The sequence below is a fragment of the Gaetbulibacter sp. S0825 genome (assembly GCF_011777505.1).
In the GTDB taxonomy this organism is placed as follows: Bacteria; Bacteroidota; Bacteroidia; order Flavobacteriales; family Flavobacteriaceae; genus Pontimicrobium.
Window position 1 is genome coordinate 692059 of record NZ_JAATJT010000001.1, and the last position, 115343, is coordinate 807401.

Genomic DNA, 115343 nt, shown 5'->3' on the forward strand with positions numbered 1-115343 from the left:
TTATTGGGTGCTTATTTGTGCTAGACACACCACAAAGAATAAAACAAAAAACACAGGCACTATTTAAAAATAAGTTCTTCATTATTCTGCTTTGTTTTTTTGGAATACAACTCATAGGCGCCCTATATTCCGAAAACACAAAACAAGCAATTAGAGGTCTAAGAATTTTGTTTCCTTTTGTAGCATTGCCAATGACTATTTTGACAGAGCAGTTAGACAAACAAAAAGTATTAAAACTTGTAAGTTATTTTAAATATTATTTGTTTTTTGGACTGTTAATAGCTTTTGTGTATCAGTTTATTAGTTTTAAAACAATACTAAGTTTTGAGCATGATATTTTTGCAATTTTAGAAATTAATCCCTTTTATTTTTCAGCCTTTATTTTTTTGGCAATTTTAGATTCATTGTTTAATTTAATAAAGCAACATTTTAAAGGAATAAAGGAATATGTTTTCATTCTGTTTTTTTCATTCTCTCTTTTATTGTTAGGCGCAAGAATTTCTATTCTAATATTAATGTTTTGCTTCGTTTTGTTTATTTTCAAATTATTGCCTAATGTTTCATTCATTAAAAAGGCAATAATATCTTTAACCATAGTAGGTGGACTATTTATTATAGCTTATCAAGTACCACAAGTAAAAAAGAAAATAGACATTACGGTACGCACCATGGATTTTGATTTTAAAACCATACTCACCAAAAATCAAATAAGCATCTCTAGAAATACCGTAGAGTACAGAATCTTGATTAATTATTCTGGAATACAAATTCTTAAAAGCAATATTTTTGGAGTAGGCATAGGTGATTATAGAGAAGCACTTATTGAACAATATAATGTGTTAAATTTTAGAGCAGGAAAAAAGAGAAAATTTAATAGTCACAATCAATATATGGAGGAGTTTGTGAAGCAGGGTGTTATAGGAGGGGCTATTTTTATTTTTTTAATGTTTTTTGTACTTAAAAAAGGAGCTATTAATAAAAACCACTTTTATTATGTTGGAATATATATTGCTTTAGTTTGTTTAGTTGAATCTTTTTTTCACAGACAACATGGAGTAATGTTTGCGGCATTTTTTTTACCATTATTTTATAATATAGAGAAATTAAATGAGTGATAAATTACTACATAAACCATTATATCTTTTTTTAATTCTTGGACTATTGTTTTGGGGTTTTTTATACACCATAATTCCAGCAAAACCAACCTATAGTTTCTCAACAACAACATTAGTTTATATTATTATATCACTATTGGCATATATTTTAGGGCATCTTATATGTCATAAATTTTACAAAATTAAAACTCAGCCCAATTCAAATTTAAATCACAGCAAAAACATTATTTGGTTTTTAATCACCTTAGTTATTATTAGCTGGTTTATAAGATATATCGATCTTTTTTTTAGCAGAGGAATTTCTTTCAGTAATACCATACAAGAGAATAGAGATTTATTAGGAATAGCCAGTTCCAATCCTATTTATATTTTTGGCGCCATTTTTAAAGAGTTATTTTTTTTGCCATTATTACTAACATTAATCAGTTTTAATAAAAACAAAAAATTATTAATATGTAGCAGTTTTCTTTATTTGTTGCCATTATTGATACCTTTTTTACGAGGAACTAGAAAAGATGTGTTTTTTACGTTTTTAATTTTGGCCTTAGTATTAATAATTACTAAGACGATGGCCTTAAAACTTAAAACCTTGATAAAATTAGGAGTAGTTTTTATCGTATTAAATATTGTTTTTTATAATCTTTTAATGAATCGAGAAACTGGCGAAACTCAAACTAAAGACCAAAAAATTGATGAGCTTTTAGATAAGGCTACTTATAATGATTTATTACAACCAACAGTTTTATTTGAAGAAAAAATAAAAGCTAGTAAAGGAATTAAGAAGGCTATTTTATTTAATTATGTACACACATTACAGTATTATTGCCATGGTGTATTTGAGCTAGACTATTTAGTAAAAGATAAGACAAAAAATAAAGACTACCTTAAGGGAGAATATAACTTCAATTTGTTTTTAAAAGCTTTAGAAAAATTTAATCTTATTGAGTATGATTCAAGTAAGGTTCACTTTATTCTACCACGCCAAAGCACATATATTACATTTTTAGGAGCTATGTTTGTTGATTTTGGATGGCTTGGAATTATTGGAATGTTTTGCCTAGGTTACTTCCAGAATGTTATTGATAAGAAAGTTAAAAATAACAATACGTTATATTTAAGCCTATATATATTCTTTATTATGTTTAATATATTTTTTCCAGTTATAAACCTTCTTAGAGGAACAGGGATTTATTTTGTGTTTTCATGCCTAACAATAATAATAAGTCTTAATATTTTATTTAAATCAAAATTTAGAACATATTTGTAAACATGAAAAAAGCTTTAGTTCAAGATTGGTATTATGTAAATGGAGGTGCCGAAAAGGTTGTTCACTCAATTAATAATATTTGGAATGATTTTGACCACTATTCTTTAATAGATTTTTTAAATGATGATGACAGAGAATTCATTTTAAAAGGGAAAAAAGCAAAAACTAGCTTCATTCAAAAATTACCAACAGCAAAATCTAATCACAGAAAGTTTTTGCAATTATTTCCTTACGCTATTGAAAGCTTTGATTTATCTGAATACGATTTGATTGTTTCATCTTCGGGTTTTGTAGCAAAAGGGGTCTTAACACATCAAAATCAAACCCATATATGTTATTGCCATTCACCTATGAGATATGCTTGGGATTTGTATCATAAGAACCTAAATGATTCTGGTCTCAATAAAGGGTTAAAATCATGGTATGTAAAAAGAGTGCTTCATAAATTACGTATTTGGGACATAGCATCATTAAATAGAGTTGATCACTTTGTGGCTAACTCAAACCATATTGCCAGGAGAATTAAAAAAATTTATGATAGAGATGCAAAAGTTATTTACCCACCAGTAGATGTTAATAAATTTCAATTGGAAACTGTAAAAGACAATTATTATATTACGGCTTCTAGACTAGTATCTCATAAAAAAGTTAATGTTATCGCCCAAGCGTTTACTCAAATGAAGGACAAAAAATTACTAATAGTAGGTGATGGTCCTGAAATGAGTACAATAAAATCTTTTGCAACACAAAACATAGAAATGCTTGGACATGTGACCTCTGAAGAACTCAAGACTCTAATACAAAAGGCTAAAGCATTTGTTTTTGCTGCAGAAGAAGATTTTGGAATAGCTCCAGTAGAGGCACAAGCCTGCGGGACACCTGTAATATGTTTAGGAAAAGGAGGTTGTGCCGAAACAATAATTAACAATGAAACAGGACTCTTTTTTGATAATCAGAATGTTAAAGAAATTATTGAAGCTGTTAAAAATTTTGAAGCCATGGAGTTTGACTATGAGAAAATAAGAAAAAATGCTTTAAGATTTAGCATGAAAAGATTTGAGATCGAGTTTCAAGAGTTTGTTGAAAGTAAAGTATGATTTATTTCTGTTGATGGCTTTTTGGTTAATGATAATAGCTTTTGAGAGTTATGTTTCTTACTTTTGTAGCTAAATCAAATTAAACAATGCCCTTCATAGTTAGTGCAATTTTGTTTTTTGTTGGAGCGTATCTTCTTACTTTTTTAATAATACCAAAAATTATAGGTTTGGTTGAATATAAAAAGTTGATGGACGAGCCCAATATAAGAAGTTCTCATGTTAAAGTAACACCAACGCTTGGGGGAATTGCATTTTTTTATTCTATAATTCTTGCTCTATTTTTTTTAAAAGATTGGGGAAAATTTAACGAGTCGATTTATTTGGTTCCTGGGCTCACAATTCTATTCATTACGGGTCTTAAAGATGATTTAGTAGTGTTATCTCCCTTTTCTAAGCTTTTAGCACAGTTAGTTGCAATCGCATTTATTTTAAGTAATGCAAGTTTTACAATTTACTCATTAAATGGATTTTTTGGAATTTATGAAATACCAATATATGTTTTTTATACAATAGGTGCTTTTATGATGCTTACAATTATAAATGCATATAATTTAATAGATGGCATTGATGGTTTAGCAGCAATTGTAGGTATAGTAATATTGATTATATATACCACCATATTTTATATGACTAAAGAGTATTTTTATGCACTAATTAGTTTGACACTTAATGGATGTTTAATGGCATTTTTGAGATATAATCTATCAGATGAAAAAAAAATATTTATGGGAGATACTGGCTCCCTTATTGTAGGTTATATTATAAGTATTTTAACATTGAAATTTTTAGCTTTGTCCCCAAACTCGTTAAAGGATTTACCTTTTGCTCTAGAAAATGTTCCACTAATTGCCATAAGTATTTTGATAGTACCCTTGTTTGATACAGCTAGAGTTTTTACAATTAGAGTAGCAAATAAAAGAAGCCCTTTTTCTTCCGATAGAAATCACACACATCACATTTTAATAGATTATTTCAATTTATCTCATAGGCAAGCAAGTTTTATTATTGGAGGTTTTAATCTGATATTTGTTTATTTGATTATAATTCTAGGAAGCACTTCATATAATTTTTGGCTATTAACCGTTCTTGTTATAACGGCAGTTCTACTAGCTTATTTTTTTTATAGATTTAATTATAGTTTTTCTAACCTAAAAAGAAAAATTCGTTTTAAAAGATGGGTTGATAGTACAAAGAAAGGATTAAAGAAAAATTTAAAGAAGTCCCAAACACAAAAAAAGAAATGAAAATAGCAGTTATAGGAACAGGCTACGTAGGCTTAGTCACTGGAACCTGTTTAGCAGAAACAGGAAACGAAGTACTTTGTATAGATATAGATGCCAATAAAGTAAAAAAAATGCAACAAGGTGAGGTGCCAATTTATGAGCCACATTTAGATGTATTATTTGAAAGAAATATTAAAGCAGGACGTTTAAAATTTTCCACCAGTTTGGATGAAGGGCTACAACATGGTGATATTATATTTTTAGCATTGCCAACACCTGAAGGAGGTGATGGTTCGGCTGATTTGTCGTTTGTATTAGGAGTTGCCAAAGAAATCGGTAAAAAATTGCAATCATATAAAGTGATTGTAGATAAAAGCACAGTACCTGTAGGAACAGCCGATAAGGTAACAGAGGTTATTTCTAAAGAAACAACTGTAGATTTTGACGTAGTGTCAAATCCTGAATTTTTAAGAGAAGGTTTTGCAGTGGACGATTTTCTAAAGCCAGAACGCATAGTCATTGGCTCAGAATCTGAAAGAGCTATTGACTTAATGAAAAAATTATATAAACCATTTGTACGTTCGGGAAATCCAATTATAGTTATGGATGAGCGAAGCGCTGAACTTACTAAATATGCTGCAAATTCGTTTTTGGCAACCAAAATAACTTTTATGAACGAGATTGCTAACTTTTGCGAAAAAGTAGGTGCAGATGTAGATAAAGTTCGTGTTGGAATGGGAACAGATTCACGCATAGGTAAGCGTTTTTTATTTCCAGGAATTGGTTATGGAGGTTCTTGTTTTCCAAAAGACGTAAAAGCACTTCATAAATCTGGTAAAGACGCTGGCTATCAGTTTGATATTCTCAATGCCGTTATTAAAGTAAATGATGTTCAAAAAAAGATATTAATTCCTAGAATCGAAACACATTTCAAAGGTGATATAAGAGGCAAAACCTTTGCTGTTTGGGGATTGGCATTCAAGCCAGAAACAGACGATATTAGAGAAGCACCTTCATTGTATATTATTGAAGATTTATTACAAAAAGGTGCAAACATACAAGTATTTGATCCAGAAGCTATGCCAAATGTTAAGCGTAAGTTTGGAGATAAATTAAACTATACATTAAACAAGTATGAAGCCGCCGCTAATGCTGATGCTCTAATAATTTGTACTGAATGGAGTATTTTTAGAACACCAGATTTCAATAGATTAAAAAAGGAATTAAATGCACCTGTAATATTTGACGGAAGGAATTTATTTGATATTGAAGATATGCAAAACGAAGGCTTCCAATATAACTCTATAGGACGAAAATCAACACATATATAAGTTTTGAAAAGGGTTTTAATAACAGGAGCTGCAGGATTTTTAGGATCACATTTATGTGATCGGTTTATTGATGAAGGTTTTTCTGTTATTGGTATGGACAACTTCATTACAGGAGATATGTCAAATATTTCACATCTCTCCAGCAATCCTAATTTTGAGTTTATAGAACATGATGTTACCGAGTTTATTGCAATAGAAGGTGCACTAGATTATATTCTACATTTCGCTTCACCAGCAAGTCCAATCGATTATTTAAAGATTCCAATTCAAACCTTAAAAGTTGGCTCTTTAGGGACGCATAACTTATTGGGATTGGCTAAAGCAAAACAAGCTAGAATACTCATTGCGTCGACTTCCGAAGTTTATGGTGATCCATTGGTACACCCACAATCTGAAGATTATTACGGAAATGTTAGCACTATTGGGCCTAGAGGTGTTTATGATGAAGCCAAACGCTTTCAAGAGTCAATTACTATGGCATATCATCGATTTCATGGATTAGAAACCAGAATTGTACGTATTTTTAATACGTATGGTCCAAGAATGAGACTTAACGATGGGCGAGTGATTCCTGCATTTATGGGTCAAGCATTACGTGGTGAGGATTTAACGGTTTTCGGAGATGGATTACAAACACGCTCGTTTTGTTATGTTGATGATCAAGTAGAAGGGATTTTTAGGCTCCTATTTAGTGATTATGTATATCCAGTAAATATTGGGAACCCAGATGAGATTACTATTTTAGATTTTGCTAAAGAAATTATCGGCTTAACGCAAACGGGACAGAAGATAATTTATAAAGAATTACCTATAGATGATCCTCTGCAACGGCAACCAGACATTAGTTTAGCAAAACAGCTTTTAGATTGGGAGCCAAAAATTGGACGAACAGAAGGAATGAAAAAAACTTTTGAATATTTTAAAAAATTATCAAAAGAAAAACTTTTTAAAAGAGAACATAAAGATTTTGCATCTCATATAAAAAAGTAAATGAGGTATAAACAAGGCAGATATTCGGGGTATTTAAAACCTTTTTTAATACTTTTCGACTTAAGTATTGTAAATCTATTTGCTTTTTACTTTTTCGATTTCAATCAGGATAAGCTCTATTTCTTTTCAAGCGAAATTTTAAATAATAAACATATTCTTTTTGTTGTTTATTCAAGTTTTTTTTGGGTATTAACAGCATTCTTTTTAAAGTTTTATAATGTTTATAGATTTACTTCTTTTTTAAATTTAATTTCATTACTGGTAAAGCAATTTTGTGCATTTACGCTCATAGTTTTTTCTTTTATAGGAATTTTTAGAAGCATTAATATTTATGTTTTCGATATATTAAAATTTACTTTTATATGCATTGTTATTGTTGGCTTGGTGAAAGTCATGTCGTATTATGCTCAAAAAAAATATAGATTATGGTTGAATGGAAATACCAGAAAAATAGTTGTAATTGGAACTAATGAAGGGTCAGAAAAATTCAAAAAACTCATTAATCAAAGAAAAGATTTAGGTTATGATATAAAAGCAACATTTAGTAATTATAATTTAGAGAAAGTTACTGGGGATTTAAAAGATGGACTAAAGTATATTCAAGAACAAAAAAATATTGATGAAATTTATTGTGCCATTGACGAATTAAATGAAAATCAGGCAAACGAATACGTTAAAGTAGCAAGCCTAAATCAAAAAAACATTAAGTTTATTCCAGAGGATTATTCGTTATTTACAAAAAAACTTCAAACGGAATATTACAATTATATTCCAATATTGTCTGTTCAAGAAGTATCCCTGAACACTGATGTTAATGCTTTTTTCAAACGATTTTTTGACATTATTTTCTCGATTATCGTAATTGTATTTATTCTTTCATGGGTAACTCCTATTATGTTTATTTTAATAAAGTTAGACTCAAAAGGACCATTGTTTTATAAGCACGAACGAAATGGATTAAACTATAAAGTATTTTCGTGCTATAAGTTTAGAACTTTAAAGTTGAATACTGGAAGCAAGATTGATTATGTAAAAAAAGAAGACTCTAGAGTCACAAAAATTGGACGCGTTTTGCGAACACTTAGCCTTGATGAATTGCCTCAATTTATTAATATTTTGCTAGGAGATATGTCAGTTGTTGGCCCCAGACCTCACATGTTATCGTATACTAAAAAATATGCTCAAGTAATTGACAAGTATAGTTTTATTTACAGACACAGTGTTAAACCAGGATTAACAGGCTTGGCTCAAATAAAAGGTTATAGAGGAGAAATAACCTCAAAAGAGGATATAATTAACAGAATCAAGTATGATATTTTTTACATTGAAAATTGGTCTATGTTATTAGATTTAAAAATAATTGCACAAACAATTATTAATATCTTTAAAGGAGAAGAAAAAGCTTACTAGATGGTTTCAATTATTACACCATCCTATAATTCAGAAAGGTTTATTGCCACTACAATAACCTCTGTTATTAACCAAACCCATGAAGATTGGGAGTTAATAATAGTTGACGATGCTTCAGTAGATAACACATACAATATTGTTCTAGATTTTTGTCAAAAAGACAAGCGCATTAAACTTATAAAACAATCAAAAAACCTAGGTACTGGAGTTGCAAGAAATAAAGCTATTAAGGTAGCCCAAGGTAATTATATAGCTTTTTTGGACTCAGATGATGTATGGATACCAAATAAACTAGAAAAACAACTTGCTGTTATGAAATCCACAAAGGCTGCTATTTGTTTTTCATCGTATGAACTAATAAACGAACAAGGAGAATCATTAAACAAAATAATTGAAGCCCTACCCAAACTTTCATATACTAAGCAGCTTAAATGTAATTATATAGGTAATTTAACAGGTATATACGATGTAAGCGCAATGGGTAAGATGTTTATTCCAGAGATTAAGAAACGACAAGATTGGGTGTTGTGGCTAAATTTATTAAAAAAAGGAGGTCCAGCGATAGGAATTAAGGAATCTCTAGCTTATTATAGAGTTAGAAAAGGGTCAATTTCATCTAACAAATTTAACTTAATTATTTATAATTTTAATGTGTTTAGGAAAGCATTAGGTTTTGGCTTTTTTAAATCTGCTTGGTATTTAATAGTGTTTTTGTATGAATACTTTTTTGTGAAACCAAAACAAACTAAAAGCGTGTAACTAAGATTTGAGTAGAGACGTAAACTGTTTCAACTTTCCTTTTTTTGTGCGCTCTAGCTGACTTTTTTTAGTAAAGAAAACATCTACTTCAGGCTCCAAATATTTAACCAAAGCCTCATTAATTCTCTTTTTTTGATCATTATTTAAAGCTTTTTCTGAAACATATTCTATTTCAAACCTATTTAAAGCATGCTGCAAAACCTTAATTTCTTGTATAGAGCCATCGTCTTTCATTACAGATTTTGTCACATAATAAAAAGAAAGCCCAGGAGCAGTTTTTCCACTTGGTAGTTTTATATAATCTTCTTTTCTGCCAGTGAGTGTTTTTAAGACGCTCATTTTTTTATTAATAAAGCTAATACTTCCTGTGTCTCCAATTTCATACCGAATAAAAGGGTGCGCTTTATTATATAAATCGGTGATTACAATTCTACCTTCTTCACCATGAGGTAAAACATTTCCATTGTCATCTAAAATTTCAGCATATAGGTTTAAGTTGTTTAAAACCCATTGCTTATCTTTCTCAAGTGCAATTAAGCCAAATTCAGCAGACCCATATTCATTTATTATTGAGATATTAAATGCTTTTTCAAGCAACTTTTTGTCTTCCACCGAAAGCATTTCGGAGGTCGGTAAACACGCCTTTAAACTAGGACATATTTCAGAAAGGACCAAGCCCCTTTGTAATAAACGCTTTGCAAAAGCCACTATAACAGATGTATATCCTGTCATAAAAACGAAATCTGTTTTTTTAAACTTCTTAATCCAATTATCCAGTGCAGTTTCCGAAAGATCAAAAACATTAAATCGATAACGATTCGTCACCCAATCTTTAAAACGCTCTTTATAATACCCCTTTTTGTCTAAAGGAATTCCGTAAAAACGCGCTTGCTTTGTATTAAATATAGAATGCCATCCATACCATTCTTTAAAAATCGCCCAAGTCATTGAGTGACAAAATTTGTCTTTGGCAAACACAAATGGGTCTCCAGATGAACCAGATGTTTTATTGATGTAAATATTTTTTGTTGAATAATTTCTTGACAACCTCTCCTTTAAAGGCTGTTGCAAATCACGCTTAGTCATTACAGGAACCGTGTTCCAATCTAAAAGATTTAGATCTTTAGCAAGAGATTTATAAAAAGGTGTATGCTTGATATGATACGAAACGATCTCTTTTTTTTTCTGAATAATAGATGTTTCAAAATCAGACTCAGATTTTTCTTGAATTTCCTTCAAAGTACGTTCAGCTTCACTAATTGGAAAGCCATTAAATCGTAAAGAAAGATTGAATAAATTCAAAAGTAAATTTAGATAATATGTTTTTGTAAAATAATTGCTTTTAAGCTTAAAAAACAATTATTTTTGCGCAAACAATACTTCAATGAACATATTAATTCTTGGTTCTGGTGGAAGAGAACATACTTTTGCTTGGAAAATCACACAAAGCCCATTATGTAAATCCCTTTATGTTGCTCCGGGAAACTCTGGAACTGCACAAATAGCAACTAATGTAGATATTAGTGTTACAGATTTTGAAGCCATTAAATCTTTGGTTTTAGAAAAGAGAATAGATATGGTGGTTGTTGGACCAGAAGACCCCTTGGTGCAAGGGATTCATGATTGCTTTTTAAATGATGAAGCACTAAAACATATTGCGGTAATTGGTCCAGAAAAGGCAGCTGCTGAGTTAGAAGGTAGTAAAGAATTTGCTAAAGAGTTTATGTATCGTCATAATATTCCAACAGCGGCTTACAAAAGTTTTAATGCATTAAATGTTGAAGAAGGCTATGCGTTTCTAGAAACCTTAAGCCCTCCTTATGTTTTAAAAGCGGACGGATTGGCAGCAGGAAAAGGCGTTTTGATTCTTAACGATTTACAAGAAGCAAAAACTGAGTTAAAAAACATGTTGGTTGACGCTAAATTTGGTGACGCAAGTTCTAAAGTTGTTATTGAAGAATTTTTAGACGGCATTGAATTAAGTTGCTTTGTGCTAACCGATGGAAAGAATTACAAGATTCTACCAACTGCAAAAGATTACAAACGCATTGGCGAAGGTGATACAGGCTTAAATACTGGAGGCATGGGAGCAGTATCTCCAGTGTCTTTTGCAACTCCAGAATTTTTAAATAAAATAGAAGAACGTATTGTAAAACCAACTATTTCTGGTTTGCAAAAAGATAATTTACCATACAATGGTTTTGTGTTTATTGGTTTAATTAAAGTTGGAGATGACCCAAAAGTTATTGAGTATAATGTTAGAATGGGTGACCCAGAAACCGAAGTTGTTTTACCAAGACTAAAAAATGACTTGGTTGAAATTTTTCAAGCAATTGCTAATCAAACATTAGATAATATTGATATTAATATTGATGAGCGCACAGCAACGACTGTGATGCTTGTATCTGGTGGCTATCCAGAAGCTTATGAGAAAGGAAAGGAAATTTCAGGAGTAGAAACCATTACAAATTCTATACCTTTTCATGCTGGTGCAAAACTAGAAAATGGTAAAATAGTGACCTCAGGTGGACGTGTTATGGCAATAACTTCTTTTGGGAATGATTACGAAGAGGCACTAAAAAAATCTTATCAAAACATAGAAAAACTACATTTTGATAAGATGTATTATCGTAAAGATATTGGTTTCGATTTATAAGTATGAATGCGAAGTAATGCTTTTATCCTCTTCGCCTCTATCATTAAATCCTTTTAATTGTAGCATCCAATAAGTAAATGCAACTATTCCAATAACAATAAATATCCACGAAACAATATTTGCAGTCCACCAATTTTCAAGCTCTAATTCTCTTAAAGCATCAAAAGGAAGAAATAATACATCTACAAATAAATCTTGAATGGCGTAAAAAAAGTCTTTCATTGTAATAATATTATATTTACATGGCAAATATACGAACTCTTTAAATGATTACAAGATTTTTTCGCACTTCTAAACCAATTCATCTAGTACTTGTATCCTTTTTTGTTTTAGGGTTGTTTTTAGTTGTGAGGTTGGGTTATTATTCCAAAGGCATTAGCGGAGTACAAATACTTAAAGAACTAACATTATATGGCATTACATTGTTATCTATTTTTGTGCTTTCTTTTTTTGTAAACAAGAATAATTTAACAAAGCAAAACAGCTTTAAAATTTTATTGTTTAGCCTTTTTCTAGCATGTATTCCAGCAACCATACAACATGGAACTATTATTGTTTCAAACGTGTTTATTTTATTTGCCATAAGACGCATAATAAGCTTGAGGTCAAATTTACATATTAAGAAAAAACTATTTGACGCCGCTTTTTGGATTGCCTTAGCATCGCTATTCTATTTTTGGTCTATTTTATTTTTAATTTTGGTTTTTGCAGCGTTAATATTTTATTCTATTGGACAATCAAATAATTGGATGATTCCTATTACGGGAATTGTAACAGTAGCATTAATAGTTATAAGCTATAATATTATTACTGAAAACACCTTTGGTGATATTTATAACTATATAGATAGTGTGGGTTTTGATTTCTCTAACTATAATTCTCCCAAATTAATATCGTCAATAGCTATTATCTCATTATTAGGACTTTGGACGTTGTTTTTCTATACTAAAAAGTTGCAAGATAAATCTAGGTCGCTTAGACCTTCGTTTACCTTAATTTTAATCGCTTTAATTATTGGTATAGCAATAGTGATTTTGGCACCAAACAAAAATGGCAGTGAGTTTGTCTTCTTGTTTGCACCTCTCGCTATTATTATGACAAACTATATTGAATCCGTTAAAAAAGTTTGGCTTGCAGAGGTTTTTATATGGCTACTAATTATTACTCCAATTCTTCAATTAGTCTCTTAATTTATCGCCAAAGGCTAAATCTCCTGCATCACCTAGACCAGGAACTATATAACCTTTATCGTTCAGAGTTTTATCAATAGTGGCAATCCATAAATGAGTATTTTCCGGGAATTTGTCTTTCACATAATCAACACCAGTTTCAGCACCAATAACACTTAAAATATGTACCTGTTTTGGCATTCCATGAGATTTTAATGCCTCATAAGTTAAAGCTAAAGATTTTCCTGTAGCCAACATAGGGTCAACTAAGAGAAGCGTTTTATTTTCCAAGTTTGGGCTTGCAATATATTCTACAACAATCTCAAAATCGGTATTGTTTAAATGATGTCTGTAAGCTGAAATAAAAGCATTTTCTGCTTTGTCAAAATAATTCAATACACCATTATGAAGCGGTAAACCAGCTCTTAAAATTGAACAGATTACAACATCTTCCTCTGGCACATTTACTTTTGTGTTGCCTAAAGGTGTTTCTGCATTAATTATATGATGGTTTAGTGTTTTACTCATCTCATAGCTCAATATCTCACCAATACGTTCAATATTTCGTCTAAAACGCATTCTATCATTTTGAATAGAAACATCTCTTATTTCGAATATAAAGTTGTTTAAAACGGAGTCGGTGTTTGAAAGATTATGAATGTGCATTTTACGTAATTAAGGTTGAGTAAAGTTAATTAAATAGGAGTATATTTGCATTTTATAAGCACAAAGATATGTTTTCAGATAAGGCAAATGCCATTTTTCAAGAGGTTATTAAAACCTATAAAGTATTAAATACTGTTGACCAACCATTTACGAATAAGTATGATAAAAATGACGATTTAATTGCTCATTTATTATATAGAAAATCTTGGATTGACACTGTTCAATGGGCTTACGAAGATATTATTAGAGACCCAAACATCGAGCCAGTTGCTGCTTTAAAATTAAAGCGAAAGATTGATGCATCTAACCAAGATAGAACAGACACTGTTGAGTATATTGACAGCTATTTTCTAGATAAATATAAAGATGTTGTTGTTAAGCCTAATGCTAAAATAAATTCTGAAAGTCCTGCTTGGGCAATAGATAGATTGTCAATTTTGGCACTAAAAATTTATCATATGCATTTAGAAACGGTTAGAGATGATGCATCGCAACAACACAAAGACGCTTGTCAAAAGAAGTTAAATGTATTGTTAGAACAGCGAGTAGATTTATCGACTGCAATTGATGATTTGCTTGAAGATATTTCTAATGGCGATAAATACATGAAGGTATATAAGCAAATGAAAATGTATAATGATGATGAGCTTAACCCAGTTTTAAGAGCACAGAAATAGTAGTTTTTATAATATTTCTGAGACTCATTATATAATTTTGAATGAGTAATTTACCTAAACACATTTTGGTTATTCGCTTATCCGCAATGGGAGATGTCGCTATGACTGTTCCCATATTACGACACTTTACTAAGCAATATCCACAAGTTAAACTCACGGTTTTAACTAGGGCGTTTTTCACACCTTTTTTTAGAGATTTGGAAAATGTATCTGTGTATTCAGCAGACGTAAAAGGAGAGCATAAAGGATTTTTAGGGCTTTATAAACTATCTAAAGAACTTAATAAACTTGAGTTTGATGCTATTGCAGATTTACACAATGTGCTTAGAAGTAATGTACTTAAACTTTTTCTAATTAATAAAAAGTGCATCCAAATTGACAAAGGAAGAGCCGAAAAAAAAGCACTAACCTCAGGCAAGTTTTTTAAGCAACTTAAAACAACACATCAACGTTATGCTGATGTTTTTTCTGCTCTTGGATTCCATTTAGACTTAAGCTCACCCATATTTCCAAACAAAGCAACTTTAAGCAAAAAGCTTAAAAATATTATTGGAGATAAAAACAAATCTTTGATTGGTATTGCGCCTTTTGCAGCTTTTAACAGTAAAGCTTATTCGTTAAAGCAAATACAAGAAGTTATAAAAACACTTAGCCAATCAAATACCATTTTGCTTTTTGGGGGTGGACAAAACGAAATTAAAATGTTGAACAACTTGACAACTTCACAAACCAATACCGTTAATCTGGCTGGTAAACTCTCGCTAGATGAAGAACTGGATATTATTTCAAATTTAGATGTAATGATATCAATGGATTCTGGAAATGCACACATAGCAGCAATGTTAGGTGTTGAGGTAATTACGCTTTGGGGAGTCACGCATCCTTATGCAGGCTTTTACCCTTTTAACCAAAAGCCTGAAAATGCTTTGATAGCAGATAGAGAACAATTTCCTTTAATACCTACTTCAATTTATGGCAACAAATTTCCGGAGGGATACGATGAGGCTATTAACTCAATAACACCTCAACAAGTCATTTTAAAAGCGAATATGATTCTACAAAAAAGCCTCACATAAAGTGAGGCTAGATTTAACGTTATAAATAGACATAGATAATCCTAAAAAAAGATTAACGTTTAAATCTACTACTAATGTATTCGATTTTAAAACACATAAAAATTTTGTGTAGGAAAATATGTATTCAATTCGATGAAACGCATATTTCAAAGATTAAATAATAAATAAATCAGATGAATAACATTGTATTCACAAATTTTAGGACCTATACATCATCATAATCCACAACAATTTTATTTGTAGTAGGGTGTGCTTGACATGTTAAAATGAGCCCTTCGGCAAGTTCGCTATCGGTTAAAATATTGTTTTGTCGCATCGTTGCTTCACCTTCTTTAATTCGTGCAATGCAACTACTACAAATACCTCCTTGGCACGAATACGGCACATCTAAATCCTCATCTAGAGCAGACTCTAAAATATTTCTTTTTTGAGACATTTCGAATTCAGTTTCTTCATCATCAACAATTACTGTAATATGTGTGTTACCTTCAGATAGAGTTTTGATGTCATCATTACTAGCTTTAGCGGCTTTAAACAATTCATAATGAATAACATCATCGTTTATATTATGCTCAGTAAGCACATCTTTTACAGTGTGAATCATGCCTTCAGGACCACATAAATAAAAGGCATCAACCTCAACGTGTTTATGTTTGTTTTTCATTATATAGTTGACCGTACTTTTTTCTATACGCCCAAAAATTGCATTGTCTTCATCAGCTTGACTAAATACAAACTGAATAGAAAAACGGTCTTTGTATTGATGATGAAGCTCCAGTAATTCATTCAAAAACATGGTGTCCTTAGTTTTTTTGTTGCCATAGACCAAAATAACTTTACTATGTGCTTCTTCTTCCAAAGCACATTTTATAATGCTTAATACTGGTGTAATACCACTTCCTGCTGCAAAAAGAGCTATATTTTTGGTTTTTTTGTCATTAGGCTCAAACACAAAACGACCTTTAGGTGGTGCTACTTCTAACGAGTCACCAACTTTTAACTGATTATTGGCATAAACTGAGAAAGTTCCGTTGTCTACCTCTTTTACCGCAACTCTTAATTCGTTGCTTTTTGGAGATACACACAAAGAATAATCACGCCTAACCTCATTGCCATTTAATATTGTTTTTAAAGTGATATATTGCCCTGCTTTAAAAGAAAAAATGTCTTTTAAGTTATTAGGAACCTCAAAATTTATGGTAACAGCATTGTCAGTTTCCTTTTGAATTTCTTTTATAGTAAGTTTATAGAATTGTGACATAAAAATAATTTTTGGCAAAAATAGTGAAGTAAACAGTTAATTTTTAATTTAGATTGTAACAAATTGACGATAATTGCAACAAATACATCAAACACAACCAAAACATGATTAAACATTTCTTGAATTTAGAGTGGAAGCAATTTAAAAGAGCTTCCTATTTTCAAAAAGGACTAGCTATTAAAATTTTGCTTTTTCTGGCTGTTCTATACTTTGGTGGAATAGCTATTTTTATTGGAGGTATTATGTTTTTTGGGCTTGAAAAAGCTTTCCCAGATGTAGATCCAATAGTTATGGTTAACAACTATTTAATCTATTGGATATTATTTGAGTTAATGATAAGGTATTTTATGCAGCAATTGCCAGTAATGAATATTAAACCATTGATGATAATTCCAATAAAACGAAATACAATTATTAATTATTTACTAGGAAAAACGATACTTTCTTTCTTTAATTTTATTTCACTTTTTTTATTTCTTCCTTTTTCAATCGTATTATTATTTCAAGGGTACCCTGTAATTAATGTGGTTTTGTGGTTTATTGCAATAATGTGTATTAATCTCTCAATAAATTTTCTAAATTTTTTAATCAATAAGAGTAATACGGTTTTTTATGGGATAGCTTCTGTTTTGATAGTAATTATTTCACTTAGATATTTTAATATTTTTGATGTTACCGAACCTATTGGAAAATTATTTAACGGGTTATATAATCAACCATATTTTGCACTCATTCCTTTATTGCTAATGGTAGGATTATACAAAGTCAATTTTGATTTTATAAGAAAAGGGTTTTATCTAGATGGTGCAATTTCTAAAAAAGTTAAAGAAGTAGAAGCAACTGATTTAAGCTGGATGGACCGTTTTGGAAGCATGGCACCATTCTTAAAAAATGATGTTAAAATGATTTGGCGAAACGCAAGACCCAAGCAAGTACTAATGATGTCGTTTCTATTCTTGTTTTACGGATTAATTTTTTATACTCAAGACGTATACCGAGATATGCCAGCATTTTTGGCATTTGCTTCCATATTTGTTACTGGTGGGTTTTTATTGAGTTTTGGACAGTTAGTTCCTTCTTGGGATAGTGAGTATTATAAAATGTTGATGAGCCAAAACATACCATATAGACAGTATTTAGAATCCAAATGGTACCTTATGGTAGTTGCTGTAGCAGTTTCGTTTGTTTTAAGTACACCTTATATTTACTTTGGATGGGAAATATTTGGAATGATTGCAGCAGGAGCATTATTTAATATTGGTCTAAACACTTTTATAACCCTTTTTGGAGGCGCTTTAAATAGGGTTCCAATAGAGCTTAATACAAAAGCCAAAGCGTTTAGTAATACAAATGGATTTAATCCAACGCAATTGTTAATTGCTTTGCCAAAAATGGTATTACCAATGCTATTATTTTACATCCCTTATAAGCTTATTAATTTTAATGCAGGACTTATTGCTTTAGCATTAAGTGGAGTAATAGGACTAGTATTTAAAAACTTCTTTTTAAATAAAATAGAAGGGATTTATCAAAAAGGGAAGTACAAAACAATAGCTGCATTTTCAGAAAAAAAATAAAAGAACAAAAAAACTATAACATACAATGATAACAGTTAGTAATTTATCAAAATCATATAATGGCGTTCAAGTACTCAACCTTGAGAACTTAGATATACCAAAAGGCCAAAGCTTTGGTTTAGTAGGTAATAATGGTGCTGGGAAAACAACGTTTTTTAGTCTACTCTTAGATTTAATTCAACCAACAACAGGACATATAAAAAACAAAAATGTTTTAGTCCACGAGAGTGAAGACTGGAAGCCTTTTACTTCATCGTTTATAGATGAAAGTTTTTTAATAGGTTATTTAACAGCCGAAGAATACTTTTACTTTATAGGAGAATTGCGTGGTGAAAACAAATCTGATGTTGATGCTTTGTTATCGCAGTTTGAAGACTTTTTTCACGATGAAATTCTAGGAAAGAAAAAATATCTTAGAGATTTAAGTAAAGGAAACCAGAAAAAAGCAGGTATTGTTGCTGCGCTTATTGGAAATCCTGAGGTAATTATTCTAGATGAGCCTTTTGCTAATTTAGACCCAACAACTCAAATAAGGCTAAAACAAATCATAAAACATTTAGCTGAAAAACAAGGTGTCACTGTATTAGTTTCTAGTCACGATTTAATGCATGTAACAGATGTTTGTGAGCGCATAGTTGTATTGGAAAAAGGTGAAATGGTAAAAGATTTAGCCACAAGCGAAGCGACCTTAAAAGAGCTAGAAGAGCACTTTTCTAACTAGCATTTCGGCTAAAAGTCGACTATTTTTGCACTTTAAAAGAAAAAAGATGATTATTTTTACGTTTTTGCATAATATTATGCAAGGCATTTAGTTATTCAATTACTAAACATACCAACGTTGAAGATATCTTTTAAATCCAAATCTATACTTCTACTTTCTGCTATTGTTATTGCAGGATGTTCTCGCAAAAAAGACAATTTCGTTAGTAGAAACTTTCACGCTGTAGCTACAGAATACAATACGCTATACAACGGTTATAATGCTCTAGAACAAGGGCGAGAAGATTTAAACAACAATTACACGGACAACTATTGGGAGATATTACCAATAGAGCGTATGATAGTTACAGATGAAGTTGTACTTCCTGGACAATCTGAGGATAATAATTTCACCAAAGCTGAAGAAAAAGCCATTAAAGCTATTCAAAAGCATGGAATGAACATACAAGGGAAAGAAAAAAACCCTCAAATAGACGAAGCATATTTGCTTTTAGGTAAAGCTCGTTATTTCGATCAGCGTTTTGTGCCCTCCATGGAAGCCTTCAACTATATTTTATTTAAATACCCTGCAAGCGACAAGATAAACCAGGCACGAATTTGGAGAGAGAAAACCAATTTGCGTATCGAAAATAATGAATTAGCCATTACTAATTTAAAGCGTTTATTATTTCAAGAAGACTTGAAAGATCAAGATTTAGCCGATGCCACGTCTATGCTAGCACAAGCATATATTAACACACAATCGTTAGATAGCGCAATCACACAATTAGAAATTGCATCAAATGCTACTAGAAGTAATGACGAACGTGGTAGATATAAGTTTATTCAAGGACAACTGTATAATGCTTTACAAAAACCAGATAGTGCCAATATGGCTTTCGACAAGGTTATTGAGCTAAACAGAAAAACCCCTAGAATTTATATGATAAGTGCACAAATCGAAAAAGCTAAAAATTTCGATTTTGAAAAAGGCAATAAGCTTGAGTTTTTAGAGCTGCTAACCGATATGGAAGAAAACAGGGAGAATAGACCTTTTCTAGATAAAATTTATTATCAAATTGCCGAGTACCACAAGGCAAATAAATCGGATACCATTGCAGCTGCGTATTACAATAAATCACTTAGAACCAGTTCTACAGACAAGTTTTTAAACGCAATGAGTTATCAAAATTTAGGGAACATGAATTTTGATGATACCAAATACAAAAACGCAGGAGCTTATTATGATAGTACCATGCTTAATTTAAAGCAAAATAGCAAGATGTTTAGAGCTATTAAGCGTAAACGAGACAATTTAGATGATGTTATTTTTTATGAAGATGTTGCTGTAAGAAACGATAGTATATTGAGTTTGGTTAATATGTCTAGCGACGAACGCTTAGCATATTTTTCAGATTACACGATTAAGCTAAAAGAAAAAGTCGAGGCTCTTAAAGAGGAAGCCGAAGCAGCTAACTTAATAGCACAGCAGACTTCAAAAAACAACAAAGGAATTACTAATCAAAGAGAGAATGCAGGAGTTTCAACGTTCTATTTTTACAATCCTGTAACAGTCGCTTATGGTAAAAACGAGTTTTTACAAAACTGGGGTGAACGACAACTTCAAGATAATTGGAGATGGTCCAATAAAGGAGGAGGAAATACAACCCAAAATAATAATATTGAAGACGTATTAGTCGCAGCAGAAGAAAGTGAGTTATTTAATCCGGAATTTTATATATCAAAAATTCCAGTAGAACAAAAAACAATAGATAGTTTAGCGAAGGATAGAAATTTTGCATATTATCAATTAGGGCTCATTTATAAAGAAAAATTTCAGGAATATCATCTAGCAAAAGAGAAACTTTTAGCCCTATTAAAGAGCGATCCAGAAGAACGTTTAATATTACCTTCTAAATATAATTTGTATAAAATTTACGAATTATTAGGTGAAAATGGAGAAGCTGAAATAGCTAAAAACGATATTATTGCAAATTATCCAGATTCGAGATATGCTTCTATATTATTGAATCCAGATGCTGACCTTGGTGAAGACGAAAACAGTCCAGAATATATTTACGAATCGCTTTATAAAAAGTTTGAAGACCAAGAATACGCTAATGTCATTGAACAGTGCGACATATACATAACACGATTTGAAGGCGAAAAAATTGTGCCAAAATTTGAGTTTTTAAAAGCAGTATCAAAAGCACGTATATATGGTTTTGAAAGTTATAATGAATCCATAAACTACATCGCTTTAAATTACCCAAACAGCCCAGAAGGGAAAAAAGCAGAAGAGATGATAGAGAACGTAATGCCGTTACTATCTAAAAATGAATTCCAGAGTAATGATAGTTCTAAACACTTCAAAGCAATCTATCAATTTGTAGATGCCGAAGCTGAAGAAATAGATGCGTTTTTTAAGAAATTAAATGAAGCAATAACTAAAATTGACTATTTTGAGTTGACCACTTCAAAAGACATGTATAATGAAAACACTACCTTTATAGTGGTTCATGGTTTAAAAAGCATTCAAGCAGCTAATGGATTTAGAGAATTTTTGAAGGATAAAAAACAAAATATCAATCGAGAGCATTTTGGCATTTCATCTCAAAATTATCAAATAGTACAAATTCATAAAAACCTAGACGAATACTTAAAATCTTTATAGAAACGATTAATAGCAAAAAATATGTTTTCAGATAGTAAAAGAGGAAGAGGAGATGCAGTCGAATCTTCAACACAACAAAACAGAATAGCTCAAGGCACTACAATTGTTGGTGACATTGTGAGCGAAGGAGGTTTTAGAATAGATGGTGCCATTCAAGGCACAATAAAAACACCAGGAAAAATAGTTGTTGGTAAATCAGGAATTATTAACGGGACACTCGAAGGTACAAATGCCGATTTTGAAGGTCGTTTTTCTGGGAAAATGAAATTATCAGGTGTTTTATCTTTAAAGTCTTCAGCATTTATTGAGGGTGAAGTTGAAATTGGAAAACTTGCAGTAGAACCTGGAGCAACATTTAACGCAGTTTGTAGCATGAAAGGCGCTGTAAAAGAACTTAACAAAGGTGAGCAACAAAAACCAGGGTCAGGAACCGAAAAATCAGCTTAAAAACGCATTAGTACTTACGGGAGTTGGTTTACAAATGGGAATAATTATTTACCTTTTTATACTCCTAGGTAAATGGTTAGATTCCGAATACAATAATGGGGATAAATTATTTGTTATTTTTGGCACCTTATTAGGTGTTGGAGTATCACTTTATACCGTTGTCAAGCAACTTAACCGAATTAATTCTAAATGAACAATACGTTTACCAGATTTTCTTCCAAATTAACTATTATACTATCCGTTGTTTTTGGGATTCACGCAACTATCTTGAGTTTAATCGATAAGCCAGTATTTGAAAATAAAATTATACTTTCTTACGTAATAAATTTAGTGCTTGCAATAGCGATATTTGGTTTTCTTTATAAATACCGCGAACGATTTAAAAGCCAAATAGGGTTTCTGTTTTTAGCAGGAAGTTTTGTGAAGTTTGCAGTCTTTTTCATAATTTTTTATCCTGTGTACAAAGCTGATAATGATATTTCAAGCTTAGAATTTGCTGCATTTTTTGTCCCTTATGCTATTTGTCTAGTTTTGGAGACCTCTAGCCTCGTAAAATGGTTGAACAAAATGGAATTCTAGAACCTTAAATTCTCCTCTCCAACTTACAGCAAAATAAAATATAAAATAGTTTTTGTTTTTGAGATAAAAACCTACCTTTGCAGCGATTTTTAAGCCACTATTATTTAGAGTGATATGCAAAGAAAAATAACTATTAAAGCACTAACCCTTGTATTTCTATTAATCTCATTTGTTTCTTATGCAAGTGAAGACACTCAAAAGGGTGATTTAAAGACTGAAATAAAGGCATATATCCAACACCATTTAGAAGACTCTTATGACTTTAGTTTAACATCGTACACTAATGATCAAGGTGAGAAAGTATATTGGGGTTTTCCGCTTCCAGTAATTTTATGGGATAATGGTTTAAAAGTATTCTCTTCATCAAAATTCCATCACGGAAAAACAGTTGCCGAGGTAGATGGTAATTTTTACAAAGTATACCATACCAAGATATATAAAACGGATGCTGAAGGAACTATTAATTATGACGCCGAAAAACACCCAACAAATGCTAAACCTTTAGATTTTTCTATAACTAAGAATGTTGTAGTTATCTTTTTAGTAGGTTTGTTAATGTTTTTACTGTTTAGAGGACTTGCGAGTTCTTACTCAAAAAACAATGGCATCGCAAAAGGAGCTGGTCGTATCTTTGAGCCAATCATACTTTATATTAGAGATGATATAGCCATTCCAAACATTGGAGAAAAGAAATACAGAAAATACATGCCGTATTTGTTAACGGTATTTTTCTTCGTATGGTTTATAAACATGTTAGGTTTAACACCATTAGGTGTAAATGTTACCAACAGTATTTCGGTAACAGTTGCATTGGCTTTAATCACATTTTTAATTACAAATTTTACAGGAACAAAAGATTATTGGAAGCATATTTTTGACCCATTAGGAGATACTATGCCTTGGTATGCTAAAATTCCTTTGTACATAATACTAATACCAATTGAGGTGTTAGGAATATTTATCAAACCTTTCTCATTATTAATTCGTTTGTACGCCAACATAAAGGCAGGACATATTGTAATGATGAGCTTAATTGGATTGATGTTTATATTTAAGAGCTGGTTAGGTAGTCCATTATCGTTTGGATTAGCGTTCGCTATCTCTTTAATTGAATTATTAGTAGCATTGTTGCAAGCATATATTTTCACAATGTTATCAGCGCTTTATTTTGGTTTTGCTGCAGAAGAGCACGATCATCATGAAGAGGCTCACGCACATTAGTGCATTAATTTGAATGTTTAATTTTTAAATACATATATATGGAAATTCCAGTAATGGTAGGTGCAGGTTTAGTAGTAATTGGTGTTGGTATTGGTATTGGTAAGATTGGTGGTTCAGCTATGGAAGCTATCGCTCGTCAACCAGAATCATACGGTAAGATTCAAACTGCTATGCTTATTGCAGCTGCGTTAATCGAAGGTATTGGATTTGCTGCATTATTTGCAGTATAATCAAACCTATTTTAAGGCATCCTTGCAACGGTTGGTTGCAAGGTTGCTTTATTTTAAAAATTAAAAAGTATAATACTATAAATAGAATATGGAAAAGTTATTAGGAGAATTTTCGATTGGACTGTTTTTTTGGCAAACAGTATTGTTCTTAGCACTACTATTCTTACTAAGAAAATTTGCTTGGAAACCAATTCTTAATGCGGTAAACGATAGAGAAGAAGGAATTAAAAATGCATTAGACTCTGCTGAACAAGCTAAGAGAGAAATGGAAAACCTTCAAGCAGACAATCAGAAGTTATTAAAAGAAGCTAGAGCAGAAAGAGAAGAAATGCTTAAAGAAGCGCGTGAAATCAAAAATAAAATGATTGACGATGCGAAAGAAGAAGCAAGAGAAGAAGCAGGAAAACTAATTGCACAAGCTCAAGCATCTATTCAAACAGAAAAGAAAGCTGCAATTGCTGAGTTAAAATCGCAAGTAGCTAACTTATCTATCGAAATAGCAGAAAAAGTGGTTCGTGAAGAATTATCTAATAAAGATAAGCAAGTAAAATTGGTTGAGTCTATGTTAGGTGAAGCAACTTTAAACTAAACACTCATGAGTAGAGCAGCAATACGTTACGCAAAAGCAGTACTTAGTTTAGCAAGTGATCAAAATGCAGCAGAAGCTGTAAATAACGATATGAAGCTAATAGCGACTACTATTAAAGAAAACGTAGAATTAAGTCAGGCACTTAAAAATGCAATCGTTAAATCGGATTCTAAAACAGAAGCTTTGACTAAAATATTTCCAAATATAAATAGTATTAGTTCTAGGTTGTTCAACTTATTAATGTCTAATAAAAGAATTGACATTCTTGGTGATGTTGCATCAAAATATACAACGTTATTTGATGAGTTAAATGGAAAAGAAATTGCACAAGTAACTACTGCATTTCCTATGAATAACGATCTAGAAATTAAAGTACTAGCAAAAGTAAAAGAGTTAACAAGTAAAGCTGTAGAGCTAGAAAATATGGTGGATGAAGGCATCTTAGGTGGTTTCATTTTACGTGTTGGAGACAAGCAATATGATGCTAGTGTGTCTAACAAACTAAATAAGTTAAAAAGAGAATTTACATTAAACTAAGATATTTATATCTAAACAAATAAGTAAGATGGCAGAAGTAAAACCAGCTGAAGTATCAGCAATCTTAAAACAACAACTAGCAGGATTTGAAGCTACAGCGTCATTAGACGAAGTAGGATCAGTATTAACTGTAGGTGATGGTATTGTACGTGCATATGGACTTTCAAACGCTCAATATGGTGAGTTAGTAGAATTTGATGGAGGTCTTGAAGGAATTGTACTTAACCTTGAAGAAGACAACGTAGGTATTGTATTATTAGGACACTCTAAAGCAGTTGCTGAAGGTTCTACAGTAAAGCGTACTGGTCGTATCGCATCTATTAATGTAGGTGAAGGTATTGTTGGTCGTGTTGTTGATACCTTAGGAGCACCTATCGATGGTAAAGGACCTATCTCTGGAGATACATACCAAATGCCACTAGAGCGAAAAGCACCTGGTGTTATTTATCGTGAGCCAGTAACAGAACCTTTACAAACTGGAGTAAAAGCAATTGACGCAATGATTCCTGTTGGTCGCGGACAACGTGAGTTGGTTATTGGAGATAGACAAACTGGTAAAACAGCAGTTTGTATTGATACTATTATAAATCAAAAAGAATTTTACGATGCAGGAGAACCTGTATATTGTATATATGTTGCTATTGGACAAAAAGCATCAACAGTGGCTTTAATTGCTAAAACATTAGAAGAAAAAGGCGCTTTAGCTTATACTACAATTGTTGCAGCTAACGCATCAGATCCTGCGCCAATGCAGGTTTATGCTCCTTTTGCTGGCGCTGCAATTGGTGAATACTTTAGAGATACTGGTCGTCCAGCTTTAATCATTTATGATGATTTATCTAAGCAAGCGGTAGCGTATCGTGAGGTATCATTATTATTACGTCGTCCACCAGGACGTGAGGCGTATCCTGGAGATGTATTCTACTTACACTCTCGTTTATTAGAGCGTTCTGCAAAAGTGATTAATGATGATGCTATTGCTAAAGAAATGAACGACCTTCCAGATTCTTTAAAGCCAATGGTAAAAGGTGGAGGTTCTTTGACAGCTTTACCAATTATTGAAACGCAAGCTGGTGACGTTTCTGCCTATATCCCAACAAACGTAATTTCTATTACAGATGGGCAAATCTTCTTAGATGGAGATTTATTTAACTCAGGTGTACGTCCAGCGATTAACGTAGGTATTTCTGTATCTCGTGTTGGTGGTAATGCACAAATTAAATCCATGAAAAAGGTAGCTGGTACATTAAAACTGGATCAAGCACAATTCCGTGAACTAGAAGCATTCGCGAAATTTGGATCAGATCTAGATGCTGTTACTTTAAATGTAATTGAAAAAGGAAAACGTAACGTTGAAATCTTGAAGCAGGCACAAAACGATCCATTTACGGTTGAAGATCAAATTGCAATTATTTATGCTGGGTCTAAAAACTTATTGAGAGATGTTCCTGTAGAAAAAGTTAAAGAATTCGAAAGAGATTATATAGAGTTCCTTAAAGCAAAACATGAAGATGTTTTGAACACTTTAAAAGCAGGAAAATTAACTGATGAGGTTACAGATACATTAACGAATGTAGCAAAAGACTTATCAGCAAAGTATAAAGCATAATTATCATTCTCACGGTTGTGAGATTCATATTTAGAATATGGCAAACTTAAAAGAAATACGTAACAGAATTTCATCGGTATCTTCAACGATGCAGATTACCAGTGCCATGAAAATGGTATCTGCTGCAAAATTAAAGAAGGCACAAGATGCTATTACTGCAATGCGTCCTTATGCGAATAAGTTAACGGAGCTTTTGCAAAACCTTAGTGCTACTTTAGATGCAGATTCTGGAAGCAAATATGCGACTCAGAGAGAAGTGAACAAGGTGCTTATAGTGGCTATTACTTCCAATAGAGGTTTGTGTGGTGCATTTAATTCAAATATCATAAAGGAAGCAAGTAGATTAGCAAATGAAACGTACGCCAATCAAGAGGTTTCTTATGTTGCTATTGGAAAAAAGGCTAACGACGCATTGTCTAAAAATGGAGAAGTTGTTTCTAATAATAGTAATGTATTTGATGATTTAACGTTTGAAAATGTTGCTAGAATAGCCGAAATGTTGATGGAAAAGTTTGTTGAAGGCGAGTTTGATAAAATTGAAATCGTTTACAACAAGTTTAAAAATGCTGCGACTCAAATTGTTATGACAGAGCAATTTTTACCAATTGTACCTATGGAAGGAAGCTTAAATAACAATCAAGACTATATTTTTGAGCCATCAAAAGTAGAAATTGTTGAAACTTTAATTCCAAAGTCATTAAAAACGCAGTTGTATAAGTCTATTAGAGATAGTTTTGCTAGTGAACACGGAGCTCGTATGACGGCAATGCATAAAGCAACTGATAATGCTACTGAGTTAAGAGATCAATTAAAATTAACTTACAATAAAGCTCGTCAAGCGGCTATTACTAACGAGATCTTAGAAATTGTTGGTGGAGCGGAAGCACTAAATAATTAATTGAGAGCATTAAAAAATAATTAAGGGCCTTACTTTTTAGTAAGGCTTTTTTTATGGCATAGCTCTTGATTTAGTATCTTTATAATAAATAGTCAAGTAAATGAAAACCCTGAAGCAAATATTTAAATTATTAATATTAACAGTAATTATGTCTAGTTTTTCTCAATGTTCAAGTGCGCAAAAGCTTCAAAAAGAGTCACCAACAACCTTTGGAAACATATACTGTAAACAATGGGTTTCAGGAATGGTCGATGGACCTTCAGGAATGGATATTTTCATTGAAATAAAAGATTTAGAATTCCAACCAGATAGCGTTTATTTTAGAGAGAAAGTAACAAAACTAAATAAGCACTCACAAGAAGAAGGTGTTTACGTTGGTCGTTTTACATCACTATCTACTCAAAAACAAGATATTGTAATTAGCAGTGACTCTAAAGCTGAATATGGTAATAAAATGCCAGAGAAACCAATAAAAACCCCATTTGAATTGGCACATAATGAGTGTGTGATTAGTTATAATGTCAATGGAAAAACGAAGTATTACAAGCTTACTAATGTAGCTGAAATACAAATGGTGGAGGTTCCAATGTCACCAGTGTCTAATAATAACTAATGTTGCAAAACGTTTACTAATAACGTACTTTTAGCTACGTTAAAACCCAACTTTTGAGCGCATTTCAAAAACTTTTTAAGCAAACATTTATTTATGGATTAGCAACCGTTTTACCTAGGATGCTTAGCTTTTTGTTGGTGCCACTATACACTACAGAAGGTGTCTTAACTTCGGTAGCAGAATATGGAGAAGTATCAGTCATCTTTTCATATTTCGTAATATTTAATGTTGTTTTGGCTTATGGTATGGAAACAGCTTTTTTTAGGTTTTTCAATAAAGAAGAAGATAAAAATCAAGTTGTTGGGACTTCTACAATTTCACTAATTGTGTCATCTTTAGGCTTTTTTGCCTTAGCATTGATTTTTCAAAATCAGATAGCCTCTTTTATTGATATTGATGTAAAATACATCAATTTGGTTATTTGGATTTTACTATTAGATGCCTTGGTCATTATTCCATTCGCATGGTTAAGGGCCAACGAAAAACCTAAACGCTATGCAATCATTAAAATTTTAAATGTAGCTATCAACCTTGGTCTTAATTTATTCTTCTTATTAGCTTTAAAAGACTTGGCTTCTAACAATTCTGTGTTTGAAAATATCTACAAGCCAGATTTTCAAATTAGTTACATTTTCATAGCTAATCTTATTGCAAGCGCTGTAACATTATTGTTAATGTTGTCATTTTACAGTAAAATTAAATATGTGTTTAATTCACAGCTATGGAAAACCATGTTTCGTTATGCATTTCCTGTGCTTATAGCAGGTGTTGCTTTTTCGATAAATGAAACATTCGATAGGATATTGCTTAAGGAATTACTTCCTGCAGATGTAGCCGAAACCGATATTGGGATGTACTCAGCCTGTTACAAAATAGCTGTATTTATGACGCTTTTCGCAACAGCTTACAGACTTGGTATAGAGCCTTACTTTTTTAGTCATTCAAATAGTAAAAACCCACAAAAAAACTATGCAAAAATTTTAGAGCTATTTGTAGCATTTGGTTCTGTAATTTTATTGAGCGTCGTTGTTTTTGCAGATTTACTAAAATCATACATAGTAAGAAGTGAAGCTTATTGGGAAGCCATGTGGATTGTGCCAATAATCTTGTTGGCTAATTTCTGCTTAGGTATTTATCACAATCTTTCGGTATGGTATAAAATAACAGATAGAACAAAATTTGGCGCATACATTTCAGTTTTTGGAGCAATAATTACCTTAGTCATAAACATATTTTTCATTAAGGAATACAGCTATAGAGCCTCAGCAATTGCCACTCTTATTGCTTACAGCGTCATGATGCTATTGTCTTATTATTTTGGCAGAAAGTATTACCCAATACCGTATAACCTTAAAAAAATAGGGTTATATTTATTTGTCTCTGTGCTGTTTTCAGTGATTTCTTTCTATTATTTTAGAGAAAACTATTTAGTTGGAATACCATTGTTATTAGTATTTTTGGGTATCACTTACGCATTAGAAAAAAAAGAAATTAAACAATTATTAAGAAGAGTATGACTATTAAAATAATCAACAAATCCAATCACAATTTACCACATTACGAAACCATTGCTTCAGCAGGAATGGATTTAAGAGCAAACTTATCAGAGTCGAGAACTCTAAAGCCACTTGAACGAAGTATTGTAGGCACAGGCTTATTTATAGAGCTACCAATTGGTATTGAAGCACAAGTACGTCCACGAAGTGGTTTAGCAGCCAAAAAAGGAATAACAGTACTTAATGCTCCGGGAACGATTGATGCTGATTATAGAGGTGAAATTGGCGTGATTCTTGTAAACCTTTCTAATGAAGATTTCACCATTAATAATGGTGAGCGTATCGCACAATTAGTGATTGCAAAGCATGAACGTGCTGAATGGGAAGAAGTACAAGCGCTTTCTGAGACCGAAAGAGGCGAAGGAGGCTTTGGCAGCACAGGAACTAAATAATGTGTTAAAAAGAGCTTAAACAAACCCGTAGCGCTTTTAAAATATGTAATTTAGTGGCAGATATAATGAAGCTGAAAACCCAAATACTATTATTGATTCTTGGAATTATTTTTATTCCACAAACGCTTTTTGCTCAAGTTGATTTTAATAAAACACCAGATGATGACTTAGGTAATTTTGAAGATAAGTTTCAAGAACACTTCTACGAGGCTTTAAAACAAAAAGGCATAGAAAACTACGACCGCGCAATAAAATCATTGTTAAAATGCTTAGAGTTGGACGATTCTAAAGCAGTTATATATTTTGAATTAGGCAAAAACTACACGCAACTTAAAAACTTTGGTGCTGCCGAAGATGCCTTAAAAAAAGCTATTGATAAAGCACCAGAAAATGAATGGTTTTTAGATGCACTTTACGATGTTTATTACCAAAAAGACGATTTTAATAAAGCACTAAAAACAGTAAAAAAATTAGTGAAATTCCATCCAGACTATAAGGAAGATTTAGTATCACTTTACATTAAAAACAAAAAATATAAAGACGCATTAAAAACTTTAGATGAGCTCGATAAGGATTATGGGGTTTCAGAAAGGCGTGATTTTATGCGCAATCAAATTTATAATGCAACAGGAGGCGATAAAGAACGAATAGAAAATCTTGAAGAGCGTGTTGCCAATAACCCAAATAATGAGGCACTTTATTTACGATTAATTTATAGATATAGTGAATTAGGCGATAAAGAAAAAGCCTTCAACACCGCAAAAGAGCTTCTAGAAAAAAAACCAAATTCACACATTGTACATCTAGCATTGTATAAGTTTTATTTGAGCGATAACATGCCAAAAGAAGCAATAAATTCAATGAAAATTATACTTACAAGTCTTAAAATTAAGCCAGATGCGAAAACCAAGGTGTTAAACGATTTTGTATCATTTGTAAAAAATAACCCACAGTATGAAAACGATTTATTAGAAGTTACAACTATGGTATCCGATGATAACAATGGAAAATCCAATGTTGAATTAGCACAATATTATTTACAGAAAGGAAATAAAGAGATGGCTTTAAAGCATTATGAAATGGCTTTAAACAAAGATTCTGAAAATTTCGAAGTTCTAAAAAGCGTGATTTTATTATACATAGACAGTAAACAACATCAAAAAGTTGTCGATTTAGCAACAAAAGCTTTAGATGTATTTCCATCACAACCTATAATTTATTTAGCAAATGGTGTAGCATTTAATCATTTAAATCGTCCTAAAGATGCCATAGAGACGCTAGAAACAGGTATTGATTATGTGATTGATAATGCTCAAATGGAAATAGATTTCTATAAACAACTTAGTACTGCTTATAGAATGATTAATAATATTACTAAAGCTAATGCGTTTTCTAAGAAAGCCGAAAACGTTTTAATTAAGCAATGAAAAAAATAACCTACATAGTATTGGCAATTGTGCTTTTAATAAGCTTTGGCTGTAAGTCAACCAAAAGTATTACTTCCAATGGTGAATTGGATAGTAAAATATCTTCAAGACAATTAATAAAAGAGCATACTAAAACCTTTACTAAATTTAAAACCCTTCAAGCTCGTGTTAAAGTAGAATATTTGCAAGGAGATATGGAGCAGACCCATAGTATTAACCTTAGAATGGAAAAAGACAAAACCATTTGGTTAAGTGCCACTTTAGGGATAGTTCGCGCAAAAATAACACCGACAAAAGTAAGCTTTTACAATAAGTTAGATAACACCTATTTTGATGGCGATTTCTCATTAATTAGTGACCTTTTAGGAACTGATTTAGATTTTAATAAAGTACAAAACATGTTGTTAGGAGAGGCACTTTTTAATTTAACCTATAATAATTACAAGGCAGATGTTCATGAAAAATCTTATTTACTTCAACCAAAAAAACAAAGCGAATTACTTGAGGTTTTATTGCTTTTAAACCCATCACATTTTAAAATGGATTCGCAGCAAATTTCTCAGACTTTAAAACAAAGAATGTTACAAATTGACTATAAAGACTATCAAGAAGTTGATAAACAAGTATTGCCAAAAAGTGTCAATATTATAGCTGTGGAAGGCAATTTTGAAACCCAAATCAATATGGAATTTAGGTCAGTTTCGTTAGATAGTGATTTAAGGTTTCCTTTTCGAATTCCAACAGGGTTTAAAGAAATTGTTGTTAAATGATAAAAGCAAATATATCATCATATAAAATATATTTTCTTTTAATTCTATTCGTTTGTAGCTCATTGGCTCAGGCTCAAAGTGCAAAACAAAAACAATTAGAAGAGAGACGACGTGAACTAACACGTCAAATAAGCCAGTTTGAGCGCCTAATGTCGCAAGGCAAAAAAGAACAAACAACCATTTTATCTAGTCTAGATAATATTAATTACAAAATTTCAGTAAGGCAAAATCTAATTAGAAACATAAATCAGCAAGCCAATAACTTAACAAGAGAGATTAACAACAATCAAAAAGAAATTACCAATCTTAGAAACCGTTTACAGATTTTGAAAGATGAATATGCAGCAATGATTGTCAAATCCTACAAAAGTAGGTCTGAAGAAAGTAAAATTATGTTTTTGCTGAGCTCTAATAACTTTCAACAAGCATATAAGCGCTTACAGTATATTAAGCAATATGCCAATTATCAAAAAAAGCAAGGCGAAGAAATTAAGCTTCAAACCATCAAACTACAAGAGTTAAACAAAAATCTTCAAGCACAAAAACAAGAGAAACAAAAATTAATTGAAGCTAACAGATTAGCGAAAAAGGAATTAGACAAAGAGCTAAAAGAGTATGAAGGCTTAATGGCTTCGGTAAGTAAAAATTTAAGTAAGTATAAATCTCAAATTAGAACCAAGCAACAAGAGGCTGATAGGATAGATAAGGAGATTGAAAAAATAATTAGAGCAGCTATTTCAGCGTCTAATAAAAAAGCAGGAAAATCATCCTCTTCAAAAACATTTGCTTTAACTCCTGAAGAAGAATTGTTAGCCTCGAGTTTTGTCGCTAATAAAGGAAAGTTACCTTGGCCTGTTAGCGAAGGGTTTATTAAGGTGCCTTTTGGAACAAAACCCTCACCTATAGACAGAACAGTTAAAATCACTAATAATGGCGTTAGAATTGAAACTAATAAGGGAGAAAAAGTACGAGCTGTTTTTAATGGAACTGTAAACTCTGTGGTAAAGCAAAATAATGGTAATAATATTGTAATGATTCAACATGGAAATTATTTTACCATTTATAAAAACCTATCCAAAATCTATGTTCAAAAAGGAGATAAGGTTACTACAAAACAAGACATAGGCGAAGTTCGTACTAATAAAGCATCTGGTGAAGCCATATTGAGTTTTGGCGTGTGGAAAGGTCTTGAAAAACAAAATCCAGCGTATTGGATTAAGCGATAGTTTATACTCTTACAAATACATATCCTTTTTTAGTTTTTCTGTAATGTTTACCATTCCAAAAGTAATAACGCTTCCCTTTTACAACTACAATTTTATGATGTTTGGGAGCTACTTTCACAACAGTAGTTGTATGCGCAGGTCTTACTGCAACACGTGACACACAAGAGGTAGCAGAAAAGAAAATGACAATTCCGAAGATTAAAAAATAAGTTCTCATAGCATTTGGGTTTTGTTACTATAAGACTTATTGAATTTAAAAAGGTTTAATCAAAAAACAAGGCTTTAAGCTCTGTAGCTTCATCTGGTTTCATTTTTCCAGCAAGCACAAGGCTTAATTGTTTTCGCCTTAAAGCTCCATCGAAGCGAATTTTCTCTTCTTCTGTTTCTGGAATAATTGCAGGAATTTTAACTGGACGACCAGTTTCATCCACAGCCACAAAGGTATATATAGCTTCATTGGCCTTGGTGCATTCGCCAGATTCTCTATCATCTATCCATACATCTAAATACACTTCCATAGAAGATTTGAATGCTCTTGAAACTTTAGCTTCAACAGTTACCACACTACCTAAAGGCACAGGATGTTTAAACGCCACATGGTTAACCGAAGCTGTAACCACAATTCTTCGTGAATGACGCCTTGCAGCAATACTTGCAGCACGATCCATACGAGCCAATAGCTCGCCTCCAAATAAGTTATTTAAAGGGTTGGTTTCGCTTGGTAAAACCAAGTCGGTCATTGTTGTTTTAGAATCGTTAGGATGTTTAGCTTCCATGTACATTTTATTTGAAATGCAAAGGTAAGCCGCTTTTAATAACTAAGGAAGTAAAATTTAATTAAGTTTTTGAGCTAATAACCAAGCATCAGGATTGTGTGTTCTTTTGATTTTATAAAGTTCACGTTGTGCTTCAGCCCTTGTGTCGTAACTTGAATACACTACTTGATGCAGCCCATATTTGTTTGCGCCTATTTTTCTAGCACTAAAACCTTGAGCGTGTAATTGTTTTAATTTTTTATCACAATTTTCTTCTATTCGGAAAGCACCAGCAACTATATGAAAATTGCCACTTTGCTTGGCAACATTTAGAGTAACGCTTGGTAATGGATTATCTATTATAAAAGTAGCTTCCTGAATTTTGTTTTCTATTTCTTGGGTTGCTTCTTGCTGCGCTATTTGGTTTTGAGTCTCAATTTGATTGAGATAATAATTTGATGCTCCAAAGCCACCTAAAGTTAATGCTATAACAGCAACAGCAGCATATTTTAAGTAATTTCGTGATTTACGTTTTTCTGGTGTAATGGCGATAGGAGCAACTTTTTCAATGGATTCAACTTGCTCTTTATAAACTTCTCTTGATACATTTGGAGATACAAATTTTGCCAATCCAAAAGCATCAGTTAAATAGTTTAAATGGTAAGAAGGTTCAAAAGTTATTTTACCTTCATTACTTAACGTAATATCACCAATGTTTTTAAACGTCAAGGTTTCTCCTTGGGCTAAATAAGACTTTAAGGATTTTGTCTTTTTTGCAATCTTTTTTACTGCAACTTCGTAAGGTAGTTTTTCGACATCAGCAATGTAATTTGCTAACAAACCATCATTGTTTTTAAGTTGTTCATTAAACGATAATACTTTTTTAGGAGGGTAAAAAGTATTGCTAGAAGTATCAACTTTTGCAGATATAGGCTGCGTTAAAAAGGCGCCAAAATCTGGAATAATCACACATTCGTATCTGTATAGTAAATCGCTTATATAGGTTTCCAATTGCATAGAAACAAAGTTAAAAATTTTTCAATCCGTAAAAAAGTTCCTCCAACTATTTATTAACAATGTAATTTTTAGTTTCTTGTACGTTGTAATTCAATGATGTACATGTCTAATACCAACTTAATATATGCTTTAGCCTTACAAAATGCTCCAAATATTGGTGACATTACAGCCAAAAAACTCATTACGCACTGTGGTTCTCCTGAGGCTGTTTTAAACGAAAAGAAACAAAACTTGCTTAAAATTGATGGCATTGGTACGTATGCCATTGGCGATTTACATAAAGACATATTACTGCAGAATGCTGAAAAAGAATTGGAATTTATAGAAAAGCAGGGTATTGTTAGCCACTATTTTATGGAAAGCAGTTATCCTGAGCGATTAAAGCACTGCGTAGATGGGCCTATTTTATTATTTCAAAAAGGAAATGTAAACATAAAAAACCAACCTATTATTAGTATAGTTGGCGCACGAAAAATTACCACTCAAGGGATTGCTAATTGTGAAGCGATTGTTGAACGTTTAGCACCTTATAACCCAATTATTGTATCTGGGTTTGCTTATGGTACAGATATTACTGCGCAAAAAGCTGCCATTAAGCACAATTTGCAGACTATTGGTTGTTTAGCACATGGGTTTAATCAAATCTATCCAAAGGTTCATAAAAAATATGTTGCTGATATTGAAAGTCATGGAGGGTTTTTCACTGATTTTTGGAGCACTGATGAGTTTGATCGAAACAACTTTTTAAAGCGCAACCGAATTATTGCAGGATTAAGCGAAGCAACTATTGTGGTAGAATCTGCCGAAAAAGGAGGAAGCTTAGTGACAGCAGATATTGCAAACTCATATAACAGAGAGGTGTTTGCTGTTCCAGGTCGTATTACCGATACGCAAAGTGTTGGTTGTAATAATTTAATTAAACTTCAACGTGCACATCTACTCTCTAAAGCTGAGGATATTCCTTATATACTAAATTGGAAGTTAGAAAGCGAAGAAAAGCCTATCCAAAAACAATTATTTGTTGAATTAGATACCGATGAAAAACTGATATACAATTTCCTAAAAGAGAATGGAAAGGAATTACTAGATATAATTGCTTTAAAATGTAATATGCCAACTTTTAGAGTGGCTTCTTTATTGTTAAGTATGGAGTTAAAAGGCGTGGTGAGACCATTGCCTGGTAAACAGTTTGAGGTTATTTAAGTTTTTTATATTCAATAAAAAACATAACAATGTTAACAATAATTAGAATTATTGCCAAAGTAATAACCCAATCAAACTTATTGTTGCTCGAAGGATATCTTGAGACAATTACCAGTAACATTACTAGTATATTTTATAGGGTCGGCCAAACGATTTTTTTCATATTAATACCCAATCTTCGTTCTAACCCTTTTTAGCACATCATCGGCAACGACCTTAGCTTTTTCAGCACCAATAGCCAAGGATTTGTCAATTTCGTTGAGGTTATCCATATAATAATTGTAACGCCCCCTTTCAGCAGAAAATTTATCAATGAGTAATTCAAACAAAGCTTGTTTTGCATGGCCATAACCATAACCACCTTTTTCGTAATTGGCTTTCATCTCAGCTATCTGATTGTCATTAGCAACGAGCTTGTAAAGCGCAAAGCAATTACAAGTTTTCCAGTCTTTAGGTTCTTCTAAAGGCGTACTATCTGTAGCAATAGCCATAATTTGCTTACGTAATTTCTTGTCTGGTAAAAATAAATTGATAATATTATTTTGGCTTTTACTCATTTTCCCACCATCAATTCCAGGAACATACATAGTGTCTTTTTGTATATCAGCCTCAGGTATTACAAAGGTTTCTCCAACCTTTGCATGAAAACGTGAGGCTACATCGCGAGTCATTTCAATATGTTGTAATTGGTCTTTTCCAACAGGAATAATATTAGCGTCGTACAATAAAATATCTGCAGCCATAAGCATTGGATAGGTAAACAAACCTGCGTTTACATCTTCCAATCTATCTGCTTTATCCTTAAAACTATGTGCTAGCGTCAATCTTTGATAAGGAAAAAAACAGCTTAAATACCATGATAATTCCGTTACTTGAGGCACATCACTTTGGCGATAAAACACGGTTTTATCAATATTTAATCCAAAAGCTAACCATGCAGCAGCAGTAGAGTATGTATTATTTTTTAAGGTATCTGCATCCTTTATTTGGGTTAATGAGTGCATATCTGCAATAAATAAAAATGACTCATTGTTTGGGTCGTTACTCATCTGTATTGCAGGTATAATTGCTCCTAAAAGATTTCCTAAGTGTGGTGTTCCTGTACTTTGTACGCCTGTTAGTATTCTTGCCATAGTCATTTCCCACGAAAGCGGGAATCTCTTTAATTAATAATTCTTTATAACGAAACACAAAGGTAATTTTTTTGATAGAATAGCTCAATTAAATTAATTAGATTTGGCTCTAATGAAATTTTTAAAATATCCTTTCTGGATTTTATATCGTATTTGGTTTTATGTACTTGTTGCTTTACCAATAATTATTCTATTCCCTTTCCTTATTGTTTCCATAGCTAAAGAACGGTGGTATCCTTTCTTTTTTAAGTTAGCTCGCATTTGGTCAAAATTTATTTTAATTGGTATGGGCCTTGGTTGGAAAATCACTAAGCTGCAAAATTTAGAAAAAGGTAAAAGCTATATGTTTATCGCTAACCACACTTCAATGATTGACATTATGCTCATGTTGGTGACGATTAAGGATAACCCTTTTGTGTTTGTTGGAAAAAAGGAGTTGGCTAAAATACCATTGTTTGGATTTTTCTATAAGCGAACCTGTATTTTGGTAGATAGGAGCAGTGCTAAAAGTAGACAAGCAGTATTTATAAGAGCACAACGACGTTTACAATCTGGATTGAGTATTTGCATTTTCCCAGAAGGTTTAGTGCCAGAAGAAGATGTGCTTTTAGCCGATTTTAAGGATGGTGCTTTTAGATTGGCAATTAAGCATGAAATTCCAATTGTACCAATTACGTTTTATGATAACAAAACGCGATTTTCATATACCTTCTTTAGCGGAGGACCAGGAATGTTACGTGTTAAAATTCATGAATTCTTAGAAACGAAGCATTTAGAAATCGAAGACACAAAGCAATTAAATAATACCTCTAGAGAGATTATTTTACAAGAGCTTCAAACATAAAAAAAGCCACTCAATAAAGAGTGACTTTTATAAATTATTGACACTTCTAAGACGAAGCACAATAACCAACCTAACCAACTAAAAATCTTTAAAACTTGAAGCTTAAACCAGAATAAACACCTATAAAATATGGCTTAAAATTGCCAGAAGTATTTCTAAAAGTGTTTAATTGATATTTAAACATAGGTTCAAGATTTACATTAATATTGTTTGATACCTTATAGTTTAATCCTAACCCAAGGTTAGCACTATAACTCAAATTATTAATATTTGTTGCCTTGCCAATTAAAGTACTAGTCCCATCTAAAGTGGAATATATGTCGTTTGTGTTTAAAAATAGGGCGCTAAAACCTCCAATAGCATTAATTCCTAATTTGGTATTAGTGATGTTATATTGAATTTCTAGAGGGATTTCTAAAAAACCTAACTCCTGATTAATTGAAGCATTATATTGATTTGAAAGCGGCTCAGGTACTTGTGCAAAACTCATTCCAGCAACAGTAATAAAAGCCAACTCGGTAGGAGTTTTATCTATCTCAATATTTTTAACTGCAATAGGTTTAATAGGATTCATTTCCATATCACTAGCATTAAAAACATCATGTGTGTTGTAGCCTAGCTTTACATTGTTTACGCCAACCCTAACATTAATTTTATCGTTTATAGCATAACTTGCCGATACACCATAACTCATATTAATTTCTCCAGATTTTGCATTATTTACAAACTCTGAATCCATAGACGAACCAGTTCCTAACGAGTTAAAATAAACAGGAGCAATATTGGGTGCTACACTCCAACGTTTTGCGACTTCATCTTCATTTAATTCGTCTTCTGTCTCTTTTATTTTGTTTTCAGCAATAGCATCCTCAATAGATATTTTACCAGCTTCATTTATTTCTTTGTCGATTTTATTAACATCAGCCACTGTTGTTTCAGTAGATTTACCATCAATCTTGTTTGATTTTTCACTCTCAATTTTATTAGTGCTTTGGTTTTTAACAACTGCTGAATTAATATCAGTTATTTTTGAAATATCATCTTTAACAGCATTCTTTTGAGAATCATCTACTTTAGTTTTATTCGAATTAGAAGAAGCAACTGTATTAGCAGTAGCTTCTTTTATCAATTCATCTTTAGTTATAGCATTAAGCCTTTTGTTTTTTGAAGAGTTTGCGCCTTCATCATTCTTTGCAACTATAGACTCGTTTTTATTTATTAAAGTGTTTTTAGAATTCTTTTTATTACTATTTAATGAATCTTTTGTGTCATTATCATTAAAATTTGATTCTTCTTGAGCTAACTTTTCGTTAGTATTATTGTTTTTGTTAAGATTATCAATGTTATTAGGGTCTAAAGTATTGGAATCGTTGTTTTTAGAATTTGTGTCAACAATAGTTTCGTCTATTTCAGGATTAGGATTGTTATCCTGAAAAAACAAATTATTTCCTAAAGTGAATAGCAAAAGCAAACCTGCAGCAATTGCTGAGATTTTCATCCATAAAGGAATTACTTTTCGTTGTTTTTGGTTATTTAGCAACTGTTCAGAAACGTTTTTCCAAACAGTATTACTAGGTGTTGCCTCAAAGTTTTTTAATCCTTCTTGGAAAAGCCTATCAATATGCTTTTTTTCATGCTTCATAATGATTGCGAATTTAAATTCGCCATATAACTTTCTACTTTTTCTTTTAATATCTTTCTTGCTCTTGCAAGATTCGATTTGGTGGTGCCAGTTGTTATTTCTAACATATCACTAATCTCTTTGTGAGAATACCCGTCTAGCACATAAAGGTTAAACACCAATCTATATCTATCCGGAAGCTCTTGTATTGAGTTTAGTAAAAAATCAATATCTACAGTTTCCGTTTCTACTTCAACTTCAACATCTTCAATTTGTCCCTCATTAACAATGTCAAAAACCCCTTGGGTTCTATAACGTTGTAAAGCAGTATTAATGGTAATTCGTTTTAACCAACCTTCTAATGATCCTTTTCCACTATACTGTGATATTTTTTTAAAAATTGTCATAAAGGCATCTTGCAGATTATCTTCAGCCTCTGCACGATTCCTAGAATACTTTAAACACAGTGCGAAAAGCTTGCTCGAATAGAGCTTATATAAGTCACTTTGCGCCTTTGTGTCATTGTTTCTGCACTTTTGTAAGAGTTGTTCTAAACTCAATTATCACATGTATATTATTTAATTATAATACTAACTTCACATTGTAGATGAAGAATCTTTTAAAAGGTTGCGTCAATATTATAAAAAATCCCGAAAAGACGGGATTCAGGGGTTATTTATTTTCTGAAATTATCACTTTAATTTTTTCCTCAAGATCATCCATTAAGTCAGGATTATCTTTTAACATGTTTTTCACTGCATCTCTACCTTGACCAAGTTTTGAGTCTTGATAACTAAACCACGACCCACTTTTCTTTACAATTTCGTTTTCTACAGCTATATCCAATATTTCACCAACTTTAGATATTCCTTCACCGTACATAATATCAAACTCAGCAAGTCTAAATGGAGGAGCAACTTTGTTTTTTACAACTTTTACACGTGTTTTATTACCCAAAACACCACCGTCACTATTTTTTATTTGGGTAGATCGTCTAATATCTAATCGTACAGAAGCGTAAAATTTAAGCGCATTTCCACCAGTTGTAGTTTCCGGATTACCAAACATAACACCAATCTTTTCTCTTAATTGATTAATAAAAATAACAGTACAATGTGTTTTACTAATTGATGCGGTTAGTTTACGTAAAGCTTGCGACATTAAACGCGCGTGAAGCCCCATTTTTGAATCACCCATCTCGCCTTCAATTTCACTCTTTGGAGTTAATGCAGCTACAGAATCTATCACAACAATATCAATAGCTCCAGAGCGAATTAAGTTATCGGCAATTTCAAGTGCTTGCTCACCATTATCAGGTTGAGAAATAATTAAATTGTCAATATCAACACCTAGATTTTGTGCATAAAAACGATCAAAAGCATGTTCAGCATCAATAAAGGCAGCAATTCCTCCAGCCTTTTGTGCCTCAGCAATTGCGTGAAGTGTTAAAGTTGTTTTACCAGATGATTCTGGACCATATATTTCTATAACACGACCTCTTGGATACCCACCAACGCCTAAAGCGATATCTAACCCTAGTGAACCAGATGAAATGGCATCAACATCCACTACAGCTTGATCGCTCATTTTCATAACAGTTCCTTTTCCGTAAGCCTTATCTAATTTATCTAATGTAAGTTTTAATGCTTTTAATTTTGCTTCTTTTTCGTTGCTCATTGCTTCTAATTTTCGTTTCTAATGTATGCTAAAATAATACATCTTTTAGCATCAAACAATTTTATAACGCAACCTTTTAAAAGTTTTTACATCTACTATATAGTACTGGGAAATTTTATGCTATGAAAAGCACTTAGAAGGTCTTTTTTGCAAAGAATTTTAAGTTAGATTTTATCTAGATTTTGATAAAAGGAATGAACCATTATTAAATTTTGAAGACACTTTAAATTTAATTTTAAAGTGTTTTTTTATGCCTTACATTAAAATAGTACCTTTGCAACAATATTCTTTAACCTTAAAATTAGTATAGCATGCAACTGTACAATAAATTAAGCGGAAAAGAAAGAGCAGCATTAATCGAAAAAGCAGGAAAAGATCGATTAACGCTCTCTTTTTATCAATACGCAAAAATCACCAATCCTCAAGAATTTAGAGATCAATTATTTATTATTTGGAATCAATTAGATGTTTTGGGACGTATTTATATCGCAACTGAAGGTATAAATGCACAACTTTCTCTTCCAGCTGATCGTTTCGATGAGTTCAAAAAACATCTCGATAGTATTAATTTTTTAAAAGGTATTCGATTAAATATTGCCATAGAGCAAGACAATATGTCATTTTTAAAACTTAAAGTAAAAGTGAGACATAAAATTGTTGCAGATGGTTTAAATGACGACACGTTTGATGTTACCAACAAGGGGATTCATGTTGGAGCTGGCACTTTTAATGAATTAATCGAAGATGAAAACACTGTGTTAGTGGATATGCGCAACCATTACGAAAGCGAAATAGGTCATTTTAAAAATGCAGTAACACCAGATGTAGATACATTTAGAGAATCTTTAGATATTATTGAAGAAGATTTAAAAGAACATAAAGAAGACAAAAACTTGGTCATGTATTGTACAGGAGGTATTAGATGTGAAAAGGCAAGTGCTTATTTTAAACATAAAGGATTTAAAAATGTATACCAACTAGAAGGAGGTATTATTGAATATACACGTCAAGTAAATGATAAAGGATTAGAAAATAAGTTTATTGGAAACAATTTTGTTTTTGATGACCGTCGCGCAGAAAAAATTAGTGATGATGTTATTGCACAATGCCACCAATGCGGAAGTCCGTTTGACGTACATACTAACTGTGCCAATGATGCGTGTCATTTGTTATTTATTCAATGTGATGCCTGTAAAGAGGAAATGAACAACTGCTGTTCAACAAACTGCAAAGAGATACATGCACTACCTTATGAAAAGCAAAAAACATTGCGTAAAGGGCAAGGTAATAGTAACGATATTTTCAAAAAAGGAAGAGCCGACTACTTGCCTTATAAAAAAGATTTAAGAAACATTTTCGAAACTCTAAAAGTCGAAAAGAAATAAAATATCCATTATGCAGAAAATTGAATTAATGGCTCCTGCTGGGAATTTCGAATCACTTCAAGCTGCTTTAGATAATGGCGCAGATTCAGTTTATTTTGGAGTTGAACAATTAAACATGAGAGCTCGAGCTTCTATTAACTTTACTTTAGATGATTTACAAGAAATTTCTCGACGTTGTAAAGAAAAAGATGTTCGTACTTACCTAACTCTAAATACTATTATTTACGACCACGACCTTTCTATTGTAAAAACACTTATTAAAAAAGCTAAAGAAGCCGATATTACGGCAGTCATTGCTATGGACCAAGCAGTTATTGCTTCTGCTAGAGAAGTTGGAATGGAAGTACATATTTCTACTCAAATAAATATCACGAATGTTGAAACGGTTAAGTTTTACGCCATTTTTGCTGATACTATGGTGTTAAGTAGAGAGTTAAGCTTAAGTCAAGTAAAAAAGATTACTAAGCAGATTGAAAAGGACCAAATAAAAGGTCCTTCAGGAAAATTAGTTGAAATAGAGATTTTTGGCCATGGAGCGTTATGTATGGCAGTTTCTGGCAAATGCTATATGAGTTTACATTCACATAATTCTTCGGCTAATAGAGGTGCTTGCAAACAAAATTGTAGAAAGAAGTATACAGTTATCGATCAAGAAACTGGGTTTGAAATGGAGCTGGACAACGAATATATTATGTCTCCTAAAGATTTGTGTACTATCGATTTTCTTGATCAAGTTGCAGATGCTGGGATTAAGGTATTAAAAATTGAAGGAAGAGGAAGAGCGCCTGAGTATGTCGCTAAGGTTATTAAGTGTTATCGTGAAGCTATTGATAGTCTAGAAAATGGCACTTACAATAAAAATGAAGTAATTATCTGGATGCAGGAATTAGAAAAAGTATATAATCGAGGTTTCTGGAATGGCTATTATTTAGGTCAAAAACTTGGTGAATGGAGTAAAGGTTCAGGATCGCACGCAACGCAAAAAAAGGTGTATATAGGTAAAGGAGTGCATTATTTCCCAAAAGCAAATGTTGGAGAATTTAAAATCGAGGCCTACGATTTATGCATTGGCGATACTATATTAGTCACAGGACCAACCACAGGAGCAAAAGAAATTAAGGTAAAAGAAATGTTGGTGAATGATGAGAAGTTAAATAAGGGCTCAAAAGACGATTCGATAACTATCCCATTAAATTTTAGAATCAGACCTTCAGATAAATTATACAAAATCGTAGAACATAAAGTTGAAGCCTAATGGTAGTTGTAACACTACAACGAAACAAATGTATTGGTTGTAATTATTGTGTGGAGTTGGCTCCAGATCAATTTAGAATGTCAAAAAAAGACGGTAAATCAGTGCTATTACACAGCAAAGACAAAAAAGGGTTTTTTACATTAAAATCAAACAATCATCTAATTTTTGATTATTGTGAAAAAGCTGCAAAAGCATGTCCTGTTAATATAATAACGGTTAAGGATATCTAATTTCACTTAGCTTTTTAAAGTCTATATAATAATCTTATCTTTACCTCTTTAAAAGATTTATGAACTTTCTTCAGAGAATAGTTAGTATTCTTCTGAATCAATATATAAAAACATATGGCTTGTAACAGTTGCTCAACTGGTAAAGACGGTCAGCCTAAAGGATGCAAGAACAATGGGACTTGCGGTACAGATAGTTGTAATAAGCTAACTGTTTTTGACTGGCTTTCAAACATGTCGCTTCCTAACGGAGAAAAACCCTTTGATTGGGTTGAAGTACGTTTTAAAAACGGACGAAAACATTATTATAAAAACGCCGAAAACTTATCGCTTAGCATTGGAGATATTGTTGCTACGCAAGCGCAAGCTGGACACGACATTGGTATGGTGACTCTTGCAGGCGAATTGGTTCGCGTGCAAATGAAACGTAAAAACATTAGCGAAACTCCTGAAGAAGTTTTAAAAATATACAGAAAAGCCTCTCAGAGAGATATTGATATTTGGCAAAAAGCTCGCGATAAGGAAGAAGCAATGAAAGTTAAGGCACGCCAATTTGCAATAGACCTTAAGCTACAAATGAAAATTTCAGACATCGAATACCAAGGCGATGCAAGTAAGGCAACGTTTTATTACACAGCCGAAGAACGTGTTGATTTTAGAGAACTTATCAAGGTATTTGCTAAAGAGTTTCGTACTAGAATAGAAATGAAACAAGTCGGTTTCCGTCAGGAAGCAGCAAGACTTGGAGGAATTGGCTCCTGTGGAAGAGAATTGTGCTGCTCCACTTGGTTAACCGATTTTCGTTCGGTAAGTACATCTTCTGCAAGATATCAGCAATTATCTTTAAACCCTCAAAAGCTAGCTGGACAATGTGGAAAGCTAAAATGTTGTTTGAATTATGAATTAGATTCGTATTTAGATGCTTTAAAAAGTTTTCCTAAAACTGAAATTAAACTTCAAACAGAAAAAGGTGTTGGGGTTTGCCAGAAAACGGATATTTTTAAAGGTCATATGTGGTATGCTTATGAAGGTGAATGGATGAATTGGCATAAACTTACTACCGAACAAGCTAACGAAATAATAGAAATTAATTCTAAAAAGAAAAAAGTTGCTAGCCTTGAAGAATATGCGCTAGATTTGGTAGAGGACACTAAAACAGATTTTGAAAACGTTGTAGGACAAGATAGTTTAACACGCTTCGATAGTCCAAAACGCTCAAAAAAACGTAGAAATAATAGGAACAGAAACAAAAGAAGACCAAAAAACAATGCGAAATAAATTTTGTGGACTTTTGGTAATCCTTTGTATTGGGATTACTGCTTGTGATTCTAATCGCGTTTTTGACGAATATAAATCGGTTCCAAACCAATGGCATAAAGACTCCATAGTTGAGTTTTATATAACACCACCAGATTCGTTAAAACCTTACGATTTATTTGTAAACCTTAGAAACACGAGCGATTATAAATACAGCAATTTATTTTTAATTGTTGAGATGAATTTTCCAAACGGAAAAAGAGTAACAGATACTTTAGAGTACGAGATGACAAAACCAAATGGGGAGTTTTTAGGAACAGGATTTTCTGATGTAAAAGAAAACAAACTTTGGTACAAGGAAGGTGTAGTGTTTGAAGAGTCTGGAGATTATCTAGTTAAAATTCAACATGCAATGCGTGAAAACGGACAAATTAAAGGCGTTGAAAACCTTGAAGGCATAACAGATATTGGATTTAGAATAGAAACACCCCAAAACAATAATTAATACATGGCTACAAAAAAGAAAACAGAAAGTGTAAACAACTTTTCAAAATATATTCGTTGGTTCTGGATACTATTTGGAGCTGGAATACTTTGTTTTTTCCTTGTTTTTCAATTAGCAGCTTGGGGCTTTTTTGGTGAAATGCCAGATCACACGCAATTGGAAAACCCAAACACTAATTTAGCTGGCGAAATCATTTCGCATGATGGTGAAACACTAGGGAAGTTCTATTTAAGTGATAACAGAACACCAGTTGGTTATGATGAGTTGCCACAACACTTAGTGGATGCTTTAATAGCCACTGAGGATGCTAGATATCATAAACATGCAGGCATAGATGCTCGTGGTACTGTTAGAGCATTTGCTTATTTAGGTAGAAAAGGAGGGGCTAGTACTATTTCTCAGCAATTAGCTCGTCAATTATTTATTGGAGTTAGAGACAAAGAGAGTACTACTAGTGCAATTTTTCAAAAAATTCAAGAATGGGTTCTCGCCATTCGTTTAGAACGCCAATATACTAAGGAAGAGATTATTGCTCAATATTTCAACATTTATGATTTTGGAAACTTTGGAGACGGTATTCGTAGTGCGGCTAGTATTTATTTTGATAAAAAGCCAATGGATTTGGACATTAAAGAATCTGCTATGTTGGTTGGGATGTTTAAAAATTCATCATTATATAATCCTAGGGAGCACAGAAACCCAGAAGGCACAAAGAATAGACGAAATGTTGTATTGGCACAAATGGCAAAATACGGATACATTACGCAAGAAGTTAAAGATTCATTACAGCAAACAGAGTTAGATTTAAAATTCACACCGCAATCTCATGATGTTGGTACAGCAACCTACTTTAGAGCATATTTGCAAGAAGAATTAAAAAAATGGGTGAACGACCCAAAAAACACAAAACCAGATGGCACCAAGTATAGCATCTACAAAGATGGTTTAAAATTTTATACAACTATAGACTCTAGAATGCAAAAATATGCTGAAGAAGCTGTTGCACAACACATGCCAAGGTTACAAGCAGAATTTTTTCATCAAAATACACCACAACGAAATAGAACAGCTCCTTTTTTAGACCTTACTCGTGGAGCCATAGATACGTTAATGCGTACTTCTATTAAACGATCTGAGCGTTGGAGACATATGAAATATGACCTCAAAAAACCTGAGGAGGAAATTTATAAGTCGTTTGAAGAACCTACCGAAATGAGCATTTTTTCATGGAAAGAAGGTAAATATGCCGAGATAGATACAGTAATGACGCCAATGGATTCCATGCGTTATTACAAACACTTTTTACGCCCAGGAATGATGTCTATGGAACCACAAACAGGACATGTTAGAGCTTGGGTTGGTGGGATGAATTATCGTCATTTTAAGTACGATATGGTAAAACAAGGAAAGCGTCAAATAGGGTCAACGTTTAAGCCTTTTGTATATGCCGCAGCGATAGATCAGTTGCGTTTATCACCTTGCGACACATTGCCTAGATCACAAATAACCATAGAGGCTAACAAGTATGGGAATCCAGAACCATGGACACCTAGAAATGATAATGGTGATTATTCGGGGTATTTAAACCTTAAACAATCTTTAGCTAATTCTGTAAACACAGTTACCGCTAGATTAATGAATGATATTGGGCCACAACCAGTAGTAGATTTAGCGAAAAGTTTAGGGATTGAACAAGATATTTTACCAGTACCATCAATAGCACTAGGAACACCAGATTTAAGTGTATACGAAATGGTAGCAGCCTATTCTGCTTTTGCCAATAAAGGTGTCTATACAAAACCAGTAGTGTTAACCAGAATAGAAGACAAAAACGGAACGGTATTATTTCAATTTACTCCAGAAACAAAAGATGTATTGAGTGAAGAGGTTGCTTACGTAACAGTGAATTTAATGGAAGGAGTAACACAAGGAGGCTCAGGGACTCGACTTAGACATACTTATGGTACGGATCCTGCTTATAAAGAAATTATTACAGGCTATCCTTATGAGTTTGATAACCCTATTGCAGGTAAAACAGGAACCACGCAAAACCAAAGTGATGGATGGTTTATGGGAATGGTACCAAACTTAGTCACAGGTGTTTGGGTAGGTGCAGAAGATCGTGCAGCACATTTTGCTAGTATTAATTATGGACAAGGTGCAGCAATGGCTTTACCAATTTGGGCATTGTACATGAAAAGCTGTTATGCTGATGAGACATTAAATGTCTCCAAAGAAGCCTTTGAAAAACCAGAGGAGTTATCCATTATTATAGATTGCGATGAATTTAAAGATAATGCAAAGCAATCTAAGAAAGGCAAGCTCGATGACCCAGAAATAGATTTTTAAATACCTTTTTCAAATTCAATAAAAAACTGTACCGATTCGGGATTTCGCATAGAGTCAAAATTAATGGATTTTTCAAGCGGCATTCCTAAAAGAATTTTCTTAATTGGAGCTTCCATTTTTTTACCACTAATGGTGTACGGAATATCATTAACTTGAATAATCTTATCAGGAACATGTCTTGGTGAATATTCTTTTTTTAGTTGACTATTAATTTGAGTTTTTATGTCATCAGTTAATTTGTCATTGTTTCTCATTTTTACAAATAATGGCATATAGTGCTTGCCTTCATCAAGCTCTAGATTTACAATGAGTGAATCTTCAACAGATTTAATTTTGTTTACAGCCCTATAAATTTCACTTGTTCCAATTCTTATGCCATGTCTATTTAATGTTGCATCGCTTCTTCCATAGATAATTAATCCGTTAGTTTTTGAATTGATTTTAATAAAATCACCATGACGCCATTTATCAGGATAGTGTTCAAAATAACTAGCTTTATAGCGTTTGTTATTTCTGTCGTTCCAAAAGTAGATTGGCATTGAAGGCATTGGTTTATCAATCACCATTTCCCCTAATTCATCTTCAACAGGGTTTCCGTTATCATTATAGGCATATAATGACACGCCTAATGCCCTACATTGAATTTCACCAGAATGTACGGCATATTCAGGCAATCCTCCAACAAAAGCAGTACAAACATCTGTGCCTCCAGCCATAGAACATAGCCATACATCTTCTTTTATATTAGAATATACATAGTCAAAAGCTTCAGGTGGTAGAGGTGCTCCTGTTGAGCTAATTGACCTTATTGAAGTTAAATCAAACGCTGATTTTGGCAACAGTCCTTTTTTCATACAAGCCACTAAATAAGGTGCACTAGTACCAAAATGGTCAATTTTCACATCTTCAGAAAACTGCCAAAGTTTATTAAAATTTGGAAAGGTTGGACTGCCATCATATAAAACAATAGACGCTCCCATTAAAAATGCTGCTTGCACAAAATTCCACATCATCCATCCAGTAGTAGAGAACCAAAAGAAGCGTTCACCTTCATGGACGTCATTATGAAATGCCATATACTTTAAGTGCTCCAAAAGAATGCCTCCATGTGAGTGCACAATAGCCTTTGGCAGTCCTGTTGTTCCTGACGAATACAAAACCCAAATAGGGTGATTAAAGGCAACTGGCTCGAAAGTCAATTCACCACTAACCGTGTTAAAAACATGGTTGATATTTTCGTAATGCTTAGGAAAATTATCAAGCGCATTTGCATTGAGGTAAGGCAATACCAACACTTTTTTAAGAGTAGGCAATGCATCTACAATTGCGTTTACAATGTTAGATTTATCATAAGGCTTACCGTTGTATTGATAACCATCAACAGTAATAAGTACTTTAGGCTCTATTTGTGCAAATCTGTCTACTACACTTTCTGAACCAAAATCTGGAGAGGTACTGGACCAAATAGCACCAATAGAATTTACAGCTAAAAATGCTATGGTGGCCTCTGGGATGTTAGGCAAAAAAGCGACTACACGATCACCTTTTATAACACCAATAGACTTAAAATATGTTGCAAGTGATGCCACTTTTGTTTTAAGCTCTAACCAAGAGATTTCCTGATTAATACCAGATTCATTTCCAAAAATAATGGCTGTTTTGTTGTCTTTGGCTTTTTTAAATAGATGTTCGGCGTAATTTATTGTGGCGCCTTCAAACCATTTACAATTAGGCATTTCGAGCGATGAAAGTACTTTTGTGTAAGGTTGGTGCGATGTAACTTTAAAGTAATGCCAGATGCTTTCCCAAAAATCTTCAATTTCCGTGACTGACCATTGCCATAGTTCTTGATAGTTTTTAAATTCTAAACCTTTATTAGTAAAAAGCCATTGCTTGTAAGCATGCAAATGACTATTTTCTTTTAATTGTTTGCTGCCTTCCCAAAGTTTTTTGCTCATTACTAACTACTTTTTTAGAATATTCATCAAAGATAATGTTATAGAATCAAATAAATAAACTGAGTGTACAATTTTGATTTGCTTTATAAATGTTTGATAAATTTACTTTGAAACGAATCAAATGTTAAAATTTTATGCATTTCATCGATTTAATATGTTTTTAAACGAATTAGTTTAAATATTTGTTTCATATTAGCAGTCCCCAAATAAACCAAATTAAAATAACAGATTTGCCCCAAATCTACCATGAATTTAGCTTATGAATTTAGCCCCAAATCTACCAGAACCTACTTATAGATTTAAGAACATTTTTACGAGCATTCAAAACACAAAAAGACTCCTTAGGAGTCTTTTGCGTTTAGTAAAAAAATTGTTCATGCTATAATCCTTTTGGGATAGCGTCTATAAGTGTTTTTGTATATTTTTCCTTAGGATTGGCATAGATACTATCTGCCTCTCCAAGTTCTTCTATGTTGCCTTGATTCATCACAAGAAGCTGGTCACTCATATATTTTACAACTGCTAAATCGTGTGATATAAAGATGTAAGTAAAGCCAAAGTTATCTTTTAGTTCGTTCAATAAATTTAATACTTGTGCTTGTACCGAAATATCTAATGCCGAAACAGATTCGTCACAAACAATAAGCTTTGGTTGTAAGGCTATGGTCCTAGCTATACCAATTCGTTGTCGTTGACCACCAGAAAATTCATGAGGATATCTGTTAAAATATTCGGCAGATAAACCAACACGTTCTAAAAGCTCTAAAGCTTTTTCTTTCCGTCCTTTTGAAGAGTTATACAAACCATGAACTTTCATAGGCTCCATAATGGCATTTCCTATGGAAATTCTTGGGTTTAATGATGCATAAGGATCTTGAAAAATAATTTGAATATCTTTTCTAAGCGTTCTTAATTCTTTTTTCGAAAGCTTTGTTATATCTATTCCTTTGTATAAAATACTACCAGCACTTATTTTATGTAACTGCAAAATGGCATTTCCTAAGGTAGATTTTCCACAACCAGATTCTCCAACAAGACCAAGTGTTTCACCTTCATAAACTTTAAAGCTCACATCATTAACAGCTTTAAATACTGATGACTTACCAAAAAACCCATGATTAGTTAGATATTCTTTACTAACATTTTTAATCTCTAGTATTGGAGGTTTCGAGTATAATGCTTCGTGTTTTTGTACTCTTTCTTGAGATGAGACAACAGTATCTAAAATGTTGTTGTTCATATAATCATCAATTGTAGGAAGTTGTTTTAACCTAACGTTTAAAGACGGTTTGGAGTTAATTAATGCTTTTGTATATATATGTTGTGGATTTTTAAAAATAGCTTCTGAAGGTCCTTGTTCAACGATTTCACCTTGATACATTACTAGGACTCTATTTGCTATTTCAGACACCAAAGACAGATTATGTGAAATAAATATAATGCTCATTTCAAAGATCTTTTGTAAGTCTTTGAGAAGTAAAATAATGTCTTTTTGGACTGTTACATCCAATGCTGTTGTTGGCTCATCTGCAATTAACAATTTTGGTTTACAAGCAATAGCCATAGCAATCATAACACGTTGTTTTTGGCCGCCAGAAATTTCGTGAGGATACTTGCTAAAAATAACATTTGGATTTGGAAGTTTTACTTTTTTAAACAGATCCAATACTTCATTTTTAGCTTGATTTTTTGTTAGCTTGGTATGTTTTAATAACACCTCCAATACTTGTTTTCCACACATCATAGAAGGATTTAAAGAACTCATAGGCTCTTGAAAAATCATAGCGATATCATTACCACGTATTGATTCAAAATTTTTGTCATCAAGGGTAGTTAAATCTTGATTTTCAAAAACTATTTCACCGTTATCTATGGTGCAATTTTGCTTTGGAAGAAGTCCAGAAATAGCTAAAGATGATACCGATTTTCCACTTCCAGATTCTCCTACAATTCCTAATATTTCATTTGTAAATAGGTTATAGGAAATCCCTTTAATGACTTTTGAAACAACAGAATTGTTAGTAAACGAAATCTCGAGATTCTTAACAGATAGCAAGTGCTTTTTAACCATGCTTAAAAGTATAAAAAATAATTGCTTTTAGTTAGTAATTAACAATTGATAAGATTTTTCCTCACACATTTTACGGGAAAACCATAAATCTAAAGAAAGTTGAATTTATTTATTAACAAAAGGGATACAATTGTTAAAGAGTTACTAAAATTTTACTACTTTCAAAAGAATGTTAATCCCTTTTTAAACAATTTATTTAATATGAAAAAAACACTACTACTGTTCATTTTATGTATGAGCACTACATTAATTTTTGGTCAAAGCAAGTCGTTTTGGCAAAAAGAAACTCCAGCTAGTAACTCAAGAGTAATGGAGTCTAAAAAATCATTACCAATGTTGCAGACATATAGTTTGGACATGAAGGAAATGAAGCATGCTTTAAAAAACGCACCACTTAGAGGGAGTTTTTCAGGTCAATCCAATTTAGTTATTGCATTTCCTAACCACGAAGGAGTTTTGGAACATTATAGAATTATTGAGGCTCCAGTAATGGATCCTAAATTAAGTTTAAAGTATCCTGGAATTAAGTCGTATGCAGGACAGGGGGTTGAAGACCCTTCAGCTAGAATTCGTTTTAGTGTTTCGCCTTCAGGATTACAAAGTATGCGACTATCTTCAAATAGTGAGGCTGCATTTATTGAACCTATAACAAAGGATTTTTCTCAATATACAGTTTATAAAAGAAGTGATAAAACAGCAGACTTTGATGATTTTGCATGTGAAGTAACATCTAAAGCTAGTAAAATTATGTCTGGAAATAGCGCTTTAAGAAACGCTGATGATGGTGTTTTAAGAACCTATAGATTAGCAGTGTCTGCTACAGGAGAGTATACTCAATATCATGGTGGCACAAAAGCTCAAGCATTAGCAGCAATTAATACAACTATGACAAGGGTTAATGGTATTTTCGAAACAGATTTTAATGTAACAATGGTTTTAATTGCTAATACTGATGATGTAATTTATACGAGTACTAATAGCGATCCATATGGCAATACAACATCTGGATATAATAGTGCGCTTCAAAGCACTTTAACAAGTGTGATAGGAGAATCAAATTATGATATAGGTCATTTATTTGCAAACCTTCAAAATAATGGAAATGCTGGATGCATTGGGTGTGTATGCGTTAATGGACAAAAAGGAAGTGGCTGGACTTCGGCAACTGTTCCTGTTGGAGATTTCTTTGATGTAGACTATGTGGCTCATGAAATGGGACATCAATTTGGAGCTAATCACACATGGACACATGGAGGTAATGAAGGTACGAATGTTCAAATGGAACCTGGGAGTGGTTCAACCATTATGAGTTATGCTGGTATAACAGGCGCAACAGATGTGCAAGCCAATGTTCATCCTAATTTTCATGCAGCATCAATCGAACAGGTGACAGATTATGTAAAAACTACTAGTTGCCAGACGAATACACCTACTGGTAATTCGGTTCCAACAGCAGATGCTGGAGCTAATTATACTATTCCAAAAGGGACACCTTTTGTATTAAATGGGGTGGGTACTGATGCAGATACAGGTAATGTACTTACTTATAGTTGGGAACAAATGGACGAGAATAATGCTTCAAGCACTTATCCAAGCGTAACAGCCACAACAGGAGTTGCCTTTAGAGCATATGAGCCAACAACGAATACTAATAGATACTTCCCAAGATTAGAAACAATAAAAACAGGAGCTACATCATGGCAATGGGAAGCAGTACCTAATGTTGCTAGAAACCTAAATTTTAGACTAACTGTAAGAGATAATGTTGCAGGAGGAGGAGCGAATAATAGTGATGATATGATTGTTACTGTAAATGGGACAGCTGGACCATTTTTGGTAAGCGCTCCAAATACAAATGTTACGTGGAACGCAGGAACAACCCAAACTGTAACTTGGGATGTTGCTGGAACTACAGGTAATGGAGTTAATGCTGCAAGTGTAGATATTTATCTTTCAACTGATGGAGGTGATACATATACAACTTCTTTAGCATCTGGAGTTCCAAACGATGGATCTCATGATATTTTAGTGCCAAATAATGTGGGGACACAAAATCGAATTATGGTTAAGGGAACTAATAATATTTTCTTTGATATTTCTAATACTAACTTTACAATTGAAGGACAAGTAGTATGTAATGCAACAACTCCAACAGGTTTGGCTGCATCTAGTATTGGAGCTGATACAGCTACTTTAAGTTGGGATGCAGTTGCAGGAGCTTCTTTCGATTTGGATTATAGACAAGTGGGAGCAGGTTCTTGGACTACTATTTCTGTTAATGGTATTTCAGAAGTGTTATCATCTTTAAGTCCACTAACGCAATATGAAGCAAAGGTTAGAAGTAAATGTCCTGACACGTCTACATCTACATATAGTGCGACTATTAATTTTACAACAACTGATGTACAGTTAAACTACTGCAATTCGGCAAGTACTAATATAAATGATGAGTATATAGGCAGAGTCCAATTAAATACTATAGATAATGCTTCTGGAGGTCAATTTTATACTGATTTTACTAACATATCAACCACTTTAACTAAAGACAGTCAATATACAATTACTGTAACTCCAACTTGGACAGGAACTGTTTATAGTGAAGGGTATTCAGTTTGGATTGATTATAATAGAGATGGAGATTTTGCTGATGCAGGGGAGCAAGTATGGACGCAATCTGCAACAAAAAACACACCAGTTAGTGGGAGTTTTACAGTACCATCTTCGGCAGTTGAAAACACTACAACGATGAGAGTGTCCATGAAGTATAATGGAATTCCAACATCTTGTGAAACATTCACTTATGGCGAAGTTGAAGACTACACCATTATTATAGAAGGATCTACACCAGATACTACGGTACCAGTAATTACTTTAAATGGTGCTTCAATAATGAATTTAACAGTTGGTGACACATACACCGAACAAGGAGCTACAGCTATTGATAATATTGATGGAGATTTAACCTCAAGTATAGTGGTTGGAGGAGACACTGTTGACACTAATATGGTTGGCACTTATGTTGTAACATATAATGTGAGTGATGCAGCTGGAAACGTTGCGGCAGAAGTAACACGAACAGTTAATGTTGGACCAGATACTACGGCACCAATAATTACCTTAAATGGAGCTTCTACAATTAACATTAATATAGGAGGCGTATACACAGAGCAAGGGGCTACAGCTACCGATAATGTAGATGGAGATTTAACCTCAAGTATAGTAATTGGAGGAGATGTAGTAGACACAAATACAGCAGGGACTTATGTGATTACCTATAATGTAAGTGACTTAGCTGGTAATGCAGCAACAGAAGTAACTAGAACTATTGTTGTTGCTCCAGATACTACAGCACCAGTAATTACCTTAAATGGATCTTCTACAGTTAATCTTAATTTAGGAGACACATATACAGAACAAGGAGCTACTGCTACCGATGATGTAGATGGAGATCTAACTGCAAGTATAGTAGTTGGAGGAGACACTGTTGATACGAATACAGCAGGAACATATGTAATAACCTATAATGTTAGCGATACTGCTGGTAATGCTGCTACAGAAATTACTAGATCAGTAATTATAGCACCAGACACCACAGCGCCAGTAATTACTTTAAATGGCGCATCAACAATAGATTTGACAGTTGGAGATGCATATACAGAACAAGGAGCTACAGCAACAGACAATGTAGATGGAGATTTAACCTCAAGTATAGTAATTGGAGGGGATGCTGTTAATACAAATACTGTTGGTGTTTATGTAGTAACATACAATGTAAGTGATGCAGCTGGAAATGTAGCTTCTCAAGTTAATAGGACGGTTAATGTTAATCCAGTAGTAACTGATGTAACCTTAAACCAAGGATTCTTTGAAACTGGTTGGGATGGTTGGTCCGACGGCGGAAGTGATTGTGCGAGAGTATCGGATGCAACTCGTTCTTATGAAGGAAATTATTCTATTAGAATTAGAGATAATTCAGGAACTGCTTCGGCAATGACTTTATCGAATATAGATGTTACACCATTCTCGCAAGTAGAAGTAGATTTTTATTTCTATGTGCGTAGTATGGAAAACAATGAAGATTTTTGGTTACGTTACTATAATGGATCAAGTTGGACAACAGTTGCAACCTGGACTAGAGGTGTAAATATTAATAATAACACATTTTATAATGCTACTATTACATTAACAGCAGCACAATATAATTTTGCTGCTAATTCTGGCTTTAGATTCCAAAATGATGCTTCGGGAAATAATGATCAAATATTTATTGATCAAGTAACTATTACTGGAACAAATTCTGCAAAAGGAGTTAATAATAATTTAGTTGTTGTTGGTGGTGGTCAAACTGAAAGAGGAGGTTTTGAAGAAGATTTCAAAATGTATCCAAATCCAGTAAAAGATATACTTAATATTCAATTACCAGAAGGGAAAGCATTTACTTTTGCTATTAGAAACATGTTAGGACAAACAGTAATGAAAGGTGATTCCGACGGAAAAATAAATGTTACTAATATTAGATCTGGTATGTATTTAATAGAAGTGAATGATGGAGAAGAGAAAATGACTAGAAAATTTATTAAAGAATAATCTATAACTAATTTTAAACTTTAAAGCCTAGATTAAAAATCTAGGCTTTTTATTTACTTTTTTTGATTAAAAAGACTATTTTTAACTTAATCCCACTTAACAATAATATATAACTAAAAAGCATGAGAAAACTATTACTATTGGTGCTATTTTTAAGCACTACATTTACTTTTTCGCAAAGTAACGATTTAAAAAAAGCTGAAGCTTTCATAGAGGCAAAAGGCGAAATCACATTTACATTTAAGGTCAACAACTTAAACGACTTAAATGATATTACAAGACAATTATCAATTGTAAATTTTGATAAGGAAACAAAAACAGTAAAAGTTTGGGCTAATGAAAGTCAATTTAATAACTTTTTAAGTAGAAATATTCCTTTTAAAGTTGAAACTTCAGATAATACCGCAAAGGCTGAAGAATTACAAATGACAAGTTCTGCTAATAGCAGAGCTTCAAACCTAACATTTCCATTAACAGCTTATCCAACTTATGCAGATTATGCACTACAAATGGCAAATTTTGCAGCAGATAACCCATCAATATGCCAATTAGTTGATATTGGAGGTACAGGTGAGGGTGTTTCAGGAGGGAACAAAAGATTGTTGTTCATAAAACTCTCAGACAACATAGGAGTTTCAGAAAACGAGCCAAAATTAATGTATACATCTTCCATGCATGGTGATGAAATTGCTGGTTTTCCAATGATGTTAAATCTTATAGATTATTTTATTACAGCATATAAAGACGTGTCTCATGCGGACCATGCAAGGGTTAAGAATTTAATAGATAATTCTGAAATCTGGATAAATCCAATGGCAAATCCAGATGGAACATATTATAATAGCCCATCAAATACATCTGTTGCAAATGCTAGAAGAGGAAATGTAAATGGGTATGATTTAAATAGAAATTATCCTGATAATATAGCTGGTCCACATGATGATGGAAATGCATACCAAGTTGAGACTTTAGCTTTTATGAATCTTGCAGACAATAATCATTTTATATTATCTGCAAACTTCCATGGAGGTATTGAAGTAGTTAATTACCCTTGGGATAATACTTCAGCTAGACATCCAGATGATGATTGGTATATGCATGTAAGTAGAGAATATGCAACCAATGCTCAAAATAACAGCCCTTCTGGATACATGGATGCTTTAAATAATGGAATTACTCATGGAGCAGATTGGTATTTAGTTTATGGTGGTCGTCAAGATTATATGAACTATTATCAACAAACTAAAGAAGTTACAATAGAATTGTCTAATACAAAACTACCAGCCGCAAGTCAATTAGTAAACTATTGGAATTATAATAAAGAAGCTTTAATAGATTATTTAGTACAAGGGACTTATGGTTTTTCAGGAGTTGTTAAAGATGCCGTTACAGGCAATCCAATTGAGGCTACAGTAAAAATAGCTAATCATGATGCTTTAGGCTCTTGGACAAAAACAACATTGCCACATGGAGGCTATTTTAGACCAATAAAAGCAGGGACTTATGATATAATTTTTGAAGCGCCCTGCTATCAGTCTTTTACGCTTACCGGACAAATAATTTCAGATTATCAAGGGGTTAATTTACCAGAAGTAACATTAACACCTATTGGAGCAACCTCACCTACAGGAGTAGCTGCTGCTAATTTAGGAGCTAATACCGCAACAATTAATTGGGATGATCTAGGAGCTACTTACGATTTAAGGTATAAAGAAACAGCTTCAAGTACTTGGATTGATGTTCTAGACATTAGCTCTAATACGCAAGATTTATTAGGCTTATTGCCAACTACTCAATATGAAGTACAAGTTAGAAGTAAGTGTGCTGGTAATACTTCACCTTATAGTACATCTGTCAATTTTACAACATCAGATGCTGCTCCAGTTAACTATTGTGATTCGAGTGGAAATACATCGTATCAAACTGGAATTACGCGAGTGATATTTGGAGCAATTGATAATATTGACGGTCCAGCAAAAAATGTTGGATATGAAGACTTTACTAACCTTAGTACAACAGTCACTCATTCTTCTTCTGAAAACCTTACAGTATATGTTAATACAGATGGAAATTATAGGGTTGATACATTTGTTTGGATTGATTGGAATCAAAATGGAGATTTCACAGATAGTGGGGAAGCTTATGACTTAGGAAACATAAGTAATGTGTCTAACGGAGCTATGCCAACTTTGTCAATTTCTATTCCTGTAAGTGCAGAAACCGGAAGTACTAGAATGAGAGTTTCAACTAGATACAATAATAACCCTACTTCTTGTCAAACTAATTTTGACGGAGAAGTTGAAGACTATACTGTAACTGTTCAAAGTTTAGTAGACACTACAGCACCAGTAATTACACTAAATGGTTCTTCTACCATAGATTTAGATTTGGGCGATACTTATGTAGAAGAAGGAGCTACAGCTAGTGATAATAAAGATGGAGATATTACAGCAAATATTGTTGTAGGAGGAGACACTGTTGACACAAATACAGCAGGAGCTTATGTAGTAACATACAATGTAAGTGATGCTGCAGGTAATGCTGCAACAGAGGTTGTGAGAACAGTAAATGTTATACCAGACACAACCGCACCAGTAATTACTTTGATAGGATCATCAACGATAGATTTGAATGTAGGAGATGCGTACACCGAACAAGGAGCTACAGCTAGTGATAATAAAGATGGAGATATTACAGCAAATATTGTTGTAGGCGGTGCTACTGTTGACGCAAATACAGCAGGAGCTTATATAGTAACATATAATGTAAGTGATGCTGCGGGTAATGCTGCAACAGAAGTAACTAGAACAGTAAATGTTATACCAGACACAACCGCACCAGTAATTACATTGGTAGGGTCGTCGCCAGTTAATTTAAATGTGGGAGATGCTTATACAGAGGAAGGTGCTACAGCTATCGACAATATAGATGGAGATATCACGGCAAATATAGTTGTTGGAGGCGATATAGTAGACACAAATATTGCTGGGACATATATAGTAACTTATAATGTGAGCGATGCAGCAGGTAATGCTGCAACAGAGGTTGTGAGAACAGTAAATGTTATACCAGATACTACAGCACCAGTAATTACATTGGTAGGGTCGTCGCCAGTTAATTTAAATGTGGGAGATAGTTATACAGAAGAGGGAGCAACAGCAAATGATAATAAAGATGGAGATATTACGGCAAGCATAGTAATTGGAGGCGATGTAGTAGACACAAATATTGCTGGAGCATATATAGTAACTTATAATGTGAGCGATGCAGCAGGTAATGCAGCAACAGAAGTAACTAGAACAGTAAATGTTGTACAAGACACTACAGTACCAGTAATCACATTGAATGGTGCCTCTACAATAAACCTTAATTTAGGCGATACTTATACAGAACAAGGAGCCACGGCTACCGATAATATAGATGGAGATATCACAGCAAATATAGTTGTTGGAGGCCCAGTGGTAAATGTTAATTTAGCAGGAACTTATATAGTTACATATAATGTAAGTGATGCTGCAGGAAATGCGGCAGCAGAAGTAACAAGAGCTGTTATAGTAGCACCAGATACAGCTGTACCAGTAATTACATTAAATGGATCTTCTACAATTAATCTTAGTATTGGAGACAATTATATAGAACAAGGAGCAACGGCTACCGATAACATTGATGGAGATATTACAGCTAATATTATAGTTGCAGGAGCAACAGTAAACACAAATATTGCAGGAACCTATATAATAACCTATAACGTGAGTGATGCTGCAGGAAATGCTGCAGCTCAAGTAACTAGAACAGTTATAGTTTCGGAACCAATAATAGGTTGTTCTGGAGGAATTTCTTCATTCCCTTATGCAGAAGGCTTTGAAAATACGTTAGGAGCATGGACACAATCTTCTTCTGATGATTTAGATTGGATCGTAGATGCTAGTGGTACACCATCAAATAATACAGGACCTTCTAGTGCTGTGCAAGGGAGTTATTACATTTATGTTGAAGCTTCTGGAAATAATACAGGATATCCAAATAAAAGAGCAATTTTAAATTCTCCTTGTTTTGATTTAAGTGCATTAACAGAAGCGACATTCAGCTTTAAATATCATATGTTTGGTGATTCGGACATGGGAACCATAGATCTTGAAATAAGTAATGACGAAGGAAGTACTTGGACAAGCATTTGGAGTCAATCTGGAAACAAAGGAAACTCATGGCAAACGGCTAATGTTGATATTTCTGCCTATACTGGAGGAGGTGTTCAACTGCGATTTAACAGATTTGTAGGTGGTACTTGGAAAGCTGATATAGCTGTTGACGATGTTAGTTTAGTAGAAGGAGGTGTTGTAGTAACACCGTGTTCAGGAGGTATTACATCATATCCTTATACAGAAGGCTTTGAGAACACATTAGGAGCGTGGACACAATCTACAGTAGATGATATTAACTGGACAGTAGATGCAAATGGCACGCCTTCTAATAACACTGGTCCTTCTAGTGCAGTTCAAGGTAGTTATTATATTTATGTTGAAGCTTCTGGTAATGCTACGCCAAGTAAGCAAGCCATTATTAATTCGCCTTGTTTTGATTTAAGCGGACAATCTTCTGCGACATTTAGTTTTGGATACCATATGTATGGATCATCAGATATGGGAAGCATTGTATTAGAGGCTAGTGTTGATAATGGGGTTACTTGGGAAAGTATTTGGAGTGAATCCGGAAACAAAGGAAACACTTGGTTAACAGCAAACGTTAATCTTGTAGATTATGTTGGAGGAAGCGTCCAGTTACGATTTAATAGAGTAACAGGAGGTACTTGGCAGGCAGATATTGCCATAGATAATGTAAGCTTAAATGCAACATCCTTAGCTAGAAGTAGTACTGCAAAAACTTCTAAAAGTGGTGATGACAGTTCAATTAAATTATATCCTAATCCAGTGAAGGGCAATAATTTGAATGTAATAACCTCTCTCAAAGATGTATCTTATGAAGTTTATAATATGCTTGGACAAATAGTTTCTAAAGGGAAAGTGACTAATAATAAAGTAGATGTAAGTGATTTAGAATCTGCTGTTTATCAAGTTAAATTTACTGCCGAATCTAAAGTATATATCAAACGATTTATAAAAGAATAAGCACCTTTATAAATTTAAAAATAAAAGCCCTGGTTTTTTTAACCAGGGCTTTTTTATATATGAACTATTTCATCATCAGCTAACAAATCATCACCACGTAAGCGTAAAAATATTTGTGCTACAGCAATGGTATCTTTTTCACAGTAAGTAATAATTCTGTCTATCTCCTTTTCTTCATAATATACACGATATACTTCACTGCCGTCAATATCGTCTTTAGGCGAAGGTATGCCTAATACATTCGTTAACAGTTTCAAGGATGTGTAGGTTTTATAATCTCCAAATTTCCATAGTTCCAAAGTATCTAAATGAGGAACTTCCCATGGTTTTTTACCAAACAGATTTAATTTATAAGGCAATGTTATATTATGAATAATCATACGTCTTGCAATGTATGGGAAATCAAATTCCTTACCATTATGAGCACATAATAAATGCTTAGTTTGACTAAAATGTGTGATTAATAAATTTTTAAAATCTTTTAGTATTTTAATCTCATCACCAAAAAATGAGGTGACTCTAAAATTTCTAATATCACCTTGATTAGAAAAATAGCCTACGGAAATGCATATAATTTTACCAAATTCAGCCCAAATACCTGCTCGTTCATAAAACTCTTCAGCAGTAAAATCGTCTTTTCGCTGGTATTGCGATTTGAGTTCCCAAAGAGCTTGTTTGGTTTCATCTAAGTCTGAAAAATGTTGTGTTTCAGGAACTGTTTCTATATCTAAAAATAATATGTTTTCTAAATTGAGTTTGCTAATCATGATGTAACTGTTTGATTAGACTAAAGATAAGAATTAAAATAAAGATTGTTGCTTATAAGGACTTTCGTGTTCTATCAACCATTGTTTTCTATGAAGTCCTCCAGCATAACCTGTTAAACTTCCATCACTACCAATAACACGATGACAAGGTACAATAATCCAAAGCGGATTTTTGCCATTAGCATTTGCAACAGCCCTAATGGCTTTAACATCTCCAAGATCTTTAGATAATTGTAGATAAGAAGTGGTTTTTCCATAAGGAATTGCAAGTAATGCATTCCAAACTCTTTTTTGAAAATCGGTTCCCTGAGGATTTAAGTTTAAACTGAAATCGGTTCGTTCGCCATTAAAATATTCTTCTAATTGACGAACACCATCTTCTAAAATTTCTGGAATAATATCAGAAGTTGCAATATTGTTGTTTAATACAGTGAGTGAAGATAGTCCATGCTCATCTCCTTCTAATTTAGCAAATCCTAAAGGCGTTTTTACAATGCAGGATTCCATACATGCTATTCTTCAGGGTTGTTTTCTTCTATCAAACCTAAACGTTTTGCCCTAGTTTCCCAGCTTTTTCTAGCTAGTAATTGCAAGTCAGCAACATTATCACTCTCATCCATAATTTCAAGTCCTAAAAGTGTTTCAATTACATCCTCCATAGTGACCAGACCACTAACCGAACCATATTCGTCAACCACTAAAGCCATGTGGTTTTTACTTTCAACGAGCTCTTCAAACAATTTTGGAATTGGCATACTTCTATTAACGATGATAATGTTTCGTTTTACATCTGATAATTTTTTTGTGCCATTCCCAAAGGCCATTTCCTTAAAGACATCATCTTTTAAAACCAATCCAGTAATATTATCTGGAGTATCTGTAAATACAGGTATTCTTGAAAATCGAATGTTATGATTATTGTTAAAAAACTCCTCAATGGTCATGGTCTCTATTTCAGCCTTCATAACAGTTCGAGGCGTCATAACATCTTTAGCATGAATATCTTTAAAGTTCAATAAATTTTTAATGACTTTACTTTCCGATTCTTGAAATACCCCTTCTTCATGAGCAATATCTGTCATGGCGATAAAGCTTTCCCTACTCAATATACTGCCATGTCCTTTCCCTCCAATAAGCTTAGTTGTAAGTTGTAATAACCATAAAATCCCTGTCCATTTTAACGGAAAAATTAGAATATTTAATGCAGTAGTTGTAAAGTGAGCTAGTTGTTTCCAATAGGTGGCACCAATGGTTTTCGGAATAATCTCTGAAGCTACCAATATCAAAATTGTCATGATGGTTGATACAACACCAACCATAACATCCTCAGTAAATGGAATACCTAATATTTTTTGTGATGCGCTTCCATATTGTTCGGCATAAACAACTTTTGCTTGCACACCAACAAGAATGGCACCAACTGTATGCGCAATGGTATTGAGCGTTAAAATAGCAATAAGTGGTTTGTCAACATCTTTCTTTAGAGTTTCTAAATCCTCGGCGTAAGGCTTGTTTTCTTGCCTTTTTATATTGATAAATGTTGGCGTTACACTTAACAAAACGGCTTCCAAAATAGAGCACAGAAAGGAAAAGAAAATTGAAATTATTGCGTAAAAAATCAGTAGATTCATAGTGTGCCTTTAAGGGTTCAAAAGTACTAATTATTTGTCAATTTTTCTTCGATAATCGGACTAGTGTAAAACACCTGTTGTAATTTGGGGCGAACGTTTAAATTATAGATATTTCGATGCGTTCTACTTGGATACACACGATTGGATAAAAAGATAAACACCAATTCATGTTCTGGGTCTGCCCAAACGAACGTGCCAGTGAAACCAGAATGCCCAAAACTTGTTGGACTTACTTGAGGTGCTGGATAAGCTTCTTTAATACTTAAAGTATCGTTACCAATAATTGGCTTATCAAACCCTAAACCTCTTCTGTTCTCGTTTTCGGGATATTGAATCTTTGTAAATTCCTCAACCGTTGTAGGTTTAAAATATTGTTTTCCATTATAAGTGCCTTTTTGCACTAACATTTGCATGTATTTTGCCATGTCTAAAGCTGTGGCAAACAAGCCTGCGTTTCCTGAAACACCTCCTAATAGCGTCGCATTTTCATCATGAACATAGCCTTTTACATAATCGTTTCTAAAAAGTGAATCTAGCTCTGTTGGAACTATGCTATTTTTAAAGTTTTTGGTAAGGGGATTATACCCTAAAACTTCACATCCTAATGGTTTAAAGAAGTTAGTGTTGAGGTAGTCTTCATAATTTTCACCTGTAATATTTTCAATCAGTGTTGGATAAATCAGTGATGCTAATCCAGAGTAAATATAAGTTTTGTCGTCCCTTACTTTTGAGCGTTTAATTTTTCTAAATACTTTTCTGTTAAATCTATTTTTTACATAGATATTGTTATAGACTTTGTTAGAATAACGTTTTTGACTTGTACTTTTAATAAAGCGATTTTTAGGTTTTCCTTTTCTTAGAACATCACTTAAAAACACTATGTAAGGATTCATTCCTGATTGATGAGCTAAGAGCTCACGAAGCGTTATGTCTTTTTTGTCATTACGGCTTTTCCATGATTTCCAGTAGGTGCTAAAAGGTACATCTAGGTTTAGTTTGCCTTCTTCATAAAGTTTCATGAGTGCTGGTAGTGGACCAGTGATTTTTGTGACCGAAGCAAGGTCATACACATCGTCTTTGGCTACTCTTTGAATACTATCATACGTATGGAAGCCATAGGTTTTATGAAAAATGATGTTTCCTTTTTTTGCGACCAGCAATTGCGCACCAGGAAATGCTTTTTGAGTAATTGCATCATGCATAATTGAATCTACATTGGTTTCAATGTAATTTGAATTTAGTCCAACAGATTCAGGTGTATCATAAATCAATTGTGCAGACACTAAATTTCCAGGAAAAAGAAAAAAGAAATATATAAGGTTTTTAAATGTTTTGGAGATCATATTTATTTCTTAGCTAGTTCATATAATTCCATATCTAAAGGCTTTTTATCAATTGAAGTAAATGCATTTTTCAAAGTTTTAATCCAACTGTAATTATTTTTCATAGCAACTTTCACACTACTAATATTAGTTTTGTGAGCAATAATTTGAAGTGTTTCAAGCTTTAACGTTTCAAAAGCATAATTTGACAATTCTTTTACTGATTTAGATGTTATTCCCTTTCTTTCAAATTGATAACCAATGCAATAGGCAAGTTCCCCTTGCTTTTTATTCCAATCGAGCTCTTTAATATAAATCAAACCAACAATGTCTCTCGTTTTTGATTGTTTTAAGGTGAATAAAAATTCTTTACTGCTATTAAATTCTTTCACTTTTTTACCTACAAATAATTTTGACAGTGTTGGGTTTAAATTTTGTTCTAATGTTTTTGGGAAAAAGTGTTTCAATCGGTCTTCATTTGCAACAATAAAGTTGCAAAGCTTCCAAGCATCATCTTTTTGGATAGGATTAATTTCAAATGAATCAATTTGACCAATCATTATATTTGATGTTCTTTTTTATTGTTTAGTAGCCTCACAGTTTCAGTTGAAGCAGCAGTAACAGACAAAGGCAAAACAAGAATGACTCCAATTAATGGAATTAATAAAAATAACATAAATACGATGCCGTTACCAATAGCAATACCTCGATTTTTTCTAACAAAAGATAGGCTTTCTTTATATTTAAAATGACGCTCCAAGGTGTAATCCATATTACCAAATCCAGCATAATACGCTTGAATAAAAAAGAGTAATAACGAGGTGAACCAGCCAATTACAGGAATTAAACTAATAATTAAAATGATGACTGTCAACCAAAGCTCCATAAATAAATTACGAACATTAATTCTAATACCTCTCCATAACTGTTCTTGAAACGATGTATTTCTGTGCTGATGTATTAGTTTAGAATCTTCACCCAATAAATGCGCCTCGATTTTTTCAGATACAGGACTCATAAAGGGTGCAGACAAAGCCATAATAATGTGCTTGTATAGTACCAATCCTAGAACAATAATAATCAGCCCGCCAAATATTTCACTAATAGTTGTAAAGGTGGCTTTTCCCCATTCCCAAACCCAAATTCTTGAAATAAATTCTCCAATATCATCTGAAAACCCATAGGCAGATACGCCAATAACAATTGCTGTTACAACACTAATAAGCATTGGGATTGCAAAATACTTCCATAGTTTTAGCTTTGAGATTAACTCAAAAGCTCCAGCATACGCTTTTATTCCTATGAAAATATTTTTAATCATTTTTAAGTATAGTTTTCGTTTACTAAATCAATAATACTTTCCACAGTTGGTAGTTTTGCAGCCCTAACATCTTTGAATTTCTTTTTGGCCTCAGTAGCTGTAGTTTCTCCAATACAAAAGGCAATTTTATCTGAATCGTTTTCCTTTAAATAACTTTTGATTGTTAAAGGACTGTGAAACATTACCCCTTCTACTGAATCTTCAACTTTTTCAGCATCATATTTTATTTGATAAGCTTCAACTTTATTAACTTTTATATTGTTATCGCTTAAAATAGTTGATAATTCATCTTCGTTAGAATCACCACAAAAATAAGTGATGTCTATTCCATCAATATATTCCACCAGATATTCAGCTAAAGCTTTTGTGCTTTTTTCAACGTGTTTAACTGGTCCAATTCTTTTTTCGATTAATCGCTTTGTGCGACGACCAACACAATAAATATTTTTGAATTGAAGTTCAGCAGCCGAAAAATTATGAAGCAGTGCCTCAACCGAATGTTTGTTAGCTATAATAACATTGTCTATTGGGTTCCTTACAACTTGTGGTTTAATTCTATTTAAACTAATCTTAACAAAATCTGAACTTTCTGCAATCACGTTTTCATTAAACAACAAGCGTTGATCTGTTGTTAAGGTTTTAGTAGAATAAATATTAGCTTGCTTTGATGAACGCGCAATACTATCCATTAAACTTTTCCCTCCTCGTTCTATCACAAAATCTGCACAATAAGACGCAATCTCATGATGATTGCTAAGTTTTTCAACACGATTTACTTCAATTTTCTTACTGCCATCAGGACTAAGTAAAACACCCTTAAAAGTTACTTCATCCTCCTTAATAAATGTAAGAGCACCAATTGGAGAAGAAGAATCTCCATCAAGTAAATTTAAAAAAGCTCTTTCAATACCTGTACAAATTTCTGTTTCTTCATGATTGAGATCTGCACAAATTTCTCTTATTTCTTCATTTCCTTTTAAAGTCGTAATTATAATGGCGCCTTGTGCAGGCGATGGTATCATCCAGTCTAAATTGATAGAATCCTTAGGTTTTAATCCGAGTCTTCCTAATGCAGCAGCTGAAAAAATGGCTGCATTCCAATCGTTATTATCTTCGAGTTTTTGTAATTGTGTGTTCAAATCACCACTTAAATCAACAATGGTATGTGTTGGATACCTGTTAAGCCATTGCGCACGATGTCTTGAATTACCAACAGCTATTATAGCATCTCTTTGAGATAAAAACTCTTCGTTATTTTTAAACACTAAAACATCTTTAAAATTCCCTCGTTTTAAGACAGCTGCTTGCACAATACCATCAGGTAATATAGTAGAAACATCGTTTAAAGAATGCACAGCAATATCTATTTTATTATATAACAATGCGTTGTCTAATACTTGAGCAAAGTCGCCAATTGATTTTAGAGAAACAATCTCAATTTTATGACCTAATTTTTCCAGCATCTGCTTAACAGCGTTTGCTTGCCATAAGCTTAACGGACTTTCTTGTGTACCAATTTTTATAGTTGTAGACATGTTTTTTTGGGTCTTCTAGTTGAAATTTAATGATAGTTAGAAATTTTTTCAAAGTTAGGAGTTTTTTGTGTTAATAATTAATCTCGCTTAGAAAGAATAATTTTTATTCTTACATTTATTTCCTATAACCAAACCAATAAAAACAATGAAACCATCAACGCTATTTATTGCAATAGCATTATTGCTATTCAATTATTCCCCAACAGAAGCTCAAAACATTAACGAAAATCAGTATGATGCATTAGAGTATCGACTTATAGGGCCTTTTAGAGGTGGTAGAAGTGCTGCAGTAGCTGGAGTGCCAAACCAACCAAACCTATATTACTTTGGAGCAACTGGTGGAGGTATTTGGAAAACTACTAACGGAGGACGAACATGGGAAAACATATCCGACGGTTACTTTGGAGGAAGTATGGGAGCTATTACAGTATCTAAAAGTGACCCAAATGTTATTTACGTAGGAGGAGGAGAGAAAACCGTAAGAGGAAATGTGTCTTCTGGATATGGTATGTGGAAAAGTGAAGACGCTGGAAAAACGTGGAGGGCTTTAGGATTGGAAAAATCAAGACACATACCGAGAATTGCTGTACACCCAACAAATTCCGATATTGTTTATGCAGGAGTTATGGGTAATTTATATAAGCCAACTCAAGAACGTGGTGTTTACAAGAGTACAGATGGAGGAAAAACATGGCGTAAAACACTATTTTCCAATGAACATGCTGGAGTGGTTGATTTACAAATTGATCCATCAAACCCTAGGATTATTTACGCATCCACTTGGCGCATTAACAGAACACCATATAGTTTAAATTCTGGAGGCGAAGGTTCTGCATTATGGAAAAGTACTGATAGCGGCGAAACATGGACTGAAATTTCAAAGAATAAAGGTTTCCCAACAGATACTTTAGGGATTATTGGTGTAACAGTATCTCCTGTAAATAATCAGCGTGTTTGGGCAATTGTAGAAAACAAAGATAAAGGAGGATTGTATAGAAGTGAAGATGGAGGAGAAACCTGGAATTATATTAATAGCGACAGAAACCTACGTCAAAGAGCATGGTATTATACACGTATTTATGCAGATACTAAAGATGTAGATAAAGTCTATGTTTTAAATGTTAGTTACCACAAAAGTACCGATGGCGGAAAAACATTTAGCAGACATGGCGCACCTCATGGTGACCATCATGATTTATGGATTGCTCCTGAAAATCCAGATAGAATGATTATTGGAGATGACGGTGGAGCTCAAGTTACCTATGATGGAGGAGAAACTTGGAGTACCTATCACAATCAGCCAACGGCACAATTTTATCGTGTTACAACTGACAATCATTTTCCATATAGAATTTACGCTGCCCAACAAGATAATTCTACAGTGAGAATTCAGCACAGAACAGATGGTCGTTCTATAACAGAAGATGATTGGGAAAGTACAGCAGGAGGAGAATCGGCACATATTGCTGTTGACCCTAAGAATGATGATATTGTGTATGGCGGAAGTTATGGAGGTTATTTAACACGTGTAAATCACGAACGCGGCACATCTAGAGCTATAAATGTTTGGCCAGATAACCCAATGGGTCATGGAGCAGAAGGGATGAAATATCGTTTCCAGTGGAATTTTCCTATAATTTTCTCAAAACACAACCCTAATAAACTTTATACCTTTTCTCAAAACGTGCATGTTACTGAAAATGAAGGGCAGTCTTGGGAGATTATTAGCCCAGACTTAACACGGAATGATCCTGAGAAACAAAAATCATCAGGAGGGCCTATTACGCAGGATAATACAGCTGTAGAGTATTACTGTACCATTTTTGCCGCTCAAGAGTCGCCTTTGCAAGAGGGATTGCTATGGGTTGGTAGTGATGATGGATTAGTACATGTAACCAGAAACGGTGGACAATCTTGGGATAATGTGACACCAAAAGGAATGCCAGAATGGATGATGATAAATAGCGTGGAGCCTAGTACTTTTGATCCTGGAACTTGTTACATAGCTGGAACAAAATATAAGACGGGAGATTTTGCACCTTATTTATATAAAACGACCGATTACGGTAAAACCTGGACAAAAATCACCAATGGAATTAATCCGGAGCATTTTACAAGAGTAGTTCGTGAAGACCCTAAACGAAAAGGATTATTATATGCAGGAACTGAAACAGGAATGTATATTTCTTTTAACGACGGAAAAAATTGGAAGCCCTTCCAATTAAACTTACCAATTGTCCCAATTACAGATCTTACCATCAAGGATAATAGTTTAATTGTAGCTACTCAAGGTAGAAGTTTGTGGATGATTGATGACTTAACAGTCATTCACCAATTATATAACGCAGACAATTCAGCAAATATATTATTTAAACCTAAAGATACTTACCGAATGGGAGGTGGTAGTTTTAAAGGCAGTAAAACAGCAGGAACAAATCTTCCTAGTGGTGTGATAACGTATTTTAATTTGAATAAATATGATGAAAAAGATGAAGTTTCTTTAACTTATTTTGACACAAAAGGGGATACCATAAAAACTTATAGTACGAAGTCTAAAGACAATAAGTTATCTGTTGAAAAAGGGACGAATCAATTCATCTGGAACACAGTTTATGATGGTGCAGAAAGTTTCCCAGGAATGATACTATGGTCTGGTAGTTTAAGAGGTCCAAGAGCAGTTCCAGGAGAATACAAAGTAAGTTTAAATGTAAATGGAGAAGTACAAAATCAACCATTCACCATTTTGGCAGATCCCAGAGCAGAAAGCACTCTTGATGATATGAAAAAACAATTTGCGTTTATAAAAGATGTTAATAAAACACTAGATAACACACATAAATCCATTAAAAAGATTAGAAAAATTAATGGTAAGTTAGATGATTTTATGGGTCAATATAAAGGCAATGATAATGTTAAAGATTTAGTTGAAAAGGCAAAAAAACTAAAAGAACAATTCTCTGAAATTGAAAAAACATTATATCAAACGAAAAACAGAAGCGGACAGGATCCATTGAATTTCCCGATAAGACTAAATAATAAATTGGCTCATTTAAATTCGTTAGCTGGTAGAGGCGATTTTGAACCTACAGATCAAGCTGTGGCTGTAAAAAATGAGTTAACCAAAAAAATAAACGAACAATTAGTGAAATTCAATGCATTGGTCGATGGAGAAATTAAAGCCTTCAACAAAGCTTTCAATGCTAAAAACCTTAATTATCTTTTCGTTGAAGATTAATCGAGTTTATAATTAAACAAAAAACTCTGCATCTCCTTTTTATAATTTGGTTTGCAGGGTTTTTTGTTCACTAAATCATCAAAATAAAATTTTAAAATATCAATTTAGTCTGTTGGCTTGATTATTGTTATAATTTGCATAAATTTATTAAATGGCAGTTAAAAGACTTTCCTTACGTTCGCGTATTTTTCTATACATGATTTTATTGGTTGTGGTAGCTTCTATTTTAATAGCAGCAGTGACACTTTATCAGTATAACGAACAGTCTAAAGATTATAATGCACAACGTTTAGAGCGTAAAGAAAGACAAATTTTATCCAGTATGGATTATGTGCTAGAAGAAACAACTTACGAGCGCTCAACCGAAAAATTAGGACTTATTTTTAAAGATAAAATTTATGAAATTGCTAATAATTTAAATGTTGATTTTAACCTATACGACCTTCAAGGCACTTTAGTGAAGAGTTCAGTACCAAGTATTGAAAATGATTCTATATCTAGGTGTTTATCCCCTGAAATCCTTAACCAATTAAACTTTAGTGTAAATAAACGTTTTGTTGAGAAAAATGAAGTAATTGGAGGCGATTTTCAATCGTCTTATATCCTTTTTTCAGATTACAATGCCAAGCCTTTAGGGATATTGCATGTACCATATTTTGATGACAACTCCTTTAATGAAGAAGAGTTAAAAGAGTTTTTGGTGCGTTTAGGATATGCCTACTTTTTTATGATTTTAGTAGCTATTTCGTTTGCTTATTTTGTATCACGCTATATCACAAGATCCCTAAAAACCATTAGTGATAAAATGAATGAAACTCGCTTGGAAAAGCGAAACAAAAAAATCGAACTCGAAGGAGCTAGTATTGAAGTTTCTGCGCTTGTTAAATCTTATAATAGCATGATTGATGAACTTGAGGAGAGTGCTGTTCAGTTAGCAACTAGCGAACGCGAACAGGCATGGCGAGAGATGGCAAAACAAGTAGCTCATGAGATTAAAAACCCGTTAACACCAATGCGATTAACGGTTCAAAGTTTTCAACGTAAGTTTGATCCAAACGACCCAAGTGCTCGCCAAAAACTGGATGAGTACAGCAAAACGCTCATTCAGCAAATAGACACGATGAGTTCCATCGCTTCAGCATTTTCAAATTTTGCCCAAATGCCTGCTCAAAAAAGCGAACGATTAAACATCGTTGAGGTTGTAGATTTAGCATTAGATATTTTTGCCGAAAACTATATAACTTTTATTCCTGAAAAGAAAGAAATTATAGCAACTTTCGATAGAACACAACTTATTAGAGTAGTTACAAATTTGGTAAAAAATGCGATTCAAGCCATTCCCAAAAACAAAACACCTAAAATTACCGTTAAAGTATTTTCAGAAGGGAATAATGTTATTCTAACTGTTGAAGATAATGGTAACGGAGTTATTGATGAGAATAAATCTAAAATTTTTGAACCTAAATTCACTACTAAAAGTAGCGGAATGGGATTAGGCTTAGCTATGATAAAAAACATTATTGAAACCTATAACGGAAATATTACTTTTGTATCAACCGAAAAAGAGGGCACTACTTTTAAAGTGAGCTTTCCAAAATAACTAGACTAAAATGATTTTTGATAATATTTTATTAGCTGAAAACAGTGGTATAGCCACCATTACTATTAATAGACCCAGTAAACTAAACGCCCTTAATAGTACAACAATTGATGAGCTTCATAATGCTCTAAAAAGTATTAAAGACCGTATTGAGGTTAAAGTAATTATAATTACTGGAAGTGGTGAAAAAGCATTTGTTGCTGGAGCAGATATTAGTGAATTTGCTGATTATAGCATTGAAGAAGGTAGTAACCTAGCAGCTCAAGGGCAAAAAAAATTATTCGATTATATAGAAAATTTCAATAAGCCAGTTATTGCTGCCGTTAATGGATTTGCGCTTGGTGGTGGACTAGAGCTTGCTATGGCGTGTCATTTTAGAGTAGCTAGTATTAATGCTAAAATGGGATTGCCAGAAGTATCCTTAGGAGTTATTCCAGGCTATGGAGGAACACAACGTTTACCTCAATTAATAGGAAAGGGAAGAGCAATGGAAATGATAATGACAGCTGGTATGATTGATGCTAACCAAGCCTTAAGTTATGGATTGGTAAATCATGTTACAGCTCAAGAGGAGTTAGTACTTCTAGCTGAAAAACTAGCTAGTAAAATTATGCGAAATTCATCGGTAGCTATTAGCGCAGCTATTAGAGCAATTAACTCAGGTTTTAAAGATGGCGTAAATGGTTATCAAGCTGAAATTGATGAATTTGGCAACTGCTTTGGGACTGAAGATTTTGAAGAAGGAACTACTGCCTTTTTAGAGAAGCGTAAAGCGGATTTCCCAGGAAAATAATTCATATTTGACTTGGTATGTTTGGGTTGTTAATAACCTAAAACTCCTTTAACAGTTTTCAATTATTATATTGATTAATTTAGAGTGCTACTTACTTAGTATTCACACTTTATTTTAACTATTATGAACCCCAAGTCAACCTTAAAGGGTCGTGGTGCACAATTAAATGTACCCAACCGTTTCTTCGAATTAAGCCATGAACAACGAGACGATTTCCTGGAGTTTTGCCACAAAGAAGGCGAAAACCCAGATAAAAATAAAACACTATATCTTCCTGTATTTCCCAAAACTATTGTCAATAAAGTCACAAGTCCAGATGTTGGTATGATGTACTCAATGAATCCATATCAAGGTTGCGAACATGGTTGTGTATATTGTTATGCTCGTAATAGTCATGAATTTTGGGGATTTAGTGCAGGATTAGATTTTGAGCGACGTATTTTAATTAAAAAAGATGCTCCTAAATTATTGGAACAATTATTAAAGAAGAAAAGTTGGAAAGCGGAAACCATAGTCATGTCTGGAAATACAGATTGCTATCAACCAGCGGAAAAACAATTTGAAATTACGAGACAATGTTTGGAAATCTTTTTAAAGTATAAACATCCTGTTGGTATTATTACAAAAAACGCTTTGATTCTACGTGATTTAAACATTTTGAAGGCATTAGCAAAAGACAATCTGGTAGGGGTCAATATGTCTATCACGTCGCTGTCTGAAGAGACACGACGTATTTTAGAACCTAGAACAGCAACAACTAAAAAACGATTGGAAACTGTGAAAACACTTTCAGAAAATGGAATTCCTGTAAACGTCATGTTGGCACCCATAATTCCATCTATAAACAGTCATGAAATTTTACCTTTAGCCAAAGCTGTGTCTGAAGCTGGAGCTTTATCAATAGCACATACTATCGTTAGACTTAATGGTGCTATAGGCGAAATTTTTATCGATTGGATTTATAAAACATTGCCTGATAAAGCAGATAAGGTACTACACCAAATTGAAAGCTGCCATGGAGGTACTTTAAACGAAAGTCGCTTTGGTGTTAGAATGCGTGGTGAAGGACAAATAGCCAAACAAATAAACGATTTGGTGCATTTAGCGAGACATAAGTATTTTAAAGGAAAGCGAATGCCAAGATTAAGCACAGAACTTCATGAACAATATAAATTTGGACAGATGAAGCTGTTTTAGTAAATCAAATTTGCGTCAGTTTGAATGTCAAATTTTTATTTGATGTATCGAAAACAAGAAAATTGGAAAAGCCTCAGACTTCTCGATACAAAATTCTTTTAGAATTTCACTCGAAGTGACATCACAGGGTTTTTTCAAACACAATTTTTGTTTGGCCTACTTCATTTGTGTAAATGTTTGTGATATCAAAACCATTTTTAAGATTTAAAATCATCATCGGTTTAAATCGATTCATTGATTTTGTTCTCAATGCTTGATACCCTTTTTCTATAGCCTTTTGTTCCTGCAATTGTACAAGTTGTTTTGCAATACCATTCCCCCTGTTTTCAGGTAAAACGCCTCCAACCCAACTGTAAAAAGTAATGTCATTATATCGATATCCAATTTTAAAACCTAAGAGTTGTTTTTGTTGATAACAAAGAATCATCAAAATGTCTTCTTTTTTATGAATTCGTTCTTTAAAAAAAATCAATTTATAATCATCAAATATCGATTTGTAAACTATCAATATTTCTTGAAGAAGCTTTTTCGAAGGAACGCCTTCTACTATTTTAAAAGTAAACTTATCGTGTTCCATCCCATTCTGCATAAAACTGATCCAAGTATAGTTCCATAAATTGATGACGCTGTTTTGCGATTCGCTTACCAGTTTTAGTGTTCATTTTATCAGAAAGCAATAACAATTTTTCATAAAAATGATTGATGGTCGGTGCTGTAGATTTTTTATATTCTTCCTTAGTCATCTTCAAATTTGGCTTTATAGAAGGGTCAAATATCTTTCTGTTTTTAAAACCTCCGTAATTAAAACAACGAGCAATACCAATAGCTCCAATAGCATCTAACCTATCAGCATCTTGAATGACATCCAATTCGGGTGACGTAAATTTCTTGCCTTTTTCTAAAGACTTATTAAATGAAATATAATTGATGATATTTATGACATGTTCAATCACCAAACTATCTACATTGTGTTTGAACAAAAACTCCCTTGCCATTTTTGGACCGATAGTATCATCACCATCATGAAATTTACTATCAGCAATATCATGCAATAAAGCACCTAATGCCACTACTAAGGCATCTACCTCTTCGCCTTTAGAAATTAGCAAAGAATTATTATACACCCTTAAGGTGTGAAACCAATCGTGACCACCTTCAGCATTTTTTAAAGTAGTTCTTACATAGTTTTTTGTTGCTTCTATGATGACTTCGTTATTCGTCATAATGAATATCTTTTATAATGGTTTGTTCAATTTGTTTTACTAAGGCAATTGGCTCTTCAGAATTAACTGCAATGGGTTGATGTACTTTAAATGTAATATGCGCTCCCAATCCCATTGGAAATTTTCCATAGCGCAACGTTTTCCAGGAATTATTAATGGAAACAGGAACTACTAATGCATTTGGCATATGATTCATCAATGTAACTAATCCTTTTGTTTTAAAAGGTTTCGGCTTGCCAGTTCTGCTTCGTGTTCCTTCAGGAAAAATAACGGCAGCCCAATTGTTTTTTTCGACACGTTTAGCAAAGTTTTCAATAGCTTTTATAGATTCAATAGGCTTTTTTCTATCAATTAGAACAGAACCTCCATGACGTAAATTGTAGGACACACTCGGAATCCCTTTTCCTAATTCTTTTTTGCTTATAAATTTTGGATGATGTTTTCGCATATACCACATTAAAGGCGAAATGTCGTACATACTTTGATGATTGGCGACTATAATTAAGGGACGATTGGAATCTATTTTATGTGGATTGTTAAACGTAAATCGAGTTCCTAAAATATTTAAACAGCGCATTAACCAGAACTGTAAACAAATTACGACGCGTTTATGTGCTTGGTAGCCTAGAACATTAAAAGCGAACCATTGTATAGGATGAAAAACTATAAGTGTCAAAAAAAAGAAAAACGCATAGATAAGCGTTAAAGGGTATGCTAGAAGTTTAATCATTTTTTAATGCTAAATAGGCATTCAAAAGTAGGAAAAACAAAAGAAAATACCTTTAAAAAATTGGATTACATGTGTTATCAAGACATTCAAACCCAACAGGAGGAGGAGCAATAGAACAATCTGAAATAATCTCCCATTTTTCGTTAAGCTCTTGTTCTAACTGATTATAATCATCTACCCAAAGCAGTAATTGATCAACATCTATTGAGTTTGTGTAAATTAAATAGGTCCAAGGTCCACCACAAGGCTTACTTCCAAAACCTATAAATAAGCATTCGGTATTCTCGTTGCAAACAGACGTTGCTGCTAAATCTTCAATTTCATCTTTGTAAATATTTAGTTCAGCCCTTTCTTCTTCAAAAGTTAAAGGAGGCTTGTCTTCATCACATTGCGTAGCCACAAAAAAGAAACAAAAAGAAATAAGCACAAAAGTTAGTTTTAAACTTTTCATAACAAGAGTTTATTTTAAGATGCATTAATATTCTATAAGTTGCGTAAAAGCATAAAAAAACCACGACTAAATCGTGGCTTAATTTTTATTTGTCAATTTGTAATGACTGTTTCTTAACAATTTGCATTGTAAGCATCAACAAGATTTTCAGCAATCATTTCAGCTGGACGACCTTCAATGTGGTGACGCTCTAGCATGTGAACTAACTCTCCATCTTTAAACAATGCCATACAAGGAGAACTTGGTGGAAACGGAATCATAAATTCACGCGCCTTATCAGTTGCTTCTCTATCAACACCTGCAAAAACAGTCACTAAATGATCTGGACGTTTTGCATTTTGTAAACTTTGTCTAGCCCCTGGTCGAGCATTAGCTGCAGCACAACCACAAACAGAATTTACAACTACTAATGTTGTTCCTTCTTTTGCCATAGCTGTCTCAACTGCTTCAACGGTGTGTAATTCTTCGAAACCTACGTTTGTTAAATCCTCACGCATAGGTTTTACTAATTCTGCTGGATACATATTTTTAATTTTAAGAATTATTAATTTAAAGCACAAAGATACCAATTGTGTAACAATTTCCGCATCCAATCTACTAACAAATAGTATATTTGGTCATAATTAAAATCTATTACTTACATGAGTTTTTCAAAGTGGATTGGAGCATCGATAGGTTGGTCGTTCGGAGGCCCAATTGGCGCTATAATTGGATTGGCATTAGGAGGTATTGTGGATGCAATGGCAAAAGGAGGAAGTCCTTTATTGGGCGAACGACAAACTGGACGTCGCCAAACAACTTATAGAACAAGACCTAGGCAAAGACCTCAAACACAACCAGGAGATTTTGAAGTAAGCTTATTAGTATTAGCATCCATTGTTATAAAAGCCGATGACCATCAAGACCAACGCGAGCTTGATTTTGTACGTCAACAATTTACAAGCATGTATGGTAAAGAGCGTGCAAATCATGCGTTTAAACTCTTTAAAAACATAAGTAAACAAAGTATTTCTACACGACAGGTTTGTAACCAAATACGACAGATGATGGACCATCCATCACGTTTACAACTCCTTCACTTTTTATTCGGAATAGCTAAGGCTGATACGCACGTTACTGAAAACGAAATTAGACAGATTTATACTATATCAGGTTATTTAGGTATCAGCTCAAAAGATTTTGAGAGCATCAAGGCTATGTTCTTTAATAGCACCGAAAATGCTTATAAAATTTTGGAAATTGATAAATCTGCCTCAGTAGATGAAATTAAAAAAGCCTACAGAAAAATGGCGAAGAAATATCATCCTGACCGCTTAATTCACTTAGGCAAAGAGCATCAAAAGGGTGCTGAAGAAAAATTTAGGCAAGTGCAAGAAGCGTATGAGCAATTGCAGAAGGAAAGAGGATTTTAATTTGTTATTATGATTTGGATTATTGGAATTGTTTTTATTTTTATTGTAGCATTTATTATAATTAAATTTTCAATTGATACTACAAAAAATCCAGACTCTAACCTTGGAATATTAGAACATCCTAGCACTTATAAAAAACAAAACATAGAAATGATTGATGAGTCTGTAGACTTAGTTGACAATAAGGATAGTCCTGATGATGACACTGTTAGTTGGCGATAATGGTATAAAGATTTAAACCATAAAAAGCTATTCTCGTTTTTTCTCTTGTATTCGTTTATCTATGTATTTAAAATAGCGTTTTTCTTTATACTTTCTGTATAAAAACGCAATAACTACAAATAGGCCAAGAATCATTATTCCACCTTTTCCAGTTATATAGTCAATTAGTTCCATAACATTAAATTAAGGGCGTTATAGTCGGCAATAAAACAAAAACTTTCATTGCGACCATTTATTTTAGACCAACTGCATGATTGAACGTTATTTGTAAACCTATTAGCAATTATAGATTAAATAAATTTTTAGTCTTCCCTAAAAATATTTTTACCCTTATATAAATATTACTATCTTTGTCATCTAAAATTTGTGATTTGGTTACATTATCAGAAGAAAATTATTTAAAGGCCATCTACCATTTGGGAAACCAAGGAGATAACACAGTGAGCACCAATGCTATTGCTGAGCAAATAGATGCCAAAGCATCTTCGGTAACTGATATGATTAAAAAACTAGCCGAAAAAGAGTTGGCTAACTATATAAAATATCAAGGCGTAAGTTTAACAGAGACAGGACGTTTGACTGCAAGATCAGTGATTAGAAAGCATCGTCTTTGGGAAACGTTTTTAGTAAATAAGCTCAATTTTTCTTGGCATGAAGTTCATGACATTGCCGAACAATTAGAGCATATTAAATCTGAAAAGCTTATCGACAAACTAGACGATTTTCTAGAAAACCCAACACACGACCCTCATGGAGACCCAATACCTGATAAACATGGAAATTACACCAAAATAAAAAGTAAAAGTATTTTAGATATTAGCACTGGAAGTCAAGGTGTTTTAATTAGCGTCAAAGACTCTTCTAAAGCGTTTTTAAAGTATTTAAATAAAAACGAATTGGCTTTAGGTGACATGATTAGAGTAGTCGATTTTGAACCTTTTGATGAATCGTTTACTATTGAAACCAAATCAAAAACCATGACCATTTCCAAAAACGTCGCAGAAAATCTCTATTTAAGTGTATAGCATGAACGATTACAATCCAATATCAGCACTTATCATATTTTTTGGAATAACCATCTTATTGTTCTTGCTATTTAGACCAACTAAAGGATGGTTTTGGTTGCTGAAAAGAAACTTTAAAAGTGACGAAAAAGTAATTATTGAAGACATCCTAAAACAACTCTATCACTTTGAAAATTCAGGAAATAAAGTGGATACTAAAACATTGGTTCAGTCTTTAAATTTTAAAAACAAAAGTATTGTTGAAGCCATAAAAAAAATGTCCATCAATGACTTAGTGTATTTTGATAAGGATGCATTAAAACTTACGGAAGAAGGTCAGGAATATGCTCTACGAATCATAAGGGTTCACCGCCTCTGGGAACGATATTTGGCAGATAGAACAGGGTTTCATAAAAATGAATGGCACGATAGAGCTGAGCGTATGGAGCACAAATTGAATCGTGACGAAACCAATAAATTGGCATCTCAACTTGGAAACCCTAAGTTTGATCCACATGGTGACCCAATTCCAACTAAAACTGGAAAAATTGCTGAAATTGAAGGTGTGGAATTACCATTATTGCCTGTAAATTCCATAGCAAGAATCACTCATATTGAAGACGAGCCAGAAGTTATTTACAAACAAATACTTGCTGAGAATATTCATATTGGCTCTTTGCTTAAAGTAGTTGAAAACAATAATACACGTATCGTATTTCATTCGGAAGGTGAAGAAGTGGTATTAGCTCCAATTGTGGCTTCAAATCTTACAGTATTGCCAATAGAAAAGGAAGTTGTGATAGAAGATAATATTGCACGTTTATCTGGTTTACAAGAAGATGAAGAAGCCGAAATTATTGGAATATCAAAAGAAAGCAGAGGCGAAAGCAGAAGACGTTTATTGGATTTGGGCTTTGTAAAAGGCTCAAAAATAAAAATAGACTTATTAAATCCTTTAGGAGAGCCTCATGCTTATTTGGTAAAAGGAACATCTATTGCTTTACGAAAAGATCAAGCATCTAAAATTCTCATTAAAAAATTAGACAATGGATACTAAAGCAGTAAAAAGTGCTTGCGAAACTTGTGCGCATTTCAATGCCGAGGGAATGAAAAAACTTGGTATTAACACTGAAAATTTCGACTTTGTTGTGGCCTTAGCTGGAAACCCAAATACAGGGAAAAGTACAGTTTTTAATGCCTTAACGGGATTACGCCAACATACAGGAAATTGGCCAGGAAAAACTGTCACAAGAGCAGAAGGTGGTTTTCAGTACAATGAGCAGAAGTATAAACTGGTGGATTTGCCAGGAACTTATTCGCTTTTATCTACATCAACTGATGAAGAAGTTGCAAGAGATTTTTTACTCTTTGGAAGACCAGATGTTACTGTAATTGTCGCAGATGCGAACAGATTAGAGCGTAACTTGAATTTAGTACTTCAAATTTTAGAAATAACTGATAAAGCTGTGTTATGCCTAAACCTAATGGATGAAGCTAAACGCAATAATATTGTGATTGACCAAAGGACATTAGCAAGAGACTTGGGTATACCAGTAGTGGCTACAAGCGCAAGATATAATGAAGGTGTCCCTGAGTTAATTCAAACTATTTCTGAAGTAGCAAACGGAACCATTATTTGTAAGCCTCATCGCATTAAAAATGTGCCACCAAATATTGAAAAGGCTGTAAAAAAGTTGAGTGCTGAAATAGAAAAAGAATTTCCAGGAATATCAAATAGTAGATGGATTGCTTTTAGATTATTAGAAGGTGATTCTCAAATAATAGAAGCTCTAAAGACTGGTGAATTAGTGTAATTATGACTAAGAAGAATATTGAACATATTATTGAATTATCAAACGAATTACGTTGGCAAATAGGTGACGATTTCCACGATAATTTAACCGAAGGTATTTACGCTGATGCTGCAAATATTGTTAAAGATAGTGTCCATACTGAAAAAGGAAAAAAAAGATTTCGATTAGATTCAAAAATCGATAAGATTGTTACAAGCAAGACGTTTGGATTTCCAATTATGTTTCTCATTTTGGGAGTTGTTTTATGGCTAACAATTATTGGAGCCAATTACCCTTCATCGATGTTGGCTAATTTGTTGTTAGATACAATTCATCCAGCATTAAAAAGTGGCGCATCAAGTATTGGAATGCCTTGGTGGCTCGATGGGTTTTTAATTGATGGCGTGTATTTAGCAGTAGCTTGGGTAATTGCGGTGATGTTGCCGCCAATGGCAATTTTCTTTCCTTTGTTCACTCTACTTGAAGATTTTGGTTATTTACCACGAGTTGCATTCAATTTAGATAATTTATTTAAGAAATCTGGAGCTCATGGAAAACAAGCATTGACTATGAGTATGGGTTTTGGCTGCAATGCTGCAGGTGTTGTAGCTACAAGAATTATTGATAGTCCTAGAGAACGACTTATAGCAATAATTACCAATAATTTTTCGCTCTGTAATGGACGTTGGCCAACACAAATATTAATTGCTACAATTTTTATTGGAGCAGTAGTACCTTCGTCATTTTCAAGTGTGGCAGCTTTACTATCAGTAATTGGAATAGCAGTTTTAGGAATGGCTTTCATGTTTTTAACGTCTTGGGCATTATCAAAAACTGTTTTAAAAGGTGAAGTTTCTACCTTCAATTTAGAATTACCTCCATACAGGCCACCACGTTTTTGGAAAACACTTTATACATCATTAATTGATAGAACTTTAATTGTATTGTGGAGAGCTATTGTTTTTGCAGCTCCAGCAGGTGCAGTTATTTGGCTGATATCAAACATTTTTATTGGCGATGTAAGTATTGCTGTATGGTTAATTGATTCGTTTGATGGTTTTGGATGGTTGTTAGGATTAAATGGGGTTATTTTATTGGCCTATATCGTGGCAATTCCAGCTAATGAAATCGTTATTCCAACTATTCTAATGTTAACAGTTATGGCTACTGGAATTTCTGGAGGTGAAGGTGCAGGTGTAATGTTTGAACTCGACTCTATGGATGCCACAGCAGATATTTTGAAAGCAGGAGGCTGGACATTATTAACAGCTATTAATTTAATGCTGTTTAGCTTGCTTCATAACCCATGTAGTACAACAATTTATACCATTTATAAAGAAACCAAAAGCACCAAATGGACAGTTGTAGCTTCAGTTTTACCTGTGATTTTAGGGTTTATTGTCACGTTTTTGGTCGCTCAAATCTGGAGGCTTTTTTAATCAATTTTCAATTTTATATATAATATAAATGACACTAAAAGAAGGAGTCAGAATACTTGTATTTTCAATATTTACCACTAGTACTTTTGCACAAACAATAATAACCGATAGACCAGACCAAACAGAAAGTTCTTCAACCTTACTAAAAGGGAGTCTTCAAATAGAATCTGGAATTTTGTTGGGTTCAGCCAAAGATGCCTTTTTTTCTGAAAGAGTACTTCAAATACCTTCAGTATTATGGCGTTACGGAATTACTAATGGGATAGAACTTAGATTACTAACGGAGTTTGCAAGTGTTATAAATAAAATGTCAAATATGACCATTAATGGTATTTCTGATTTACAAATTGGGGCTAAAATTCAATTATTTAAAAAGGAAGAATTTAATACAGAAATTGCATTTTTATCGCATGCTATTGTACCATCTGCAAAAGATGAATTGTCTTTGAATAAATTTGGAGTGATTAATAAATTAGCAGTTTCACATGAATTAAGTGATACCATTGGATTGGGCTACAATATTGGGTATGATTATTTTGGCTCAGGAAATGGAAATTTTACATATTCGTTAGCCTTAGGTTTTGGAATCTCTGATAAAATTGGTTTTTATGTAGAACCATATGGAGAGGTTATAGAGTTAGAAAATCACTTGGCCAATTTTAATACAGGATTTACTTATTTACTAAAAGAAAACAGCCAGCTAGATGTTTCGTTTGGGACAGGAATAAACCACACCATGAAATACGTGTCTTTAGGCTATAGTTTAAACATAAGCAAAAACTCTAATAACTAGCAACCACAACCATCACTACCACATGATTTGGAGCTCTTTTTTTTAGATGACCAAACATATTTTCTTATCAAAAATGCAATAGCAATCAATCCAATTATTGTAATAATGATATTTTGAAAGACTTCACTCATTACTTTAAAATTTGAAAAGCTATAAGTGCAACAATATAAGCTATTAAAGACATTCCAAACAATTGAATCATTGGCCACTTCCAACTATTAGTTTCGCGCTTTACAATTGCCAAAGTACTCATACATTGCATTGCGAAGGCATAAAAAAGCAAGAGGGAAATACCAGAAGCCAATGTGAATACTTTTTTACCATTATCATGAACCTCGTTGGCCATTCTATTTTTTATGGTTTTATCGTCATCATCTAAAGCGCTTCCAACGCTATATATAGTTGCCAATGTTCCTACAAAAACTTCACGAGCAGCAAACGATGTTACAAGCCCAATCCCAATTTTCCAATCATAGCCCAATGGACGAATTACTGGCTCAATGGTTTTACCAACAATACCAATAAATGAATGTTCTAATTTATAAGAAGCAACTTTGTTTTCCAGTTGCTCACCTTGCAATTCTGGGTAAGTTTGTTCAACAATAGTTTCAGCATTATTAAATTCTTTCCCAGGCCCATACGATGCTAAAATCCAAAGCACAATAGAGATAGCTAAAATTATTCTACCAGCTTCAAAAACAAATGTTTTTGTTTTTTCTATAACTGTTAATATTACATTTTTAAGCAGAGGGACTTTATAACTTGGCATCTCAATAACGAAAAATGTTTTTCGATTGGTTTTTAGAATTTTATCTAAAATATATGCCGAAAAAACTGCCATTCCAAAGCCTATTAAATAGAGCAACATTAGTGTCAATGCTTGGTAGCTTAGCCCAAGAAATCTCCCTTCAGGTACAACCAAAGCTATAATAATTAAATACACAGGTAGTCGTGCTGAACACGTTGTAAAAGGTGTTACTAGAATAGTAATTAATCGTTCTTTCCAGTTCTCAATATTTCTGGTTGCCATGATTGCTGGAATCGCACAAGCAGTACCAGAAATTAATGGCACTATACTTTTTCCGCTTAACCCAAAACGTCGCATAATCCTGTCCATTAAAAACACTACTCGACTCATGTACCCACTTTCTTCCAATACGGCAATAAACAGGAACAAAAAGGCGATTTGTGGAATAAAAATGACTATGCCACCAATTCCAGCCACAACACCTTCTGCAATTAAATCGGTTAGTTTTCCACCTCCAGGGAAGGTCATTTTTATCCAATCTGCTAAAGATGCAAAGGAGCTATCTATAAAATCCATTGGTACAGTCGCCCAATCGTAAATAGCTTGAAAAATGGTTAATAGAATCACAAAGAAGATGACATAACCCCAAACTTTATGCGTGAGAACTCTATCAAATTGAGCTCTTAATCCTTTAGCTTTAGTTACATCAATTGTCTGGCCTTCTTTTAGAACACTATTAATAAATTGATATCTTTTTATAGTTTCCTTTTGCTGTAAACGCTTTAATTCGCTTTTAGATTTAGTCTTAAATTTTGAAAAATCCAGTTCATTTCTATCGATTTTTCCAAAATTTGCATCTTGACTAATAACTACCCAAAGCTTATATAAATCTTGATTAGGAAATGCTTGCTTAAGGCTATTAAAATATTCTTTATCAATAGTTGAGGTGTCTAGACAAGGCGAGGTTGATAGTGTTTTGTAATTTTCAATAAGGGTTTTTAAGTCTGCAATACCTTCATTTTTGCGAGTACTAACTAACGCTATTTTTGTTTTAAGTTCTTTCTCTAATAATTCAATATTTAATGAAATTCCTTTCCTTGACATCCTATCTGCCATGTTAATGACTAGAATTGCAGGAATTTTTAAATCTTTTATTTGTGTAAAAAGAAGAAGATTACGTTTTAAATTCTCAACATCGCTTACAATAACTGCAACATCAGGATAATCTTTGTCATTTTTATTTAACAGTAATTCAATAACAACATTTTCATCTAATGACGATGCATTCAAGCTGTAAGTTCCAGGAAGATCTAAAATATGTGCTTTTACGCCGCGAGATAATTTGCAAATGCCTTCCTTTTTATCGACTGTAATACCAGGATAGTTTCCAACTTTTTGATTTAATCCAGTAAGGGCATTAAAAACTGATGTTTTTCCTGTATTTGGATTTCCTATTAATGCAACATTTATTTGTTTACTCATTAATAATATCTATTAAAATTAATGCTGCTGTTTCTTTTCTAATGGCTAAATAACTATCATTTATATTGAGATATATAGGATCATGAAATGGTGCAACTTGTAGAAGTTCTACAATATTTCCTGATAAACAACCCATTTCTAGAAGTTTTAGTGGGATATCTTCAGAAGAGCTATCAACGATAATAGCTTTTTCACCTTTTTTTAAGTCGGCAATAGTTAAGGACATCCTTATTTAGATTCATTTTAAAGAAGCAAAAGTAATAAAAAGATTATTCTTTATAGGACGCTTTTAAGATTTTTATATCATCAATTAAACGTTCAACTTCTTTCATGTCTGTACCATCGTAAAATCCTCTTATTTGACGTTCTTTATCAATGAGCATAAAATTTTCGGTATGTATCATATCAAAAGGGCCACCATCGCCATCATCTTTTACTGCTAGATACGATTTTCGAGCAAGCTCATAAATCTGTTTTTTATCGCCTGTAACCAAGTTCCATTTAGATGCGTTAACATCTTTTTCTTTGGCATAACGTTTTAGTTGGGCTACTGTATCAATATCAGGAGTTACAGTATGTGATAGAATCATAACTTCATCATCGGTAATAAACTGTTTTTGTACTTCGTGCATATTTTTTGTCATGATTGGACATATAGTTTGGCACGTAGTAAAAAAGAAATCTGCTACATAAATCTTGTTCTTATAATCGTCTTGTGTGATGATTTTTCCGTTTTGATTAGTCAAGCTAAAATCAGCTATTTTATGATATTTTTTTTGATATTGAATGGTAGTATCAACCAATTCTGAGCTTACCTGAGCAGGTTGATATATTGGAAGCACTTTCTTTGGTTTCAATATCGAATAGAATATTGAAATAATAATTATGGAAAGAATAAGAAGACTTATTCCAAAGAATTTAAACTTTTTAAAAAAATCTAACATTTTGAGCTTCTTTTTGATTATCAATTTGAGATTGAGTGCAAAAATACGGACAAACCCTAAAAAATGCTATTAAATTATACCCAAAAAGATAAAGAAACGTTAATGATAGTCTATTATGTTTTATAATGTAGCTTTAAAGTTTTACTTTTGTGCGTTTATAAATTTTGACGAAGACTAAATGGAGTTTGTTATTAAAATATCTCAATTTTTATTGAGCCTTTCATTACTAATCGTTTTACACGAATTAGGACATTTTATACCAGCAAAATTATTTAAAACTAGAGTAGAAAAATTCTACTTGTTTTTCGATATAAAATATTCACTATTTAAAAAGAAAATAGGCGAAACAGTTTACGGAATTGGATGGTTGCCTCTAGGAGGATATGTAAAAATATCTGGAATGATTGATGAGAGTATGGACAAGGAGCAAATGGCTGAAGAGCCAAAGCCTTGGGAGTTTCGTTCTAAACCAAGTTGGCAACGTTTAATTATTATGCTTGGTGGTGTAACAGTTAACTTTATTTTGGCAGCAATTGTTTATATTTTTATGGCTTATGGTTATGGGGAATCTGATATTGCTGCAAATAGTATTGAAGATGGTTATTTAGTTGAAAACACGTTGCTTAGAGATTTTGGATTACAAACAGGCGATAATGTTAAAGCAATTAATGACAATGAGATTGTAAATTATTCAGATTTAAAAAAATATTTCTTAGAAGCTCAAGTAATTACTGTTGAACGTGATGGTGTTGAAAAGAAAATAACTTTGCCTGAAGACTTTTTGGGAAGATTAAGTTCAAGCAATGAAAGAGGGTTTTTCGAGTTAAGAACACCGTTTATTATTAGTAAGGTTGTAGATACTTTAGCAAATAATGATAAAGACCTACAAAAAGGCGATACATTTGTATCATTGAATGGAAAAGAACTTAAGTATTTTGATCAGTTGGAAGATAGGTTAACCGATTTAAATGGTAAGACAGTAGAAGCTGAACTTTTAAGAGATGGAAATACAATTACCCGAACTTTAAATGTAGATGAAAATGGAAGATTAGGAATTATTTCTGGAGGAACATATAGTGACATTGAAAAGTTAGGCTATTACGATTTTATTAGAAAAGAGTATAATTTTGGAGAAAGCATAGGAGTTGGGTTAACTAGATTTAAAGATCAAATTAGTTCATATTGGATGCAGTTAAAACTAATTTTCACTCCAAGCACAGGAGCATACAAAGGTGTAGGAGGTTTTAAAGCTATTTTTGATATATTCCCAGATAATTGGAGTTGGGAATCTTTTTGGAATATCACAGCATTTTTATCAATCATGTTAGGCGTGTTAAACTTACTTCCAATTCCAGCACTAGATGGAGGTCATGTTATGTTTTTGCTATACGAAATGGTGTCAGGAAGAAAGCCTAGCGATAAGTTTATGGAGTATGCCCAAATGATAGGATTCTTTATATTAATAGCTTTGGTACTTTTTGCCAATGGGAACGATATTTTCAAGGCTTTTACTAATTAAAGTTTTTTGAATATTATATTTGTAGTATATAAAAAATAATATATATTTGCGCTCGCAAAAGCGGAAAAAACACTCCTCTTTAGCTCAGTTGGTTAGAGCATCTGACTGTTAATCAGAGGGTCCTTGGTTCGAGTCCAAGAAGGGGAGCAAGAAAAATCCAGACATTTAATGTCTGGATTTTTTGTTTAACTACGAATCAATCTTTTACTCTTAAAATCAATCTCATAGATCGTTTTAATCTTAAAGTTCTTATCAGTTATAATAACTCTTGGACCTAAATGGGTTTTATTATAACCAGCTTCCATAATATAATATTTTCCGTTTTTGTAAAACACACCTGTAGGGTTTCAGAATAGTTTTGAAGTATAGACAACCTCAGGAGTCCCATCGTTATTAATTTTAGTAATAGTTCTATTAGCATTTTCGGTAATTAAAGGCCTTTGGTCATGCGAAAAAGCGATATCATAAAACAGTTGATGATTCTTTTCTTCAAATATTGGATTTTTAGGGTTTTGTGGCATTAAATTATTACTAATCTCAACCAATCCTTCCGTTTTGTTCCACTTAAAAAGTGTTCCGTTATTATGTCTGGAATCAGTAATCCATAAATTACCCTCAACATCAGTTGTTAAAGCACTAACCCTATCAAATTCCCTATCAAGCAAAGGTTTTGTTTTACCATCTAACGGTTTAATATGAAGTTGTTTATTCATAGAGAAATAGATGTTTTTATAATCATTGGAAAGCGCAAAATTTTGTCCATGAAATTCATCCCAATCATCTGTAAAAAGTAATGTGTCCAATGTCTTTGTGTTGGTTTCATATTTAAACAAATAGTTGTGACCTTCTCCTTCAATTTCTCCTGTTCTCCAAATAGCAATGCCTGCAAAAATTTCATTTTTGTTATTAATATAAATTTGATGTGCATGAAATTTTTCAAAAACAGCCTCGAGTTCTTCAGTGTTTGGATCTAATCGCCAAAGTGTACCATCTCCATTATGCATTACATCAGCAAAATAAATACAGCCATTGTCATCAACAACAATTCCCCAAGATGGATGTGCAAGTAATTTAGTTGAACAGGTTAAAAGAAAAACAAAGAGAGTTAAAAAGAGAGATTTTCTTGTATTCATAGCTAAAGCTTTCAAGTAAAATACAAATAATGTAAAAGTTAAGTGTTTCTTTAACAATACTTTATAATTGAAGCAATGTATATGTAATTGATTAACAAATGTTCTCTAATTTCTTTTATCTTTAAAGAGTATTTATTTAAATGGCTCTACTTTAATTTTTTTATTATGAAGAAATGCAAAATAATTTTATGTGGTTTTTTAGTAATTGTTATGTTGTTTGGCTGTTCAAATAATGCAGCTAACAAAGAAAATGGCTTAGAATCTATTACAGTAAAAGATTTAAAACATCATTTAGAATTTTTATCGGCTGATGAATTTTTAGGAAGAGATACACCATCTAACGAATTAAAAATAGCATCACAATATTTAGCGAAAATGGCAAAGAATTATGGATTAAAACCTTTAATGCCTAACAACTCATATTTTCAATTAATGCCGCTAAAAACCACAAGAATTTCAGCAAGCGAAACCTCTATAACATTAATCACAAAATCTGGCAATAAGGTATATAAATATCTTGAAGATTTTGGAATTGGGGATAGTGATGTTTCTTCAGGAATCATTAAAGGAGATCTCCTTTTTCTTGGGCTAGGACATCAAACACTAGATAATACATGGGATGATTTAAAAGACAAAAACATTACAGGAAAAGTAGTGGTAATTTTAGATGCCGATTTACCACGAACACATGCTTTAAGAAGCGATGGCACAGGAATGTTATTGAGGGCTAGAGCAAAAAAACTTACCGAATTAGGTGCAGAAGCAGTAATAAAAATAATTGATAATAAAAGAGAGAAGCAATTTCAAGAAGAAGAATATCAATTCATTACCAATAAAAAAAGTAGTGTATTAAACAAAGCAAAAATTGATAGTATAGAAGCAAAACTTAGCTACAACAGTATTGAAGTTAGGCATCAAATGGCATCAGATATTCTTGGGATCTCTACACAAGAAATAAATAATATGTTTGTAGAGCTTAAAAAGGGCAATCAAATAGATGGACATGATATTTTAAACAAAACAATTCATATTAAGGTTCAAGTTGATAAAGGAGAGGACAATTCAAGAAATGTGTTAGCCTATATAGAAGGTAGTAATCCAAAACTGAAAGATGAATTTGTAATTTTAGGTGCGCATTACGATCATATTGGAATCTCCGAAAATGGTGTTTTCAATGGGGCAAACGATAATGGTTCAGGAACAGTTGGTTTGTTAGAAACTGCACAAGCTATGTCAGCTCAAAATCCTGAAAGATCAGTTCTTTTTGTTTGGTTTACTGGTGAAGAAAAAGGACTATGGGGTTCAAAATATTTTGTTGCTAATTCTCCGATACCATTAGAAAAAATAAGTGCTGTTATAAATCTAGATGTCATTAGCGGCACGGACATGGACAAAGTAACCGTAACAGGCGGTGAAGTACTAAGTTCTACTTTGGAGAATTTAATTTCCGAAGCGAGCAAGAATAAATTAAAACTTGATTACATGAAAGAAACTCCTAGTACATACCAATTCTTCTTTACAAGAAGTGATCATTTTCCATTTTTAATGAATGGAATCCCTTCAGTTTGGCTTGGTGCACATAGTGATGATGATAATCATGTACATCACGTTAATGATACAGCGGAAGCTGTTAATTTTGAAAAAATGGAAAAAATAACAAAACTCTCATACCTGTTAGGATTAGAGATTGCCAATTATCCAACAATGATGTCACTGGACGTAAACCCTTCAATAACGAAAAGAGGAGCTCATAATACAGATTTTGATTGGCAAAAAGAGATTAAAAAAAATTAATTTAACTTACCAAATCAAATTATGCTAACCTGCTTCAAATATTACAAAAATGAAGCAAACACTATTACTTTTAATTTTCTGTATTGGGTTTATAAATCTTACAGAAGGACAAGAAATGCTAACAACAAACCAAACACCTCAGGAACAACACGATTTTCACATTAGCAAGAAAAAAGAAAATAACTTGGCAGGATGGATAACTTTGGGTAGCGGAACAGCCATGATAATTGGAGGTTTAGGATGGAATCTTAGCGGTGGAATTGTTGATGGGGATTCCACAAATAATAACAAAGGCCTTTGGTTATCTTACTTAGGAGGAGCTACTATTTTTGCAAGCATTCCACTATTTATTGCTGCTGGGAAGCATAAAAGAAAAGCAAAAATACAACTGCAACAGGGTGTTGTAGGGCTTTATAATAATGTAAATTATTCAGGATTATCGATTTCATTTTCATTCTGATGTCATCGAAATTTATAATAAATTAACTTAAAGAACTAACTAATGTCAACCAACCACAAAAAAATCACAGTACTTATTTTGAGTATTATATGTTTAGGGTTTTCTCAAACAGTATTTTCTCAAAAAAAATTATCTAAGAAAAGAATTGAAGCACTTAAAACTGAAGTAGCCCAAATTGTAGAATCAAACCACAAGCAGTCACAAATTATGGTCGATAAAGTTTTTAGCTTTTCCGAATTAGGTTTTCAGGAAATCGAATCGTCTAAATATTTAACAAGCATACTTGAAGATAATGGTTTTGAAATTGAAAAGGCTGTTTCTGGAATTCCAACAGCGTGGTTTGCTACGTGGAGTAATGGAGAAGGACCTGTAATTGCACTTGGAAGCGATGTCGATTGTATTCCAAAAGCATCTCAATATCCTGGAATAGCCTATCATAAACCAATAGTTGAAGGTGCACCAGGACATGGCGAAGGTCATAATGCTGGAATTCCATTAAATATCACAGCGGTATTGGCAGTAAAACAAATTATGGAGCGCGAAAATATTGGGGGAACACTCATACTTTGGCCAGGAATTGCCGAAGAACTTGTGGCTGCAAAAGCGTGGTACACACGAGATGGTTTATTTGATAATATCGATATGTGCATTTTTACTCATGTAAGTAGCAATTTATCAGTATCCTATGGTGCCGCGAGAGGTACAGGATTAATTTCGGTTGAGTATACCTTTGAAGGAGAAGCTGCACATTCTGCTGGATCGCCATGGCGTGGAAGAAGTGCTTTAGACGCTGCAGAACTTATGAATGTTGGATGGAACTACAAACGCGAACATTTGCATCCATTAAAAAGATCACATTCAATATTTACAGATGCTGGTGATCAACCAAATGTTGTGCCATCAAAAGCTTCAATTTGGTATTATTTTAGAGATGTAACCTATGAAGGTATCATGGAAATGTACAATGAAGCCAACGATATAGCAAAAGGTGCTGCTTTAATGACAAAAACCAAAATGAGTTCAAAAATTTTGGGTACTGCATGGCCTAGACATTTTAATAAAACTATTGCCGAGACCATGTATGAAAATATAAAAACTGTAGGCTTACCAGAATGGTCTAAAGAAGACCAGACACTTGCAATAGCTGTGCAAACTGAAGTTAATTCTAATAGAAAAGAAGGATTAAGTAAAGAACTGAGTAAATTAGGACTTCCAATTAAAACCCCAGTTAGTGGAGGTTCGGATGATATTGGAGATGTTTCTTGGAAGGTGCCTACGGTAACAATGCGATTTCCATCTAATATTCCTGGGTTACAAGGTCACCATTGGAGCAACGCCATAGCTATGGCTACACCAATAGCTCATAAAGGTGTAACTGTAGGAGCTAAAGTAGAGGCAATGACAATTATTGACTTTTTAACGAAGCCAGATTTAGTAAAACAAGCCTGGGACTATTTTAATAATGAGCAAAGTAAAAAAACTAAATACCAACCAATGATTTCAGCTGATGACTTGCCACCTATTTATCTTAATGAAGACAAGCAAAACCAATTTAGAAGTCAACTAGAGAAGTTTTATTATGATGAAACTAAGTATAAATCGTATCTAGAACAATTAGGAATTACCTATCCTACTTTAAAGAAAGATTAAATCATAAATGAATAAGAGCTACATATTATATGTGGCTCTTATATAAACTACTTGCAATTTAGTTTTAAGAGTATTTGATCTGTTAATGTTTCTTTTTAGAGGCCTGCCTTTAAAGACTTAATTTATGTTTCATTCACTATATCGAACTCTTCGCTCTATACTTATTAGACACGGATGTTTTTAAAAAGTCACTTTTTTCGAGATTGTAGATTTTTAAGTATAGGTGTATAAACTAATTTTTATATTTGTTAATCAAGTGACTTTATTTATATAACCAACAAATAGCATCAAATTATGAGCTCAAGAAGACATTTTATTAAGCAATCTGCAATTGCAGGCGCAGGATTATCAATGATTCCGAATACCACATTTGGTATGGTAACCAATACACAAAAAGACATATTAAAAGTTGGACTTATTGGTGTTGGGCTTCGTGGAACCAATCATTTAAACAATGTGTTGAACAGAGATGATGTGAATGTCACTGCTATTTGCGATATAGACCCAAATAGAATAACTATTGCTTTAGATAGAATTTCTAAAGCTGGAAAAAAGAAGCCTAAGGTTTTTAGTAAAGACGAATACGATTACCGAAATCTATTAGAACTTCAAGAGGTTGATGCAGTCATTATTTCTACACCTTGGTTATGGCATACACGAATGGCAAAAGATGCAATGTTGGCTGGAAAATATACAGGTTTAGAAGTATCGGCAGCAAATACTATGGAAGAATGTTGGGACTTGGTAAACACGCATGAACAAACAGGAACACACATGATGATTCTTGAAAACGTGAATTATCGTCGAGATATTTTAGCAGTCCTTAACATGGTTAAGCAAGATATATTTGGAGAGTTAGTCCATTTTAGATGTGGTTATCAGCACGATTTACGTTTTGTAAAATTAAATGATGGAAAATCAGCTTATGGAAAAGGTGTAGAGTTTGGGGATAAAGGTATTTCGGAATCTGTTTGGAGAACGCAACATTCACTACTTAGAAATGCCGATGTATATCCAACACATGGCGTTGGACCAATAGCAACGATGTGTGATATTAATCGAGGCAATCGTTTTTCATCAATTACCTCTAATGCAACCAAAGCAATTGGTTTACATAATTACATTGTAAAACATGGAGGCAAAGAGCATCCAAATGCTAAGCTAAAATTTAAACAAGGCGATGTCATTACAAGTACTATAGAAACTACTAATGGCGAAACCATTATTGTTACCCACGATTGTAATTTACCAAGACCTTACTCTTTAGGTTTTAGAGTACAAGGAGCCAATGGATTATGGGAGAAAGATGGTGATAGAATATACATTGAAGGACAATCTGAACCACACCGATGGGATGCTTCTAAAGAATGGTTAGAAAAGTTTGACCACCCGTTATGGAAGAAATATGGCGAACACGCTACAGGAGCAGGACATGGAGGGATGGACTTTTTCGTTATTCATGCTTTTATAGAATCTGCAAAGCGAAACATAGCACCTCCTTTAGATGCTTATGATGCAGCAGCTTGGAGTGCTATTACACCACTTTCTGAGTTATCTATTGAAAACAATGGTGAACCACAAGATTTTCCAGATTTTACAAGAGGCATGTGGGTAAAAAGAAAGCCTTATAATTGGATGAAAGATTCTTATTAATAAAAATCTCTTTGAATACTAAATACAAGTTGTGCGCAAGCTGAAAAACAAGATGAGAATTGATGGAATCACTTAAACTGATATTAAAGTTAATTTTGACACCATTTTTATCAGTTTCGATTCTATTTTTAACTGAATCAAGTTTATTCTTGTATCCATTGGTTTTCAGCATAGTATTGTCCTTATCGAATTATGACTTATTCCGATTTGATTTACCTTTTGGAATCATTTTAGGAATTGTCTATTCGTATATAGCTTTTTTTGTTGGGTATTTTGGTTACGGAGTTTTTTATAAAATAATTGAATTAATTGGAATTTCGAATGATATTACAATCGGAGAATGGTTTTATACCGATTTAGCTTTTTGCATAGCTGTTTTTATTATCGCACCTTACTTAACTATGTATCTTCAAAAATTGCTTTTTAAAAACACTAAAACAAAATTGACTTATTGGATTATATCAATTACAACATTAGCTTTTGTTATGATTAGTTTTATACATAGCGAACAGCATGTGAAGAATTTTTTCAACATAATAAACTTTTGGCAATTGATTATTATGTTTGGATTACAACTTGTGATAAATCAAAAAGTAATATCTAAAAAAATAAAAAGTGAAAATAAAAAGCCAACTCACAACAACATATAACCACAGTTAAAGTGGATCCCACTACCCTTCGACAAGCTTAGGACAGGCTGAACCCACTCATAATTACTAAAATCAGTATTAAACCGAATTTATATGTTTAATTTTTCACTCCAGGTAAACCATTTGGCTTTTTAGTTTGCCAATGAAATACGTCTGCTTTCTTTGCTTTTGGAGCAACCTCGTCTAGTGTGTTGGCATCATACACAACACCATTTTTAATAACATGGGTTAGAGTATTCGTATTACGTAAATTTTCTAATGGATTCTTATCCAAAATCAAAATATCTGCAATTTTCCCTGCTTCTAAACTTCCTAAATCAGTATCCAACCCAATAGCCTCTGCTCCAAGTATGGTTGCAGTTCTTAAAGCATCGTAATTTTTCATACCTCCACTAGCAACAGACCATAATTCCCAATGAAAACCAAGTCCTTGTAATTGTCCGTGACTTCCAACACCACCAATTCCATCTGCTTCCACTAAATCTTTCATAAATTCAGCATGCTTCTTGAATACATGCTCCTCGTCCATAAACCACCCTGGACGTCGCCTAGATTTTCCAGCTAGCTCTTCGTAAGGTGTAAAATACTGTAATTTTTTATCGTGATAAGGATTCTCTCTTGAGTAAAAATAGTTTTCTGCCCAAGGACCTCCATAAGACACCAATAAAGTTGGTGTCACAGCCATTTTTGACTCTGCAGTTGTTTGTATAACATCTTTGTATAATGGGTAAATTGGAAAAGAATGCTCATGTCCTGGATAGCCATCCATGAGGTTTTTCATGTTGTGTTTAAAATCTAATCCGCCTTCGGTCGTTGGCATAAGTTTTAGCTCTTTTGCTGCCATAATTACCCATTGGCGTTGTTGTCTGTTTCCAACCAAATACATTTTGATGCTCTTTGTATTATAATACTCACTATATTGTTTAAGCACTTCTTTCGCATGATCTAAGCTTTCAATTTTATAGCCCCAAAAACCAACTCCTGGCCCTGTGCTATATACTCTTGGCCCAGGCATTGTGCCAGCATCAACCATATCAGAATAGGTTAGTACATCTGTAGTCGCCGTTTGAGGGTCTCTTGTAGTGGTAACACCATAAGCTAAGTTTGCAGCGTAAACCCAAGCTTGACTTTTATGAATTCCCCAATTTGGCCACATATGTGCATGCGTATCAACAAATCCAGGAGTTAAGGTTTTTCCTGAAACATCAATGGTTTTAGTCCCTCTTGGAACCTCAAAACTTCCAGAAGTTCCAACTTTTTTAATACGGTTGTTTTCTATAAGCACATCACCGTTTTCAATCACTTCTTGTCCTTTCATGGTAACAATACGACCACCTTTTAAAAGAATAGTTCCTTCAGGGATGTGTTTTTTAAAGCCCACTTTAATCTTATATTCTTTGGCTTTAAATTTTGGAGTTTCCTTTTTCTTTTCTTCTTTTTTCTTAGTGCTATCAGCTTTTGTTTCTACCTTCTTTTCATTCTTTTTAGCAAGGGCTAAACTATCTGCAAAGGCTTTCCCTTCAGTTAGATTATACACAAAATGACTTGACCCTAAAGACCAATGCACTTTATTACCTTTTGAACCCCAAGCAGGAAACTCTCCACCCATAACCGTTAGTTTATTTGCTGGAAATGCAGCGCCTTCAGCTTTTGCTAATGATATTTGAGGTGTTTGACCAATTTTAGGAATGATTACTGTATAAATATCATTATTGATTTTCGCTAAGGCATGCGTTCCGTTTGGAGAGATTCTAATTTCTGTTGGACGAGACGCTCTTTGGTTTTCCATCCAGCCATCTTCGGCAGTTGGAAGCACACTATGTTCTCCTCCAAACACATCTGAAGAACCATAGGTCGTGATACCAGTTAATTTTAAATGACTTTTCTCGTCACTGCCATCCCAACGAATGGATATAAGTCCTTTAGAACCATGATTTAAATAAATTCGGTCGTTTATTTTTGTAAAATGCGGAAGCCCTCTTCCTTTTGATCTGTCAATAACCGTGATGTTTCCCCCACTGCTAGATACCCAAGCAATTTCTTCGGTTGCTCTGCCAGATGAAGGTGTAATAGCATCGTCGTAGGTTTGTGCACTACCTTTCATAAAGGCAATTCTATTCGAATTATAGGACCAAGAGGGATTACTGAATATTCCAGCTTCGTTAGTAAGCTGAACTATATTAGTTCTTCCAGATACATTAGCTTTATATAAATGTCCTCCACCTTGTTTCCAGGTTGTGAATACCACTTGAGTACCATCAGGTGACCAAGAAGGTTGTGCTTCGGTAAACTCGTTTTTTGTCAGTCGTTTTGGTGTTCCGTTAGGGAAATCCATTACGTACAGTCTGTTTAAAGCTGTGAATGCTAACTTGTTACCATCTGGCGATGGAACAGCATCACGAATTTGAGTTACAAAAGCTTCAGGATTATCACTTATAGGATATTTAAAGAATACCATTGGTCCTAAATCTAGTTCAACATCAACCTCAAAAGGAATTTCTGTTGCCTTATTAGAATTAATTGAAATTGAATAGATTTTTCCACCATACGATGCTATTAAATTTTGATTATCAGGAGTAAACGACATTGCAGGAAGCACACCAAGTGCAGCAATAGATTCTTGCTCGTCTCTTTGTACAGGATAAGCTAACCAACGTTCTTCTCCATTTGATAAATTTCGTAAAACCAACCCTGTTTTATCTTCAAAACGACTACCATAAACTAACCATTTTCCATCGTTAGAAAGGGTAGGTGTAAAAGCTGAACCATATCTGGTTGTGATAATTTCTGTGTCTCCATCCTCTCTATCAAATGTCATAACTTGGTACTGCGGAAGTGAAGCGTTATAATTCCAAGCATTAGTTCTTCTAGAAAAATAGATATGTGTTCCATCATGGCTAAAAGCAGGATCTATGGTTTTTAAGTTCGCTGGCGTTTTAATTAATTGCGCACCAGAACCTCCATCTTTATGATAGAGATAAGGTTTGACGTTTCTTCGTCCTTTTGTACCAACAATATAATCGCCATCTGGACTCCATTCAGCTGAAAAGTGATGTTGATTTTTATCTTTAGTTACTTGCTTTTCCTCTTTAGATTCTAAATCCATTGTCCAGATATTATCCGACCCACTTTTGTCAGAAATGTACACTATCGACTTTCCATCTGGACTATATCTAGGATGTACATCGTAAGGCATTCCACTTGTTATTCGAGTAGCCTTTCCTCCAGTAATAGGAAGGGTGTATAAGTCTCCCATCATATCAAAAATGATGGTTTTTCCATCAGGATGAACGTCTAACGATAGCCAAGTTCCTTGGGTTGTTTTAAAGGACACTTTTCTTTCTGGTTCAAGAGGCAATTCTTTTGTTGCTTTTTTGGTCGAATCAGCTTTCTTGTCATTTGTTTCTTGAGCAGAAAGCATAAATGAAAACAGCATTAGAACAGCGAAAAGGGGTTTAATAATCTTATAATGTTTCATAATAATTAATGTTTTAGTATAGATAATATATTGCTGTTATTTACTTAATAAATCAAATCGGTGTGTGTATTTAACTGTGATACTTTGGTTATTTAGGCCATCTAAATAATCATCATCTTTAATAATATTTACTACTACAAACAATCCAGAATTGGCATTTTGTAACCATCCAAAACGTGCGTTTACTGATGTTATATTAGATACGTTATTATTTTGTATTAAACTTTGAATAAACATTCTAGGTGTAAACGAATATGATAATCGCGCACCAGACACTATAGCAGTAACATCGCCGTTTGGCAGATTTAAATTGTTATGACTTAATGTAAAGGACGAATTGAAATCGCCAAAGCGTACTTTTAAAGTACCACTATGTGTGAATCTTTGTCCTCCAAAATAACCTCCTATAACACTTCGACCACTAAACGAAATGTCTTTGTTGGCATTTGTCATATAAACCAATTGCAGTTCTTGATGCTTGTAACGTCCAGCATCTACAGTGACACCAGATAAGCTAAATGGCTGTAGAACACCTTCCTCTGTAAAATTTATGCCAGTATGGACTTCAAAGCCACTTTTCCATTCCCAATGATTGTCAACATGAAGAAAACTAGTAATAAGATTATTATCAAAATCCTTATAACTTCTATAAGATATATGAGGTCTAATTTCTAGGATATTTCCCCAATTATTAGGCCTGTGCGCTTTAAAAATTAAAAACTCAGGCTTTTTAAAGGCAGAACGTTGCAAAAAACCAACCTCAGGATTAAACCCTTCACCAACTTCGGTATAACCAGCTAAAATATTCCAGCCATCCCAATTATAGTTTGCAGATAGTTTGAAGGCATGGTCGTTTTCGTCGATTCCAATAGTGCTACTTTTTGCAGCAAACCCTGTTATTTCGGCTTTTTGACCTAAGCCCCATTTCCCATCAATAGCATAAACACGATTATAATCATCTTCAGTGTCACCTAAACCTGCACGATTAATAAAAACACCTCCTAAAGAAGAACGACTTTCTCCAAAATCGTGATTCACTCTAGCTACTGTAAAATTATTTTTTTCGATACTTGCATCTTGAACCTCATCAGTAAACATGGTTAAAAAACCAACATTGGTTTGGTTAACTTTTCCCGAAAGTCGTGCGCCACCAATAATTGGAACTAACGAGCCATTATTACCAATCCCAATACGTCTACTAAAAAACAAATCGACTTCTCCTGGACTGCCAACAGAAAATTGACCTGCATTTTCTAGAAAAAACGGACGTTTTTCAGGAAAAAATAGATTAAATCTATCTAGGTTTACTTGCTGTTCATCAACTTCTACTTGCGCAAAATCGGTATTATAAGTAAGGTCTAAAGTAAGACTTGGCGTGATACTATATTTTACATCTAAACCAGCTTCAAAATCTGTACTGGTTTCAGATGGGTCAATAGATTTGTCTTTTACTACTTGCCCAAGAACATAGGGCATTACTTTTAAATTTCCAGGATTTTCTAGATTTAAGCCATTCACTTTTCCTGCTAGAGATAATCGTTTCATATCAAAACCAATTGGCAAAGAAGCCCAAAAAGCTGTTTCGTTAGTTTTACTGATATTACGTTGAAAATTAATTCCCCAAGATTGATTGTCACCGGAGCTGAAGCGTAATGACCTTAAAGGAATAGCGAATTCTGCACTCCAGCCATAGCTGCTTTTTTGAGCTTTTACTTCCCACGAGGCATCCCAGTTAATATTGGTGCCTCCAATAACTCCGCCTTGTTGACGATTTGAATTGAAATTCCCTTGACCTTCATTATCAATTTGTGCATCATATTCCATTCCGTTTGAATTTGTTCCAAACATAAATCCATTTTGTCTATCATTATATGTGTCAATTATAAAAAGAAAACTATCTTCATTGCTTAAATCGGCATCTCTTCTAGAATCTGAAACTACAATTGTATTAGGTGATGAATCATAACAAACAACAGCAACATAGAGCATATTATTTGTATAAGCCATTCTAATTTCAGTTTTTTCGGAAGCAGGTTGTCCGAAATTTGGTTTTATTTGAGTGAGTTGCTTAACAGGATTAATGGTTTGCCATAAAGGCTCGTTAATAACATCACCATCAATAGTTGGTTTTTCTTTTAAAGAGGTAATGGTAAATGACGGTCGATTTTGCTGCTGATTTGTTTGCGCTATGGTCTTTGTAGAAAATGAAAATAGAATAATTATAGTACAAGTAATGGTGTAAATTTGTTTCATGAAATTAGTTGGTTGGTTAGCTAATAATCGTAAAAGCACTACAATATAATTAATTCTGTTTCAAAAAGTAATTTGCATCAAATGAAATCATCTGCTTTTTTAATTCTTTGTTAAAAGGAAATATTGCTTGCTAATTTTTTAGTAACTTTAAACGCCTTTGTCTTCATGAAAGGGTAAACACTAATTAAAATCAAAAATATGCCAACGTTTCAATTAAAAATTAACGGAGCATCTCACTCAGTTGAAGCTGATGCTGATACGCCACTATTATGGGTGTTACGAGATAATCTAAACCTTGTCGGAACCAAATATGGCTGTGGAATTGCACAATGTGGTGCATGTACAGTTCATGTAAATGGGAATGCAATACGAAGTTGTACAACAACAGTAGCGAATGCCCAAGGAATGGAAATTACAACCATTGAAGGCCTCTCTGAAAATGGAGATCATCCAGTTCAAGAAGCTTGGAAAGATATAGATGTGCCACAATGTGGTTATTGTCAGTCAGGTCAAATTATGACTGCTTCTGCGTTCTTAGAAAATAATTCCAGTCCTAGTAGAGAAGAGATTAGAAGTGCTATGCATGGAAATATTTGTAGATGTGCCTCATACAATAGTATTGAGAAAGCGGTTGAGGTTGCAGCAAAAAAAATGAATTAATCCTAAAAGAACAGACATTATGAAAACTTCAAATAAAATTAGTTTTAGTAGACGATCGTTCTTACAAACTTCAGCTCTTGCGAGTGGAGGTATGCTTGTAGGATTTAATTTGTTTACTGCTTGTAAAGAGGATGTAAAACCTCCAGTAGATTTAAGTCTTTTAGACTATAATGATTTTAATGCCTTTATTAAAATATCTGATGAAGGTAAGGTGACTATTTTTGCACCTAACCCAGAAATCGGTCAAGGCGTAAAAACATCAATGCCAATGCTTATTGCCGAAGAGCTTGATGTGGCTTGGGAAGATGTACACGTAGTACAGGGTAAGTTAGATACAAAAAATTATACACGACAAGTAGCAGGAGGGAGCCAATCGTTAAGACAAGGGTGGACTCCACTACGTCAAACAGGAGCAACGGCGAGACAGATGTTGGTGAATGCAGCTGCTGCAAAATGGGGTGTTTCAGCATCGGAATGTAAAACTAATAAAGGCGTTATCACAAATGCTAATGGTGATAAGTTAGGGTATGGTGAAGTTGTTAAAGAAGCGGCATCATTAGAGGTTCCTGAAAATGTAACACTCAAAGATGTTAAAGATTTTTACATTATAGGTCAAGATATTAGCAATGTAGATATAGATGAAATAGTTACAGGAAAACCATTGTTTGGCCTCGACTATAAACAAGAAGGTATGCAATACGCCTCTGTGCTTAGACCTCCAGCTTTTGGACAAAAACTGGAATCGTTTGATGACACTAATTCGAGAGCCGTAAATGGTGTAAATGATGTCATTAAGTTTGGCGATAAAATTGCCGTTTTAGCTAGCTCTACTTGGGCAGCAATGAAAGGGAAGAAAGCTTTAAAAGCCACTTGGACTCAAGATTCCAAAGCAGAAAGCACTGCGTTTCATGACGAAACACTATTAGGCTTGCTTAATGGAGACAAATTTGATACAAGACGTAAAGATGGTGACGTGAAAAAAGCTTTTGCAGAAGCAGATCAAGTTTTAGAACGCACATATGAAACACCATTTGTGCCTCATAACTGTATGGAGCCTATGAACTTTTTCGCAAATGTCACTACTGATAAAATTGAGCTGGTTGGACCAATACAAACACCAGCAGGAACAGCAGGACAAGTAGCTAGAATGCTAGGTAGAGATGCAAGTGAAGTGACATTGGAGATGACCAGAATGGGAGGTGGATTTGGAAGGCGATTGTATGGTGATTTTGCGTTGGAAGCCGCTGAGGTTTCTCACTTAGCAAAGAAACCTGTTAAAGTTATATTCTCTAGAGAAGATGATATGGCTGCTGGGATTTATCGACCAGCTATTAAATACAGAATTGCAGCATCTATTAAAGATGGGAAGCTTACAGGTTATCATTTAAAAGAGGCAGCCATTAATGGAAATATGTATGGTTTAATTCCTAACTTTTTCCCAGCTGGAGCTATTGAAAACTATCAAGTAGATACTGCAAACTATAAAAGTAATATTACTACAGGTGCTTGGAGAGCACCCTATACCAATGTATTAGCAAGTTGCGAGCAGAGTTTCTTTGATGAAATAGCAGAGGCTATGGGAGTTGACCGTATTAAATTACATATGGATTTGTTAGATAAAGTAAAAGGGACTACAGACGAGCGAATTCAATATAGCCCAGAACGACTACAAGGAGTGATTAAAAAAGTAGTAAAAGAGTCTAATTATGGGAAAGAAAAGGACGTATATCAAGGTTTTGCTGTGTATTATTGTCATAACACACATGTAGCTGAAGTAGCCGATATTATTATGGATAATGGTGTTCCTGTAGTTAAGAAAGTTACAGTTGCTGTAGATTGTGGTATTGTGGTAAATCCTTTAGGAGCTAAAAACCAAGTGGTTGGTGGTGTCATAGATGGTATAGGACATTCAATGTATGGCGAAATCACTTTTAATGATGGCGCTCCACAGTCAAATAATTATGATTCGTATCAATTAATTAGAATGCTACAAACACCTCAAGTTGATGTGCATTTTATTGAGAACGATATCGCACCAACAGGATTAGGAGAACCAACGTTACCACCAGTTGGAGGTGCAGTTGCCAATGCTATATACAAAGCAACAGGAAAACGTTTAACAAAAATGCCATATATGAATAATATGGATGTAGAACCTGTTGTTGGATAATTTATGACTCACGAATTTAAGGATATAGTAGAAGCCCATCTTAAAGCAAAAAAAATTGGGTTAAAAACAGTCTTGGCATCTGTCGTGGCACTTGACGGCTCATCTTATAGAAAACCTGGAGTTCGTATGCTCATTCTTGAAAATAACGAAATGATTGGTGCTGTAAGTGGTGGTTGTGTAGAGAAAGACATTTTACGACAATCGCAATCGGTTTTTAAAGATGGGCAATCTAAAATGATGACTTACGATGGTCGTTATCGATTGGGCTGTGAGGGTGTTTTATACATTCTACTAGAAGAATTCAAACCCGATAAGTCGTTTCTTAATGTATTTGAAAATTGCTTAAAAACACGTCAACAATTTGTATTTCATTCACATTATTTAAAAAAAGAAGGGATTGTTCATGGGATTGGCAGTTTTGTTGAAATAGGAGGGAATAACTATCCTCTGTCAAATAAAACGGAAGGTAAAGACAGGCTATTACAGTTTACACAACATATGCCTCCATGTTTTAAGCTCATGATTTTTGGAGCAGAACATGATGCCGTTAAATTATGTCAACTAGCAAGTTTTAATGGTTGGGAAGTTACTGTTGTTTCTGGCCCATTAGAATCTAAAACAATCCAAAATTTTCCGGGAGCTACAGCGTTTTATTCTGTATCTCCAGACGATTTGGAATTAAACTCAATTGACAGTGAAACAGCCATTGTATTAATGTCGCATAATTTTGCGAACGACTTAAAGTATCTTTTAGAACTTAAAGACACGAGACCTGTGTACATTGGGATGTTAGGGCCTTCACATAGAAGGGAAAAACTATTATCACAGTTTTTGGAATATTGTCCAGATGTAGATGAACAATTTTTAGAGCTTATTCATGGGCCAGCAGGATTAAATATTGGCGCTGAAACACCTCAGGAAATAGCTATTTCAATACTTTCGGAAATACTATCTGTAGTTAGATCACAAACACCTATGGCGCTAAAAGAAAAAGTAGGAAGAATTCATAATTAATGTCACTTCGAGTAAAATTACCAAGTAATTTTGTATCGAGAAGTATTCTATTTTGAGCAAACCAAAAAACATAATTACTTTAGTAATGGCTGCCGGAAGTTCTTCCAGAATGGGGGCTCCTAAGCAATTATTACCATGGAAAGAAGTTACACTAATTGAAGGTGTTATAACTAAAGTACTGCACTTAAACACTTTTAAAGCCATAGTTGTTCTTGGAGCTAATGAAGATAAAATCGTTCCTAAAATTACATCATACCCAATAGAAATAATTCACAATTTAGAATGGGAAAAAGGCTTGGGAAATTCTATAGCGTTTGGAATACATCACATTAAAAAAAACTATGATGTAGGTGGTGTATTTGTAACATTAGCAGACCAACCATTAATAGAAGCTACTTATTTAAAAGTAATGATAGACTTATTTGAAACTGATAAGAACCAAATTATAGCAACAAAATATCAAAATGGAAAACTAGGAGTTCCTGCGTTATTTGATAAATCGTATTTACTAGAGCTATCTAGTATTGATGGAGATAAAGGTGCTAAATCAATACTCGAAAAGTATGCAAACTCAGTAATAACAACACAAATTGACACTAATGTCTTTGATGTTGATACTGATGAAGATTATAAAAGACTCAAAAAGCTTTAACCGCCAATAGTAATCATACTTCTGTTTTTACCGTGTAAATCAGGTGCTTCTAGTTTCTCCATAGTATCCATACCACCACGAATTTTAAGTTTTGAGTGTACAGCTTTTTGAATCATTGGAGTAATGTCTTTCCCTTGACGAAGTGGTGTTAATAAATCCGATTCTCCTGCCGAAAACAAGCAATTTTTTAAACGACCGTTAGCAGTTAATCTAATACGATTACAAGAATCACAAAACGGATTGGTTACCGAACTAATAATAGCAAACGACCCTTTGTAGCCTTCAATTTTATAATTTTTAGACGTATCGTTAGGCGCATCTTGTAAACGAATTACTTTGGAAACATCAAAAGATGAATTTACTTTTTCCATGACTTCAGCATACGACACCATTTTCGCTTTATCCCATTTATTACCATCAAAAGGCATAAATTCTATAAAACGAACTGAAATTGGTAGGTCTTTGCTGAGGTTGATAAAATCTATAATTTCATTGTCGTTAAAGTCTTTAATTAATACAGCATTTAGTTTTATATTAAAGCCTTCTTGTATCAGTAAGTGCATATTTTTTATGACCTTTTCAAAGTCGTTTCTACGCGTAATCTCTTTAAACTTTACAGCATCTAAAGAGTCTAAACTCACGTTAAGATTCATAATGTTGCATTCCTTCAGTAAGTCTATATAACGATCTACAATTACAGCATTGGTGGTCATAGAAAGTTCTACAGGGAGAGATGCCAGTTTTTTAAGAATAACATCTACATCACGCCTTACTAATGGCTCCCCACCAGTTAGTCTTATTTTAGTCACACCATGGTCAACAAATGTTTTGGCAATTGAATAGATTTCATCAAAATTCATGATGTGTGACCTTGGTGATAATTGAATCCCTTCAGCTGGCATGCAATAGGTACATCGCAAGTTGCATAATTCGGTTAGTGAAATACGTAAATACGTATGTTCTCTTCCAAATGAATCGGTTAATATGTTGTTTGGGTTTGTCATTAGTCGTGTCTTGCTCCTTTTAAAATTCCGAATACATGAAGCACTGATGGAAATATAGCGTTCATTGATTCTTTTGCACCATTAGTTGAGCCTGGTAATGCCAAAACTAATGTTTTTTCTATTGTTCCTGCCACACTTCTTGATAGCATTGAATATGGCGTTCGGTTTTGGCCATAACTTCTAATGGCTTCTTCAATTCCTGGGACGGTTCTTTCAATAAGTGGCTCTAATGCTTCAGGTGTTACATCACGTTTTGAGAGGCCAGTACCACCTGTAAAAATAACAATATCTATACCCTGCGATACATAGTTTTTTGTTTTCTCTTGAATTACTTCCTTTTCATCCGGAATCACAAGATATTCTGAAATTGCAACATTACTTTCCTCTAGCTTTTTAATAATTGCTTTACCAGCTTTGTCCTCTTTTTGTCCAGCAGAAATAGTATCAGAACATACAATAACTGCGGCGTTTAATTGGTTTCTAAATCGATTTTTAAAACTCGATTTTCCACCTTTTTTCTTTAATAATTTGATATGATGAATTTCCACGCCTTTATCTATAGGCTTAAGCATGTCGTACATATTTAACGCCACAATGCTTGCACCATGCATAGCTTCTACCTCAACACCTGTTTTATAGATGGTTTTAATAGTGCAAGTAATGGTAATTTCCAGTCCGTTGATGTCATAATCAATCGCAGTATATTCAATTGGTAAAGGATGACAATCAGGAAGTAGCTCAGGGGTTTTTTTAACTCCCAACAAACCAGCAGCTTTACTCATAGCAAAAACATTTCCTTTTGGCACTCTATTGTTGTTAATTGAATCAATAGTATCTTCTTTGCTCACTTTAACTATAGCTTGCGCAGTAGCTTCACGGAGTGTATTTGATTTATGTGTGATGTCTACCATGTTTAACTATTTACTTTCCATTGATGTGTACTATCTTCAAAAATTTCTTTACCGTAAACAGGCACTTTAGCTTTAATTTCTTCAACTACATATTCCAAAGCTTTAAAAACTTCTTTTCTTCTTGGGGATGATACAAAAACAAATAAGCAAATTTCTCCACTCTTAACCGTTCCTAAACTATGATAAATATGCATACAGGTTAAATTAAATTTAGAGAATGTGGTTTCTCGTATCTCATGAAATTTTGGATTTGCCATATCTTCGTAAGCAGTATATTCAATAGCAGAAACCGTTTTACCATCTATGGCATCAGCTCTTACTTGACCCAAAAAAATATTATGAGCACCAATAGATGTTTTACTTTGATGTTTTGCAATTGATTCGGCTATAAATTCAGAAGAAATAGCACCTTCTTTAAATACATTTTTTGGTTTCCTTTCTTTTGTCATGCTTTTATTTTTAGTTGTTCAATAATTGCCGCAGCACCTTCTTCAAGACTAAAGCAATTAGTTATATTGTGTTTTTTAAGAATTTCAACAGCTGTTCTACTTCTAATTCCTGCCTGACAGAAAAAGATGATTATTTTAGTTGTTGAAATTTTATCAAGGTTATTATTTAGTTGGTTTAAAGGAATCTGAATACAATTATCTAATTTGATTTTTGGTTCTTCATGAAGCTCTCTAACGTCTATAAACTGAATGTTTTTAAACTCATGTAAATCCTTTAATAACACATTTTTTGAGCCACAATTAAAGTTGAATATTTGTGTTTTAAAATGCTCCTTTTCAGACAAAACTTTTTCAATTTCAGAATCTAATTTTTTAACTTTTAGAGTGTAAGTTTCGCTGGTTTTTGAGTTATAACAGAATAGTTTTCCAGACAATACACCATCAAACCCTAAAATTATTTTGAGTACTTCATTGGCTTGCATAGTGCCAATAATTCCTGGTAACACACCAAGAACTCCAACCTCAGAGCAATTGGCAACAGACCCTTTTTTAGGTATTATTGGGAAGAGGCATCTATAGCTTGGACCATTGTTATAATTAAAAACTGACACTTGGCCTTCAAACTTATAAATAGCACCATAAACTAGAGGCTTATTGTTTATTACTGCAGCATCATTAATTAGATAGCGTGTTTCAAAATTATCAGTCCCATCCACAATAATGTCGTAATTTTTAAATAACTCTAAAGCATTTTGAGGAGTTAAAGCTTCTTGATAAGTATTGATTTGTATAGTTGGGTTTAAATCCTCTAGACGTTCTTTAGCTGCTAAAGCTTTATTGATTCCTAAAGAGGATGTTCCAAACAATATTTGACGTTGTAAATTTGATACTTCAACAATATCAAAGTCTATAATGCCAAGAGTCCCAACTCCTGCCGCCGCTAAGTATTGTAATACTGGACAACCCAAACCTCCAGCACCAATAACTAATACTTTTGCATTTGATATTTTGTTTTGTCCTTCTGGACCAACATCTGATAAAATGATATGTCTGTTATATCTACTCATAGTTTAACCTCCAGAGAACGGTGGTAATAATGCTATTTCTGGGTTTGTTATTTTGCTGTTATTTGAAACAATTTCATGGTTTTGTGCTACTTTAAAATCTTTCTGTTTTAACGAAGGATATTTATCATAAAGTTCTTCTAAAAGTTCTGATATCAATGTTTTTGAAAACTCAATGGTTTCTTTGTCACAGTTAGTGATTTCTGCTATAAGACCAAAATATTTAATTTGTAATTGCATCAAATTCTTCTTTAGTATTAATATTTATTATAGCTGAGGCTAAATTGTCATCAAGTATTATTGTTTTTGTTTTAAGCTTGGACACAGCAAATCGTACTCTTCTTTCACCTTTGTCTAACAAATCTTTAATGAGTTGTTCACATGTTTTCTTATAAAGGGCAGTTAAAGGCATTGTTTTTTGATAGCTTTTTAACTGAATTACGTCATAATTATTTTCATAATTCTTAATTAATTGCCTTAACACTTCACTGGTAATTAATGGCACATCACAACTAACCACAAGGTTATAATCTGTTTTTGAGCACTGTAACCCTGAGTATATTCCAGCTAAAGGGCCTGCATCTTTAATAACATCTTCAATTCTTTTTATTTCAAATTCATCATGATTAGGATTGTCACTAACTATAACTATGTTCTTAACCAAGGGCTTCATTGCCTCAATAATGTGTTGAATAAAGGTTTTTTCTTTAAGCAATAATGTGGCTTTATCAGTTCCCATTCTGGAACTTTTCCCACCTGCTAAAATGATACCTGTGATGTCGTTTTTACTAATCATTTAAACGAAAATTAGTTTTACAGATGCAATTATCAATACAAAGGCTAAAAGATATCGCAACAACCCATTGTTAAATTTTCTACTTCCATGATAACTTCCTAAAAAGCCACCAACCAAGGCAATTCCAGCTAAAATAAATGAGTCGTAAGCTATATGGACACCACTACTTATTTGACCTACTAGAGCAGAAGCGGAATTTACTAAAATAAATAACGCCGACACTGCGGCAGCTTCTTTCATTTTTCCCCAATGCAATAACAGAATTATAGGAGTTAAAATAATACCACCTCCAATACCAATTAACCCAGAGAAGAAACCAATGATGCCACCTACAATAAGCCCTTGCCAAATTTTTATTTTATTAACTGTATTGATTTCTTTACCAAAAACATTAAGCATCTTTAGAATGGCAAAAATTAAAAGCACGCCTAAAATATTTTTATAAATAGAAGCATCTACTTCTATGGCGCCACCAATAAATGCCATAGGAATGGATGCAACTGCAAAAGACAGAAATAATCTTTTATTGAAAAAACCAGCTTTGTAGTAATGATAAGAAGCAATACCAGCAACAAAGACATTTAATAATAACGCGGTTGGTTTCATAGTTTCTGGGGCAAAAGAAAATAATGCCATGAGTGCCAAATAGCCACTTGCACCACCATGACCAACACTAGCATATAAAAACGCAACTATTGGTAATATGAGTAAAAACAACCATATGTGTTCTATATCAAAAATCATGATATAGTTGTTTTTTCATTTCTTGGTCTAAAAAGTCCCAACAGTTTTGATTTATAGTGTCAAAAGCATTAATTAAATTTCTTCCATAATCAGTTAATTCTGCACCACCACCACCTTTACCACCAATACTAGTGGTAACAACTTGCTTTTGTGCTCTCGAATTTAAAGCATCAATTAACGACCACGCTTTTTTATAAGACATTTTTATGGACTTAGCAGCTTTTGATAAAGAACCAGTTTCTTCAATAGCTTTAAGTAACGCGACGCGTCCCTCACCTAGCAAAATATTATCATCAGCTTCAATCCAAATACGGCTTTTTATTTTATACTTCATAGTAATTAGTTTATTGGAAGTAGAATGACATCAACAGTATCATCAATGTTAATTTCAAGAATATTTTCTGGGACATACACTAATGCATTGGCTAAAGCAAAAGTGTGAATCATAGAAGAGTTTTGTCCTTCGAGAATCGCTACTTTGCCATTATTATATATAGCTTTTAAAAATTGAGCCCTATCTCCTCTTTTATTAAAACTTGATGTGGACTTAGCAGTTGTTTTAAGTAATTCAAAATGTTCGTTCCCAGATAAACGTTGTAAAGCCGTATTTACATACACATAAAAACAACTTAAGGCAGAAGCAGGGTTTCCCGGAAGTGCAAACACAAATGCATTTCCTTTTTTTCCGAAAAACAAAGGTTTTCCTGGTTTCTGTTTCACTTTGTAAAAGAGTTGCTCAACACCAATGTCTAGTAATGCCTTCCCTACAAAATCATAATCTCCAACAGAAATTCCTCCAGACACTAAAACCATATCATTATTAGATATGACATTTTGCAATACATTGTAAGTGCTTTGATAATCATCTCCTACAGTCGTAATTTCCACATTCATATAACCTAAACTCCTTAAAGCAGATGACAACATAATAGCATTGCTTTCATAGATTTGACCATATTGAAGAGATTCTCCGGCTTTTGCCAACTCATTTCCTGTGACTACTAAAGCAATGGAAAGGGGTTTGTTAATCATGACCTCAGTAATACCAAGCGATGTTAAAAAACCAATTCCAGCTGGTGTTAATTTAATGCCTTTTTGTAAGGCGATGTCTCCCTCTTTTGTTTGCTCTCCTAAAGGTCTAATGTTGGCGTTTAAGGCAATTGGTTTATTGGCTCTAAGAATTTGTTTCTCTACTGTAACATGCTCTTGAATAATAATAGCATTGGCAGTATCAGGTACTGGAGCACCAGTAAAAATTCTAACAGCTTCACCAGAGTGTAAGGTAGGTTGATGTCCATCGCCAGCCTTTACTTCACCAATAATTTTATAGGTGTTTGATTCATGCATTTTAACTGCATAGCCATCCATAGCAGATTGCCTGAAAGGAGGCATATTGATGGAAGAAAAAACATCTTCTGCTAACGTGAATCCAAGGCAATTATTTATATGCTTTTTCTCACTTGTATTTAAGGGATTGGTATTTTCTTTAACTATTGAAATTGCTTGTTGTATTGATATCATCTTATCGCTATATCTCATCAAATATAACGACAAAAAAAATGACAAGCAAATTATAGTTTTATACCTATACCAATACTAATGTTTGTAGAAAACTGAGAGTCTCCAGAGGGCGTTATGTTGTCATGATAGTAGTCGAAAAGAGTATATAAACTTAAAACCCTACTTAAAGGAACATCAATTTTTAGTTGTTCTAAAACTCTAAAATCTGAAAAATCTTTATATAAAGGTTGGAAGTAAACAGTATTTGTGATGTTTACATTGCTCTCGGCAATAGTAGCCGAAATTGACAAATAGGTGCTATTTCTGTGGTTATATTCTTTTGTGTTGAAAGTGTCACTTTTTTCTTCTTCATACATATAAGCATTACCTAAATACAATCTTACATTTTCTTTAGACACCAATTTAAAACGTAATCCAGCTCCAACTAAGTTTCTTGAGTTAATCGCTAGCAATTGATTATGTTGGCTTTGTACAAAAGTTTCAAACCTAAATAGATTAGATAGTTTTTGATTGTATCGTAAATGTAAAAACCAAGTGTTTTGGAAGTCTTGAGCTTCCGACCGAATTAAATTATAATTTCCTAGCAAGAAATATATTTTCTTAAGGTCTTTGGATTTTACTTGAGTTGAAAGACTGCTTCCGATCCTGTAAATGTAATCTCCGTCATAATTATCATAACTAAATGAAAAATCACTCCTTAAAACAAATCTTATCGAATCTGTTTGCATTCGTTTGGACTCAATATTTACCAGTTGTGCATGAGAAAATGATGTAAATGCTAAAGCAAATACGATTAAAAATTGTTGTTTCATATTGGTTGGTTTATTAATTAAATATAGTTAAATATTAATTTATTAATTTTGACTAACTCAAATCAGTATGTTATGCTTGATAATTTTTGGTTTAATGTTCAATATGGCATTAATCACGTATTGGATATCAATGGTTACGACCATGTACTTTTTTTAATGGTACTTACTGTTCCTTATGTTTTTAAAGATTGGAAACGCGTTCTAATTTTAGTATCTACTTTTACTTTAGGGCACACACTATCACTTGTGTTGGCAGCTTATGATATTGTAAGCATTAATGGTGTTTTAGTGGAGTTTTTGATTCCAGTTACCATATTAATAGTTGCGCTTTACAATATATTTACAGCAGGTAAAAAAGGGAAAGAACAAAAAATAGGAGTCTTGTTTTTATCGACATTGTTTTTTGGAATCGTTCATGGACTTGGATTCGCAAGAGAGTTTAAGATGTTTATGGGAAAATCTGAAGACAAATTAATGCCACTCATAGAGTTTGCATTAGGTATTGAAATAGCACAAGTAATTATAGTTTTTGTTGTACTCTTTTTAGGATTCTTTACTCAAACCATTTTTAGATTTTCAAGGCGCGACTGGATGATGGTACTA

At 33.2% G+C, this 115343-nt stretch carries 102 protein-coding genes, 1 tRNA gene and 1 pseudogene (2 of these 104 only partly in view); 61 read left to right on the forward strand and 43 right to left on the reverse strand.

From position 1 onward, the window contains the following. The 8 genes from HB672_RS03255 to HB672_RS03290 all read left to right on the forward strand — a co-directional run. On the forward strand, positions 1 to 1115 hold the 3' portion of the coding sequence (locus tag HB672_RS03255; protein WP_167607639.1) for an O-antigen ligase family protein. 112 nt of this gene lie to the left of the window's left edge; the window shows 1115 of its 1227 coding nt (coding positions 113–1227); its start codon lies beyond the left edge, outside the window; the stop codon is at positions 1113 to 1115. Next, the gene (wzy, locus tag HB672_RS03260) at positions 1108 to 2382 is read left to right on the forward strand and encodes an O-antigen polysaccharide polymerase Wzy (RefSeq protein WP_167607643.1); all 1275 of its coding nucleotides are present in this window, start codon (positions 1108 to 1110) and stop codon (positions 2380 to 2382) included. The genes HB672_RS03255 and wzy overlap by 8 nt, the downstream gene beginning before the upstream one ends. A 2-nt stretch (positions 2383 to 2384) precedes the next feature. Further along, the gene (locus HB672_RS03265; protein ID WP_167607646.1) at positions 2385 to 3479 is read left to right on the forward strand and encodes a glycosyltransferase; all 1095 of its coding nucleotides are present in this window, start codon (positions 2385 to 2387) and stop codon (positions 3477 to 3479) included. 167 nt (positions 3480 to 3646) lie between these two features. Then, a complete protein-coding gene (locus HB672_RS03270) occupies positions 3647 to 4723 on the forward strand; it encodes an MraY family glycosyltransferase (protein WP_244306568.1) in 1077 nt (358 codons plus the stop codon). Beyond that, positions 4720 to 6033 carry a UDP-glucose/GDP-mannose dehydrogenase family protein gene (locus HB672_RS03275; RefSeq protein ID WP_167607652.1) on the forward strand — a complete coding sequence of 438 codons (1314 nt, stop codon included), beginning with the start codon at positions 4720 to 4722 and terminating at the stop codon, positions 6031 to 6033. Before HB672_RS03270 ends, HB672_RS03275 begins: the two co-directional genes overlap by 4 nt. A 3-nt stretch (positions 6034 to 6036) precedes the next feature. After that, positions 6037 to 7023, forward strand: coding sequence for a UDP-glucuronic acid decarboxylase family protein (locus HB672_RS03280; protein WP_167607654.1), 987 nt, complete (start codon positions 6037 to 6039; stop codon positions 7021 to 7023). Beyond that, positions 7024 to 8433 carry an exopolysaccharide biosynthesis polyprenyl glycosylphosphotransferase gene (locus HB672_RS03285; protein WP_167607659.1) on the forward strand — a complete coding sequence of 470 codons (1410 nt, stop codon included), beginning with the start codon at positions 7024 to 7026 and terminating at the stop codon, positions 8431 to 8433. It begins immediately after the preceding gene. Continuing rightward, positions 8434 to 9192 carry a glycosyltransferase family 2 protein gene (locus tag HB672_RS03290; RefSeq protein ID WP_167607661.1) on the forward strand — a complete coding sequence of 253 codons (759 nt, stop codon included), beginning with the start codon at positions 8434 to 8436 and terminating at the stop codon, positions 9190 to 9192. Here the strand turns inward: HB672_RS03290 and HB672_RS03295 are convergent, their stop codons facing one another. Continuing rightward, positions 9193 to 10494 (reverse strand): phenylacetate--CoA ligase family protein, encoded by a 1302-nt coding sequence (locus HB672_RS03295; RefSeq protein ID WP_167607664.1) that lies wholly within the window; start codon positions 10492 to 10494, stop codon positions 9193 to 9195. A gap of 82 nt (positions 10495 to 10576) precedes the next feature. Here HB672_RS03295 and purD point away from each other — a divergent pair, with 82 nt between their 5' ends. Next, a complete protein-coding gene (gene purD, locus HB672_RS03300; protein ID WP_167607667.1) occupies positions 10577 to 11848 on the forward strand; it encodes a phosphoribosylamine--glycine ligase in 1272 nt (423 codons plus the stop codon). Here purD and HB672_RS03305 read toward each other — a convergent pair. Then, positions 11843 to 12070 (reverse strand): uracil phosphoribosyltransferase, encoded by a 228-nt coding sequence (locus HB672_RS03305; protein WP_167607670.1) that lies wholly within the window; start codon positions 12068 to 12070, stop codon positions 11843 to 11845. The genes purD and HB672_RS03305 overlap by 6 nt on opposite strands. A gap of 44 nt (positions 12071 to 12114) precedes the next feature. Between HB672_RS03305 and HB672_RS03310 the strand changes: the two genes are divergently transcribed. Beyond that, positions 12115 to 13038, forward strand: a complete 924-nt coding sequence (locus HB672_RS03310) for a DUF6427 family protein (protein ID WP_167607673.1) — start codon at positions 12115 to 12117, stop codon at positions 13036 to 13038. Here HB672_RS03310 and upp read toward each other — a convergent pair. Continuing rightward, on the reverse strand, positions 13027 to 13683 hold the full coding sequence (gene upp, locus HB672_RS03315; protein WP_167607676.1) for a uracil phosphoribosyltransferase: 657 nt from the start codon (positions 13681 to 13683) through the stop codon (positions 13027 to 13029). The two genes, HB672_RS03310 and upp, sit on opposite strands and share 12 nt — an antisense overlap. A gap of 68 nt (positions 13684 to 13751) precedes the next feature. Between upp and HB672_RS03320 the strand changes: the two genes are divergently transcribed. Continuing rightward, the gene (locus HB672_RS03320; protein WP_167607679.1) at positions 13752 to 14360 is read left to right on the forward strand and encodes a DUF4254 domain-containing protein; all 609 of its coding nucleotides are present in this window, start codon (positions 13752 to 13754) and stop codon (positions 14358 to 14360) included. A 41-nt stretch (positions 14361 to 14401) separates the two neighbouring features. After that, positions 14402 to 15436 carry a glycosyltransferase family 9 protein gene (locus HB672_RS03325; RefSeq protein WP_244306569.1) on the forward strand — a complete coding sequence of 345 codons (1035 nt, stop codon included), beginning with the start codon at positions 14402 to 14404 and terminating at the stop codon, positions 15434 to 15436. A 205-nt stretch (positions 15437 to 15641) separates the two neighbouring features. On the opposite strand, the gene HB672_RS03330 is transcribed toward HB672_RS03325, so the two are convergent. Beyond that, positions 15642 to 16697, reverse strand: coding sequence for a ferredoxin--NADP reductase (locus HB672_RS03330; RefSeq protein ID WP_167607682.1), 1056 nt, complete (start codon positions 16695 to 16697; stop codon positions 15642 to 15644). Between the two features lie 104 nt (positions 16698 to 16801). Between HB672_RS03330 and HB672_RS03335 the strand changes: the two genes are divergently transcribed. The 17 genes from HB672_RS03335 (at position 16802) to HB672_RS03415 (ending at position 33741) form a co-directional block, all read left to right on the forward strand. Next, entirely contained in the window at positions 16802 to 18274 is a 1473-nt protein-coding gene (locus tag HB672_RS03335) for a DUF5687 family protein (protein ID WP_167607685.1), read from the forward strand. 25 nt (positions 18275 to 18299) lie between these two features. Then, positions 18300 to 18995, forward strand: coding sequence for an ABC transporter ATP-binding protein (locus HB672_RS03340; protein ID WP_167607688.1), 696 nt, complete (start codon positions 18300 to 18302; stop codon positions 18993 to 18995). A 117-nt stretch (positions 18996 to 19112) separates the two neighbouring features. Then, positions 19113 to 21647 (forward strand): hypothetical protein, encoded by a 2535-nt coding sequence (locus HB672_RS03345; RefSeq protein ID WP_167607691.1) that lies wholly within the window; start codon positions 19113 to 19115, stop codon positions 21645 to 21647. Positions 21648 to 21668: 21 nt separating this feature from the next. Further along, the gene (locus tag HB672_RS03350; RefSeq protein WP_167607694.1) at positions 21669 to 22094 is read left to right on the forward strand and encodes a polymer-forming cytoskeletal protein; all 426 of its coding nucleotides are present in this window, start codon (positions 21669 to 21671) and stop codon (positions 22092 to 22094) included. Continuing rightward, the gene (locus tag HB672_RS03355; protein WP_348272540.1) at positions 22051 to 22287 is read left to right on the forward strand and encodes an AtpZ/AtpI family protein; all 237 of its coding nucleotides are present in this window, start codon (positions 22051 to 22053) and stop codon (positions 22285 to 22287) included. The genes HB672_RS03350 and HB672_RS03355 overlap by 44 nt, the downstream gene beginning before the upstream one ends. 500 nt (positions 22288 to 22787) lie before the next feature. After that, a complete protein-coding gene (gene atpB, locus HB672_RS03360; protein ID WP_167607700.1) occupies positions 22788 to 23894 on the forward strand; it encodes a F0F1 ATP synthase subunit A in 1107 nt (368 codons plus the stop codon). 38 nt (positions 23895 to 23932) lie between these two features. Next, positions 23933 to 24124, forward strand: coding sequence for an ATP synthase F0 subunit C (atpE, locus tag HB672_RS03365; protein WP_033959615.1), 192 nt, complete (start codon positions 23933 to 23935; stop codon positions 24122 to 24124). 88 nt (positions 24125 to 24212) lie between these two features. Next, positions 24213 to 24713: a F0F1 ATP synthase subunit B gene (locus HB672_RS03370; protein WP_167607702.1), complete on the forward strand. Its 501-nt coding sequence runs from the start codon at positions 24213 to 24215 to the stop codon at positions 24711 to 24713. A 6-nt stretch (positions 24714 to 24719) separates the two neighbouring features. Then, a complete protein-coding gene (gene atpH / locus HB672_RS03375; protein WP_167607705.1) occupies positions 24720 to 25250 on the forward strand; it encodes an ATP synthase F1 subunit delta in 531 nt (176 codons plus the stop codon). 28 nt (positions 25251 to 25278) lie between these two features. Next, positions 25279 to 26859: a F0F1 ATP synthase subunit alpha gene (atpA, locus tag HB672_RS03380; RefSeq protein ID WP_167607708.1), complete on the forward strand. Its 1581-nt coding sequence runs from the start codon at positions 25279 to 25281 to the stop codon at positions 26857 to 26859. Positions 26860 to 26896: 37 nt separating this feature from the next. Further along, positions 26897 to 27757 carry an ATP synthase F1 subunit gamma gene (gene atpG, locus HB672_RS03385; protein ID WP_167607710.1) on the forward strand — a complete coding sequence of 287 codons (861 nt, stop codon included), beginning with the start codon at positions 26897 to 26899 and terminating at the stop codon, positions 27755 to 27757. A 100-nt stretch (positions 27758 to 27857) separates the two neighbouring features. After that, the gene (locus tag HB672_RS03390; RefSeq protein WP_167607713.1) at positions 27858 to 28370 is read left to right on the forward strand and encodes a hypothetical protein; all 513 of its coding nucleotides are present in this window, start codon (positions 27858 to 27860) and stop codon (positions 28368 to 28370) included. A gap of 53 nt (positions 28371 to 28423) precedes the next feature. After that, the gene (locus HB672_RS03395; RefSeq protein WP_167607717.1) at positions 28424 to 29887 is read left to right on the forward strand and encodes an oligosaccharide flippase family protein; all 1464 of its coding nucleotides are present in this window, start codon (positions 28424 to 28426) and stop codon (positions 29885 to 29887) included. Further along, positions 29884 to 30318 carry a dUTP diphosphatase gene (gene dut, locus HB672_RS03400; RefSeq protein WP_167607720.1) on the forward strand — a complete coding sequence of 145 codons (435 nt, stop codon included), beginning with the start codon at positions 29884 to 29886 and terminating at the stop codon, positions 30316 to 30318. Before HB672_RS03395 ends, dut begins: the two co-directional genes overlap by 4 nt. A 53-nt stretch (positions 30319 to 30371) precedes the next feature. After that, complete coding sequence (locus HB672_RS03405) at positions 30372 to 31745, forward strand: tetratricopeptide repeat protein (RefSeq protein WP_348272541.1); 1374 nt, start codon at positions 30372 to 30374, stop codon at positions 31743 to 31745. After that, complete coding sequence (locus tag HB672_RS03410; protein ID WP_167607723.1) at positions 31742 to 32515, forward strand: DUF4292 domain-containing protein; 774 nt, start codon at positions 31742 to 31744, stop codon at positions 32513 to 32515. Before HB672_RS03405 ends, HB672_RS03410 begins: the two co-directional genes overlap by 4 nt. Further along, positions 32512 to 33741, forward strand: coding sequence for a peptidoglycan DD-metalloendopeptidase family protein (locus HB672_RS03415; RefSeq protein WP_167607726.1), 1230 nt, complete (start codon positions 32512 to 32514; stop codon positions 33739 to 33741). Before HB672_RS03410 ends, HB672_RS03415 begins: the two co-directional genes overlap by 4 nt. 1 nt (position 33742) lies before the next feature. On the opposite strand, the gene HB672_RS03420 is transcribed toward HB672_RS03415, so the two are convergent. From HB672_RS03420 to HB672_RS03430, 3 genes are read right to left on the reverse strand one after another with little or no spacing between them, the layout of a single operon-like run. Next, on the reverse strand, positions 33743 to 33958 hold the full coding sequence (locus HB672_RS03420; RefSeq protein WP_167607729.1) for a DUF6515 family protein: 216 nt from the start codon (positions 33956 to 33958) through the stop codon (positions 33743 to 33745). Positions 33959 to 34004: 46 nt separating this feature from the next. Beyond that, positions 34005 to 34517, reverse strand: coding sequence for an acyl-CoA thioesterase (locus HB672_RS03425; RefSeq protein ID WP_167607732.1), 513 nt, complete (start codon positions 34515 to 34517; stop codon positions 34005 to 34007). A gap of 57 nt (positions 34518 to 34574) precedes the next feature. Beyond that, positions 34575 to 35513, reverse strand: a complete 939-nt coding sequence (locus HB672_RS03430) for an SPOR domain-containing protein (protein ID WP_167607735.1) — start codon at positions 35511 to 35513, stop codon at positions 34575 to 34577. A gap of 102 nt (positions 35514 to 35615) precedes the next feature. Between HB672_RS03430 and dprA the strand changes: the two genes are divergently transcribed. Then, complete coding sequence (dprA, locus tag HB672_RS03435; RefSeq protein WP_167607738.1) at positions 35616 to 36716, forward strand: DNA-processing protein DprA; 1101 nt, start codon at positions 35616 to 35618, stop codon at positions 36714 to 36716. Between the two features lie 164 nt (positions 36717 to 36880). On the opposite strand, the gene trpS is transcribed toward dprA, so the two are convergent. Then, positions 36881 to 37849 (reverse strand): tryptophan--tRNA ligase, encoded by a 969-nt coding sequence (gene trpS, locus HB672_RS03440; protein WP_167607741.1) that lies wholly within the window; start codon positions 37847 to 37849, stop codon positions 36881 to 36883. Between the two features lie 112 nt (positions 37850 to 37961). Between trpS and HB672_RS03445 the strand changes: the two genes are divergently transcribed. Then, positions 37962 to 38693, forward strand: coding sequence for a lysophospholipid acyltransferase family protein (locus HB672_RS03445; protein WP_167607744.1), 732 nt, complete (start codon positions 37962 to 37964; stop codon positions 38691 to 38693). A gap of 88 nt (positions 38694 to 38781) precedes the next feature. Here HB672_RS03445 and HB672_RS03450 read toward each other — a convergent pair whose 3' ends face one another. The 3 genes from HB672_RS03450 to recA form a co-directional block, all read right to left on the reverse strand. After that, on the reverse strand, positions 38782 to 40335 hold the full coding sequence (locus HB672_RS03450; protein ID WP_167607747.1) for an outer membrane beta-barrel protein: 1554 nt from the start codon (positions 40333 to 40335) through the stop codon (positions 38782 to 38784). Then, complete coding sequence (locus tag HB672_RS03455; RefSeq protein ID WP_167607750.1) at positions 40332 to 40874, reverse strand: RNA polymerase sigma factor; 543 nt, start codon at positions 40872 to 40874, stop codon at positions 40332 to 40334. Before HB672_RS03455 ends, HB672_RS03450 begins: the two co-directional genes overlap by 4 nt. A gap of 112 nt (positions 40875 to 40986) precedes the next feature. Then, complete coding sequence (gene recA, locus HB672_RS03460) at positions 40987 to 41991, reverse strand: recombinase RecA (protein WP_167607753.1); 1005 nt, start codon at positions 41989 to 41991, stop codon at positions 40987 to 40989. Between the two features lie 311 nt (positions 41992 to 42302). On the opposite strand from recA, the gene HB672_RS03465 reads away from it, so the two are divergent. From HB672_RS03465 to HB672_RS03490, 6 genes are all read left to right on the forward strand, one after another. Further along, positions 42303 to 43376, forward strand: coding sequence for a rhodanese-related sulfurtransferase (locus HB672_RS03465; RefSeq protein ID WP_167607756.1), 1074 nt, complete (start codon positions 42303 to 42305; stop codon positions 43374 to 43376). 1 nt (position 43377) lies between these two features. Next, entirely contained in the window at positions 43378 to 44631 is a 1254-nt protein-coding gene (locus tag HB672_RS03470; protein ID WP_167610249.1) for a peptidase U32 family protein, read from the forward strand. Further along, positions 44631 to 44861, forward strand: a complete 231-nt coding sequence (locus HB672_RS03475) for a ferredoxin (protein WP_167607759.1) — start codon at positions 44631 to 44633, stop codon at positions 44859 to 44861. Before HB672_RS03470 ends, HB672_RS03475 begins: the two co-directional genes overlap by 1 nt. Before the next feature lie 114 nt (positions 44862 to 44975). Further along, positions 44976 to 46136, forward strand: a complete 1161-nt coding sequence (ricT, locus tag HB672_RS03480) for a regulatory iron-sulfur-containing complex subunit RicT (protein WP_167607762.1) — start codon at positions 44976 to 44978, stop codon at positions 46134 to 46136. Next, positions 46126 to 46620 carry a gliding motility lipoprotein GldH gene (locus tag HB672_RS03485; RefSeq protein ID WP_167607767.1) on the forward strand — a complete coding sequence of 165 codons (495 nt, stop codon included), beginning with the start codon at positions 46126 to 46128 and terminating at the stop codon, positions 46618 to 46620. Before ricT ends, HB672_RS03485 begins: the two co-directional genes overlap by 11 nt. Positions 46621 to 46623: 3 nt before the next feature. Further along, positions 46624 to 48969, forward strand: a complete 2346-nt coding sequence (locus HB672_RS03490) for a transglycosylase domain-containing protein (RefSeq protein WP_167607770.1) — start codon at positions 46624 to 46626, stop codon at positions 48967 to 48969. Here the strand turns inward: HB672_RS03490 and HB672_RS03495 are convergent. Both HB672_RS03495 and HB672_RS03500 read right to left on the reverse strand, forming a co-directional pair. Continuing rightward, positions 48966 to 50927: an acetoacetate--CoA ligase gene (locus tag HB672_RS03495; RefSeq protein ID WP_167607773.1), complete on the reverse strand. Its 1962-nt coding sequence runs from the start codon at positions 50925 to 50927 to the stop codon at positions 48966 to 48968. The genes HB672_RS03490 and HB672_RS03495 overlap by 4 nt on opposite strands. 379 nt (positions 50928 to 51306) lie before the next feature. Further along, a complete protein-coding gene (locus HB672_RS03500) occupies positions 51307 to 52998 on the reverse strand; it encodes an ABC transporter ATP-binding protein (RefSeq protein WP_167607777.1) in 1692 nt (563 codons plus the stop codon). 201 nt (positions 52999 to 53199) lie between these two features. Here HB672_RS03500 and HB672_RS14675 point away from each other — a divergent pair, with 201 nt between their 5' ends. Both HB672_RS14675 and HB672_RS03520 read left to right on the forward strand, forming a co-directional pair. Next, positions 53200 to 57585, forward strand: coding sequence for an immunoglobulin-like domain-containing protein (locus tag HB672_RS14675; protein ID WP_244306570.1), 4386 nt, complete (start codon positions 53200 to 53202; stop codon positions 57583 to 57585). A 122-nt stretch (positions 57586 to 57707) separates the two neighbouring features. Next, a complete protein-coding gene (locus HB672_RS03520) occupies positions 57708 to 62711 on the forward strand; it encodes an immunoglobulin-like domain-containing protein (protein WP_167607780.1) in 5004 nt (1667 codons plus the stop codon). A 53-nt stretch (positions 62712 to 62764) separates the two neighbouring features. Here the strand turns inward: HB672_RS03520 and HB672_RS03525 are convergent, their stop codons facing one another. The 7 genes from HB672_RS03525 to hemC are packed head-to-tail and all read right to left on the reverse strand — an operon-like array spanning position 62765 to position 69287. Next, positions 62765 to 63478, reverse strand: coding sequence for a 3'-5' exonuclease (locus HB672_RS03525; RefSeq protein WP_167607782.1), 714 nt, complete (start codon positions 63476 to 63478; stop codon positions 62765 to 62767). A 33-nt stretch (positions 63479 to 63511) separates the two neighbouring features. Then, positions 63512 to 63985, reverse strand: a complete 474-nt coding sequence (locus HB672_RS03530; protein WP_167607784.1) for a methylated-DNA--[protein]-cysteine S-methyltransferase — start codon at positions 63983 to 63985, stop codon at positions 63512 to 63514. A gap of 5 nt (positions 63986 to 63990) precedes the next feature. Then, the gene (locus HB672_RS03535) at positions 63991 to 65109 is read right to left on the reverse strand and encodes a hemolysin family protein (RefSeq protein WP_167607786.1); all 1119 of its coding nucleotides are present in this window, start codon (positions 65107 to 65109) and stop codon (positions 63991 to 63993) included. 26 nt (positions 65110 to 65135) lie between these two features. Further along, the gene (locus tag HB672_RS03540; RefSeq protein ID WP_167607788.1) at positions 65136 to 66452 is read right to left on the reverse strand and encodes a serine hydrolase; all 1317 of its coding nucleotides are present in this window, start codon (positions 66450 to 66452) and stop codon (positions 65136 to 65138) included. 2 nt (positions 66453 to 66454) lie between these two features. Next, a complete protein-coding gene (locus HB672_RS03545) occupies positions 66455 to 66991 on the reverse strand; it encodes a GNAT family protein (RefSeq protein ID WP_167607790.1) in 537 nt (178 codons plus the stop codon). Beyond that, complete coding sequence (locus HB672_RS03550; protein ID WP_167607792.1) at positions 66991 to 67752, reverse strand: EI24 domain-containing protein; 762 nt, start codon at positions 67750 to 67752, stop codon at positions 66991 to 66993. Before HB672_RS03550 ends, HB672_RS03545 begins: the two co-directional genes overlap by 1 nt. A 2-nt stretch (positions 67753 to 67754) precedes the next feature. Further along, positions 67755 to 69287 carry a hydroxymethylbilane synthase gene (gene hemC / locus HB672_RS03555; RefSeq protein ID WP_167607794.1) on the reverse strand — a complete coding sequence of 511 codons (1533 nt, stop codon included), beginning with the start codon at positions 69285 to 69287 and terminating at the stop codon, positions 67755 to 67757. A 145-nt stretch (positions 69288 to 69432) separates the two neighbouring features. Here hemC and HB672_RS03560 point away from each other — a divergent pair, with 145 nt between their 5' ends. From HB672_RS03560 to HB672_RS03575, 4 genes are all read left to right on the forward strand, one after another. Beyond that, positions 69433 to 72522 carry a glycosyl hydrolase gene (locus tag HB672_RS03560; protein WP_167607797.1) on the forward strand — a complete coding sequence of 1030 codons (3090 nt, stop codon included), beginning with the start codon at positions 69433 to 69435 and terminating at the stop codon, positions 72520 to 72522. Between the two features lie 151 nt (positions 72523 to 72673). Next, on the forward strand, positions 72674 to 74122 hold the full coding sequence (locus tag HB672_RS03565; RefSeq protein WP_244306571.1) for an ATP-binding protein: 1449 nt from the start codon (positions 72674 to 72676) through the stop codon (positions 74120 to 74122). Positions 74123 to 74132: 10 nt separating this feature from the next. Next, on the forward strand, positions 74133 to 74915 hold the full coding sequence (locus HB672_RS03570; RefSeq protein ID WP_167607800.1) for an enoyl-CoA hydratase-related protein: 783 nt from the start codon (positions 74133 to 74135) through the stop codon (positions 74913 to 74915). A gap of 123 nt (positions 74916 to 75038) precedes the next feature. Next, entirely contained in the window at positions 75039 to 76112 is a 1074-nt protein-coding gene (locus HB672_RS03575) for a PA0069 family radical SAM protein (protein WP_167607805.1), read from the forward strand. A 121-nt stretch (positions 76113 to 76233) separates the two neighbouring features. Here HB672_RS03575 and HB672_RS03580 read toward each other — a convergent pair whose 3' ends face one another. The 5 genes from HB672_RS03580 to HB672_RS03600 form a co-directional block, all read right to left on the reverse strand. Next, positions 76234 to 76689 (reverse strand): GNAT family N-acetyltransferase, encoded by a 456-nt coding sequence (locus tag HB672_RS03580; RefSeq protein WP_167607808.1) that lies wholly within the window; start codon positions 76687 to 76689, stop codon positions 76234 to 76236. Beyond that, positions 76676 to 77335: an HD domain-containing protein gene (locus HB672_RS03585; RefSeq protein ID WP_167607812.1), complete on the reverse strand. Its 660-nt coding sequence runs from the start codon at positions 77333 to 77335 to the stop codon at positions 76676 to 76678. The genes HB672_RS03580 and HB672_RS03585 overlap by 14 nt, the downstream gene beginning before the upstream one ends. Then, a complete protein-coding gene (locus tag HB672_RS03590; RefSeq protein WP_167607816.1) occupies positions 77325 to 78065 on the reverse strand; it encodes a lysophospholipid acyltransferase family protein in 741 nt (246 codons plus the stop codon). Before HB672_RS03590 ends, HB672_RS03585 begins: the two co-directional genes overlap by 11 nt. Before the next feature lie 52 nt (positions 78066 to 78117). Beyond that, complete coding sequence (locus tag HB672_RS03595; RefSeq protein ID WP_167607819.1) at positions 78118 to 78516, reverse strand: hypothetical protein; 399 nt, start codon at positions 78514 to 78516, stop codon at positions 78118 to 78120. A 113-nt stretch (positions 78517 to 78629) separates the two neighbouring features. Continuing rightward, positions 78630 to 79040 (reverse strand): BrxA/BrxB family bacilliredoxin, encoded by a 411-nt coding sequence (locus HB672_RS03600; protein WP_167607822.1) that lies wholly within the window; start codon positions 79038 to 79040, stop codon positions 78630 to 78632. A gap of 117 nt (positions 79041 to 79157) precedes the next feature. Here HB672_RS03600 and HB672_RS03605 point away from each other — a divergent pair, with 117 nt between their 5' ends. Together HB672_RS03605 and HB672_RS03610 are read left to right on the forward strand one after the other, a co-directional pair. After that, positions 79158 to 79928, forward strand: coding sequence for a TerB family tellurite resistance protein (locus HB672_RS03605; RefSeq protein ID WP_167607827.1), 771 nt, complete (start codon positions 79158 to 79160; stop codon positions 79926 to 79928). Between the two features lie 9 nt (positions 79929 to 79937). Further along, the gene (locus HB672_RS03610) at positions 79938 to 80150 is read left to right on the forward strand and encodes a hypothetical protein (RefSeq protein ID WP_167607833.1); all 213 of its coding nucleotides are present in this window, start codon (positions 79938 to 79940) and stop codon (positions 80148 to 80150) included. A gap of 27 nt (positions 80151 to 80177) precedes the next feature. Here the strand turns inward: HB672_RS03610 and HB672_RS03615 are convergent, their stop codons facing one another. After that, complete coding sequence (locus tag HB672_RS03615) at positions 80178 to 80324, reverse strand: hypothetical protein (protein ID WP_167607836.1); 147 nt, start codon at positions 80322 to 80324, stop codon at positions 80178 to 80180. A gap of 197 nt (positions 80325 to 80521) precedes the next feature. Here HB672_RS03615 and HB672_RS03620 point away from each other — a divergent pair, with 197 nt between their 5' ends. From HB672_RS03620 to HB672_RS03635, 4 genes and pseudogenes are all read left to right on the forward strand, one after another. After that, positions 80522 to 81175 carry a metal-dependent transcriptional regulator gene (locus HB672_RS03620; protein WP_167607839.1) on the forward strand — a complete coding sequence of 218 codons (654 nt, stop codon included), beginning with the start codon at positions 80522 to 80524 and terminating at the stop codon, positions 81173 to 81175. A 1-nt stretch (position 81176) separates the two neighbouring features. After that, complete coding sequence (locus HB672_RS03625; RefSeq protein ID WP_167607842.1) at positions 81177 to 82211, forward strand: metal-dependent transcriptional regulator; 1035 nt, start codon at positions 81177 to 81179, stop codon at positions 82209 to 82211. Beyond that, positions 82201 to 84386: pseudogene (gene feoB / locus HB672_RS03630) on the forward strand (ferrous iron transport protein B). The gene HB672_RS03625 and the pseudogene feoB (HB672_RS03630) overlap by 11 nt, the downstream one beginning before the upstream one ends. Before the next feature lie 28 nt (positions 84387 to 84414). Beyond that, the gene (locus tag HB672_RS03635) at positions 84415 to 85179 is read left to right on the forward strand and encodes a transporter (RefSeq protein ID WP_167607845.1); all 765 of its coding nucleotides are present in this window, start codon (positions 84415 to 84417) and stop codon (positions 85177 to 85179) included. On the opposite strand, the gene HB672_RS03640 is transcribed toward HB672_RS03635, so the two are convergent. From HB672_RS03640 to HB672_RS03655, 4 genes are read right to left on the reverse strand one after another with little or no spacing between them, the layout of a single operon-like run. Then, entirely contained in the window at positions 85176 to 85310 is a 135-nt protein-coding gene (locus HB672_RS03640; RefSeq protein WP_167607848.1) for a FeoB-associated Cys-rich membrane protein, read from the reverse strand. The genes HB672_RS03635 and HB672_RS03640 overlap by 4 nt on opposite strands. After that, entirely contained in the window at positions 85310 to 87409 is a 2100-nt protein-coding gene (gene feoB, locus HB672_RS03645) for a ferrous iron transport protein B (protein ID WP_167607851.1), read from the reverse strand. Before feoB (HB672_RS03645) ends, HB672_RS03640 begins: the two co-directional genes overlap by 1 nt. Next, a complete protein-coding gene (locus HB672_RS03650; RefSeq protein WP_167607854.1) occupies positions 87402 to 87635 on the reverse strand; it encodes a FeoA family protein in 234 nt (77 codons plus the stop codon). Before HB672_RS03650 ends, feoB (HB672_RS03645) begins: the two co-directional genes overlap by 8 nt. 43 nt (positions 87636 to 87678) lie before the next feature. Beyond that, on the reverse strand, positions 87679 to 88353 hold the full coding sequence (locus HB672_RS03655) for an SCO family protein (RefSeq protein WP_167607857.1): 675 nt from the start codon (positions 88351 to 88353) through the stop codon (positions 87679 to 87681). 178 nt (positions 88354 to 88531) lie between these two features. Here HB672_RS03655 and rseP point away from each other — a divergent pair, with 178 nt between their 5' ends. Continuing rightward, positions 88532 to 89872: an RIP metalloprotease RseP gene (gene rseP / locus HB672_RS03660; RefSeq protein ID WP_167607860.1), complete on the forward strand. Its 1341-nt coding sequence runs from the start codon at positions 88532 to 88534 to the stop codon at positions 89870 to 89872. Positions 89873 to 89945: 73 nt separating this feature from the next. Next, positions 89946 to 90019 (forward strand) — tRNA-Asn (locus tag HB672_RS03665). 200 nt (positions 90020 to 90219) lie between these two features. Here HB672_RS03665 and HB672_RS03670 read toward each other — a convergent pair. After that, the gene (locus tag HB672_RS03670; protein ID WP_167607863.1) at positions 90220 to 91005 is read right to left on the reverse strand and encodes a hypothetical protein; all 786 of its coding nucleotides are present in this window, start codon (positions 91003 to 91005) and stop codon (positions 90220 to 90222) included. A 165-nt stretch (positions 91006 to 91170) separates the two neighbouring features. On the opposite strand from HB672_RS03670, the gene HB672_RS03675 reads away from it, so the two are divergent. From HB672_RS03675 to HB672_RS03695, 5 genes are all read left to right on the forward strand, one after another. Continuing rightward, positions 91171 to 92799, forward strand: coding sequence for a M20/M25/M40 family metallo-hydrolase (locus HB672_RS03675; protein WP_167607866.1), 1629 nt, complete (start codon positions 91171 to 91173; stop codon positions 92797 to 92799). A 49-nt stretch (positions 92800 to 92848) separates the two neighbouring features. Beyond that, the gene (locus HB672_RS03680; RefSeq protein ID WP_167607869.1) at positions 92849 to 93259 is read left to right on the forward strand and encodes a hypothetical protein; all 411 of its coding nucleotides are present in this window, start codon (positions 92849 to 92851) and stop codon (positions 93257 to 93259) included. A gap of 42 nt (positions 93260 to 93301) precedes the next feature. Continuing rightward, positions 93302 to 94909, forward strand: coding sequence for an amidohydrolase (locus tag HB672_RS03685; RefSeq protein ID WP_167607872.1), 1608 nt, complete (start codon positions 93302 to 93304; stop codon positions 94907 to 94909). A 294-nt stretch (positions 94910 to 95203) separates the two neighbouring features. Next, positions 95204 to 96562, forward strand: coding sequence for a Gfo/Idh/MocA family oxidoreductase (locus HB672_RS03690; RefSeq protein ID WP_167607875.1), 1359 nt, complete (start codon positions 95204 to 95206; stop codon positions 96560 to 96562). 62 nt (positions 96563 to 96624) lie between these two features. After that, positions 96625 to 97212: a hypothetical protein gene (locus HB672_RS03695; protein WP_167607879.1), complete on the forward strand. Its 588-nt coding sequence runs from the start codon at positions 96625 to 96627 to the stop codon at positions 97210 to 97212. 97 nt (positions 97213 to 97309) lie between these two features. Here HB672_RS03695 and HB672_RS03700 read toward each other — a convergent pair whose 3' ends face one another. Together HB672_RS03700 and HB672_RS03705 are read right to left on the reverse strand one after the other, a co-directional pair. Then, entirely contained in the window at positions 97310 to 100690 is a 3381-nt protein-coding gene (locus HB672_RS03700; RefSeq protein WP_167607883.1) for an amidohydrolase family protein, read from the reverse strand. 36 nt (positions 100691 to 100726) lie between these two features. Beyond that, positions 100727 to 102943 (reverse strand): carbohydrate binding family 9 domain-containing protein, encoded by a 2217-nt coding sequence (locus HB672_RS03705; protein ID WP_167607886.1) that lies wholly within the window; start codon positions 102941 to 102943, stop codon positions 100727 to 100729. Positions 102944 to 103141: 198 nt separating this feature from the next. Between HB672_RS03705 and HB672_RS03710 the strand changes: the two genes are divergently transcribed. From HB672_RS03710 to HB672_RS03725, 4 genes are read left to right on the forward strand one after another with little or no spacing between them, the layout of a single operon-like run. Next, complete coding sequence (locus tag HB672_RS03710; protein WP_167607889.1) at positions 103142 to 103603, forward strand: (2Fe-2S)-binding protein; 462 nt, start codon at positions 103142 to 103144, stop codon at positions 103601 to 103603. 19 nt (positions 103604 to 103622) lie between these two features. Further along, the gene (locus HB672_RS03715; RefSeq protein ID WP_167607892.1) at positions 103623 to 105773 is read left to right on the forward strand and encodes a molybdopterin cofactor-binding domain-containing protein; all 2151 of its coding nucleotides are present in this window, start codon (positions 103623 to 103625) and stop codon (positions 105771 to 105773) included. Positions 105774 to 105776: 3 nt separating this feature from the next. Beyond that, on the forward strand, positions 105777 to 106787 hold the full coding sequence (locus HB672_RS03720; RefSeq protein WP_167607895.1) for an XdhC/CoxI family protein: 1011 nt from the start codon (positions 105777 to 105779) through the stop codon (positions 106785 to 106787). Between the two features lie 52 nt (positions 106788 to 106839). Next, the gene (locus HB672_RS03725; RefSeq protein WP_167607898.1) at positions 106840 to 107439 is read left to right on the forward strand and encodes a nucleotidyltransferase family protein; all 600 of its coding nucleotides are present in this window, start codon (positions 106840 to 106842) and stop codon (positions 107437 to 107439) included. On the opposite strand, the gene moaA is transcribed toward HB672_RS03725, so the two are convergent. From moaA to HB672_RS03775, 10 genes are read right to left on the reverse strand one after another with little or no spacing between them, the layout of a single operon-like run. Then, positions 107436 to 108443, reverse strand: a complete 1008-nt coding sequence (gene moaA, locus HB672_RS03730; RefSeq protein WP_167607902.1) for a GTP 3',8-cyclase MoaA — start codon at positions 108441 to 108443, stop codon at positions 107436 to 107438. The two genes, HB672_RS03725 and moaA, sit on opposite strands and share 4 nt — an antisense overlap. Continuing rightward, a complete protein-coding gene (moaCB, locus tag HB672_RS03735; RefSeq protein WP_167607906.1) occupies positions 108443 to 109354 on the reverse strand; it encodes a bifunctional molybdenum cofactor biosynthesis protein MoaC/MoaB in 912 nt (303 codons plus the stop codon). The genes moaA and moaCB overlap by 1 nt, the downstream gene beginning before the upstream one ends. A gap of 2 nt (positions 109355 to 109356) precedes the next feature. After that, positions 109357 to 109803, reverse strand: coding sequence for a molybdenum cofactor biosynthesis protein MoaE (locus HB672_RS03740; RefSeq protein ID WP_167607909.1), 447 nt, complete (start codon positions 109801 to 109803; stop codon positions 109357 to 109359). Further along, positions 109800 to 110870: a HesA/MoeB/ThiF family protein gene (locus tag HB672_RS03745; RefSeq protein ID WP_167607912.1), complete on the reverse strand. Its 1071-nt coding sequence runs from the start codon at positions 110868 to 110870 to the stop codon at positions 109800 to 109802. The genes HB672_RS03740 and HB672_RS03745 overlap by 4 nt, the downstream gene beginning before the upstream one ends. A 3-nt stretch (positions 110871 to 110873) precedes the next feature. Next, a complete protein-coding gene (locus HB672_RS03750) occupies positions 110874 to 111107 on the reverse strand; it encodes a MoaD/ThiS family protein (protein ID WP_167607915.1) in 234 nt (77 codons plus the stop codon). Continuing rightward, complete coding sequence (locus tag HB672_RS03755; protein ID WP_167607918.1) at positions 111091 to 111663, reverse strand: molybdenum cofactor guanylyltransferase; 573 nt, start codon at positions 111661 to 111663, stop codon at positions 111091 to 111093. The genes HB672_RS03750 and HB672_RS03755 overlap by 17 nt, the downstream gene beginning before the upstream one ends. Beyond that, on the reverse strand, positions 111664 to 112407 hold the full coding sequence (locus HB672_RS03760) for a sulfite exporter TauE/SafE family protein (protein ID WP_167607922.1): 744 nt from the start codon (positions 112405 to 112407) through the stop codon (positions 111664 to 111666). It abuts the gene before it with no gap. Then, entirely contained in the window at positions 112397 to 112741 is a 345-nt protein-coding gene (locus tag HB672_RS03765; protein WP_167607926.1) for a LysR family transcriptional regulator, read from the reverse strand. The genes HB672_RS03760 and HB672_RS03765 overlap by 11 nt, the downstream gene beginning before the upstream one ends. A gap of 5 nt (positions 112742 to 112746) precedes the next feature. Next, positions 112747 to 113928, reverse strand: coding sequence for a gephyrin-like molybdotransferase Glp (gene glp / locus HB672_RS03770; protein ID WP_167607929.1), 1182 nt, complete (start codon positions 113926 to 113928; stop codon positions 112747 to 112749). A 50-nt stretch (positions 113929 to 113978) separates the two neighbouring features. Further along, the gene (locus tag HB672_RS03775; protein WP_167607932.1) at positions 113979 to 114740 is read right to left on the reverse strand and encodes a DUF481 domain-containing protein; all 762 of its coding nucleotides are present in this window, start codon (positions 114738 to 114740) and stop codon (positions 113979 to 113981) included. A gap of 72 nt (positions 114741 to 114812) precedes the next feature. On the opposite strand from HB672_RS03775, the gene HB672_RS03780 reads away from it, so the two are divergent. After that, positions 114813 to 115343 carry the 5' portion of a HupE/UreJ family protein gene (locus HB672_RS03780; protein ID WP_167607936.1) on the forward strand. The gene runs 60 nt beyond the window's last position, so 531 of the gene's 591 nt are visible here — the first part of the coding sequence; the start codon lies at positions 114813 to 114815; the stop codon falls past the right edge of the window.

Excerpts from the sequence above, each read along its gene's own strand:
- HB672_RS03715 (WP_167607892.1), top strand. The coding sequence starts at position 103,623 with ATGAAAACTTCAAATAAAATTAGTTTTAGTAGACGATCGTTCTTACAA.
- HB672_RS03650 (WP_167607854.1), bottom strand. The coding sequence starts at position 87,635 with ATGTCCTTAACTATTGCCGACTTAAAAAAAGGTGAAAAAGCTATTATC.
- HB672_RS03580 (WP_167607808.1), bottom strand. The coding sequence starts at position 76,689 with ATGGAACACGATAAGTTTACTTTTAAAATAGTAGAAGGCGTTCCTTCG.
- HB672_RS03755 (WP_167607918.1), bottom strand. The coding sequence starts at position 111,663 with ATGATTAGTAAAAACGACATCACAGGTATCATTTTAGCAGGTGGGAAA.
- HB672_RS03410 (WP_167607723.1), top strand. The coding sequence starts at position 31,742 with ATGAAAAAAATAACCTACATAGTATTGGCAATTGTGCTTTTAATAAGC.
- HB672_RS03720 (WP_167607895.1), top strand. The coding sequence starts at position 105,777 with ATGACTCACGAATTTAAGGATATAGTAGAAGCCCATCTTAAAGCAAAA.
- HB672_RS03625 (WP_167607842.1), top strand. The coding sequence starts at position 81,177 with ATGAACGATTACAATCCAATATCAGCACTTATCATATTTTTTGGAATA.
- HB672_RS03305 (WP_167607670.1), bottom strand. The coding sequence starts at position 12,070 with ATGAAAGACTTTTTTTACGCCATTCAAGATTTATTTGTAGATGTATTA.
- recA (WP_167607753.1), bottom strand. The coding sequence starts at position 41,991 with ATGAGCAACGAAAAAGAAGCAAAATTAAAAGCATTAAAACTTACATTA.
- atpA (WP_167607708.1), top strand. The coding sequence starts at position 25,279 with ATGGCAGAAGTAAAACCAGCTGAAGTATCAGCAATCTTAAAACAACAA.
- hemC (WP_167607794.1), bottom strand. The coding sequence starts at position 69,287 with ATGTCTACAACTATAAAAATTGGTACACAAGAAAGTCCGTTAAGCTTA.
- dprA (WP_167607738.1), top strand. The coding sequence starts at position 35,616 with ATGTCTAATACCAACTTAATATATGCTTTAGCCTTACAAAATGCTCCA.
- HB672_RS03450 (WP_167607747.1), bottom strand. The coding sequence starts at position 40,335 with ATGAAGCATGAAAAAAAGCATATTGATAGGCTTTTCCAAGAAGGATTA.
- HB672_RS03710 (WP_167607889.1), top strand. The coding sequence starts at position 103,142 with ATGCCAACGTTTCAATTAAAAATTAACGGAGCATCTCACTCAGTTGAA.
- HB672_RS03275 (WP_167607652.1), top strand. The coding sequence starts at position 4,720 with ATGAAAATAGCAGTTATAGGAACAGGCTACGTAGGCTTAGTCACTGGA.
- HB672_RS03415 (WP_167607726.1), top strand. The coding sequence starts at position 32,512 with ATGATAAAAGCAAATATATCATCATATAAAATATATTTTCTTTTAATT.
- trpS (WP_167607741.1), bottom strand. The coding sequence starts at position 37,849 with ATGGCAAGAATACTAACAGGCGTACAAAGTACAGGAACACCACACTTA.
- HB672_RS03585 (WP_167607812.1), bottom strand. The coding sequence starts at position 77,335 with ATGACGAATAACGAAGTCATCATAGAAGCAACAAAAAACTATGTAAGA.
- HB672_RS03745 (WP_167607912.1), bottom strand. The coding sequence starts at position 110,870 with ATGAGTAGATATAACAGACATATCATTTTATCAGATGTTGGTCCAGAA.
- HB672_RS03485 (WP_167607767.1), top strand. The coding sequence starts at position 46,126 with ATGCGAAATAAATTTTGTGGACTTTTGGTAATCCTTTGTATTGGGATT.
- HB672_RS03750 (WP_167607915.1), bottom strand. The coding sequence starts at position 111,107 with ATGCAATTACAAATTAAATATTTTGGTCTTATAGCAGAAATCACTAAC.
- HB672_RS03350 (WP_167607694.1), top strand. The coding sequence starts at position 21,669 with ATGTTTTCAGATAGTAAAAGAGGAAGAGGAGATGCAGTCGAATCTTCA.
- purD (WP_167607667.1), top strand. The coding sequence starts at position 10,577 with ATGAACATATTAATTCTTGGTTCTGGTGGAAGAGAACATACTTTTGCT.
- HB672_RS03705 (WP_167607886.1), bottom strand. The coding sequence starts at position 102,943 with ATGAAACAAATTTACACCATTACTTGTACTATAATTATTCTATTTTCA.
- HB672_RS03600 (WP_167607822.1), bottom strand. The coding sequence starts at position 79,040 with ATGTATCCAGCAGAATTAGTAAAACCTATGCGTGAGGATTTAACAAAC.
- HB672_RS03320 (WP_167607679.1), top strand. The coding sequence starts at position 13,752 with ATGTTTTCAGATAAGGCAAATGCCATTTTTCAAGAGGTTATTAAAACC.
- HB672_RS03420 (WP_167607729.1), bottom strand. The coding sequence starts at position 33,958 with ATGAGAACTTATTTTTTAATCTTCGGAATTGTCATTTTCTTTTCTGCT.
- moaCB (WP_167607906.1), bottom strand. The coding sequence starts at position 109,354 with ATGGTAGACATCACACATAAATCAAATACACTCCGTGAAGCTACTGCG.
- HB672_RS03330 (WP_167607682.1), bottom strand. The coding sequence starts at position 16,697 with ATGTCACAATTCTATAAACTTACTATAAAAGAAATTCAAAAGGAAACT.
- HB672_RS03525 (WP_167607782.1), bottom strand. The coding sequence starts at position 63,478 with ATGATTAGCAAACTCAATTTAGAAAACATATTATTTTTAGATATAGAA.
- HB672_RS03530 (WP_167607784.1), bottom strand. The coding sequence starts at position 63,985 with ATGGAATCCTGCATTGTAAAAACGCCTTTAGGATTTGCTAAATTAGAA.
- HB672_RS14675 (WP_244306570.1), top strand. The coding sequence starts at position 53,200 with ATGAAAAAAACACTACTACTGTTCATTTTATGTATGAGCACTACATTA.
- HB672_RS03340 (WP_167607688.1), top strand. The coding sequence starts at position 18,300 with ATGATAACAGTTAGTAATTTATCAAAATCATATAATGGCGTTCAAGTA.
- atpE (WP_033959615.1), top strand. The coding sequence starts at position 23,933 with ATGGAAATTCCAGTAATGGTAGGTGCAGGTTTAGTAGTAATTGGTGTT.
- HB672_RS03695 (WP_167607879.1), top strand. The coding sequence starts at position 96,625 with ATGGAATCACTTAAACTGATATTAAAGTTAATTTTGACACCATTTTTA.
- HB672_RS03590 (WP_167607816.1), bottom strand. The coding sequence starts at position 78,065 with ATGATTAAACTTCTAGCATACCCTTTAACGCTTATCTATGCGTTTTTC.
- HB672_RS03680 (WP_167607869.1), top strand. The coding sequence starts at position 92,849 with ATGAAGCAAACACTATTACTTTTAATTTTCTGTATTGGGTTTATAAAT.
- upp (WP_167607676.1), bottom strand. The coding sequence starts at position 13,683 with ATGCACATTCATAATCTTTCAAACACCGACTCCGTTTTAAACAACTTT.
- HB672_RS03310 (WP_167607673.1), top strand. The coding sequence starts at position 12,115 with ATGATTACAAGATTTTTTCGCACTTCTAAACCAATTCATCTAGTACTT.
- HB672_RS03495 (WP_167607773.1), bottom strand. The coding sequence starts at position 50,927 with ATGAGCAAAAAACTTTGGGAAGGCAGCAAACAATTAAAAGAAAATAGT.
- HB672_RS03335 (WP_167607685.1), top strand. The coding sequence starts at position 16,802 with ATGATTAAACATTTCTTGAATTTAGAGTGGAAGCAATTTAAAAGAGCT.
- atpB (WP_167607700.1), top strand. The coding sequence starts at position 22,788 with ATGCAAAGAAAAATAACTATTAAAGCACTAACCCTTGTATTTCTATTA.
- HB672_RS03655 (WP_167607857.1), bottom strand. The coding sequence starts at position 88,353 with ATGTTAGATTTTTTTAAAAAGTTTAAATTCTTTGGAATAAGTCTTCTT.
- HB672_RS03740 (WP_167607909.1), bottom strand. The coding sequence starts at position 109,803 with ATGACAAAAGAAAGGAAACCAAAAAATGTATTTAAAGAAGGTGCTATT.
- HB672_RS03535 (WP_167607786.1), bottom strand. The coding sequence starts at position 65,109 with ATGAATCTACTGATTTTTTACGCAATAATTTCAATTTTCTTTTCCTTT.
- moaA (WP_167607902.1), bottom strand. The coding sequence starts at position 108,443 with ATGACAAACCCAAACAACATATTAACCGATTCATTTGGAAGAGAACAT.
- HB672_RS03685 (WP_167607872.1), top strand. The coding sequence starts at position 93,302 with ATGTCAACCAACCACAAAAAAATCACAGTACTTATTTTGAGTATTATA.
- HB672_RS03565 (WP_244306571.1), top strand. The coding sequence starts at position 72,674 with ATGGCAGTTAAAAGACTTTCCTTACGTTCGCGTATTTTTCTATACATG.
- HB672_RS03540 (WP_167607788.1), bottom strand. The coding sequence starts at position 66,452 with ATGATCTCCAAAACATTTAAAAACCTTATATATTTCTTTTTTCTTTTT.
- HB672_RS03545 (WP_167607790.1), bottom strand. The coding sequence starts at position 66,991 with ATGATTGGTCAAATTGATTCATTTGAAATTAATCCTATCCAAAAAGAT.
- HB672_RS03390 (WP_167607713.1), top strand. The coding sequence starts at position 27,858 with ATGAAAACCCTGAAGCAAATATTTAAATTATTAATATTAACAGTAATT.
- HB672_RS03775 (WP_167607932.1), bottom strand. The coding sequence starts at position 114,740 with ATGAAACAACAATTTTTAATCGTATTTGCTTTAGCATTTACATCATTT.
- wzy (WP_167607643.1), top strand. The coding sequence starts at position 1,108 with ATGAGTGATAAATTACTACATAAACCATTATATCTTTTTTTAATTCTT.
- atpG (WP_167607710.1), top strand. The coding sequence starts at position 26,897 with ATGGCAAACTTAAAAGAAATACGTAACAGAATTTCATCGGTATCTTCA.
- HB672_RS03575 (WP_167607805.1), top strand. The coding sequence starts at position 75,039 with ATGAACCCCAAGTCAACCTTAAAGGGTCGTGGTGCACAATTAAATGTA.
- HB672_RS03500 (WP_167607777.1), bottom strand. The coding sequence starts at position 52,998 with ATGGTTAAAAAGCACTTGCTATCTGTTAAGAATCTCGAGATTTCGTTT.
- HB672_RS03610 (WP_167607833.1), top strand. The coding sequence starts at position 79,938 with ATGATTTGGATTATTGGAATTGTTTTTATTTTTATTGTAGCATTTATT.
- HB672_RS03475 (WP_167607759.1), top strand. The coding sequence starts at position 44,631 with ATGGTAGTTGTAACACTACAACGAAACAAATGTATTGGTTGTAATTAT.
- HB672_RS03570 (WP_167607800.1), top strand. The coding sequence starts at position 74,133 with ATGATTTTTGATAATATTTTATTAGCTGAAAACAGTGGTATAGCCACC.
- HB672_RS03285 (WP_167607659.1), top strand. The coding sequence starts at position 7,024 with ATGAGGTATAAACAAGGCAGATATTCGGGGTATTTAAAACCTTTTTTA.
- HB672_RS03550 (WP_167607792.1), bottom strand. The coding sequence starts at position 67,752 with ATGATTAAAAATATTTTCATAGGAATAAAAGCGTATGCTGGAGCTTTT.
- HB672_RS03635 (WP_167607845.1), top strand. The coding sequence starts at position 84,415 with ATGACACTAAAAGAAGGAGTCAGAATACTTGTATTTTCAATATTTACC.
- HB672_RS03265 (WP_167607646.1), top strand. The coding sequence starts at position 2,385 with ATGAAAAAAGCTTTAGTTCAAGATTGGTATTATGTAAATGGAGGTGCC.
- HB672_RS03520 (WP_167607780.1), top strand. The coding sequence starts at position 57,708 with ATGAGAAAACTATTACTATTGGTGCTATTTTTAAGCACTACATTTACT.
- HB672_RS03615 (WP_167607836.1), bottom strand. The coding sequence starts at position 80,324 with ATGGAACTAATTGACTATATAACTGGAAAAGGTGGAATAATGATTCTT.
- HB672_RS03325 (WP_244306569.1), top strand. The coding sequence starts at position 14,402 with ATGAGTAATTTACCTAAACACATTTTGGTTATTCGCTTATCCGCAATG.
- rseP (WP_167607860.1), top strand. The coding sequence starts at position 88,532 with ATGGAGTTTGTTATTAAAATATCTCAATTTTTATTGAGCCTTTCATTA.
- HB672_RS03605 (WP_167607827.1), top strand. The coding sequence starts at position 79,158 with ATGAGTTTTTCAAAGTGGATTGGAGCATCGATAGGTTGGTCGTTCGGA.
- atpH (WP_167607705.1), top strand. The coding sequence starts at position 24,720 with ATGAGTAGAGCAGCAATACGTTACGCAAAAGCAGTACTTAGTTTAGCA.
- HB672_RS03465 (WP_167607756.1), top strand. The coding sequence starts at position 42,303 with ATGCAACTGTACAATAAATTAAGCGGAAAAGAAAGAGCAGCATTAATC.
- HB672_RS03560 (WP_167607797.1), top strand. The coding sequence starts at position 69,433 with ATGAAACCATCAACGCTATTTATTGCAATAGCATTATTGCTATTCAAT.
- HB672_RS03430 (WP_167607735.1), bottom strand. The coding sequence starts at position 35,513 with ATGCAATTGGAAACCTATATAAGCGATTTACTATACAGATACGAATGT.
- feoB (WP_167607851.1), bottom strand. The coding sequence starts at position 87,409 with ATGAGTAAACAAATAAATGTTGCATTAATAGGAAATCCAAATACAGGA.
- HB672_RS03595 (WP_167607819.1), bottom strand. The coding sequence starts at position 78,516 with ATGAAAAGTTTAAAACTAACTTTTGTGCTTATTTCTTTTTGTTTCTTT.
- HB672_RS03445 (WP_167607744.1), top strand. The coding sequence starts at position 37,962 with ATGAAATTTTTAAAATATCCTTTCTGGATTTTATATCGTATTTGGTTT.
- HB672_RS03370 (WP_167607702.1), top strand. The coding sequence starts at position 24,213 with ATGGAAAAGTTATTAGGAGAATTTTCGATTGGACTGTTTTTTTGGCAA.
- HB672_RS03670 (WP_167607863.1), bottom strand. The coding sequence starts at position 91,005 with ATGAATACAAGAAAATCTCTCTTTTTAACTCTCTTTGTTTTTCTTTTA.
- HB672_RS03490 (WP_167607770.1), top strand. The coding sequence starts at position 46,624 with ATGGCTACAAAAAAGAAAACAGAAAGTGTAAACAACTTTTCAAAATAT.
- HB672_RS03700 (WP_167607883.1), bottom strand. The coding sequence starts at position 100,690 with ATGAAACATTATAAGATTATTAAACCCCTTTTCGCTGTTCTAATGCTG.
- HB672_RS03675 (WP_167607866.1), top strand. The coding sequence starts at position 91,171 with ATGAAGAAATGCAAAATAATTTTATGTGGTTTTTTAGTAATTGTTATG.
- HB672_RS03425 (WP_167607732.1), bottom strand. The coding sequence starts at position 34,517 with ATGGAAGCTAAACATCCTAACGATTCTAAAACAACAATGACCGACTTG.
- HB672_RS03765 (WP_167607926.1), bottom strand. The coding sequence starts at position 112,741 with ATGAAGTATAAAATAAAAAGCCGTATTTGGATTGAAGCTGATGATAAT.
- HB672_RS03640 (WP_167607848.1), bottom strand. The coding sequence starts at position 85,310 with ATGAGTGAAGTCTTTCAAAATATCATTATTACAATAATTGGATTGATT.
- HB672_RS03690 (WP_167607875.1), top strand. The coding sequence starts at position 95,204 with ATGAGCTCAAGAAGACATTTTATTAAGCAATCTGCAATTGCAGGCGCA.
- HB672_RS03290 (WP_167607661.1), top strand. The coding sequence starts at position 8,434 with ATGGTTTCAATTATTACACCATCCTATAATTCAGAAAGGTTTATTGCC.
- HB672_RS03760 (WP_167607922.1), bottom strand. The coding sequence starts at position 112,407 with ATGATTTTTGATATAGAACACATATGGTTGTTTTTACTCATATTACCA.
- ricT (WP_167607762.1), top strand. The coding sequence starts at position 44,976 with ATGGCTTGTAACAGTTGCTCAACTGGTAAAGACGGTCAGCCTAAAGGA.
- glp (WP_167607929.1), bottom strand. The coding sequence starts at position 113,928 with ATGATATCAATACAACAAGCAATTTCAATAGTTAAAGAAAATACCAAT.
- dut (WP_167607720.1), top strand. The coding sequence starts at position 29,884 with ATGACTATTAAAATAATCAACAAATCCAATCACAATTTACCACATTAC.